The 106,361-nt window shown below is 50.4% G+C and carries 69 protein-coding genes, 1 rRNA gene and 1 pseudogene; 16 read left to right on the forward strand and 55 right to left on the reverse strand.

Features of this window, described 5'->3' with window-relative positions; genetic code table 11:
- Positions 1–292: 292 nt before the first annotated feature.
- The 5 genes from cydD to GGC63_RS30610 all read right to left on the reverse strand — a co-directional run bounded on the left by cydD (position 293) and on the right by GGC63_RS30610 (position 11,835).
- Complete coding sequence (gene cydD, locus GGC63_RS30590; RefSeq protein WP_192705518.1) at positions 293–3,955, reverse strand: thiol reductant ABC exporter subunit CydD; 3,663 nt, start codon at positions 3,953–3,955, stop codon at positions 293–295.
- 1 nt (position 3,956) lies between these two features.
- On the reverse strand, positions 3,957–4,967 hold the full coding sequence (cydB, locus tag GGC63_RS30595) for a cytochrome d ubiquinol oxidase subunit II (RefSeq protein ID WP_192705519.1): 1,011 nt from the start codon (positions 4,965–4,967) through the stop codon (positions 3,957–3,959).
- Positions 4,968–5,006: 39 nt separating this feature from the next.
- On the reverse strand, positions 5,007–6,410 hold the full coding sequence (locus tag GGC63_RS30600) for a cytochrome ubiquinol oxidase subunit I (RefSeq protein ID WP_192705520.1): 1,404 nt from the start codon (positions 6,408–6,410) through the stop codon (positions 5,007–5,009).
- A 320-nt stretch (positions 6,411–6,730) separates the two neighbouring features.
- Positions 6,731–10,531 carry an Ig-like domain-containing protein gene (locus GGC63_RS30605; RefSeq protein ID WP_192705521.1) on the reverse strand — a complete coding sequence of 1,267 codons (3,801 nt, stop codon included), beginning with the start codon at positions 10,529–10,531 and terminating at the stop codon, positions 6,731–6,733.
- A gap of 287 nt (positions 10,532–10,818) precedes the next feature.
- Positions 10,819–11,835, reverse strand: a complete 1,017-nt coding sequence (locus GGC63_RS30610) for a LacI family DNA-binding transcriptional regulator (RefSeq protein ID WP_192705522.1) — start codon at positions 11,833–11,835, stop codon at positions 10,819–10,821.
- Between the two features lie 276 nt (positions 11,836–12,111).
- Between GGC63_RS30610 and GGC63_RS30615 the strand changes: the two genes are divergently transcribed.
- Positions 12,112–13,425, forward strand: coding sequence for an extracellular solute-binding protein (locus GGC63_RS30615; RefSeq protein WP_192705523.1), 1,314 nt, complete (start codon positions 12,112–12,114; stop codon positions 13,423–13,425).
- 97 nt (positions 13,426–13,522) lie between these two features.
- Here the strand turns inward: GGC63_RS30615 and rpoN are convergent, their stop codons facing one another.
- The 3 genes from rpoN to GGC63_RS30630 all read right to left on the reverse strand — a co-directional run bounded on the left by rpoN (position 13,523) and on the right by GGC63_RS30630 (position 17,744).
- Complete coding sequence (gene rpoN, locus GGC63_RS30620; protein WP_192705524.1) at positions 13,523–14,830, reverse strand: RNA polymerase factor sigma-54; 1,308 nt, start codon at positions 14,828–14,830, stop codon at positions 13,523–13,525.
- 163 nt (positions 14,831–14,993) lie between these two features.
- Positions 14,994–16,400 (reverse strand): M20 family metallopeptidase, encoded by a 1,407-nt coding sequence (locus GGC63_RS30625; RefSeq protein ID WP_192705525.1) that lies wholly within the window; start codon positions 16,398–16,400, stop codon positions 14,994–14,996.
- A 72-nt stretch (positions 16,401–16,472) separates the two neighbouring features.
- Positions 16,473–17,744: an MFS transporter gene (locus tag GGC63_RS30630; RefSeq protein ID WP_192705526.1), complete on the reverse strand. Its 1,272-nt coding sequence runs from the start codon at positions 17,742–17,744 to the stop codon at positions 16,473–16,475.
- 322 nt (positions 17,745–18,066) lie between these two features.
- Here GGC63_RS30630 and GGC63_RS30635 point away from each other — a divergent pair, with 322 nt between their 5' ends.
- Entirely contained in the window at positions 18,067–19,383 is a 1,317-nt protein-coding gene (locus tag GGC63_RS30635) for a transcriptional regulator (protein WP_192705527.1), read from the forward strand.
- A 164-nt stretch (positions 19,384–19,547) separates the two neighbouring features.
- On the opposite strand, the gene GGC63_RS35245 is transcribed toward GGC63_RS30635, so the two are convergent.
- On the reverse strand, positions 19,548–20,576 hold the full coding sequence (locus GGC63_RS35245) for a globin-coupled sensor protein (protein ID WP_318781145.1): 1,029 nt from the start codon (positions 20,574–20,576) through the stop codon (positions 19,548–19,550).
- 220 nt (positions 20,577–20,796) lie between these two features.
- Here GGC63_RS35245 and GGC63_RS30645 point away from each other — a divergent pair, with 220 nt between their 5' ends.
- Positions 20,797–21,363 carry a methylated-DNA--[protein]-cysteine S-methyltransferase gene (locus GGC63_RS30645; protein ID WP_192705528.1) on the forward strand — a complete coding sequence of 189 codons (567 nt, stop codon included), beginning with the start codon at positions 20,797–20,799 and terminating at the stop codon, positions 21,361–21,363.
- Between the two features lie 219 nt (positions 21,364–21,582).
- Here GGC63_RS30645 and GGC63_RS30650 read toward each other — a convergent pair whose 3' ends face one another.
- From GGC63_RS30650 to GGC63_RS30660, 3 genes are all read right to left on the reverse strand, one after another.
- Entirely contained in the window at positions 21,583–22,596 is a 1,014-nt protein-coding gene (locus GGC63_RS30650; RefSeq protein WP_192705529.1) for a LacI family DNA-binding transcriptional regulator, read from the reverse strand.
- Positions 22,597–22,695: 99 nt separating this feature from the next.
- Positions 22,696–23,724 carry a sugar phosphate isomerase/epimerase family protein gene (locus GGC63_RS30655; RefSeq protein WP_192705530.1) on the reverse strand — a complete coding sequence of 343 codons (1,029 nt, stop codon included), beginning with the start codon at positions 23,722–23,724 and terminating at the stop codon, positions 22,696–22,698.
- A 208-nt stretch (positions 23,725–23,932) separates the two neighbouring features.
- On the reverse strand, positions 23,933–24,547 hold the full coding sequence (locus GGC63_RS30660; protein ID WP_192705531.1) for a LysE/ArgO family amino acid transporter: 615 nt from the start codon (positions 24,545–24,547) through the stop codon (positions 23,933–23,935).
- Positions 24,548–24,613: 66 nt separating this feature from the next.
- On the opposite strand from GGC63_RS30660, the gene GGC63_RS30665 reads away from it, so the two are divergent.
- The 3 genes from GGC63_RS30665 (at position 24,614) to GGC63_RS30675 (ending at position 27,788) form a co-directional block, all read left to right on the forward strand.
- On the forward strand, positions 24,614–26,152 hold the full coding sequence (locus GGC63_RS30665; RefSeq protein ID WP_318781146.1) for a PLP-dependent aminotransferase family protein: 1,539 nt from the start codon (positions 24,614–24,616) through the stop codon (positions 26,150–26,152).
- 179 nt (positions 26,153–26,331) lie between these two features.
- Positions 26,332–27,147: a hydroxyethylthiazole kinase gene (gene thiM / locus GGC63_RS30670; protein ID WP_192705532.1), complete on the forward strand. Its 816-nt coding sequence runs from the start codon at positions 26,332–26,334 to the stop codon at positions 27,145–27,147.
- 140 nt (positions 27,148–27,287) lie between these two features.
- Positions 27,288–27,788 carry a metal-dependent hydrolase gene (locus GGC63_RS30675; RefSeq protein ID WP_079910987.1) on the forward strand — a complete coding sequence of 167 codons (501 nt, stop codon included), beginning with the start codon at positions 27,288–27,290 and terminating at the stop codon, positions 27,786–27,788.
- 173 nt (positions 27,789–27,961) lie between these two features.
- On the opposite strand, the gene GGC63_RS30680 is transcribed toward GGC63_RS30675, so the two are convergent.
- The 14 genes from GGC63_RS30680 to GGC63_RS30745 all read right to left on the reverse strand — a co-directional run bounded on the left by GGC63_RS30680 (position 27,962) and on the right by GGC63_RS30745 (position 48,655).
- Positions 27,962–28,492: a C40 family peptidase gene (locus GGC63_RS30680; protein ID WP_192705533.1), complete on the reverse strand. Its 531-nt coding sequence runs from the start codon at positions 28,490–28,492 to the stop codon at positions 27,962–27,964.
- 268 nt (positions 28,493–28,760) lie between these two features.
- A complete protein-coding gene (locus GGC63_RS30685; protein ID WP_192705534.1) occupies positions 28,761–29,411 on the reverse strand; it encodes a TVP38/TMEM64 family protein in 651 nt (216 codons plus the stop codon).
- Between the two features lie 70 nt (positions 29,412–29,481).
- Positions 29,482–30,906 (reverse strand): ATP-binding protein, encoded by a 1,425-nt coding sequence (locus tag GGC63_RS30690; protein WP_318781147.1) that lies wholly within the window; start codon positions 30,904–30,906, stop codon positions 29,482–29,484.
- Positions 30,903–31,580 carry a response regulator transcription factor gene (locus GGC63_RS30695; RefSeq protein WP_192705535.1) on the reverse strand — a complete coding sequence of 226 codons (678 nt, stop codon included), beginning with the start codon at positions 31,578–31,580 and terminating at the stop codon, positions 30,903–30,905. Before GGC63_RS30695 ends, GGC63_RS30690 begins: the two co-directional genes overlap by 4 nt.
- A gap of 55 nt (positions 31,581–31,635) precedes the next feature.
- The gene (locus GGC63_RS30700; RefSeq protein ID WP_192705536.1) at positions 31,636–32,250 is read right to left on the reverse strand and encodes a DedA family protein; all 615 of its coding nucleotides are present in this window, start codon (positions 32,248–32,250) and stop codon (positions 31,636–31,638) included.
- 237 nt (positions 32,251–32,487) lie between these two features.
- Positions 32,488–35,043: a glycosyl hydrolase family 95 catalytic domain-containing protein gene (locus tag GGC63_RS30705; protein ID WP_192705537.1), complete on the reverse strand. Its 2,556-nt coding sequence runs from the start codon at positions 35,041–35,043 to the stop codon at positions 32,488–32,490.
- 215 nt (positions 35,044–35,258) lie between these two features.
- A complete protein-coding gene (locus tag GGC63_RS30710) occupies positions 35,259–36,737 on the reverse strand; it encodes an Lsa family ABC-F type ribosomal protection protein (RefSeq protein WP_192705538.1) in 1,479 nt (492 codons plus the stop codon).
- 860 nt (positions 36,738–37,597) lie between these two features.
- Positions 37,598–39,130, reverse strand: a complete 1,533-nt coding sequence (locus GGC63_RS30715; RefSeq protein WP_192705539.1) for a hypothetical protein — start codon at positions 39,128–39,130, stop codon at positions 37,598–37,600.
- A gap of 926 nt (positions 39,131–40,056) precedes the next feature.
- The gene (locus tag GGC63_RS30720; RefSeq protein ID WP_079910996.1) at positions 40,057–41,511 is read right to left on the reverse strand and encodes a hypothetical protein; all 1,455 of its coding nucleotides are present in this window, start codon (positions 41,509–41,511) and stop codon (positions 40,057–40,059) included.
- A gap of 188 nt (positions 41,512–41,699) precedes the next feature.
- Complete coding sequence (locus GGC63_RS30725; RefSeq protein WP_192705540.1) at positions 41,700–42,548, reverse strand: hypothetical protein; 849 nt, start codon at positions 42,546–42,548, stop codon at positions 41,700–41,702.
- Between the two features lie 54 nt (positions 42,549–42,602).
- The gene (locus GGC63_RS30730; protein ID WP_192705541.1) at positions 42,603–43,658 is read right to left on the reverse strand and encodes a tartrate dehydrogenase; all 1,056 of its coding nucleotides are present in this window, start codon (positions 43,656–43,658) and stop codon (positions 42,603–42,605) included.
- A gap of 62 nt (positions 43,659–43,720) precedes the next feature.
- Positions 43,721–44,869 (reverse strand): galactonate dehydratase, encoded by a 1,149-nt coding sequence (dgoD, locus tag GGC63_RS30735; RefSeq protein ID WP_192705542.1) that lies wholly within the window; start codon positions 44,867–44,869, stop codon positions 43,721–43,723.
- A gap of 425 nt (positions 44,870–45,294) precedes the next feature.
- Positions 45,295–47,286 (reverse strand): GDSL-type esterase/lipase family protein, encoded by a 1,992-nt coding sequence (locus GGC63_RS30740; protein WP_192705543.1) that lies wholly within the window; start codon positions 47,284–47,286, stop codon positions 45,295–45,297.
- Positions 47,287–47,344: 58 nt separating this feature from the next.
- Positions 47,345–48,655, reverse strand: coding sequence for an extracellular solute-binding protein (locus GGC63_RS30745; protein ID WP_192705544.1), 1,311 nt, complete (start codon positions 48,653–48,655; stop codon positions 47,345–47,347).
- A 261-nt stretch (positions 48,656–48,916) separates the two neighbouring features.
- On the opposite strand from GGC63_RS30745, the gene GGC63_RS30750 reads away from it, so the two are divergent.
- Positions 48,917–49,843, forward strand: coding sequence for an AraC family transcriptional regulator (locus GGC63_RS30750; protein ID WP_192705545.1), 927 nt, complete (start codon positions 48,917–48,919; stop codon positions 49,841–49,843).
- A gap of 73 nt (positions 49,844–49,916) precedes the next feature.
- On the opposite strand, the gene GGC63_RS30755 is transcribed toward GGC63_RS30750, so the two are convergent.
- The 4 genes from GGC63_RS30755 to GGC63_RS30770 are packed head-to-tail and all read right to left on the reverse strand — an operon-like array spanning position 49,917 to position 52,988.
- The gene (locus tag GGC63_RS30755; protein ID WP_192705546.1) at positions 49,917–50,687 is read right to left on the reverse strand and encodes an SDR family NAD(P)-dependent oxidoreductase; all 771 of its coding nucleotides are present in this window, start codon (positions 50,685–50,687) and stop codon (positions 49,917–49,919) included.
- A 4-nt stretch (positions 50,688–50,691) separates the two neighbouring features.
- A complete protein-coding gene (locus GGC63_RS30760; RefSeq protein WP_318781148.1) occupies positions 50,692–51,909 on the reverse strand; it encodes a UxaA family hydrolase in 1,218 nt (405 codons plus the stop codon).
- A 48-nt stretch (positions 51,910–51,957) separates the two neighbouring features.
- The gene (locus tag GGC63_RS30765) at positions 51,958–52,299 is read right to left on the reverse strand and encodes a UxaA family hydrolase (protein WP_192705548.1); all 342 of its coding nucleotides are present in this window, start codon (positions 52,297–52,299) and stop codon (positions 51,958–51,960) included.
- Between the two features lie 23 nt (positions 52,300–52,322).
- Complete coding sequence (locus GGC63_RS30770) at positions 52,323–52,988, reverse strand: RraA family protein (RefSeq protein ID WP_192705549.1); 666 nt, start codon at positions 52,986–52,988, stop codon at positions 52,323–52,325.
- A 117-nt stretch (positions 52,989–53,105) separates the two neighbouring features.
- On the opposite strand from GGC63_RS30770, the gene GGC63_RS30775 reads away from it, so the two are divergent.
- The gene (locus GGC63_RS30775) at positions 53,106–53,987 is read left to right on the forward strand and encodes a helix-turn-helix domain-containing protein (protein ID WP_192705550.1); all 882 of its coding nucleotides are present in this window, start codon (positions 53,106–53,108) and stop codon (positions 53,985–53,987) included.
- A 203-nt stretch (positions 53,988–54,190) separates the two neighbouring features.
- On the opposite strand, the gene GGC63_RS30780 is transcribed toward GGC63_RS30775, so the two are convergent.
- The 13 genes from GGC63_RS30780 to GGC63_RS30840 form a co-directional block, all read right to left on the reverse strand.
- Positions 54,191–55,267, reverse strand: coding sequence for a DUF418 domain-containing protein (locus GGC63_RS30780; protein WP_318781149.1), 1,077 nt, complete (start codon positions 55,265–55,267; stop codon positions 54,191–54,193).
- A gap of 118 nt (positions 55,268–55,385) precedes the next feature.
- Entirely contained in the window at positions 55,386–57,782 is a 2,397-nt protein-coding gene (locus GGC63_RS30785) for a substrate-binding domain-containing protein (protein ID WP_192705551.1), read from the reverse strand.
- A 281-nt stretch (positions 57,783–58,063) separates the two neighbouring features.
- Positions 58,064–59,926 carry a chondroitinase-B domain-containing protein gene (locus GGC63_RS30790; RefSeq protein ID WP_192705552.1) on the reverse strand — a complete coding sequence of 621 codons (1,863 nt, stop codon included), beginning with the start codon at positions 59,924–59,926 and terminating at the stop codon, positions 58,064–58,066.
- A gap of 217 nt (positions 59,927–60,143) precedes the next feature.
- Complete coding sequence (locus GGC63_RS30795) at positions 60,144–61,352, reverse strand: VWA domain-containing protein (protein WP_192705553.1); 1,209 nt, start codon at positions 61,350–61,352, stop codon at positions 60,144–60,146.
- Positions 61,353–61,355: 3 nt separating this feature from the next.
- Positions 61,356–63,758: a DUF5682 family protein gene (locus GGC63_RS30800; RefSeq protein WP_192705554.1), complete on the reverse strand. Its 2,403-nt coding sequence runs from the start codon at positions 63,756–63,758 to the stop codon at positions 61,356–61,358.
- Positions 63,716–64,807 (reverse strand): ATP-binding protein, encoded by a 1,092-nt coding sequence (locus GGC63_RS30805; protein ID WP_192705555.1) that lies wholly within the window; start codon positions 64,805–64,807, stop codon positions 63,716–63,718. The genes GGC63_RS30800 and GGC63_RS30805 overlap by 43 nt, the downstream gene beginning before the upstream one ends.
- Complete coding sequence (locus GGC63_RS30810; protein WP_192705556.1) at positions 64,783–66,600, reverse strand: HEAT repeat domain-containing protein; 1,818 nt, start codon at positions 66,598–66,600, stop codon at positions 64,783–64,785. The genes GGC63_RS30805 and GGC63_RS30810 overlap by 25 nt, the downstream gene beginning before the upstream one ends.
- A gap of 22 nt (positions 66,601–66,622) precedes the next feature.
- Entirely contained in the window at positions 66,623–68,059 is a 1,437-nt protein-coding gene (locus GGC63_RS30815) for an SWIM zinc finger family protein (RefSeq protein ID WP_192705557.1), read from the reverse strand.
- Positions 68,060–68,473: 414 nt separating this feature from the next.
- Positions 68,474–74,302: a fibronectin type III domain-containing protein gene (locus tag GGC63_RS35250; RefSeq protein WP_412973906.1), complete on the reverse strand. Its 5,829-nt coding sequence runs from the start codon at positions 74,300–74,302 to the stop codon at positions 68,474–68,476.
- Positions 74,303–74,657: 355 nt separating this feature from the next.
- Positions 74,658–76,304 (reverse strand): extracellular solute-binding protein, encoded by a 1,647-nt coding sequence (locus tag GGC63_RS30825; protein ID WP_192705558.1) that lies wholly within the window; start codon positions 76,302–76,304, stop codon positions 74,658–74,660.
- A gap of 28 nt (positions 76,305–76,332) precedes the next feature.
- On the reverse strand, positions 76,333–77,202 hold the full coding sequence (locus tag GGC63_RS30830) for a carbohydrate ABC transporter permease (RefSeq protein ID WP_192705559.1): 870 nt from the start codon (positions 77,200–77,202) through the stop codon (positions 76,333–76,335).
- 13 nt (positions 77,203–77,215) lie between these two features.
- A complete protein-coding gene (locus tag GGC63_RS30835; protein WP_192705560.1) occupies positions 77,216–78,178 on the reverse strand; it encodes an ABC transporter permease in 963 nt (320 codons plus the stop codon).
- A 161-nt stretch (positions 78,179–78,339) separates the two neighbouring features.
- The gene (locus tag GGC63_RS30840; protein WP_192705561.1) at positions 78,340–80,676 is read right to left on the reverse strand and encodes a helix-turn-helix domain-containing protein; all 2,337 of its coding nucleotides are present in this window, start codon (positions 80,674–80,676) and stop codon (positions 78,340–78,342) included.
- Between the two features lie 433 nt (positions 80,677–81,109).
- Here GGC63_RS30840 and GGC63_RS30845 point away from each other — a divergent pair, with 433 nt between their 5' ends.
- Positions 81,110–81,517 carry a hypothetical protein gene (locus GGC63_RS30845; protein ID WP_192705562.1) on the forward strand — a complete coding sequence of 136 codons (408 nt, stop codon included), beginning with the start codon at positions 81,110–81,112 and terminating at the stop codon, positions 81,515–81,517.
- A gap of 133 nt (positions 81,518–81,650) precedes the next feature.
- On the opposite strand, the gene GGC63_RS30850 is transcribed toward GGC63_RS30845, so the two are convergent.
- On the reverse strand, positions 81,651–82,946 hold the full coding sequence (locus tag GGC63_RS30850; RefSeq protein ID WP_192705563.1) for an S-layer homology domain-containing protein: 1,296 nt from the start codon (positions 82,944–82,946) through the stop codon (positions 81,651–81,653).
- Positions 82,947–83,548: 602 nt separating this feature from the next.
- The gene (locus GGC63_RS30855) at positions 83,549–83,953 is read right to left on the reverse strand and encodes a DUF6223 family protein (RefSeq protein WP_192705564.1); all 405 of its coding nucleotides are present in this window, start codon (positions 83,951–83,953) and stop codon (positions 83,549–83,551) included.
- Between the two features lie 237 nt (positions 83,954–84,190).
- Here GGC63_RS30855 and GGC63_RS30860 point away from each other — a divergent pair, with 237 nt between their 5' ends.
- The 3 genes from GGC63_RS30860 (at position 84,191) to GGC63_RS30870 (ending at position 86,965) form a co-directional block, all read left to right on the forward strand.
- A complete protein-coding gene (locus GGC63_RS30860) occupies positions 84,191–84,877 on the forward strand; it encodes a response regulator transcription factor (protein ID WP_192705565.1) in 687 nt (228 codons plus the stop codon).
- Positions 84,874–86,016, forward strand: coding sequence for a sensor histidine kinase (locus GGC63_RS30865; RefSeq protein ID WP_192705566.1), 1,143 nt, complete (start codon positions 84,874–84,876; stop codon positions 86,014–86,016). Before GGC63_RS30860 ends, GGC63_RS30865 begins: the two co-directional genes overlap by 4 nt.
- A 391-nt stretch (positions 86,017–86,407) precedes the next feature.
- A complete protein-coding gene (locus tag GGC63_RS30870; protein ID WP_192705567.1) occupies positions 86,408–86,965 on the forward strand; it encodes a hypothetical protein in 558 nt (185 codons plus the stop codon).
- 53 nt (positions 86,966–87,018) lie between these two features.
- On the opposite strand, the gene GGC63_RS30875 is transcribed toward GGC63_RS30870, so the two are convergent.
- The gene (locus GGC63_RS30875; protein WP_192705568.1) at positions 87,019–87,483 is read right to left on the reverse strand and encodes a phage tail protein; all 465 of its coding nucleotides are present in this window, start codon (positions 87,481–87,483) and stop codon (positions 87,019–87,021) included.
- A gap of 321 nt (positions 87,484–87,804) precedes the next feature.
- Here GGC63_RS30875 and GGC63_RS35450 point away from each other — a divergent pair, with 321 nt between their 5' ends.
- Complete coding sequence (locus tag GGC63_RS35450) at positions 87,805–87,921, forward strand: DUF2243 domain-containing protein (RefSeq protein WP_412973907.1); 117 nt, start codon at positions 87,805–87,807, stop codon at positions 87,919–87,921.
- A 280-nt stretch (positions 87,922–88,201) separates the two neighbouring features.
- Here the strand turns inward: GGC63_RS35450 and GGC63_RS30885 are convergent, their stop codons facing one another.
- The 5 genes from GGC63_RS30885 to GGC63_RS30905 form a co-directional block, all read right to left on the reverse strand.
- Positions 88,202–89,809 carry an extracellular solute-binding protein gene (locus tag GGC63_RS30885; protein WP_192705569.1) on the reverse strand — a complete coding sequence of 536 codons (1,608 nt, stop codon included), beginning with the start codon at positions 89,807–89,809 and terminating at the stop codon, positions 88,202–88,204.
- Between the two features lie 60 nt (positions 89,810–89,869).
- Positions 89,870–90,751 carry a carbohydrate ABC transporter permease gene (locus tag GGC63_RS30890; protein WP_192705570.1) on the reverse strand — a complete coding sequence of 294 codons (882 nt, stop codon included), beginning with the start codon at positions 90,749–90,751 and terminating at the stop codon, positions 89,870–89,872.
- 19 nt (positions 90,752–90,770) lie between these two features.
- Positions 90,771–91,754, reverse strand: a complete 984-nt coding sequence (locus GGC63_RS30895) for an ABC transporter permease (protein WP_192705571.1) — start codon at positions 91,752–91,754, stop codon at positions 90,771–90,773.
- A 133-nt stretch (positions 91,755–91,887) separates the two neighbouring features.
- Complete coding sequence (locus tag GGC63_RS30900) at positions 91,888–95,283, reverse strand: hypothetical protein (RefSeq protein ID WP_192705572.1); 3,396 nt, start codon at positions 95,281–95,283, stop codon at positions 91,888–91,890.
- Between the two features lie 126 nt (positions 95,284–95,409).
- Positions 95,410–97,752: an AraC family transcriptional regulator gene (locus GGC63_RS30905; RefSeq protein ID WP_318781151.1), complete on the reverse strand. Its 2,343-nt coding sequence runs from the start codon at positions 97,750–97,752 to the stop codon at positions 95,410–95,412.
- Between the two features lie 329 nt (positions 97,753–98,081).
- Here GGC63_RS30905 and GGC63_RS30910 point away from each other — a divergent pair, with 329 nt between their 5' ends.
- Positions 98,082–98,780 carry a YHYH domain-containing protein gene (locus tag GGC63_RS30910; RefSeq protein ID WP_192705573.1) on the forward strand — a complete coding sequence of 233 codons (699 nt, stop codon included), beginning with the start codon at positions 98,082–98,084 and terminating at the stop codon, positions 98,778–98,780.
- A gap of 123 nt (positions 98,781–98,903) precedes the next feature.
- Here the strand turns inward: GGC63_RS30910 and GGC63_RS30915 are convergent, their stop codons facing one another.
- Entirely contained in the window at positions 98,904–103,304 is a 4,401-nt protein-coding gene (locus GGC63_RS30915; protein WP_192705574.1) for an S-layer homology domain-containing protein, read from the reverse strand.
- Positions 103,305–103,696: 392 nt separating this feature from the next.
- A pseudogene (locus GGC63_RS30920) lies at positions 103,697–103,903 on the reverse strand (helicase C-terminal domain-containing protein); the annotation flags it as partial.
- A 503-nt stretch (positions 103,904–104,406) separates the two neighbouring features.
- Between GGC63_RS30920 and GGC63_RS30925 the strand changes: the two are divergent.
- Both GGC63_RS30925 and rplD read left to right on the forward strand, forming a co-directional pair.
- A complete protein-coding gene (locus tag GGC63_RS30925) occupies positions 104,407–104,670 on the forward strand; it encodes a CD3324 family protein (RefSeq protein ID WP_079911032.1) in 264 nt (87 codons plus the stop codon).
- A gap of 387 nt (positions 104,671–105,057) precedes the next feature.
- The gene (rplD, locus tag GGC63_RS30930; protein WP_192705575.1) at positions 105,058–105,681 is read left to right on the forward strand and encodes a 50S ribosomal protein L4; all 624 of its coding nucleotides are present in this window, start codon (positions 105,058–105,060) and stop codon (positions 105,679–105,681) included.
- Positions 105,682–105,847: 166 nt separating this feature from the next.
- On the opposite strand, the gene GGC63_RS30935 is transcribed toward rplD, so the two are convergent.
- Entirely contained in the window at positions 105,848–105,997 is a 150-nt protein-coding gene (locus tag GGC63_RS30935; RefSeq protein WP_192705576.1) for a hypothetical protein, read from the reverse strand.
- A gap of 271 nt (positions 105,998–106,268) precedes the next feature.
- Positions 106,269–106,361, reverse strand: a 5S ribosomal RNA gene (rrf, locus tag GGC63_RS30940); the annotation flags it as partial.

Raw genomic sequence — 106,361 nt, forward strand, 5'->3', positions numbered from 1 at the left:
ATACATAAGAATCCAAGCTACGCGGGGGCTTGGCCCCTCCCGCGACCGGACTTTCACCGGATAGAAGATGCGTGCTTAGCTGGGCACGCCCAAAAAAAAGTTTGTCTATGATAGTATCACAGACAAACTCAGAAGCTTCTTTATATCTACTATGTCTCAATGGGGAGATGTAAATATCCCACCAACTCTAAGCATATTTACAAATTTTAACAGGCACCGGAGCGGCACCCTTTTTCCTTGTTTGTTCTAATTTCAAGCCGAAGCTATTCCATTTATTGAACTCCTAACAGCTTCAGTTGATCATTAAACCAACCGCCGCATCCTCATGGAGGCCAGCCAGCAGACACTCCTTCTCCTTTTCCAGCTGCCATAGGCGGTAATAGTAGCCTTTTTTGTGAAGCAGCTCCTCATGCGTCCCGCGTTCTACGGCAGCACCGCGATGCATGACGACAATTTCATCCATCTTATTGAGCCCGGACAGCTTATGCGTGATCCAGACGACGGCTTTTTCCTTCCAGAACAGTTCAAGGTTGTTCATAAACGCCTGCTCGGTCAAGATATCCAATCCGGTGACAGGCTCATCCAGCAGCAGCGCAGGGGTCCGGCGCAGCAACGCCCGGGCAAGAGCAAGCCGCTGCCGCTCGCCTCCGGACAGCTTGCCTCCCCGTTCCCCGATCAACGTATCGTATCCCTGGGGCAAGCTCATGATCGTCTCGTCGATCAGCGCCAGCCGCGCCGCTTCACGAAGCTCGTCGTCCGTTGCCTCCGGACTCCCCAGCCTGAGATTAGCGGCAACCGTTGCATTGAACAGCTGTACCTCCTGGGACACGACTGCATACTGGGAACGGATGAAGGCGGCCGGAAGCTCCCGCAGGTCCTGTCCGTTCAGACGAATGGAGCCCTCCGTACAGTCCCGGAGTCCGAGCAGCAGCTGGATCAGCGTGCTTTTGCCCGCTCCGCTTTCCCCTACGACGGCAATGCGCCGTCCCGGTTCCAAGGTTAGATTCAGGCGGCGAACCGCGTAATCCGTTCCGCTTTCATAACGATAGGATACATTGCGAACCTCCACTTTCCATTGCCGTGAAGCTGGAACGGGCGGAGCCGATATCATCGGCTGCTGCCTCGCTTCAGTCGTCGCCAAAGCGTTATTCTCATCGACCAGCTGAAACAGCCGCGAAGCGGAGGAGACCGTATGGCCTAACAGCTGGAAAGCGGCAGGAAGCGGCGTAACGGCTTCGTAGCATGCCAGCGTCATTAGAATAATAGCCGGAAGCAGCACCGGCTCCAAACGGCCAGTCTGTACGAAATAGACGGAGGCCAGCAGCACCAGCCACATGCTCAGATGCGCTGCACCCAGCATCGTGCCGCTCACTGCGGCACCTGCCCGGTTGACACGGGTCTGGTTCGCATTCACCTCGGATTGCTGCATCATAATCGAGTGCAGACGCTCCTGATCGCGGCCAAATACGAGAAGATCCTTCATGCCCAGGAGCAAGTCGCTCGTTTGGGCATACATCTGCTTCTGCCGGCCGGCGATTTCCCGGCCGGGCTTTTGGCACAGCTTAGCGCTGAGCAGCGGAAGACCGATGCCGGACAGCGCCAGCATAGCCAGCAATATGACCCCCAGCTGCCACGCATGCGCGGCTAGCAGGAAGCAGCCCAGCGCTCCGGTCACCAAGGCGATGAGCGGAGGCGCCAGAACGCGCAGGTACATATGCTGCAGCTGCTCTACATCGCTGATGAGCGATTGCAGCAGCTCGCCGCTGCGCCGCCGCTCCAGCAGCCTGACGCCCATCGGCTCCAGGCTTTCGTACAGCCAAACACGTACGCGGTGCAGAATCCGAAAGGTCAGGTCATGTGACACCAGCCGCTCCAAATAACGGAACACACCGCGGGATAAACCGAAGAACCGGACGCCTACAATCGGAACCCACAGCAGCAGCACCGATTCCGGGCGTAAAGCGGCGCTTGCGATCAAATAGCCCGAGGTGCCCATCAAGCCGATGCTCGCGGCGATGGTCAAGCATCCGAGCAGCACCGCTATCAGCATTCTGCCCCGGTACGGCCGCAAGAAAGCGAGAACACGCCTCAGGAAGCCCTGCTGGGCCAGAAGACGGATAGATGCTGTATCAGGCGTACCCAAAGCATCGCCGCTCCCCCGATCCAACCCAGCGCCAGGGGCCTCACTCCACGTTTCCGGTAACGATTCGGACAGTTTCCGGGCGTCTCTCTCCCGCTCAAGCGCCAGCATCATTCTGGCATACATTCCCCCTGCCGCCAGCAGCTCGGCGGGCGTTCCCATCTCGGCAATGCGGCCGCGATTCATCACGATGATGCGGTCCGCCTGCTGCACGGTCTCCAGCCGGTGGGCAGCCGTCACTGACATCCGGCCTGGAAGCTGCCGGGCCAAGCCTTGCCGAACCATAGACTCATGATACAAGTCCAATCCCGACGTCGGTTCGTCCAGCAGCAGCAGCGGCGCATCCTTCAACAGCGCCCTGGCAATAGCGATCCGTTGAATTTGTCCTCCGGACAATGGAACGGCTTCGCCCAGCAGCGTATCTAGTCCCTGGGGGAGCCGATCCACGAAATCCACACCTGCGGCCGTTAATGCAGCCTCAATACGGCTATCTTCCACCGGCCCCTCGCAGCCCAGGGTCAAATTGTCCCGCAGCGTACCGTAGTATAGCTTAGGGCTTTGATTGACACTCGATAGCTGCTTCCGCCATGATTCCTTTGTTATCACCTTCAGGTTGACGCCGTCAATCCACACGCTGCCGCTTGTAGGAACAGCGAAGCCCTGCAGCACATCAAGCAGCGAACTCTTTCCCGAGCCCGTCGGGCCAATGACGGCGATGCGCTCCCCCGGCTCCAGCGTAAATGAAATACCGTCCAACGCCGGGGATGAATAACCGGGATAAGTTAGGCTGACATCCCGAAATTCGATGCGGTAACCGTTTGGCCGAGCCTCAAGCTCCACGCCCTCCTCCATCTCAGCGGCTCCGGACGCCTGCGCCTCCAGGAGGCTGATGATCCGGACAGCCGCAGCCATCCCGTTCGTGCTCGCATGAAACTGTGTACCCATTGCTCTTACCGGAGCGTAGAACTCGGGAGTAAGCAGCAGAATGAGGAATGCATGCTCGAAGCCGATCTCCCCGTTAATAAGCCGCAGCCCCAGGAATACCGCTACGATGGCGGTGCTTAACGTCGCGAACAGCTCCATCACGAACGAGGACAAGAAAGCGAGCCTCAGCGTTCCCATCGTCGTCTTTCGATATTCCTCGCTGATTTGGGAGATGATCTCCAGCTGCGCACGGCTTCGCCCAAATATCTGCAAGGTCGGAAGCCCGCACAGCACGTCCATGAAATGGCTCCCCAGCTGACCGAGACGCTCGAACTGCCGCTGCGCCTTGGACTTGGCGGCCAGACCTACCAGAATCATAAACAGGATGAGCAGGGGCAGCGTTATCGCCAGCACCATCGCCGAGATCCAGTCCAGGTTGGCGGCTATGCAGAAGATGGCGGCGGGAATGAGCATGGACAAGGCCATTTGGGGCAAGTACCGGGCCAAATAAGCCTCCAATTGTTCTACGCCCTCGTAGATCGTTCCAAGCAGCTCCCCGCTCCGTTCTCCTTTGGCATAGCCGGGTCCAAGCTGGACCAGCTTGCTTAACAATTGCTGGCGGAGGTCGCTCTTGATGCGCATCGCCATTTGCGATGAAGCATATTCGCTCATCATCTGGACAACCGCTCTAAGAGCGATCCAGCCAAGCAGCATGCCAAATACAGGAAGAAGAGTTGAAATACCGAGCCCTTCCAGAAAAGCATCATGCACAAGCCGAGCCAGACTGGCTGATTCCAGAATCATCAGCATACCGCCGACAACGCTGAATCCTATCCCGGCAAGCAGCAGACGGTACGTTCCAGGGACGCGGCCAAGCAGTCGTTTCATCATATCAGTAGTCCAGATGATCCTTGATGCTCACCCGTTTGCGGAATACCCAGTAAGTCCACGCCTGATAAACGATGACAATGGGTACGGTCGTGAGAGCAATCACGGTCATTACCTTCAGCGTATATTCGTTCGAAGCCGAATTAAAGATGGTCAGCGACCAATCCGGGTTCAGCGAGGAGATCATCACCCGCGGGAACAAGGACATGAAGACCGTTATCGTCGACAGTACAATCGTTAAGCCGGTCATAATGAACGCCCAGCCGTCACGTCCCGCTTTAAGAAAGAAATGCACGGACAACAGCGTAAAGCCCGCCGTCAGAGGAACCATTCCCGGAATGATCCCGTCACGGGTAAACATATCCGTTTGAAAATAACTGAGGAAGACGAAAAACAACAGCATGGCGCTTGCCCATGCACCAAAGCGGTTTGCCGCTTTTCTGGCCCGCTCCCTAAGCTCCCCTTCGGTTTTCAGGGAGAGATACAGCGCCCCATGGAGCAAAAATAACAGAACAATACTGATTCCCGCCGTTACCGAGTACAAGGAGATTAAATCCCAGAACGATCCGACATAGTTTTTGTTAGCGTCAATCGGTACACCCTTCATCAGGTTGGCCAGCGCTACACCCCACAAGAGCGGCGGCAGCAGGCTGCCCCCAAAGATCACGCCGTCCCACAGCTTGCGCCATTTCGGATTCGGCAGCTTGCTGCGAAATTCGAACGACACGCCGCGGCCAATGAGCGCCAGCAGCATAAGGAACAGCGCCATGTAAAAGCCGCTGAACAGCGTGGCATACCATTCCGGAAATGCCGCGAACATCGCTCCCCCCGCCGTAATAAGCCATACCTCGTTACCGTCCCAGACCGGCCCTATCGTATTGATGATCACACGGCGCTCCGTATCCGTCCTGCCAAGGAACGGAGTCAGCATGCCTACGCCGAAGTCGAAGCCTTCAAGAAAGAAGAATCCGACGAACAGCACCGTGATAAGAATAAACCATAAGGTTTCCAGCATATTCCCTCGCCTCGCTTTCTATTTCATAGCCTGATCTTCTCACAGAGGAGTCACTGTGCCCGGATGCTTCGTTTCCGCTTCATGAGCTTCATGAGCCTCGTGTTCCTCGTCAACGGCCCCTTTTTTCACGAACACAACGATCAGATAAACTAATGCCGCAGCCAAAAGCCCGTAGATCACGGAAAAGCCGATGAGTGAAGTCGCCACCATAGCAGGAGTGACCGTAGGTGAAACGCCCGCCTCCGTTTTTTGCAATCCGAACACAAGCCAAGGCTGCCGGCCGACCTCCGTCATAATCCACCCCGCCGAATTGGCGATATAGGGCAAGCTGATGGCCGGCACCATCCATTTCAAATACCGCGGAAATTGTTCCAGCTTATTGCGCCATACGGCGTAGGTGCCGAACAGGCTGAGCAAAATCATAAGGACTCCGGCCAGTACCATGATGCGGAAGCTCCAGAACGTCGTTTTGACCGGAGGAATATAGTTGCCGGGGCCGTATTTCGCCTCGTACTCAGATTGAAGCTCATTCATGCCGGGCACGCTTCCGTGCAGCTTGTTATAGGAAAGAATGCTTAGCGCATAAGGGATTTCCAATTGCGCGCGGTTTTGCTGCTTTTCCACATCAATCAAGGCAAAGACCGTCCAAGGGGCGCTATCGCCCGTCGTGTTCCACAGCGCTTCGGACGCCGCCATTTTCATCGGCTGCGACTTCATCAAATGCTGCGCCTGCTCGTGACCGGCTACCGCCGTCATGAAGCTTGCCGCCAGCGCGATCGTAATCCCGATCGTAAACGATGCTTTGAACAGCTCCGGCTGCTGCTTGCGCAGGATTTTATAGGCGCTGATCCCCGTTACGAACAATGCACCTGTCGATAGCGCTCCGTAAATGACATGCGGGAACTCTACCCATAGCTGCTTGTTCCCCAGGATGGCAAAAATACTGGTCATCTCGGCGCGTCCATTCTGAATCGCGTATCCGACCGGCTCCTGCATGAACGAGTTCGCACTTAATATCCATAGGGCCGATAAAGTCGTTCCGATGGCTACCAGCCAAATCGAGGCCAGATGCACCTTTTTTGGCAGGCGCTCCCAACCGAAAATCCATATGCCGAGAAACGTCGATTCCAGGAAAAAGGATACCAGCGCTTCAATCGCGAGCGGCCCTCCAAAAACAGCCCCGACAAATCTTGAATAATCCGACCAGTTCATACCGAACTGGAATTCCTGCATAATCCCCGTAACGACCCCTACGGCAAAATTCAGCAAAAACAATTTCCCCCAAAATTTGGCCATGATTTTGTACGAATCATCCTTCTTCACCACGTACATCGTCTGCATCACCGCAATCAGGTAAGCAAGCCCGATTGATAACGGCACGAGCAAGAAGTGATACACCGTCGTAATTCCGAACTGCCATCTGCTTAAATCCAACGTATCCAAAATCAATTCCTCCCTTCTGTACGTTGCTAGTATAGATCGAAGCAGGCAGCCTACATGTGATAAAAATCACAAGGGAAGGGTGAGAATTTGAACATTTTTTGTTAATGGCTCCCAAGCTAACGCCAAATAAACAAAAGAAGAATGGCGGACTCGCCATTCTTCTTTTGTTTAGGAGCGTAAGCTGCTTCGGTGGCACAGCGGGATACCCCCTTTATTAGCTTCCGAAAGGTTATGCATTTCCCAATGGAAACCATCTTCGTAAGCAAGGAGATAACCCGCCTATCGACTCTCTAACAACCATCAAGACCTAATTTACCTAGTCAATGCCCTCCGGCGGTTACCGTAATTTTGGCTTTGACCTGTTTTCCGCCATACTCGACGATGATATCGGCTTTACCCGACTTTAGTGCCTTTACCCCTCCATTCGCATCCACCTGTACGACAGCCGGGTTCGACGAACGATACGTCACGGCATCCGTCACCTTCTTTTTGCTGTGATCCGTATAATAAGCATAAACGACGGTAGCGTGCGTTTGACCGACTTTCAAGGAATAAGCCCGGTCATCGAGCTCGAGATGTGTCACCTTCACCGGCTTCCCGTCATCCTTGCCGAGTACGGTCACTTTAGCTTTCTCCTGCTCGCCCCCGTAAGTTACGACGATATCCGTTTTTCCCGCCTTGATCGCCGTAACCAGGCCGTTCTTATCCACTTTGGCTATATCAGGATTAGAGGAGCGGTAAGCAACCCCTTCGGTAACCTGCCGCTGGCTCCGGTCCGAGTATACCGCCTGTACGACGGTCTGATGCGTTTCACCGGCCTTTAAGCTGTACCGTTCCGAATCCAGGTCAAGCCCAATCAGCTGCACAGGCTTGCCATATACGATCACCTTGGCATCGGCGCTTTGCCCTGCATATTGAGCGGTTACCGTCGCTACCCCGGGGCTGACTGCCGATACGACACCGTTGGCACTTACCTGCGCTACAGAAGGCTTGGATGATTGGAACGAGATTCCATCTGTCAGCGGTTTGGTGCTGCCGTCCTCATAAGTCCCTTGCAGCTCTAGAGATTCAGATTCACCCGAGCTAATAAACATATACTTGGGCTTTAAGGCAACGGACTGAAGCTGCGGCTGCTCGCGGGTTACATTGACCGTGTACATCCTGGAAGTATTAAGACTCGGAGAATATACGGTAATCTGAACTGTATTGGCGCCATAGCCCAGCTGGATATCGGGGCTCGGCTGGCCGCTCGCGACCTCGATTCCATTCACCTTAATCTGCGCTCCCGTATCGACGCCTTCCGAAGTGACTGTAAGCTTGTAGACGTTGTAGGTCACACTGGCTTCGTAATGAGCCTGGTCGGGGGCAAACGACGGGCTTAGAACCCCGTCGCTCAGGCTCAGGCCGGCAAGCTTCGGTTGTCCATAGCTGGTTGGTTGAATATTGCCGACGGCTTCGCTGCCGCTGCGGTCCTCCAGCTGCTGCAAATACAAGCTGCGCGGATAGACATTGGTACCGAGACTTTCCCAATATCCGCCTTCCCGCGGCCGAAGGTCGTCCTTATTCGGCAGGTAAGGCTTATTTACTTTGCCGGTAAAACCGATGGCGTAGTTTTGCGCGGTTGGCGGATTTTGGAGCGCAAGTCCTCCTTTGGTATTCCACGCGACCCAATTCGCTCCTGCCCATCCGTGTCCGCTTCCGAGCCAGCCGCGGTCTTGAATAGCGATATTCGCATCGATGTTATCGAACAAGCCCCCTACCGACCAGCGATGGTGCGGCTCGCTCGTTGCGAATTGCGTTGTTGCAGTGCCGTCCAGGAACACGTTAGGACCGGGTACGCGGCTGCCTACGATATAGGAGTGGCGTGCGGTATCGACATTAACCCTTTGAGTCAGCCCTAGCTGGCCTTCATACAGCAGCGGATAACGACGCCCTCCATCCAATGTGCTTGCCATTTCCAGAACCGTGCTGTCCTGGGTCGTCGTCCACTTGGTATCTCGCCCGGTGTAGACCATGGCATATCCCAGATGCAGCGCCGTGATGTCGCGAACCCATGCATTTTTGACGCTCTTGAACGCAATGAACGTTTCCGGATGGTTATCATCCGCATAATAATTGACGCCTCCATTCGACTTGATGACGGACGGATCGAAGTTGACATCGACACGCATATTTTCGACGCCGACCTGCTGTATCCGGGCCGAATCGTTATAGGCCAATAGCTCCCCGCCTCCCCACCTAAGCTCGATGGAATTGGCGAGCGGCGCATCTACCGTTATGACATTGCCGTCCACTTGGGTAATGACTCTGTCGAAGTTAAGATCAAAGGGACCCCATTGCTGCGTACTTCCGGTAGTCCCGGGCCGGTCTGTTATTTGATCCATCAAGAGCTCATGAATCCACCGGTCATTTCCTTTCCTGCGCACCATCACCGTGTCTCCGGCCTTGAACAGACCAGGATCAGCGACGCGGAAGCTTCGTGCTCCTACCGGAACATATAAATCGGTGATGCCCGTCTTTATCGTCGAGCTGATAGCCGGACCGCTTGTGCCGCCAATTTCCAGGATATCGCGCTGTTCCGTGCCCGTAGCATAGAGGATCGTTCCATCCGTACCCTGGCCCTCACCGCGCAGAACTACGCCTCCCGCACGGATATACAGCTTGCTGCCTACCCGATATGTACCCTTGGAGAGAAGCACCGCTCCGCGGAAGCCTTCCGGTGAAGGAGCCAGCATGGATACCTCGTCAATAGCCGCTTGAATCCGTGCCGTATCGTCCCCTTCCGCTTGCGGGGTTAGAGTCACTCTTACAGGCACGTCAGGCAGCTGGACTCCGCCGCCCATATAACCCGCATTGGAGTAATCGAGCAGCTTGTTCCCTTTGTAATCCGGCACGTAGACTAATTTGCCGTCTTTCCCGATAAAAGCCAGCTGACTTTGGCCCGCCGGTATGGTGCTCGCATCCGCCGAGAAGAAATAGAACGTATCATACGCTGTCGTCTTGCCCGTTGGAGTTACTGACAGCCGCAGCTGATGCTCTCCGGTAGAAGCGACCGCTCCCGGAACCGGAAGCTCCAGTGCCTCGCCTGGAACGAGCCGGGTTTCCGGCAGCTGATAAAGCTTATTTTGCGAGCTGTCTATCAGCTCGCCGTTCAGGATGCCCTCTACGAATGGCGTAACCTGAAGGGACGGGTACGGATCGCCGGGCTTCACGAGCGCAGGCTGCCCTGTCTGAATCGTCATGCTCGGGTGGGTTATCTGCAGATCGGCGATGAGCTGGACCGGGTCCGCAACATCAATCCAGATGGTGGTGGTCAATGTGATAGGTCCTTGTACAATGGTTCCCGTTACCTTGCTTACCCCGGACTTCAAGGCCGTTACCTTGCCGGACGAATCCAACGCAGCAACATCCGGTTTGGAAGCCTGCAGGGAAGCAAGGAAGTCCGGTTCGGACAAATCCGCCTCTTCTCCAGTAACGAGAACGCCGTGAAGCTGTAATGAAGTCGTTTCATTGACATTAAGCTTCAAAGTCGTATCTTCCGCATACTCCCGGCCTGCCGCATCGGAAATATAGATTCTGTTCAATGCGGGCTGCGAGCCGGTGCCGCCTTCCCCATACACTTCAAATTCGGCAAGCTTAAACAATGAATTCTGTGTCAAATTGACCGATACTTTGACATATCGGGCGGATACCGGGGCAAAAATCGCCGTCTCTTTGGATTGAATCGCCCCTGTTGACCTGTCCCGGGCATAAGCCTGCGTCCAGCTGCTGTTGTTATTGGAGTACAAGATGGAGTAACCGCTTACAATTCCTTGCGTCCCTGTAAAATCCAACACTGTTCTCTGAACCGTCTGCGGTACGGTCAGGTCCACGGTCATCCATACATTAAGATCATCCCCGCGGTCGCTGGATAGCGGCTGCCAATAGGTGCTTGCATTCCCGTCAACGGCAGCGGTCGCCCTGCCTGCAGACGTATCCGAGCTTTTGCTTGGCACAGGCTTGTTTAATGCGTAATTCACTTCACTAGCCGCCGCACGCGAAACAAGCCCGTGGGTTGGAAGAAGGAGTGTAAAGACTAGCACGATAATGAGACCGATAAGAAACGGCTTACGGACAGGCACGAAATCATCACCTTTCCTGAATAGACTAATGGGGTTCTCCTCGACTAATGGAAGGAAGGAGCTCTCCTTCTTTCCCGATCGCCGATAAAAGCGAGTGCTGCTGCGCTTCTTGTTGTCATGTTCAGGCCTTAATGTAAGCGGTACCAAAACAGTAAAAATAGATTCTTATCAAAGCCCCTCCTTTCCATTTTTACTATACCATAAATTTCCTCGCAATGAATCATTTCCGGAAAGTTTCTGTCCCCTTTCTGCAAAACAAAAAACCGCGCTAGCGCGGTTTCATTGGTTTAGATCGCAGGAGCCGGTGCCGTCGATTTCCGGATCGTCAGCGCCCCAGGCAAAATAATTTCCTGATATTCCAACGAAGCATCGTTCATCTGCTGGCACAATATCTCTATAGCGATGCTCCCAATCAGCCGTGCGGATTGATTAATGGAGGTGAAGAAGCTCCGGTACTCCTCCGGCAAAACCGCGTATTGGTCATCAAATCCGACGATACTGATATCCTCGGGAACGCGCAGCCCATACTCCTGAACGGCTCTAAGCACATTCATCAGCATAGACGGCTGGGCTACAAACAAGGCGGTCGGCCTATTCTCCTGCACCAGCAGGCTCCTTGTTGCCTCGTAGGAAGTAACGCCGTTGCCGACAATTTTATAATACTCCTTGGACTCCTTCAGCCCGGCATTTATCAGCCCTGTTCGGTATCCTTTCACCCTGTCCGCATGCGTTGATCGGGCCGGATTCAAAGTGATGCAGGCAATCCGCTGATGACCGAGCTCCACAAGATGATCGATAAGCTTGATCGCAGCGGCAAAATTATCCCCACGAACGACGTGCGCCGGAAAATCCTTTAACCTCTGATCCACCAGCACCACAGGTACCTTATTCTGTATCAGATCATCCAGATGCTTGCCGTCGAGCTCTGCATTGACGCTTAACAGGATAAGGCCGTCCACATCCCGCTGAAGCATTTTGGCAACAACCTTCGCCTCCCTCTCCATGCTGACCGTATTGCCTATGACTATAAAATAGTCCTTCTCCAGCGCCTTCTCTTCCGCTCCTGCCAAAATCCCCATGCTGAACCGGTTCCCGGTCATATCGCCTAGCGGCATCAGCATCCCGATCATCATGGAGCTGTCCTTGGAACGCTTCAAATCACTGGCTTGCAGGTTCAACTCCCTCAGCGCTTTATGCACTTTCTCCCGTGTCGCCGGCGCTACGGACTCGTAATTGTTAATGACCTTCGAAACCGTAACCTTGGACACCCCTGCTTTGGTTGCAATGTCTTGTAAGTTAGCCATGCTTGTAAAATCCCCTTAGGAAACGATCTGCGGCGTTTCTGATATTTACCCCATCGTAGCGAATGGGGGTTTTGTTGTCAACAACAGGAAATTTTGCAAAAAATGATTTACAAAAGGCTGCCAAGTGGTATAATCTGGATTGGAAAGTTTCCGGAAACATAAAATAAATCATATCTAAGTCTTGAAAGCATACACGGTAAACGAAGGGCCTTTTTGTGAAAACGCTGTCATTTGTTCATTCATTCCATCCCCATCATACGAAAGTGAGGTTAAGTTATGCGCAAAGCCCGCATTGCTCCACTTGTTTCTTTGGCTGCCATCATAGCACTAACCGCTTGCACCAGCACCACCACCGAGACTTCTCCCAAGTCGCCGGGAGATACGAAGAAAGAACCTATTGAGCTTGTTTTTGCCACCCATCTGGGAATGAGTCAGGAAACGTTCAACAAGGAAATCGGTGATCCGATACGTCAGAAGTTTCCGTATATCACCCCCAAATATATTGAGAGAGGCAACGGAACCAACCTGAACGATCTGGTCTCCGCCGGTACGGCTCCCGATATTACGTGGTTTGTTCACTCCTCCTTCGTCAACACGATCCAGCAGCTTGGGCTCGACTATGATTTGACCGATCTTATCAAAAAATACAACTACGATATGAACCGCTACTATCCGCAGGCCTTGGAAACGTTGAAGTACTACACCGGCGGAAAAGGCATTTATGGCATCCCCAAAGAAATCAGCCAATCCGTCTTGTACTACAATAAGGACATTTTCGATAAATTCGGGGTCCCCTATCCGAAGGATGGAATGACCTGGGACGAAGCTTATGAATTAGCCCGCACGATGACCAGAACGGTGGACGGAACGGCCTACCGTGGAATGAGCACCTTCTATAGCACGATCCTTCGAGAAAATCAGCTGTCCATTTCCCCATTGAGCCCGTCCGAGGATAAGGCTAACGTGAATAATGATCAATGGAAGCAGCTGCTGCTCACTCTGGACAAAATTTATAAAATTCCCGGCAACAACAGGCCGACGAACACCCGATCCATTACACCGGAGGTTGAGCAATTCGAAAAGCAATTGAATGTCGCAATGCTCATTAGCGGCTATGGACGGCAGGTGAACTTCCCTCCGAACTTGAACTGGGATGTCGTCTCGGTGCCCACCTTCAAAGACAAGCCAAAGGTCGGTCAGCAGAGCAGCCCGACCTTCTGGGGGATCACGCCGACCAGCAAGCATAAAGAAGACGCGTTCGAAGTAATTATGTATTTGATGAACGATGAGCGAATGATGGATAATTCCAAGAAAGGCTTGCTCACTCCTGTCAACAAGCCGGAAATCCGCAAAGCATTCGGTACGGATGCACCGGAGCTCAAGGGAAAAAATCTGGAGGCGGCTTACTATAACACGTACGCCCCCATAGAACCCGCCAGAGCTTCCGGCCTGAATAATGCCATTCGTCAGGATGCCATTAACATTGTGAATGATGCCTTCACGGACATGCTCCTGAACAATATCGACGTCAACACTGCTTTACGGCAGGCAGACGAGAAAATCAATCAGAAATTTGCCGAGAAGAAGTAAAGGGAAGCCTTGGCTTTAACCTATGTAAAAGCGGCTGCCGACAGCAGGATCACCTGAAGGTCGCGGCCGCTTCTAAGATTCTTGATGAGCGTCAACGCTATAATCGCTTCCGCAGATAGGAAGCCGGTATCCCTAAGGACTCTCTGTACTTGGTCACTGTACGCCGGGATACACATACCCCCTCCTGCTCCATTAGCTCCGCAATGCGGAGATCGGATAGCGGCTTCCGCTTGTCCTCGCTTTGAATCACCTGCTTGATCCTCTGCTTCACAGCCTCCGATGAAACAGCCTCACCGTCTATCCCTCCCACCGACGAGGTGAAAAAGGATTTCATCTCATACATCCCCCGCGGAGTTTGAACATATTTGCTCGCTGCTGCGCGGCTTACCGTCGATTCATGGACTCCCAGAGCATAAGCGATGTCTTTAAGCGTCATAGGCTTAAGACTAGCTGGACCATAATCAAAGAACGGCCTCTGTTTTTGAACGATAGCCTGCATAACGCGATAGAGCGTAACGTTTCTTTGCTCTATGAATCCGATAAACCTTCTGGCTTCATGCAGCTGTTTTTGCATATCATTGTCCGCCTCCCGGTCCTTACGTCTGATAGCACGGCAGCCGGGATGTACCGACAGCTTCGGATAGAGCGATTCATTAACTTCAACGATATATTCATTATGTTCCCTTCTGACGATGACATCGGGAACAATCACTTCCCGCTGTATAGGGGTGAAAGCTGCCCCCGGTCTTGGATTCAACGCCCGGATCGCGGCTGCTGCCTGCTGAATCTGATCGGGCTCGGCCCTCAGAAGCTGTGCCAGCTTATCGAATTGTTTTTCAGCCAGATGGGTCAAGTAACCGTTTACAATTTGATATGCCAGCGAATCCTTATGACTTTGCCGCTCCAGCTGGAGCATCAGGCATTCCTGCAGGCTTCTCGCCGCAATTCCGGGTGGATCCAAGGATTGAACCAGCTCCAAGGCGTGTTCGATCTGACCTGAATCCATATGAAGGATCTGCGCGATATGGTCTGTTCTCATATCCAAGTAGCCTTTGGAATCGAGATCGCCGATAATAAATTTGGCTGCATGGAGAGTTGGTCGTGGTATATGAGGAAGAAAAGCAAGCTGCTCCAGGAGGAAGCTCTCCAAGGTTTGCTGTGAAGAATCAGGAATCCGGTCTATCGGATCGTAAGCAGAGGTACGGAATCTGGAGCCTGATGGTCCTGTTGACGGAAGCCAGCCAGTATCGGCTGGTACTAAAAAAGGATTAGAGAGGAACTCACGGCTCATATGCTCTGCCAATTCTGCCGATGAGCATTGCAGCATATGGAGGGATTGCTTCATATCCGGTGTGATTAGCAATCTCATCGCCTGCTCCTGAACCTGGTTCAGTCCCGCTTGCATCTCTGCACCTCCTGCTTATTACATGCCCTGTTGGTACCATCATATCATATCGTACGATCGGCGTAGAGTCGGAATCGGGATAAAAAGAAACACCATGCGTCAGCCTCTTCCTTCGCATGGTGTTCGTTACCTGGGCAATCTATAAGAGTATAAGTGCTGTAATTTATTTGATAGCCGACGGCTTCACATCAGCCGGAATCGGGCATACATAAGGCTCGTCTTCGAGGTGCCGGTTCAGCTCCGCTTTGGCCGCCTCAAGCAGCTCCGGATTCTGCATCACTTCGAGCGCGGTAGCGGCCATCACTTTCCCGGCATGAAGCATCCCTTTATGCCCTATGGAGGTGCCTCCCTGAGCCACCAGCTGCCAAGTGTGGAACGGTGTTCCGATCGCCATACAAGCGGTCACGCATTGTGCCGTCGGCACAATCCAGCTGACATCGCCGACGTCGGTGGAGCCGGTACCAAAGGATACACCCGTCTTGGTGTAAGGCAACAGAAAATCCGCCAGCTCCTTATTGTCCAGCCCCTTAATCCGCTTGAACATCTTGGTATCTTCCTCTGTCAATGTGGTTCGGATCGCCCTTGCGAGCTCCTTCTCGGCTTCATCGAACACAGGTACGCCGAGCTCCGAGAATTGCTTATGCATGGCTTCCTCCAGCACCGAGTTGCCGATCAGGTTCGAGCAGGCTTTGTCAAAGACGATTTCGACCTCCGTCCCGGTCATCAAGGCCGCTCCGCGGGCAATATTGCAAACCCTCTGGTAGATTTCCTCCACTTGAGGTGTCTTAGGCGCACGAATGAGATACAGCACTTCCGCCTGAGACTGAACCACATTAGGCGACGTCCCGCCCGTGTTCGTAATCGCATAGTGAATTCGGGCTTCCTGAATAATATGCTCTCTTAAGTAATTGACCCCGACGTTCATCAACTCAACGGCATCCAGGGCGCTTCGGCCCAGATGCGGGCTTGCTGCGGCATGGGAGCTGCGGCCTTTGAACTTGTAATAGACCTGATAATTCGCAAGCGATTGGCCCGGCATGATGCCGTTAAGAGGGGCCGGGTGCCAGCAGAGCGCAAAGTCGGCGTCATCGAAGACGCCTTCTCTTGCCATGAACGTTTTGCCCGAGCCGCCCTCTTCCCCCGGACAGCCATAATAGCGCACGGTGCCTGGAAGCTGATTCTCCTCCATATACTGCTTCAGAATTACAGCAGCAGCCAGCGACCCTGTTCCCAGCAGATTATGTCCGCATCCGTGACCGTTGCCGCCTTCCTGAATAGGATCATGTGAAGCGACACCTCTATTCTGGCTCAAGCCGGATAAGGCGTCAAACTCGCCCAAAATCGCAACCACCGGCTTCCCGCTTCCGAAGCTGCCTATAAAGGCCGTCTCAATGCCTGCGGCTCCCCGTTCTACGGTGAAGCCTTCCTTCTCCAATGCCTGGCACAAGAGCTCCGCGGATTGCCTTTCTTCGAAGCGCGTCTCCGCAAACTCCCATATTTTATCGCTGATTTGAATGAAAAAGTCACGTTTCTTTTCGATTATTTCAGCTAGTCTTTGATTTCCTCTCATTCTTATCCCTCCTGCCGTTTGTCTAGGCTGTTTCTTTCTGCTTCCTTGCGTCTGACCTTTACAGGCCGAGGATTACCCTACGAGCTCCGGCGCTCCTTCTTCTTTGGCGATCGCGTCCTTGCGGTCATTCGAATCCGTTGGCAGGCCCGATGTCCGCAGCGTCAGCCCTACGATCAGCGGAACGACCATGGCGACAATCATCACCCAGAACGCCGCTGTGAAGGAGCCGTGATTGACCTGGATCATGTACCCCATGAGAGAAGGCGCAATAATACCGGCAACCTGACCGCCAAAATATACGATACCGGTGGCGGAGCCTACGATTTCTTTGGATAAATACTTCAACGGCATCGTTAAGGTCGGGGTAATGACGCACAGAGTACCGAATGCGGCCAAGCTTTGATAGAACACGACGAATGCGACCGACGGCGCTTGGAACATCAAGTAAATGCATAGACAGGAGATCACAGCGCCCAGCATAATCACATACTTTTCACGGCCGGCCAAAAACTTCTTATCCAGCAGCCATCCGAGCAGCAGTACACCTACAAATGCCACAATGGCAGGGATCGACGACAGAGCGCCCATGGAAACCATGCTGAGATTGCGAACCTTCACGAGGTAAGTAGGCATCCATGAATTCATTCCCCAAGTGACGATACTGGAGCCGAAATACATCAGCATCAATTGCCAGATCAAAGGCTTAGCCAACAGCTTGTTGAAAGGCACTTTCACTTTAGCCGTCGATGCGGACAATGGTTTTTCCTGAACCGGCGGCTTCAAGAAGAAGAACAAGATCACGCATGTCAGGAGTCCTACAACCCCGAGCACCAGAAACATATTTCCCCAGCCCAGCTTCGTGATCAGAAAAGCGGATACAAGCGAGCCGAGCATACCGCCGATCGTCGTTGCGGAGGTCAATACCGATTTGGCTCTCGCCCGCTGTTTATACGGGAAAGACTCTGCTACCGCAACCGTACTCGCCGAGGGATAGCTCCCTTCCCCTATACCGAATAAAAACCGGATGACGAGCAGCGCCGTGAACGACCAGGCCCAGCCTGTCATAATAGTGAACAGCGACCACAACAGTGCTGAGGCAAGAATGACCTTCCTCGACCCGAACTTATCGGACAACCATCCTCCGATAGGCTGAATCATCGCATAGCTTAGAAAAAAGCTGCTGAGGATCAGGCCGACCTGGGCTTCATTCAGCCCAAACTGCTTGGAAATAGGAATCGCAGCCACATTAATGGCTATTTTGTCAAAATAATTGATGATCCACGTAAAGCATAAAAGTCCGAGAATTACATACTTATGGTTGCCGACAGACGAATGGTTTTCCATGGCGCGCCTCCTTGATAGCGTTTTCTTTGAAGTGTGAAGCAGTTACGCAAGTCATCCTCCCTCAAGCCTTTCATGGCCGATTTTTATTTTTGGTCATCTTTTGGACATTTCTTAAAATAAATATAAACTACATTTTTCAATAATGCAATAAGGATGTAACCTTTTATTACACAACATTTTGGATGGAGTGCAGCGTTTTCCATATGGGAGGTTTTTCGCTATAATGAGGAGTAAAGTGAAATGACGGTGTCGAACATTCGATAAAGCTGCGAATCTGCCGCAACGATCATACTATTTCATAAAGTAAGGGGGGCTCGCCCATTTGATTCGATTAGCAGTCATCATTGCACACCAGTTTTTGCCGCGAATGCAAGCAGTGCAACAATCGTTACAAGAACGATGTGAATTGACGATATTGACTTATTCGCAATTGAGCGACACCTGCGAGCATTACAACCGGCATTACGCTCATGTGGACGGCATTATTATCACCGAATTGGGATATCTTTACTTGGAAGAACGATTTCAAGGCTCCTTTGCCGTGCCGACCTATATATACAGAATTAGCGAGGAAGATTTCTATAAATGTCTGTTTCAGCTTAGCGTGGAGCGCAAGGATATTGATTTCTCCCGCGTCTGTATTGATTTTATAATGAGTCATAACGACTACATGGGACTGAAGCCGATATTGGACCCCGATCATTTTCCGCAAACGTTTCCTTATACCGTTATCACGGATCAAATCTATCAGGAGCTTTCGGACTATCATATTGGGCTCTGGAAGGATAACAAAATCGATTTCTCGATTACCCGCGTCGGCAATATTGTGCCCAAGCTCGAGCAGCACGGCGTTCCGCATATTTATTTGGTTCCGTCCCACAAATCGATCGTTCAGCAGTTCGAGCATATTATTACGGAGATCGAGATGATCAAGCTTGCGGATAATCAGATTGCCATCGGCTGCTTGTCCATTCATAAGCTGAATGAGCTGCCTTCCGCGACGAACGATCTGGAGCTCAAAACCATGCTCCTGCACAAAAGCTTGCTTGAGTTTACGATGGTGGAGAAGATCCCCTTGATCATTCAAAAAACGAATGTCAGCTTCGAGATGATCAGCTCGGCCAAGGATTTGAAGGTCATCACAGACAGCTATACCCGCTGCAAGCTGACGGCGTTCTTAAGCCAGCATGTTCCCTTCGAGGTAAATTTGGGCTGGGGCACAGGCGATACGATGTACAAGGCCCGCATGAACGCACAGCTTGCCAACCAGCAGTCGGCGTCTAGCCCGGTGCGCGGCACATTCGTCATTCAAATGAACGGGCAGGTCATCGGGCCGTTGGGTGAAGAGACGAATCTGACCTACTTGAACGAGGTGAGTCCGCAAATTCAGCGGCTAAGCGAGATGCTCGACATTTCAACGCTGCAGATTCAAAAGATTATGGGGGTTATTACGAAGACGGAGAGCAATGAGCTGACGTCGGAGGAAATCGCTTATCATCTGGGCATCACTATTCGCAGCGCCAACCGGATACTGAATCAGCTGGAGGAGAAGGGCATCGCTCATATTGCATACAAGAAGCAGGAGAAGCTGCGCGGCCGCCCGAAAAAAATATACAAAATCTCTTTTCCTGCAGGCTGATGGAAGGATCCCCTTCCGGGTCAAGCACGGTACCACAGACCTTACGCAAAAAGACCGCGCGGTGACATCACCGAACGGTCTTTTTCAACATCATAGGGCTGTAAATCTCAGGGCCCCTTTAAAGGAACTGAATCAGCTTCTTTTTGGGGTTATTTTGTGTATAATTAGTTCACTTCACTGGCGCCTTCCAGCCGTTCCAGCTCCACGGTCACCTTCTCGATCAGCTTAACGAAGGAAGCAAGCTCCTTCGAATTGTCGACCTGATGCTTGGAATAGACGGAGGTTTGACCGGAGTCCTGTTGGACGCGAGCCAGCGTTTTATGGATATTTTGCAATTTATCTTCTATCGTTCCCAGCGATTCTTTAGTGCTGTATGCTAGCTTGCGCACTTCATTGGCAACTACCTCAAAGCCTCTGCCCTGCTCTCCTGCTCTCGCTGCTTCGATGGCGGCATTCAATCCTAACAGATGCGTCTGATCCGCAACTTCTCTGATAATCGTTCCGACCTGGTGGACGGATTCCACCTCTTTGGCCAAATAGGACAGATTCTGATGCGTCTGGTCCTGGAACTCTGCGGTTTTGCTTGCGGAGGCCGCAACCGAATCGCTGCTTTCACTCAGCTGCACCATCAAGCTTGCCAATTCCTGAACGGCAGCGCTTACTCCGGTCAGCAGCTGGTTTTGCTGCTCTACCAAGCGTTCGATCTTGGCCTTTTCATCCGTTTCGTATGCTTCCAGCACCAATTGGGAATCCAGGTTAAACATCTTGCTCAAGGCATGAATGACCTGTCTCCACTCATTCGGGATCACCTTTTCCAATTTTGCTACCGCAATATCCAAATAGATCACATAGGTGCCCAAATACCAATTGGTGGTTAATCCGATCCGTGAATGTACTTTTCCGATGTATAGCCTGCCGGCGATAAATGCTTCATCCAGCACTCCGGAGGTCATGGATAAAAAGTATTGACGCTGGGTTTCTTTCAACCGCTCTAACGTGCTGTGCTGTTGGATGAGCCGAAGAATTTCGGGCTCCCTTGTGATTTGTTGATATAACTCGTCGACCAGCTCGTCCACGATAGAGCCGAATTCGTTCTCCTTGCTTTTCAACAGCTTCAGGTCCTCTTCGGTAATACCGATGTACTGGATTTGTTTTCTCCGTTCTGCTCCAAGATTGATCACGATGCTATTCAACTACTTTCTTTTTAGTATAAGGTTGGTTGATGGTTCATTTAGGCAAGTCTATTTTTACTATATCGGCAACTTGGGAACTAGGCAATATAGGAACTTCGTACCAGAAAAAGGAATCTTTCTTCCAGCTGATAGACCGGCTTTCGATATCTTGCTCTTCCATTCAAAAAAACGTACAACGGCATGTCCCAGAGGTTATACTGTTCGTGGAGGTGAGGATTTCATGAATTCCAACGAAAATGTCCTGTACTGGACTTTATTGGCATACGGCGATTGGAAGATACACATCGCGGCAACATCGAAAGGCTTGTGCTTTATCGGCTCACAAAATCAGCCGTTCACGGAGATGGAGGCGTGGGCAAAAAAACGTGTTCCGGGAGCGGAGTGGGTTCGGAACGACTCGGGATTGGAGCTTTATCGAGAGGAGCTGATCCTTTATTTGCAAGGAAAGCTGACCCAGTTTTCGCTTCCCTTCGATTATGATGGAACCCCGTTTCAGCTCGCCGTGTGGGACGCTCTTCTCCGTATCCCCTATGGCCATACCCTTACTTACTCGGATATTGCAGATCAGATTCAAAAGCCCGCGGCTGTTCGCGCGGTCGGCGCAGCCATTGGCGCTAACCCTTTGTTGATCGCCATACCTTGTCACCGGGTCATAGGCAAGAATGGCGCCTTAACCGGTTATCGCGGAGGCATCGCCATGAAGGAAAGGCTGCTTCAGCATGAGCGGAACGGAAGGAGCTTGGAGTCCAGCTTACCCGATGCACACACCATGCAGCAGACTTTATGAACAGAGCCCGAGCTGGCTTCAAGTTTTTTGCAGACAAGCTGCTATGTTATGTGAGCATAGCGGAATCCAGGTGGTACGCTAAAGAGGGATTACTTCGGGGGATGCTGGGCTGTTAGCACAACAACAGTGGGGCCTAAAGTGCGCTGTGTTTGGAACAAGGGGAGCCCTCTCTTGACGATCGTCATCCCCCTGCTCCAGCTCAATAAATAGAATAATACATCAGCGGGCTCCGCAGGTGTTCCTAATTTCCAGAGACGGTTCGATTACGATACGTTCCGGCTTCCTCGAAGACAGCTTATCCTGTTCGGCAAGCAGCTCGAACATGAGATCCATAGCAGATGTCGTTAGCTGCTCGACTTTGAAGGCAACGCTAGTGAGCGGTATTTCGGCATATCGGGCCGCCTCCAGGTTGTCAAATCCGACAATCGCCATGTCTTCGGGCACGCGCATACCACGCTCGCGGCACCAGCGAAGCGCTCCGAGCGCCAAATAATCGCTAGATGCCAGCAGTGCCGTTGTTTTATGGGCAGGCAGCAGAGCATCCGCCGACAAATACCCCTGCTCGTAGGTATAGCTGTCGACAGTAACCACCAGCTCAGGGTCAAATTCCAAGCCGTGATCCTTTAAAGCCTGCTGGTATCCCATAAACTTCTCCATATTGCCTGCTCCGCCATGAATGAAGCCGATGCGGCGGTGACCTAATTGCGCCAGGTGGGACGCGGCAATATATGCGCCCTTAAACTGGTTCATATAGACGGAATCGCTTGCCGGTTCATAGCTTCCGCCGGACAACAGCACGATCGGGATATTCACATCGCGAACCGTCTTGATTTTGTCCTGATTTTGTTTGTTGGTCGGAAACAGGAAGATGCCGTCCACTTGACGGGACACCAGAATGTCCAGCGCATAGGACTCATAATTTTTGTCGCTGTCCGTCGTCATCAGCATCATATTGTAGCCTTTTTTAATCAATTTCCGCTCAATCGTCTGTGCGGTTTCGATTTGAACGGGATTCATAATATTCGGTACGATAAATCCGATGATGTTGGTCTTTTTCTCAACGAGAGATCGCGCTATGGTATTCGGGATATAGTTCAAGGCTTTGGCCACCTGGTGCACCTTTTGCCTTGTTTCTTCATTGATCCGTTTGCTGTTTTTGAGTGCCAAAGATACGGTGTTGATGGATAATCCAAGCTCTCTGGCGATATCCTCCTGGCGCGCTCTCCTGGTCATTTTCTTTCACCTCTGAATGATCCGCTGCTTAGTTCGACATTATTTTCCGTAGGTTATATCATTCTGCATAGAGCCCCCCGTTTCCTTCCTGCGCAGGGATCATGAATATGATTTCGTTGTTTCCGAAGCTTCACGCAGCTGGGCAAGGAATTGCTTTATCTGCTCAAACGGGGGCTCCGGCAGCTGCTGCGGATGGTTCTCGTCTCCGTTGACCCATAAGGTTTCGATTGGGATGTATCCCCGATAATTGCTTCTGCGTATACGCCGAAACAGCTCCTCCAGGTCAATGAATGGGTCCGTATTCGATCCGGCCGGCTTACGCTTCACCTGGAAGTTCACCGTATAAGGCAGTACGGCTTCGATGTCGTCATACCAATCGTAATTCAACCCGGTAGGCTGCATAAAGCTTCTGAAGAAGCCGGTATCATTGATTAAGCCTAGATTCGGATGATCCGCCCACTGAAGAATGCGAATGACTTGATCTGCCGTGCATACCATGTCCCCATGATTCTGCATCCCGACAACGACCCCTTTACCCGCCCCATACTCGGCACATTCCTTCAGAGCCGGAACGATTCTTTCTCTGGCTATCGCTTCCCAGCCGAATTGGTGTATATCCTTCGGGACCGCGCCGTTGAACACCCGCATAACAGGAGCCCCCATCTCGGCAGCCACATCGATCCAATATTTCGTCCTTTGAATATCGAGCAGCCTTCTTTCTTCATTCGGGTCGGCAAAATCATTCTTTACTCCTGTCCCGCTGATAGCGATTCCAAGCTCGGCACACAGCAGTTTGATCCGAGCTGCATAGCCGAAAATTTCTTCGTCCGGTCGGGTAGGCATCGTCGAATTGTCATAACCGGGAATGTAGTAAGCAGTAACATCGACTGCGTCAAAGCCCGCTTCTTTCGCAAACCGGATCACCTGCATCGTGTCGATAGGAGGCGCTCCATCCGTAGTCCCGTTGATCCAGGAGTTCAGATTATGGCTGAAGCTGTAAAAATTAAGCCCAAGCTTGTAGTCGCCTTGGTAATACACCCCCTTGGGAAGGTCCGCCAAATAACGGCTGGTCGGGATTTGCTCATAAACCGGTGAAGACGCTTTTGGATTATGCTGAAGGCTGCTCATGTCCATGCTCCTCTCGGAATAGTATTAACGTTAATATCAAAATGGTATAGGATAGCAATTCCTCTGTCAACGGTATGGCGGTAAACTTTTTTTGCCTTACATAGGGGTTGGGCAAGCTCCTGCTGCAAAAGGAAGGACAGCCGATGGAACCGTTCGGCTGTCCTGTTGTTCCTTTGGCTGCTTGTCCACGTCTTTACGCCATCGGCTCTCATGGAATAAGTCGCAGCATCATATAGATGGCGGTCCCCCAGATCATCACCGCGGAAGCCTTATTCAATAGTTTCATCCCGCCGCCGGACTTGTCCGCTCTTCTCATCAAGCTTCCTGCTGTGCATAATCCGATGAACCACAGCCAGGACACCAAAAGCACGGCTAAAGTAAATATGGCTCTCTCTACTCCTGCGTACTGCAGCGAATTCATTCCGATTACGACAATCGTATCCATAATGGCATGCGGATTCAATAACGATACGGAGGCTGCGAACAGCACCTGCTTCCGCACTCCATCATAGCTTTTATCCGCGGCCTGGGTCCGGGTTTGGTCGCTTTTCCATGTCTGCCATCCCATATAGAGAAGGAATAGGATGCCTGCGCTTAGCATAATGACTTTAAGCCATTCGAATGCCAATACGGCGGCAGAGACTCCCAGCACGGCGAGAATAACGAGCAGATTGTCGCATATAGCGGCTGTTAGTACGGACGGCATAGCCCGAATCAGACGCGGTTGATTGGCTCCTTGATTGAAAATATACAAATTTTGTACCCCAAGCGGCAGAATCAATCCGCCTGCCAGGATCAACCCATGGATCATCGCTTCTAGCATGGTATTCCTCCAGTTCAACATGATGCAGCTGCGTTACCCGGTCTATTGTAGGACAAGAGTCGGCTCTTGGCTCCATCCATTTGGATGGATAAGAGACCAACCAAGTCGTATAATAAGCTAAAGCCCCAAGTGACCGGAGGAATCGTTGTGACCCTGCAAGTCGAATGGCAGCCGGACCGCAAATCCGACCTGCCCCTGCATTATCAGATCCTTATGCATATCAAAAACAAAATCATACGCGGAGAATGGCCTGTCGGAACGAAAATCCCGTCGCAGAGACGGCTTGCCGCCGAATACGGCGTGAATCGGAGCACCATTGTCATGGCGCTTGACGAGCTGGCGGCAGACGGCTTCTTAAGGGGGAATCGCGGAGGCGGAACCGTCGTGGCGCATTCCCGTGAAGAGGAACCGGATTCCACTCCCCCTCCGGATTGGCTCTCTTATGTAAGCTCGGGAATTCAATCCTCTAATATCCCAATCATCCAGGAAATCAATCAGGCTGAATTCCGCAAAGACGTGATACGCCTCGGAACGGGAGAGCTGGCTCCCGACCTGCTGCCTTATAAGGAAATGAAAGCCGTACTGCAAGCATTAACCAAGGAATCGATGACGCTCGGCTACGAGGAGCCTAAAGGAAATGCGGGACTTAGACAGCTGATCTCGCAGCATGTAGAAGGGTACGGCATTGATGCCTCCCCTTCTTCGATATTGATCGTTTCCGGCGCCCTGCAGGCGCTGCATCTCCTATCTATCGGTCTACTGCACAGGGGATCGACGGTCCTGCTTGAAAGGCCGTCGTATCTGTACTCCGTCCCTATTTTCCAATCAGCGGGAATGAAGCTGGCCGGCGTTCCGATGGATCGTGAGGGGATACGGGCAGACCTGATTCCGATGATCAAAAAACAGCATAACGGTGCCCTGTTGTATACCATACCCACCTTTCATAACCCTACAGGGACGGTCATGTCCAGCAATCGGAGAGAGCAGCTTCTGCAGGCTTGCATTAAGGAGGGGCTTCCGCTGATCGAGGACGATGTATACCGGGAGCTATGGATGGATGCCCCGCCCCCTATGCCCTTGAAGGCCGCGGATGCCGGCGGTCATGTTTTGTATCTGGGCAGCTTTTCAAAATCTGTAAGCCCGGGACTCCGAATCGGGTGGATCATTGGACCTGAGCCCGTTATCGATCGGTTGGCGGACATTAAAATGCAAACGGATTACGGAGCAAGCTCTCTCTCCCAAGCTGCCGCCGCCCAGTGGCTGGCAAGCGGTTTATACCAAGAGCATATCCATGCGTTAAGACAGCAGCTGCAATACCGCAGGAGCATTGCCGTCTCTGCGCTCGAGAAGTATTTCGGGGACTTGGCGCAGTGGGAAGTCCCCGCCGGAGGGTTTTACATTTGGCTTCACCTTACCCCAACGGTGCCTTTAAAATCCTTGTTTGCGGCAGCTCTGAAAGAAGGAATTTTACTTAATCCCGGCCATTTATATGAAGGGGAACCTAGCGGGCATCTGCGTATTTCTTACGCCTATGCATCCTTGCATGATTTGGAGACAGGCATCTATCGGTTGGCCGTGCTGGTCAAGCAAATGTTGAGAGCATAGGAATCAGACTCTATCAAACTATAAAACCCCTAATGCCGCTCCTCTCGTCCTCTTTTCAAGTTCTTCGCACATCGGTATTCGTTAATGTTAAAATAGATAAAGGGTTCCAATACCCCCATGCAAAATCCCGCGATCCGATGTACCTCATCGGGATCGGGAAAGATAAGGAGATCAAATCAATGGACAAGCAGAACATAATCCATACCTTGGACAAGGTGAGAGCCTCCAGTCCTTTGGTACACAATATTACGAATGTGGTCGTAACCCAGTTTACGGCAAACGGCCTGCTGGCCTTGGGGGCTTCCCCTGTTATGGCTTACGCCAAAGAAGAAGTCGCAGATATGGCCCGCATAGCCGGGGCATTGGTGCTGAACATCGGAACCTTGGACGAGACGGTGGTGGAAGCTATGCTCATAGCGGGACGTTCCGCGAACGAGCATCAGGTTCCGGTTATTTTTGACCCCGTTGGCGCCGGAGCCACTCCTTACCGGACGGAAACATCCCGTCGGATCATGAAGGAGCTCAAGGTATCCATCCTGCGCGGGAATGCCGCAGAGATCGCCAACGTCATCGGCGAAGCATGGAATATCAAAGGCGTTGACGCTGCGGGAGAAACGACCGAGGATATCGGCTCGCTCGCGATGCGTGCTGCACAAGCCTTCGGTTGTGTCGTTGTCGTAACGGGAGCAGATGATTATGTCAGCAACGGCAGTGCAGCCTATAAGATCAGCGGTGGGACACCGCTGCTGACTCGGGTTACGGGAACAGGCTGCCTGCTGACTTCCATCATCGGTGCATTCGCAGCTGTGGAAACCGATTATATGCTCGCTGCGGTTTCCGCATTGTCCTTCTACAGCGCGGCAGCGGATGCCGCGGTTCAAGCCTCCGCAGCTGACAAGCCCGGGACGTTCCAAACGGAACTATTGAATCAGCTGCACCAGATGAACGGGACGGAATGGAGCAAGTATCTATCGGTCAGCCAAATCAACGGATAATCCTCAGATCAAGTTATCTTTAGAAAAACTAAGTCTAGAGAACGATGCGCCCTCCGCTGTTTTATGATATTCTGGGTTGGTTATACGAACGTATGTACGCCAGTCTGACATCTTAGAACTGAATCGGAGGGTTAATCATCATGCTTCAACGAACACATGGAGTGGCGGGAGTCGTAGCCGCGGAATGCGTGCTGCAGTACTTCCATATTCCGCTATGGTCATGGGAGACGGCCGGAGCCGTCCTTCTGGGCTGCTTTGCAGGTCCCCTTGCCGATATCGACAAGCCGGGTTCGGTTATGGCCAAATTATTTTTTCCGCTATCCGCATTGTTAAAAGCCTTGCATATTCATCACCGTACCTTGACACATTCCATTCTGTTCATGGCATTGCTCGCGCTTGCGGCAGAGCCTACGAACCCGTTGTATTACTGGACATTCTTATTGGCTTATGCCTCCCATCCATTCATCGATCTATTTAACGAGCAAGGAGTCGCGCTGCTATGGCCCATCCGCAAAAAAATCCGGCTGCTGCCCAAGTTTCTGGCTATCGACACAGGGTCCCGAGCGGAGGATGTGTTTCGTTTGGTGCTGGTCGGCATAGGGCTATGGCTTGTCATTCGCTACGCACTTGCTGGCATGTAGCCGGCAAGCTAATGCGCAAAAGAAGAGCGAACATGCGGTACGTACCAGTACCTGTTCGCTCTCTTATTATTCACTGAAACGCCGACAAGGCTGCCTATCCTGACCGGCAACCTCGTCTTCATTTGATCCTATTTGATTGTTAACTTCTAGCAAATGAGATTGTCGGCAATTTTTCAGCTATGAAGAATTCTTTTGGCGTATACCAGCTTGCTGGCAAACCATGTTCCTTCCATCGGCTCAAAGGTGACTTTGCCTCGTCCTCCGCCTTCCTGAAGGACATAGTGCTTGCCGTTAATTTCTCCCGCGTAAAGGCCTACATGAGCACCGCCGCCTGCATCCGCCGAATTAGCGAAGAACAGCAGGTCGCCGACCTTCAGATTTTTGAATTTGTTATGTTTATCGATGGGAACCGGAGTACCTAACGAGGTCGTGTAACGCTGCTGTCTGGATGAGCTGCTGAACTTAATGCCAAGCGCTTTGTTGTATACCCAAGCGGTGAAATTCGAGCAATCGAAACCGACGCCCGGCTTCATCGTTCCATATTTCCAAGGGACTCCCAGCTGCGTTTTCCCCACTTCAATGAGCTTCTTCTGCTGTGCAGTTACGGATTGCTGCGAGGCAGCTGTTGCTGCTGTTGCTGAAACCGTTCCCAAAGAACTAAACATCAAAGCGGCGGCCACCATAAGCGACATGATTTTCTTCATTCATTCATCTCCTCACTAGATATCATGGTTTTCAGTAGAGCAGAGCGGAGAATGTACATTCTCTTCCATCATCCTGCGATCGCGTCTTCCCAACTGCCGCATGATATTGTACCGAGTCAGTACCGGCAGAAAACCTCTCTTATGTATCTCACTCCTTCCGCTCGTTTAGTATAGTTTAGTAAAATGAGATTTTAATGAGAAATATGGGATCCGCAGGGTGGTAATGTGTGCCATAGCTTGGAGGGGGTCGATTCGATAATGGAAGGAATCATACGGTTTCCTTTCTTTTTTTGACATAGAGACCGATGGCATAGAGCGTAACAAACACAATGCCTCCGATAATCCCCCATTTTAACGAGCCCTGCCTGACGCCGGCGTAAATGCTGCTCACGGCAATGGTATAAGGCAGGATGCCTACGGCCGTTGTCCATACAAAAACCCATAGCTTTACCTGTAATAGCCCTGCGGTATAATTCACCAGATGATACGGTACCAGCGGAACAAACCTGAGGAGCAGCAGTCCGAAGGTTTCCCGTTTATGTAACAGCTCCTTCACTTTATCTAGGAAGGGACGCGCCAGCTGCCCAAAGAAGGGCCTGGTGATCCACTTCGCCAAATACATAGCGCCAATAGCTCCCAAAAGCCCGCCGACCCAGGAATAGACACCCCCCCATACCGGGCCGTAAATTTCCATCAGGACGATCGAGGTGAACTCTCCGGGGACCGGCAAAATATTGACTATGGTTTGGATCATGACACCAATGAGAATTCCTGGCGCCCCCATTTGGCGGATCGTCCTAAGCATGCGCTGCGCCGCCCCAATATGCAGCAAATATAAATAAAAGGCTATAACTGCAAGGATAAGCACAATACTAATCACACTAATAAGCCGCGTACGGGTTGACGGCTGCTGTTTCATAGACAGGTTCACCTCATTCAGGCAATCATTGCCTTTAGGGTTTCCCGATCCTGAATCTTCATTCCCCCCGTTATCCTTCACTTATAGGAGCAACTAACGGAAACGACAGGGTGACCGTGGTTCCTTCCTTCTCCCGGCTGTCTATCGTAATTCCACCGCCGTTACGCTCCATCAGGCGCTTGGCAATCGCCAAGCCTAAGCCTGTCCCGCCCTGCTCCCGGCTTCTTGCCTTGTCCACCCGATAAAACCGGTCGAACACGTGAGGCAATTCCTCCGAAGGAATCCCCATTCCCTGATCGCGTACTTCCACGAGCATGCTGGCGTCCTGTATCCTGCCATGTAAGGTGATCGTCGTGCCAGAGGCGGAATACTTCACAGCATTGTCTAGCAGAATAAGCAGCGCTTGCTCCAAATGCTGGGGCACTACCTTGATCATGATCTCATCACTTATCGAGCCAAGCTCGATTACAAACCGCTTCTCGGGATGGAGTACGGCAAATCGCTTGACTGTCCGCTCCAGCAAGCATACCGGCTTCAGCCATGCTATCCCCTCCGAAGGAAGCTCGTTTTCCGAACGGGTAAGGGTAAGCAGCTCTTGTACGATCCCTTCCAGCCTATGCAGCTCTTGCAGCGAAGCCATTAACGATTTGTCGAGGATCTCGGGGTCGTTTTTTCCCCAGCGGTCGAGCAGAGAGAGATGACCCTTCATAATAGCGATCGGAGTGCGCAGCTCGTGGGAAGCATCCTCGACGAACTGTTTTTGCTGCTTGAAGGAGGTTTCCAATTCACTCATCAGATCATTGAATAATGCGGCAAGCCGGCTCAGCTCGTCCTTGGCTTGATGCTGCTCAACCCGCTCGTGAAGTCCTTTTTGCTTCACATTCCGTATGGCGTCAGCCAATGATTGCACCGGTTTGAGAAATTGGTTAACCAGTAGATGGCCGCCAAGCGCACTTAACAGAACGGAGCTGCAGCCCGCCAAGATCATCACCCAAAAAATCATGGCCGAAAATTGATCAAACGTCTCCAGATTGTTTACGATTTCAATCGTACCGCGAAAATCACCGGAAATCAGCGGGCTTCGCATAACCAGAAGGTGATCCTCAAAATGCCAGGCGCTAAGAAGGATATCCCGATCCGTCGTTTCAGGAGTCACATAGGATTCGGGCAGCTGGTCAGTCACGGTTACGATGGGATCTCCTTGCCGGTCGAGAATCCGGATCAATTGATTCTTCTCATTCAGCTTTTCCAAAAAGTAGATGCTGCTGCTGATTTTATTTTCATTGAGCGGACCTTTTTCCTGAAAATAGTCCACCAGCTGGGCCATCGTTTTTTGAATGGAGGCCTTCTCCTGCTTGACCATCCATTGATGAACGGCCGCATACTGGGCAAAATTGTACGCCGTGAATAAGACGATAAGCATAAATGAAGACCATAGCACCATTTTCCACCTGATAGTCAGCCTGGAAGCCCATTGCCGAATCGTTCTCATCATCTCATCACATACCCGATTCCCCGTACAGTTTCGATAAAACGGTTCCTCCCGTTCGGATCCAGCTTATTTCTCAAATAACGGACATATACATCCACCACGTTCGTCTCCACTTCGGAATCAAACCCCCATATCTTCTCTAACAGCACGTCACGGCTCATCACGATGTTAGGGTTTTGAACGAAAATAGCGAGCAGATCGAACTCCCGCTTCGTCAGTTCGATCGGTTCATCACCTCTCATCACTCGCCGCGCTTCCATATCGACCGCGATATCGCCGAAGGAAATCAGCTGCCGGGCTTCAGGCTCATCCGCCATATCTACTCTGCGAAGCAGCGAACGCATCCGGGCCAGTAATTCCTCGATCGCAAAAGGCTTCGGAATATAATCATCGGCACCGCTGTCCAGCCCAGATACCCGGTCAACTACGCTATCTCTAGCCGTTAACATAATAATCGGCGTATTCTTGACGGAGCGGACCCGGCGGCATACTTCCAGACCATCCAAGCCTGGCAGCATAATATCAAGGAGAATCATGTCCCATTCCTGACCCAGCGCCAGCTCTACTCCCTCCCGCCCGTCGTTAGCAACCGTAACGGAAAAAGCTTCGTGCTGAAGCTCCAGCTCGATAAACATCGCCAGATTTTTCTCATCTTCAATAAGCAGCACTTTCTTCATCCTTCAGCTCTTCCTTTGCATCTTCATTCGACGTGGTCATCGGCATCCAAATGCCTTAAGTTCCTTTATTTCTGACCGGCTTTACCTTAAAGACGGAGGTTTTGTAACAGATTACGGCAGCGCCAAGTAGCAGCAGGAACAGAGCGACCGGAAGAGGATGATGGATGAGCTTCAGCAAAGAATGCCAATGCTGCCCCAATCTCTGGCCTGCAAAAGTAAACATGCCGACGAAGCCAAGGCTGCCGAGAAGGGTCGCACCAAGGAACGAAGCAAGCCGCATTCGTCCCGCTCCGGCAATAAAAGGAGCAAGATGACGCAAACCAGCTACAAAAAAGCCGCTGACGATGAAAATCGGCCCCAGCCTTTCGTATTTCGCCGACCATCGGTTCCACTTGTCCTCTGTAAGATGAATCCATCGTGTGATCCGGCTTATTCTATGGATGCCAACATAGCGGCCTAACAAATAATTCGTGAGCATACCCAATACAGTACCTATCCAGGCAAAGGCGATAATGCCCTCCATCGACAGATGAGTCTGGGCTGTTATCGACCCGGCGAACAAGAGCAGAAATTCAATAGGGATCGGCAAGCCTATAATACCTAAAGCCATGGACAGCAGAACGGCTGCATAGCCATAATGCTGAATGAATGCCAACAGGAACTCCTTCATTGTGCGTTCCTCCTTCCTCTGTCCGTCCAGTATAGATCACTAATATGAAAAACTGATGAGAAACCCCGAGTCGAACCCAATGCAGTTATTTTTCCATGATTGGCTCCCATTATGCTCCAAACCAAACTTGTCGAGGGACAGAAAAAAAGCCGCCCGATTCTACCGGCAGCCTAGTGTTATAATCTTATAAAATTATTTATGATTATGATGATTTCGCGCGCTTCTTGGCAGCTAAACTTATGTCGGAAGCAATTCGACTTCATCGCCCTGCTTGGTTTCGAAAATTAAGAGCGAGCCTTTCAGCGTCACCGTCTGACCACCCTTATAAGCTACAGTAACCGCAGCTTCACCCCAAGGATTTCTAATACGGCAGGTTCCTCCTAGCGTCGATCGAAGATGCACAAACGATACGTTTCCGCGGCGTATGGAGGAGGTTACATTAAAGCCTCCGCGGCACCATAAAGAGAAATCCGCTTCCCAATCCGCGGGGCATGCAGGGAAGAGGCGAATGACAGGGTCCTTGCCCGGTCCGGCCGGCAGACTTTGGCAAAGCGCCGCTTGTAAGGCCGCCGCGGCATTCCCTAACCGTTGGATGCTGATACAATTGACTCCCTCACGAACGGTCAGCCGGTTCTCAAAGTGCTTCACCCTGCCTGTATCTGCAAAATAGCAGTAATCCCGCTCCGCGTTGACGCAGTCTAATTGCGCCAATGTCACCTGCTTAAAGGGCTCCGCCAGACCCATATGAGCGAGCACCCGTCCTGTTCCTGACATTTCATGTGCCGCCCGGCTCCAATCATGGCCGATAGTATTCTCGTAGTACTTGATCGTAGCCATAGTGGTTTCAAACAAGTCCGGATCTTCCTGCGCGGTCTCAAGCGAGGATAGATCGCCAAAACGTCCCGGCTTCAAATCGATATGGCTCTTGTTATCCAGCACCGGCCCGATGGCTCCGACCCAAACAGCCGGCTCGCCCTCCCTGGTTCTTAACACGGCATCGGGATGATCGCTTCTCGGCAGAGGAGCAAGGTTATCATACAGCTCCTGCCAAACCGGTCTCAATTCCTCATCCACGTCCAACAGCTCCGCTGCCTTCAGCAGAATCGGAAAGATCGTATGCATCGCAGCCATGGAATCCATCGTATCAGTACCGTCATAATATTTTTCATCACTAGTCGTATGATACATGTGATAGATTCCGTTCTCATCCTTCTGCAAATGGGGAAAATGGCGAAAAAACTCGGCGGTCCCTTTGATGATAGGATAGGCCCGCTCCCGCAGCCATGCTTCGTCTTGGGTATATTCGTAGTACAGCCAGTAATGATAGGCAATCCCGGCTTGGGTGCCGAACATATGGGTCGTAAAGCCGTAAGGGCCGAAGCCGCGCTCTACATACTCAAATTGGCCGTTCACATACTTTTCGAGATATCTCCAGTTCCAGCGGCTTTCGTGAGGCCGCTTGGTGTCAGCGAATGCCCGGAATCGGTCGGACATTTGATCCCATGGCTTCCGGAGCAGGTAAAGCTCCCTCATCTCCTCCGCGATATCCTCGGGCAGCTCCTCCATTCCGTTAAAGGTTACCACTTCAGGAATATAGATGCCCTGGCTTCCCCACTGCTGCTCCGCCGCTTTGGCACATGAATCATACATCCCCGAATACATATGGAAATACGGTTGAAACAGTTCATAGTGCCCAGACGGAAGCACCGCGTTATAATACAGATTCATATTGTTCCACCAGTGCATGGCACCCCAATGCCTCAGATCTCCGCGGGGACTGAGCAGCATCCCTCCAAAATTCGGCGGGTACTTCGATCCCCTGGAGTTGGACGCCATCAAGTATAAATAATAGGTGTAGTGAAGCTCTATCTGTTCTGCGGCACCGTCTTCGCTGCTTAAGCGGATATAGGAGGTTTCCCAAAACCGGTTCCACCAGGCTTTATGCTCCTGCAGCAAACGGTCGTATCCTGTTTGCATTGCCTGCTGTACTTGTCCTGCAGCCGCAGCAATGACATCCTCCGCTTCGTCAAAGCTGGCAGCGCTGCCGATGAATATTTCGAATGCTCCCTGACCGGGCTTCGCACATAGGCGCATCTCAGTCTCATTAGGCTGGCCGATAACCTGGCTCTTCCGGTGTTGCTGGACTGGCTCCCGTCCTCCCAATTCGTCGTTCATCCGCGCTCTGGCTTCCCGCCCGTGAATCCCGATCACAACGGCAGAGCTGCAGTAATAGCCTCCTTCCCGAAACACCTGCTTGAGTACGATCAGGTCACCCGCCATGCTCAGAGTCGATACGGCCGAATGATTCTTGGTGACGACTTCCGCAGGATGCAGCATTTTCAGCTTGATGTTGATCCCCTGGGGGTTCTCCCTCTCGTCAACCACTCGGATACCGAAGGCATCCTGGTGAGCAGAGGCAAATGCTTCTGCCTTGACCCCCTCCCCCTGAATCGTTGCGGTACCCTCATATACGCTCAGGTGCTGATTGATACTCCCATCCTTAAATACGTCATCCCCATAATCGACAAAATCAATATCCACAAAGGCGCATCCATAGGCATAATCCATGTGCCTTTGATTAAAGCTGCTCGTATGACAATCATTGGCGTACACATCCGCCCGGTTGATCTGGAATTTCAATGCGGACGGTGATGTCCACAGCAGGCTTCCCATTCTGCCGTTGCCTAATGGCAGTCCGCCTTCACTTCGCTTTACGGTATGCTCATAATGCAAGTCTGCACGGGAGACAAGCTCGCGGTAAGGTATAGCTGATGCGTCGACCTTCCTTGTCATGTTAGAACACACTCCTCATGTACAAAATGATAGCCTCTATTGTATGCGCTTTCCACCATTCCTATTGTAGTACAATCCGATTAGATGGGAATGTCCTATCTAAAGGTGTTTTTGTACATTACTAACAAGTTGCTTGTTAAAGCTTGGACTCACGTTTTCCAGGCATAGGGAAGTTACAGCAAAGGAGCCCGTCATTCCCGACGGACTCCTTCTATTTAGAGCTCTATAGTCTTGGTGGCGATATGGCTGCAAAATTCCCTGTCGTGCTCTACGAATAGAATGGTAGGCGCGTGCTCCAGCAGCAGCTCTTCGATTTGCATGCGTGAGATGACATCAATGAAATTAAGCGGTTCGTCCCAGATGTGCAAGTGAACCTTCTCACACAGACTTTTGGCTATCAGCACCTTCTTCTTCTGGCCCCCGCTAAAGGCCGACATATCCTTTTCGAATTGGATTCTGGAGAAATCCAGCTTTCTCAAGATCGATTTAAACAGACTCTCGTCAATCCCGTGGGTTCTGGCGTAGTCCGACAAATTGCCCTTTAAATGGGAAGTATCCTGAGAAACATAAGATATGGCAAGCTGGCTGCCCCTACGAAAGGTGCCGGAATAATCCATAGGTTCGCCGCAGATCAGCTTGATAATGCTTGATTTACCGGAGCCGTTCGGACCGGAAAGAGCAATTCGTTCTCCTTGCTCGATCGTAAAGCTGATATCCTGGCAAGCCACGCTCTCCCCGTAATAAATCGATACATGCTCCAGTTCAACGAGCTGGTTTTTGTGATAGGCAAGCTGAGTGAGCTTTAAGCTGTCGGAGCTTTCGATATTTTTCAGCAGCTGGGATCTTTCCTCTATGGCCGCTTGCTGTCTCTGCTCGATGGACTTGGAGCGTTTCATCATTTTGGCGGCTTTGTGGCCGACATATCCCTTATCCACTTTGGAACCGGAATTACGGGTGCCGTTTTTCGTCTTCTCCACTTCATCCGACCAGTGGCTGGTTCGTCTTGCCGCGTCAGACAATCGTTTGATATCTTTTCTAAGCTTCTCGTTCTCCGCAAGCTCATATTGATCCTGCCTTTGTTTGTTTTCCCACCAATCGGAGAAATTCCCTTTTTGAATCTCTATGCTGGTTTTGTTGATGGAAAGAATATGATCGACGCAGTTATCCAGAAACGATCTGTCATGCGATACGAGAATAAACCCGCTTTTGGTTTGAAGATAATCGCTGACAAGCTTTCTGGCGTGCATATCCAGATGGTTGGTCGGTTCGTCAATGAGCAGGAAGCTGTTCTCCTTAAGAAACAAAGCCGCCAGCAAAACCTTCGTCTGCTCACCGTTCGACAAGGAGGCAAAGGGACGATATAACACATCTTCCGAAACCTTCAACAGGGAAAGCTCACGTACCAGCTCCCAATGCTGATAGTCGGGATAGATGTCGCTCACGACATCGAGGGTGTTTTGTTCCTTATCCCCCACATGAAACGGGAAATAGTCAAAGCTTACATTAGCCGAGATACGTCCGGTGTATTCGTATTTGCCCAGTAACAGGTTTAAAAACGTCGTCTTGCCCCGGCCGTTTCTTCCTGTAAACCCCAATTTCCAGTTCGTGTCTATTTGCAAGCTTACATTCTCAAATATGTTATCGTAGGTACCCTCATACGCAAACGTCAAGTTACTAATTTGGATTAATGACATAAATGGATCATCCTCCTGTATGCCCAAAATAAAAAGCTGCAAGAAAGTTACCCTTCCCGCAGCTCAAATACATACAACAAATCCAACCCGATCGCAGGGCTAGATAAGGAGATATCGATTGAGTTGAAAGGATAAGTAACTTTCTCGCCAATAACTAATAAACCATCGCTCGTACGGTGGCATTAGTATACTTAGCAGCAAGAAAATTACTTAATCATCCGTTTCAACTCCTGTCATTAATTTACATGCATTGTATCACAGCACTCCGGATCATTTCAACCTGTAAGAAATCCAAATTCGTATGAATCCGGTCTTCTTATACTCTTACTAATAAGCATCTCTTAAATAATAAAATCTCTTATGGAGTCCAGAAACCCCCTTACACCAAGCGATGGAAGCGATTTTTTCAGGCAAATACAGAAGAAATCGTGGATAACTAGACGAAAACAGAACCTTTTATCTAATGACGAGAAGAAAACAGATGAATTTTTATACAACAAAACGAATAGACAATTTATCCACCGAATCGCGATGGATTACCTATGATTTCCTATGGTTATCCCCTGTGTACAACTTCTCCCAAGAAGATATTCTGTTTTTATATTGCATGTCCCTTCTCCATGGAGCTCTGGTCATTTTTAGATATTCCCATGACGCAGGGTATCCTCATCCATTTATCTGTTTTTATATTCAAAGGGATTGATGCTGCCCTCTTTTCCTACGGTTCGAATGCCTAAGTAAGCCGAAGTGAATAAATATTCGATGGGCCTGGAAATAAAAAAAGTCCGGACCCTAAGTTGTCCAGACAGCAAGTGAAGCACGAACAGCCCTCTTTCTTCATGATTTTGAAAAAAAGAGAGCTAGTGACTCGGACTATAAAGTTGTGCTATGAGCTCCTCCACCTTGAAGCCGTGAGGAACATCGGGGATAGGCTCCCATTTCGGCAATTGCCGGATTTCGTCCAGCATCCATTGCTTTACTTCATGAGGAGCTTCTCGATGCAGCTTCTGGAGAGCTCTCTCTTCTAACATCCGGTACTCCCGGAGGTCTACCTGCAGCTGATAAGCGTAGGCATGAATGTCTTCCGCCGCTTCTCTTCCCATCCATCGCTCCAGCTGTTCATTCCCCCGTTTATAACCGACCGGACTCAGTACGGGCATACGGCTGTATTGCCGGACAAGAATAGGCTTGGCTGCCTGGCAGAGCTTGCGGAAGGTATTGAGATCGAACCGGCTCATCGCCGCTGTAAACTCGGTGGAGCGCTGATTCCAATCGTCCAGGCTTTTTGGAGCAATGAACGAATAAATCCCTGTTTTCTTGGCGATATCCAAATAAATGGCCATGCCTTTATTGTGAACCTCTTCCTTTATAAAGCGGATAAAGTCCACAGGAAAAACCAGATGCTTGCAGTGCAGCTCTTTTATTTTGAGCAGTACATAGCGTATGAACGAATGGCTCTTTTTCTTCAAAATATTGACGAGCTGGATGATCGTTTGACCCTCATTATGCTCCTCGAGCTCGCCGATCCCCAGCCTGCTTAGCTGAGCTTTAATGAACGAGGCCACCCGTCGGTAAGTCTTCTTCGGCTTAATCACTTCATGATAGTGAGTACCCTTTTGCTTCGGGATAATAAAATAAGGATTGATGGCATACGAGGCTTTGTAATAGCCGGTAGAATTGGGCTTGATTATGGAGTTCGGCGCGAACAAAGGCTGCCCGTCCCAAACCGGCGTACGGGTTAATACATCCAACAATTGCTGGATCTGATTGAGATTCGTTTTATGCAAATAGCTGTAAAGCCCTCCGTCTTTTCCATCGGCGCGCAAATTTTTTTCCAGCACCTTGGAGGGGTTATCGTTTTGCTGCGCGGCACCTTCCAAATACCATTTTTGGGCAGCCAAAGGAAGCTTGTAAAAAGCTTGGGTGAACACCGCAGGAGGCAGCAGGAAATAATAGCCGATCGTTTCCGTATCGTCTTGAAGATATTCGTTTAGCGTGTAATGATAGGTCCCCGTGATTTCATCCTTCACAAGCTGAAGCAAGCCGTGCTCTACGAATTTTTGAAAAGAGACATAGAACTGATCGTTCGTAACCGGCTCTTCAAATAATTCCGCCTGCTTTTGATAAATCCGGTTGCGGTTGCAAAAGTCCAGCTTCCCTTTCGTATTGAAAACCGTCTGGACGGTAATAAAGAGCTGAATATCGGATTTGGTTATATGATGAAGCAGCCTGCCACGGCCGTCTCTTCTGATTTGAAATTGATCCCGGTTATACTCGTACTGTTCCTCAATTCGTTTGAAGGCATGAAAGAACCGGTAACTGACTGCTACAGGATGGGTTGGCTGGAGGTGGACCCTGCCCTTTGGATTATTTAAGAATGCAAGCTGTTTCAAGCAGGGAAAACCTCCTTCGTCCGTCGTTCACAAATTGCCTTCCCTGCCTCATAGATTTTTATGAAGAGTTTTGGTAGAATAGTAGAAAAGGCAATAGTTAAATAGGCCTCTATACCTTCTGATTTTTTCAGAGGATATAGAAGCTGAATGCATGTGGATTCGATCTTTATCGTTGGTAGCGGCAGGGATCGACTCCGGCTTGTCTTTCTTTGAAACCTGAGCATTGGTAGTGCTCGGTGTGAAATGGAATGTTGGTAGCATTCCATTTTCTAAAGCTTCCATGGTATGTGGAGGCTTTTTTTCTTTTATGCTGGTATTTTTATGTTGGTATCATAAAAATAATTTTATCCACATGTGGATAACACAGTGTTCGACAAGATCCATTATAGCAACCTTGGTAATATCATGTAAGGGTTCATAGAGTACGCGTATATTGTAAAAAACGTATGATTTCAAGGCGGAAGTCGAGTACGCGTATTTGGTAAAAACCGAATCGTACCTTATATAGCGCGGAATCTATTTCTTTATAGCCATTTGATAAAAAAATATAGCGAAGTATGGTACGTGATTCTTGTAAAAACCAAAGTTGAAGTACGTGTTTTCGGTAAAAATGATAATAAGGTACGCGATTTTCGTAAAAAATATAGCTTTTGTGGCCCCGTTTTCTCTATTCGATGCCCAAACAGCGGGAGGAAAGCGTTTTAAAGGGTACGCTTATTTAGTAAAAAGCTCATGAAACGGTACGCTAAAATGGTAAAAAGCATATTTTCGGTACGCGATTTTGGTAAAAAGCAAAAGCTAGGTACGCTACTTTCTTAAAAACTGGACGCAAAAATCGTAAAAAGATAAAAAAAGAGGGCATGCCCTGGGGCATCCCCTCACTTTTTACATTGATAAAGTACGTCAATATTGTAAAAAGTAAAATGCTATTGAATGAGTGACGGAGTAGACCCCGCTGTAAAAAAGTCGGCTTTTTCCGATTCCGTTACAGGGGTCAGGATGATTTCAAACCCGTTCCCTACTCTCTTATAATCATTTATTAAGATGTTGGCTTCTTTAAATTCCTGGAGGGAAGCATCAATTTGCTTCAGGTTGCTGTCAATGCGTTTGGAACGGAAGCGAATCCGGTCGGAAAAGAAGCTGTACTCAAAATTCTGCTTCATTTTGCGTCCTTGCAGATAAGCATCGAGACGCTCCTTCTGAAAAGCATAGATTAAAATCTTGGACAGCCGGTTCTCCAGACGGTGAATAAAGTGACTGTAGATTTGTACCGTTTGCTTCGTAATGAACTGCTGGTGGAGCGTGTCCGAGAACTTGATCTCGGCATACCGCCGGCCTGTCGCATCTTCCTTCGAAACGATGACATATTCAAATAAGTTGTACAGGAAGGTCGTTTTGGTCTCTTTATTAGGTCCTGTTGTTCTTCCTTCCAGACTGAAGCGGCCGATTTTTTGCAATCGCTTTGTAATTAAATCGTAGGCCTTCTGACTGGTATTCCCGTAGATTCGCGTCAGCAGCGGACGGATATCGAATGCGATGGTTTTGTCCGTGTAAAACCGTTCCGACCGGTGCTCGATGATATGCTCCAAGATCTCTGAATCCGTTTCGTCGAGCAAGAACATTTTATCCAGCTGCACTTCCTCGTTCTCTTCGATGGAGATGAAGGAGCGGAGCACCCGGTTGTCGCTCATTTTATAGTCATCATAAATGATGGTTGCCTTTTGCTCGGAATCGAACAGCACGTTTCCTTTTAATTTGGCTTTCCCGTCGGCAAAAATCGGATTATCAATTAAATCCTTAAAGCGGTGGGTAATCCAGTTACGGGGCGCATTCTTCAAAAAATCAGCGATGATATACACAAGATCGTTCTCAAATGCTTTCTCAATCTGGTATTGCTGCTTGGATTCCAGATAAGGGTAGTCCGTAAGGCGGGTCTCGGTATCATTGGCCCAGGCTTCGATCTCTGCCAGCCGGTTTTGTACGAAGCTGGATTCATCTTTAATATTTTTGAGCATCTCTTTAAAGCCCGCATCGGCGCTTTTGCTGTCGAGGAATTGCAGCAGCACTTCCCGTTCCTCATGAATACTGGTATTGTTTTTGCTCTCTACCTCTTTTTTCAGCTGTTTATACCAGTTTTTTTTCGTCAGCTGGCGCCGTCTGTGATAGGTAGACTTGATCTCCAGCAAATCGACTACATCATCGTCATTAAAGAAAATATTATTCATAATGTTGCGGATGTAGTTTTCAATCGATAGAGCGGCATCACTATCTTCTTCATCCTTGTGGATCAGCTTAAGAAGCCGTTCCCTCGTTTTCTCCCCAATAAGAACTAGCAGTTCATCAAATATGAATCGAGGAATTTCTTGTATTTTCACGCTCACGGAATCTCTCCTCCCCCGATCATTTTGGCTACTTCTATTTTATAATTTCCCACGCAAATAAACAATGGAATTTACCAGAATCACACAGGCTTGTATGCTATTTTTTCTAGATTCATTACTAGGGCTTGCTGGCGTTATAACAGAACAAGCTCTTCCGGTTCAACGGAAAAGCTTGTCATCTAGTACAGCTATAAATGACATAGAGAGTAACTGAAGCGCTGTCCGCTCAAGCGGCTTAGCAGCTCAGCCGTTCTCTCCCCGCTCAGCAGGCCCGGCTGGTCGATGACCAGCGCGCAATTGCCCGCTCCGAGCGTATGTTGAAAGTCCAGATCCCACAACCCGTAGGACTTGCCTGTATCGGGGTCCTGCCAGGTTGCCGAAGGATTATCCACCCACGCTTCCAAAAATGAGGACCAATCGGCCACCTCTTTCCCGCCGTCCCTGGTGACAGGCTCGCAGAAGTTTTCCCCTGCATGGACGGTAAGGGTGTCCCCGTAATCTTCAAACCAAAGCCCCTTGCATTCCCCGTACCGGATCAATGTATGATGCTCGTCATAAAAGCCGACGGGCTCAAGCTGCTCGCCGAAGCAAAAGGAATAATATAGAGGACCGGGGACAAAGCGGGTTGGGGAATCAAACGTAAAATGCTCCGAAACCCATCCATTGTCACGCAGCTCCTGGATCAGAACCGGTACGCTGAGCGCATCGCCGTCGTAATAGCCCGCCGGAGTACGCCCCCTTCTGCGGTCATGAGCGAAATAGTAGGAATGAGGCACAATCCCTGCCTGCTTGAGGCCGTCGATGAAGGTACGCAAATCCAGCGGATCCGGAAAAGGAATGCCTGAAGCATAAGAAGTGAGCCCATGCTCCTGCACCACGATGCTTTGCCAGAGCTCCCATAGGGTCGTCTCGGCAATGCAATTGCCCTTCGGCTCTTTCCAGAAGCCGTAACGAAGCAGCTCCCGCTGCAGCTTCTGCAAATCCGGCTTCGGCAAGAGCGGATCGCAGGGAAAAACATACATGAAGTGTTCCGACATCAGCTTCCTCCTGCTTTAGCGTCGTTCGGGTTCATGCGGACACCCGCACCCAACTCAACGCTTCAATCTGTTAATGATTTCGTGTGTGACTTGCTTCGTTGTGGAGCTGCCGCCAATATCCTTGGTCTTCACTCCGGACTGCGTCACATCCTCCACAACCTTCAATAGATGCTGGCCCATTTCCTGATGCCCCAGGTGATCCAGCATCATCTTCGCCGTCCAGATTTGGCCGATAGGGTTGGCAATGCCTTGCCCTGCGATGTCCGGAGCAGAACCATGAACCGGCTCGAACATGGACGGATACTTGCCGTTCAGATTGATATTGGCGGCGGGAGCAATACCGATACTGCCCATAATCGCGGCCCCGATATCCGTGAGAATGTCACCGAACAGATTGCTGGCTGCAATGACATCAAATGTATGCGGCTTCGTAACGAAGAAGGCGGACAGCGCATCAATATGAACGGATGCCGTCTGTACATGCGGATACGATTGGCTGACCTCTTGAAACACCTGGTCCCAAAACGGCATGGAGTATACAATTCCGTTGGACTTGGTGGCGCTGGTAACGTGGCCTCTCCGTTTTTGCGCCAATTCGAACGCATACCGGATGGCGCGTTCGGTTCCTTTTCGCGTGAACACCGCGTTCTGAATCGCGATTTCGTCATCACCCTTGTGGATACGTCCGCCGATCTCGCTGTACTCGCCCTCGCTGTTCTCTCTGACAACCAAGAGGTCAAAATCGTTCGGATTAAGAAGCGGTGAAGCAAGACCGCGAAAATATTTCGCCGGCCGAATGTTAATCACCTGCTCGAACTCCCGCCGAATTTTGATCAACAGCCCCCATAACGATACATGATCCGGTACGCGTCCGGGATCTCCTACGGCGCCAAGAAATATCGCTTCATAATTTTGCAGGATGTCCAGTCCGTTATCCGGCATCATTCGGCCATGCTGCTCGTAATAATCACAGCTCCAGGGAAAGTGGGAGTACTTGAATGAGATCCCTCCATGTACTTCCGCTACGGCGTCCAGCACTTCCGTTGCAGCGGGCACAACCTCTTTCCCGATACCGTCACCGGGAATAACAGCAATCTCGTACGTTTTCACTCCAAGCTCACTCCTTATGGATGAAGTTGAATCGATGACATTATCTGTAACCGCTTACCAATCTACCATTCAGCAACCGTGCCATCCTCATGGCGCCAGACCGGATTTTTCCAATCATGACCGATTCGGGCCATTTCGCGAACCTTCTCTTCGTTTACTTCCACCCCGAGTCCCGGGCCTTGGGGAATCGACACGAAGCCGTCCTTGTAATCGAAGGTTTTGGGGTCTAGGAGATAGTCCAGCAGATCGCTGCCCTGATTGTAATGAATGCCCAGACTTTGTTCTTGAATGAACGCGTTAGGAGAACAGGCATCTACCTGCAGGCAAGCCGCCAAGGCAATCGGCCCGAGCGGGCAATGCGGCGCCAGCGCGATATCGTAAGCTTCAGCCATGGCCGCGATTTTACGCGTCTCTAGAATTCCCCCGGCATGGGACACATCCGGCTGGATGATATCGACGATACCCTGCTGCAGCAAATCCTTGAAGCCCCAGCGCGTATACATGCGCTCTCCTGTAGCAATAGGCGCCGATGTATATTTGGCGATTTCCTTAAGCGCCTCATTATTCTCAGGGAGGACGGGCTCCTCTATAAACATGGGCCGGTAGGGCTCAAGCTCCTTGGCCAAAATCTTGGCCATTGCTTTATGTACCCGTCCGTGAAAATCAATGCCGATGCCGAACCGAGCGCCTCCGGCCTCTCGAACCGCAGCGAACCGGTCCAGCACCTCCTGCACTTTATCAAATGAATCAATGAAGTGCAGCTCCTCCGTAGCATTCATTTTTACCGCCGTAAACCCGGCTTCGATCTGCTTGAGGGCAGCATCCTTCACATCGCTCGGGCGGTCGCCGCCGATCCAATTATAGACGCGAATCCGGTCGCGGCATGCTCCTCCCAACAGCTCATATACCGGGGCGTTATAATATTTTCCCTTAATATCCCATAAGGCCTGCTCTATGCCTGACAGGGCACTTGTAAGAATCGGACCTCCGCGATAAAATCCTCCCCGGTACATCACCTGCCAAAGATCCTCGATCCGCAGCGGATTTTGCCCTATGAGATACGTGCTCAACTCTTCCACGGCCGTTTTTACGGTATCCGCTCGTCCTTCGACGACCGGCTCTCCCCAACCGACCAATCCGTCATCGGTTGTTATTTTCAGAAAAAGCCAACGTGGCGGAACCTTGAACAATTCCAGCGTTCTGATTTTCATTACGGTTCACCTGCTTTTCAATAGATTGGGTGTGACCTATGACTCTCTTGCCCAAGCCTAATTTTACCATAAAACCTGCAGGTGAATCGGGTTAAAATGATCCGCTTCATGCAAAATAACCCCGCAAAGCGGGGAGAGACTGTGGAAAAACCTGTGAAGCTAGAACTATTGCTGATATACTACGGTGGGGTATACCCCTCCAGCCGCTATTGAAACCCGCGAATTGGATTATATTTAGCGGTACTTTCGTGGGTTTCAAAGGCGGACGTAAACTCCTCCGAGGCATACCCCACCTCCGTATTTAGCTAGTTCACGTAAAACTAGGTTTTTCAACAGCCTGACCCCGCAAAGCGGGGCTACGGCTTCGAAGCAAATTCAGGTGCTTTGCGAGGATCAAAAAAGCCGCGCTTTACACGCGGCCTTCGTTAGATTTGATGATTTTCACGATGCACAGGGTTCACGAGAACCCACATAAAATACAAGACCTTGGCTGCTTTTTCACGGGTAACGCTTTGCTTCGGTTCGAGCCCCGTGCCGCAGCTGACCTTTCCTCGAGTTATTCCCTTCTCCGATCGGATGAGACCCAGCTCATAAGCCTTCTTCACTTTGTCCGCGATATTCGGAGCAATGCCACCGGTATCCGTCAGCTGTTCATAGCTGATCATGGGATCGTAGGTGACGTCCGTATTACCCGAATCGAGATTAGGATCATGATGACGGTCGGCGGGTCCGGAGGGTTTGCCGTTGTAATCCGTCATATATTTCGGCTTCTCGGTGAACTTAGCATGATATGCATCAAATAATATAGCGGCCATCAGTTCACGGGTCAAATCCCCGCGAGGATATCCCTGCATCGCTGCTGGCTGGATATTCATGATTCGCGATAGGGCCGTAATAAATTCCTCTGTAGACATCATCCTATGGGGATGAAAATGACCGTTATGATCTTTATTCATGACGCCGAGCTGCAGCATTTTCTCGATCTGATTCCGGTAATAGGCTGTTTCTCCAGCCCTGGTGTCCCTTGCCAATTCAGGAAAAATCGGCTCCCAATCCTCGAAAGCGGCAGCGGCGGCAACGTCCTTCCTCAAATAGGAGGCAAGCTCTAAAGCCGTTGGATCACCCGCCTCACCCAATTTTACCATTTGAGTGGCGATGATTTGTGCGAACGTTTTGGCCAACGCTTCCTTATAATGCGTTCCGTCTATCTTATTGGCCGGATGTCCATTGGCATAGCTGCCGTCATTGGTCTTACCGGGTGTTTCCCCTGCCTCTATGGACATAAATAGGGCTGTCGTTGCTTCGACTCCGATCTGGTTGTAATAATGAATACTTTCGGAGTTCAGGTCGATAACGGTAATTCCCAGCTTTTGACCCAATGCCTTCATCAGCTCAGGAAATTTTCGCGCTCGAAAGGAGTTCGTGTACCGGTGCCCTGCCGCTGCGCTGCCAAGAACTCTGGAAGGAGGCGTAACCAATACGGGGATCATCCCTCTGGCACGAATAGCCGGAACATACACATGCTCGATATAGGTTCTGTACATAGACTCTGTGGAGCCTCTGCCATAGCGGCGATATTCGTCCTCCCTCTCATCGTTATGGCCAAACTGTATCAGCACATGGTCTCCCTGACACCCCGTCATCAAGAGATCGTTGAGCCGGCCCTCGGCATAGGCATTTTTGAACGACCGTCCGCCCATGGAATAGTTGATTACGGTAACTTGGTCCCGGTCAAACAGCCGGCCTATCACTTGGCCCCAGCCGCACATCGGTGCTTCATCGAACGTATAGGACTTGACGGTGGAATCCCCTAGCAGGAAAAGGGTAGGAAGGCTGCCTTCCTCTCTCGGCTGAGGAGCAATCGGGCTGATGACAATCTCCTCAACGCCGACGGGAATACCGGAGTATTTCGGTTCAATTTCAATATCGAGGTAGGGCAGGCCGGTTACGAATCGGAAGCTCCACTCCCTTGGACCGGTCCGGGCATAGGTATTGACCGGTATAAGTCTGGCTGCGTCCCAATAACCGCTATCCAGGATACGGCTGGCTTGCAGCCCGGAAACAGAGACCATCGTATCCGCAAGCTCGGACGCGGTCTTAACATAAATCTCGTAGGCCCCGGCTGGAACATCGATTCGGAAGGCCATGCCGTAATGGTTGAAGTTGTCGTTCTCATGGCCCGGCTCATAGTAAAAGTCCGTTTCCGTCAGGATAAAGCCCTCTTCCGTAGAAATGATAGAGCTTGTATGCACCTCCCTCGGGGGAAAGGCACAGGTTTGAAGAAGAAAGCCGAAGGACGTTTCCTTACTGTACAGAGGTACGCCGTTGTTTTCGTTGCAGGTAACTCTAATGTATCCGGCTTTATTTGACTTTCCGAAATAAAACTTCTTCGCTAATGGTTCTGTCTTGGTTGTCACAGGCTGCTGCCCCTTTGCATTTTCGTCATTTCAGCGGTGTAGCTCACCGGCACGTCTATTATTTCTTTTGCTCCGCCTCGATCGCCTTGTTCGCCGTTTCTTCCGCCTGGCGAAGCACCGTATTCGTATCCAAGCCCCCCATGATATAACCCGGAATATTGTCGGTCAGCGGTTTCTCGCCAATGGAATCGAACTTGCCTTTCTTCGGAACTTCGGGATATTTATTGTAAAATACCGCATTCCAGTTCAGCTTTTTCGGGTATTCGCTGCCCATTGATTTGCGGATAGCATCATCCTTAAGCGGTGTAATGTAGCCTAATTTGGCACGTGCCGCCTGATATTCGTCAGACACCAAATATTTGATGACTTCCATTGCCGCCTCTTTGTTCTTCGAAGCGGACGACAAGTTCACGTAAGTCGGGTACGGCTGGAAGCCTACTCCCGGAAGCTCCTTGAAGGTCGGTGCGGATACCATGTCGAAGTTAACGGATGGAGCCAGGCCGTCCGCAACCAGGTCGGAAAAATAAACGTACATGGCCAAATTTTTCTTTTTCAAAAATTCGTCCTTTGCAGGAACCTTGTTGTTATTGCCCTTCATATACTCGATGAACAGAGGGTCCGTCGACTCGCCTTTAAATATCGTATCCATCACGATTTTCCATTTGTCATTACCGTAGGTCGATTTGCTGGAGTCGGCATCCACGTAGGGAATCGAGAACGGGTTCAGCTTTAAGACATGGCCGGTAGAAGCCGCCAGGCCAATATAGGATACGCCATCCTCCATCCGCGTGAGCTTCCTGCCGAGGTCGATAGTTTCATCCCAGGTCATGCCGTCCTTCGGATAAGGGATGCCGAATTTATCGAATATGTCCTTATTATAGAAGGTGACAATCCCCATCATGCTAATCGGAAGCCCGTATAACCCCCCGTTCGCAAGCGATTTCATGGCATCGATGGAAACAGGCTCGAACCGGCTCAAATCAATATTATTTTTTTTGACCAAATCGGAAATATCAGTCTGCAGCCCCGGGGCTATTAATCCGTCAATCACGCCTGTCTGCGCTTCGAAGATGAGGTCTACCGAGGTTCCGGCAGTCACAAGCTCCTGGATGGAGGAACCGGGCCCTTTTTGAATATAATTGAATTTCCAGTTCGGAAATTTTTTCTGAAGGTAGCTGGTCACACTTGCATTAAAGCTGTCTGAGGCGGTTCCTGCACTTGAAGTCATAGTAATTTCAATCGGCGCATTCAGATCGACCGTATCAGCCTTTACGTTCTCTTTGCCGCTATCCTTAACCCCACCGCTGCAGCCGGCTGCAACAAAAGCACAGACCGCTACGCTAATTCCGCTTTTCAGAGCTTTTTTCATAAGAATCTCCCCTTTAGTCTATTGATAATCCTCAAATCAAGCTAATTGCCTTTGTTTAATAAATGAACAAACTATACACAAAGCTTTCTTTTGCTGTCGTTCTAATGCTTCTTTTATTATGCGGTCTCTTTCTATGATTTGATATGACGTTTTCATTCCTTTTTTTGACCAAATGTAACTCATTTATGAATTGGGTAGACTCTCTTGCTATAATACAAATATGGTGTAGTTGCAATTACTCACTAGAGGGAGGATATTTCTTTGGCATACAAGGTCAGTTTTCCAAACGTTTCCAGCACATTGCAGCTAGTAGGCTTCCATTTTCGAGTGGCGGAACCCGGCTGGAGCTATCGTGATCATTATCATAAAATGTTTGAGATCTTGTACTGCTATGACGGCAGCGCCGTTCAATATGTCGAAGGGAACGCCATCCCGTTCGGCAGCGGTGATTGGCTCATCATTCCGCCCGGGATGCGACATCATGTGGTGAATAACGGCCCGGATAACTATATCTATCTTTCCTTTCATTTTGACATAGATGATCTGGATCTTCGGCAGTGGTTCCATGCTCAGCCTATCCAAAAATGGAATAACCGTCAAATTCCGCGGTCAGGGCTGGCCCGGCAGCTCGATAATATAGATGAATTGATTATGAATAACCTTCTGGCCGAGTCATCGGATACCGGCTGCTCGAAGGAATTGGAGAGCACCGTTCTCGTGAAAGAAAGGCTTCGCATGCAGGCCGTAATCCTGATGATCCTATGTGAAATTATTGAGCTGCAGCTTCTTGAATCCGGGCCGTCGCGGTCGGCACAACAAGAAAATTCCATCTATGAAGTAGAAACCGCTCATCGGATCGAGAAATATATATCGGAGCATTTTCATTTGCCCGATATTTCTATTGCCAAGATTGCCAGACAGCTTTGCTTAAGCCGGGTGCAGTGTCACAAGCTGTTTACAAAAGTGTACAATGTTTCTCCCAGGCAATATATGACGAACAAAAAATTGCAGCAGGCGAAATATTTATTGATTCACACCGATTTGAAAATCCAGATGATCTCGGAGCAGCTCGGGTTTGCCTCACAAAGCCACTTCAGCCGGCAGTTCAAGCGCTGGACCGGCGTTTCTCCGCTGCACTATCGTCCCAAAATCGCCCGGGAGGCTGGTTCTTCGGAAGTGAAGAAGTGAGTTTCGATAAAAAAATACCGTCCGGGCCTTGGCCTGGACGGTTTGCTATAGCTGCGACATCCGTTGCTCGAGTCTAAAATCCGATGAGGGCGCCTCCGTCTACAGGCAGCACGGCGCCATTGACGAATGAGGCTGCCGGCGAGGCCAAATAGACGGCGGCCCAGCCAATATCATGAGGCTCGCCGAATGTTTTCATAGGCGTGCGGCCGAGTATTTTTTGCGTTCGCGGCTCGTCTCCGTCCAATGCTTTGCGAAGCATCGCAGATTCGATCCAGCCGGGGGCGATGCCGTTCACCCGGATGCCGTATGCGGACGTCTCGGAGGCCAGTGTCCGCACCATACCGAGATAAGCGGATTTGGCGCTCGCATAGGCTATCACATGGGGTTGTCCTATGAACGAGGTCATGGAGGCCTGGAAGATAATATTTCCTTTGTTTCTCTGCCTCATGCGGGGTACCAAGGCGCGGCAGAGAGAGAACGCTCCGAGCAGGTGGACGTCCATCACAGCCTGAAAGTCTTCGTCCGTCGTCTCCTCGATCGGCTTCTTGCAATGGTTGCCTGCATTGTTGACCAGGATCGAAACAGGCCCGATAGTCTCCTCGACTTCTTGTATGAACAGTTCGGTCCGCTTCGTATCCGCTACATCGAACGAGCGGTAATACACCCCTTCGCCCATGGCTTCAGCGAGCTTTGTCCGTTCCTCCCCGCAGCCTGAGCCGACCATGATGACCTCCGCCCCGGCGGCTTGAAAGCATTGGCTCATGGCCAGGCCGAGTCCGGTTGCTCCCCCGGTAATAAGCGCGCGTTCGCCCGCAAGACTAAATATTTCATTCACGGTTTTCATATCGTTATCCCTCACAATTCGTCCCTGTGGTTTGATATTTGTACGGGATGTAATATTCCTTATGATGAAGCTTCTCCGCTTGGGTCAATCGCCCTGCGCAGGTCTGAACGACAAGCTCGAGCAGCTCTGAAGCAAGCGTGTCCATCGTCTTCTCGCCGGTTAATGCCGCACCGGAGCAGAAATCCAGATCATCGGACATTTTGCGGTAGGTCTTCTCATTGCCCGTAATTTTAAGTACCGGAGCGACGGCGCTGCCGACGACGGTGCCTCTGCCTGTGACGAGAAAGACGAGGTGGGAGCCGCTGCAGATGAGGTCCATCAGCCCTTCATTATCGTTCGGATTCGTGTAGCCGAAGCCCATGAAATGCGGGTCCGGCGTACTATCCAGCAGCCATAGTCCGGGATGCGGCGGAGTTTGCGATACGCGGAGCACGCCTTCGATCGGCTTGGAGCCGCTTTTGACGAAGGCGCCCATGCTTTTCTCTTCAATGGTCGTCAGCCCTCCGGCAAAATTGCCCGGCGACACCGAATACTGCCGAACGCTTTTGCAGTAATCGAGCATCTTGTCGTAAGTCGCCTCCAGTGCGCTTCTAACCTCCTCGTTCGCTGCCCGGGCGAGCAAAATAGACTTCAATCCAATCGCTTCAACGATTTCCTCGAAGATGGCAGTCCCTCCTGAAGTGACGAGCAGGTCGAACAAGCGGCCTACAACCACATTGCCTGCAAGTCCGGATGTATAGTCCGAGCCGCCGCATTCTGCGCCGATGACCAGTTCGCTCAGGTTCATCTTGACGATCACCGTTTCCCGCTCCAGCTGCCCATGCAGCTGTTTAACCGCGTTCTTGCCGTCCTCGATCGTCTTCATCGTGCCGCCTCGCTCCTGGATCAGCATCCATGCAGCCGGCTTGCCTTCCTTCAGCGCGATCTCGGCCAAGCTCTTAGCCTGCAAATATTCGCAGCCAAGTCCGACGGTCAACACTGCGCCTACGTTCGGATGCCGAATTAGCGCAATCATCATCCTTAGCGCGTACTCGTTGTCCGTACAGCCGGCGAAGCCTACGACATCGACGTCGATTTCGGAATGTTTGAAGTGGCTGCCGATCTCCTTGGCGACGAAGGAAGAGCATTCCACCGTGTACATCACCAGCACTTTATTTCGAATCCCTTTGGAGCCGTTTTTGCGAAGATAGCCCTTCCAGGAAGGAAACGAATCTTCTGCCACCGAGACCACCTCATTCCACAACATTTAACACACTGGATAAGAATTGCCCTAGCGATACTCCATATCCGTAGGTGCTCCCGACTTGACATCAAGAGTAGAGGAGCGCGTATCGTGGAAGCTTTTGCAATTATGCAGATGCACCCATTCTCCGGCTTGAATATCGCGAATGGCGAGTCCAATGGCAACCCCATATTTTATGACCGCTTCGCCTTCGTCAATATGGCGCTGCGCCAGCTTATGTCCTTGCTTGACCGGCTCCCCGGCGAATCCGATGGCGGTTCCCCCGGGTCCGTAAACGGCTATCTCCCCCGGCTCCAGATCGGATAAAGCGACGCTTACATTATCGTCCGGATGGATATGAAAGCTGGCTTGACGGAACTTGTCGCTCATCCTGCTATCCCTCGCTTCCCGGATTATAAAATTCCGTATTTGGCAAATGCTGCTGTACTGGACAATCCCGCTTCGATTTCCTTGCGCACCAGCTTCTCTCCTCTCGCCTTTTCAAGAGACCGTTCGATCACCTCGGCCTCCAGCTCCGCCGGAATGACGACGACGCCATCGAGATCGGCAAAGATCAGATCACCGGGCTGGATCCAGACCCCGCTGATTTCGATAGGGCAGCGGTAATCGACAACCTTGGTGCGTACCGAGGAATCCTGAGCGAATCGTCCCCGCGAGAATACGGGCCAGTTCTGCTCCAGCACCTTGGGCGTGTCCCGGTGATAGCCGTTCACGATGGCTCCCGCCGCACCGCGGGTCTTGGCCGTTGCGGTCAGTATCTCTCCCCAATACGCGCAGCGCATGTCCCCGCCGCTCGCAATATACACATCTCCCGGCTCCAGCTGATCCAGCGCTTCGGTCAATAACCCGAAGGGCTTCTCCTGCCTGCCGTACACGTCAATCATGACGGCCGGCATGGCGCGTCCCGCCAACACCATATGCTCTTTCATCGGCTGAATTGCCGGAGCAAGAATTTGATGATATTTGCCTAAATCATCCAAAATATCTCCGATAACCGGTGTGTACAGGTCCCGTTTCATCAATTCGAATAATTCCAGGTCGTTCTTCGCTATGCTCATTTGCAAGATCCTCCGCGGAGATTCATAGTGGTGCTTTTATTTTTATTATATGGGTGGTACGATGGGATTACATCGCCAATAATCAACTGAAAATATATAAAAATTGAGGTCGTATTTATGAGCTCCATGAACAATATTATCAATGACATTATCAGCCCGAGCTCTGTCCATCTCCTGCATCTGCCGGATCCTCAGAGCCAGCGGCTTCCTTTTCGCATCGTCGCTTGCGGGCATTATCACTGCCTGCCGGGGTACAGGGTCCAAAGGCAGGGGCTCAACTACCGGATTCTGATTTTGACGCTGGCAGGCCGAGGTACAGTGACGTTCCGCGGACAAAAGTTCCAGGTGACGGAAGGCCATGCTTTTTTGCTCGATTGCAATGAACCTCATATTTATGAATGTGTCGGGGATAGCTGGGAGATCAAATGGGTCCGGTTTGAGGAATCGGCAGGAATTCACTACGAAGCGCTCATCAATGAGGGCAAGTTTCAGACGATTGCATTACAAAAGCCCGGTTCCGTTGAGGCCCATATGGATACGGTGCTGAAGCAGGTCAACCGCAATGCGCCTACGGCTGACCTTAAGATGGCCGAAGCGCTGTGCGGAGCGCTGACCGCTCTGAGCGAGGAGAAATATACTCACGATACCCTGAAGCTGTCCAGCACTTCGGCCAAAGCAATCGCCGAAACGATAACGTATATGGACCTTCATTATAACGAGGATGTATCGGTTCATGACATGGCTGCAAGGAACCATTTGACCACCTACGCCTTCATCCGGACCTTCAAGCGCCAGACGGGACTCACTCCGTATGAATATTTGCTGAAATTGAGGATTGCGAAGGCACGCATGCTGCTTGTGCAGACGGATGAACCTGTTCATGAAATATCCGAGCAGGTCGGGTTTAATAACGTCAACAATTTTATTCGCAAATTCAAGCTGCTCACGAAAACGACGCCGCTGAAATACCGGCAGCAAAATGCGGATTTATTTTATTGAACTGCATAGTCAGGAAGTAAAACGGGCTTCGCCGTGTTATGGCGAAGCCCATTTAGGTTGACGCGGTATTATAGCTCGAGTATGGCCTAAAATGCAGCAGGAATGATATGCTGCCGTCTTTTTACCGGGGAGGATATGTCCTTTCATCGTCAAGCTATTAAATATATAAAAATTGATGTAGGTCACCTTAAGGGGTTCTTCTGCTATGATACCGCTTCGTTATGATGTTCTCTATGAAGCGGCTTCCTGCCATAGGTCATAAACCGCCATACTTTCTCCAACGGTCCCATCGGAAAAAATTGAAACCAAACCACGCTATACAAGATTTGAATCGTAAACGTTAGTACCGAAATGATAACAATATGAACGGGAGATACCGTCTCTAGATTCATGAGAGAGATCATCGCTAATCCTATAAAGCTTTGAGCCCAATAATTAGTCAATGCCATTTGACCCACACGGGCAATAGGCCGAAAATATTTCGCGATCCTATCATGCTGTAACAGCTGAAATAAGCTCGCTAAGTAAAAGTACGCTGCCGGTATGGCGCCTAAAGCTATGATATTGTCCATATGCGGATCATGCCCTTGTGACGCGTACCATGTCCAGATGGAGATTCCGATAAAGCATGGCAGTGAGACCAGCCGGACGGTTCGCATTTGCTTTGAGAAATCATTCGGACGGCTGATCCATCGTGCTTTTGCTGCCAGAAAGCCTGATAGAAACATTATGAAAATGGCTGCGGCATCATTCCCGGCAAATGCAGTCACTTGCGAGAATCCTCTTATTTCGGGCGAAAAAATGTCTAACAAGAGGGAAATGATATGAATAAAGATTAACGCGCCAAGCCATCTGGCTGTAGTTGAAGCTTTGACCCGATAAAATGGGATCAGAAGAAAGCTGATAACGGCATAAACAGCAAGGATGGAGCCCCAAAAAAACAAAAAATGGATGACGCCAAGAAGAAATAGTGCCAGCAGACGTCTGGCAAAACGCAAACGAGGCTTATCCCCGCGGCTTTCGGCACGTGAAGCGAAAATATAAAAGCCTGCGCCGAATAAAAAAGAAAACATGGAAAAAAACTTTTTTTCTACAAAAATATCAATCAGGGAACTAATTATACCATTAAGACCGGTATAATCAGGCATTGGGGTCCCTTCAACTATAACTTTATATGCCCCGGCGTTGATAAACAAAATGCCAAACAAAGCCAGACCGCGGATCATATCTAAGGCGGCGATTCTTTCTTGTTGAGTGATGGATGGATTCACAGTGTTCACAGGTAACTACTCCCTTATTTCAATTTCCTGTGTAGTATATCCACTCAACCTTTCACCATGTTGATCTAATGCTTACATTAACCTTAAAATTTTTTCCGCCGTCTCGAAAGATCCCATGCTATTGATATATGAACCCCGAAGATGAAGCTTCAGCCGTTGGTGAAGACATGTAGAGCGGCAGCATGATTTCTACAACCGTTCCCTCACTGCTGCTTCCTATATTCATCGTACCCCCGTGGGCTTCTACGATTCGGTGGGAGATCATAAGTCCCAGTCCCGTACCTTTTTCCTTGGTCGTAAAAAACGGCTCGCCTACCTTTTGTATAATCTCGGACGATATACCGTGACCTTCATCCTTGACCTGCACACGCAGTGCATTGGCATTCCCCAAAGCAACGTCTACGTACACATTTCCGCCCTTAGGCATAGCTTCAATCGCATTTTTCAGCAGATTTACAAAAAGCTGCTTTAACTGATTTTCTTCGCATAAGATGGGAGGCAGCTCCGATTCAAAACGTGTTATGATCTGCACTCCTGTAAGAATCGCCTGAGTCTCCAGAATAGATACAACGCTGGTAATAATGTGCGCTATATCTTTGAGACTGAAATGGCTTAGGTGCGGTTTGGCAAGCGACATAAACTCGGTAACAATAAAGTTGATCCGGTCTAATTCGCTTTCCATAATATCAATATAAGGAATGTTTTTCTCCTGATACCTTGTCTTCAACAGCTGCGTAAAGCCCTTCAAGCATGTCAGGGGATTTCTGATCTCATGAGCGACGCCGGCTGCAAGCTGACCGATCACGGACAGCTTCTCGGATCTCCTCAACAGCTCCTCCGCGCCCTTTCTTTCGCTGATATCCCTTATGGAGCCTATCAGACGGACCCTTTGTTCCTCCAAATCCCGGATGATTTGCCCGTTGCACTCCACCCATAAGTAATTGCCGTCGGGCTGCTTTATCCGATATTCTAACCGAATCGGCTGTTCCATCTGAGCTTGGTCGAACAATGCGGCTTGTACGGCCGCTCTATCCTCCGGGTGAACCAGGGACAGTAAATCCGCATCGGTCACTGGCGGGCGTTGAAAAAATTCATTTACGCGCTCGGACCATAAGAACCGCTTTTCCTCTACGGACCATTCGAAGATGGCGTCCATGGCTGCCTTGGAGACGGCCTCCAGCATATGGTTCGTTTTGCGAAGCTGAGCAAGAAGGTCTTCTTTTTCCCATGCGGTTGCCAACCGGTGCATCGAATAGGTGATCGTATCGCTTTTGAAATAAGACCAGCTTTCATCAATCGGATGGAGCATAGCCATAACTCCCCAATCCCGTTCATTAGGAATTACCGGATGGATCGATATGATATTACCGGGATCATCGAGCAATTCCTTAGGTATGCAATGAAGCGGAGGAAATTCCATAGGTGAGCATACAACTTCTTCAGCCGGAACAGCTATATCGTCCTTGGTATAATAGTGCTTGACATACATTCTTCCGCGCTCCGAAGGCTCATTGAACCACTGGCCGTAGCATCCCCATATGCATTGTAAAGAGTGCATCCATGACAAGTTGTTCAGCTTCGTAGCATCCCGATAAGATAAGTAATGGATAGTCCGGTTGGCGGACATGCTTTGGTTCAATAGCTGATAGGAGTGAAACAGCTTTCCTTGATCTCCGGACCCGTTCGCATTCTCATGACTGCAGCCGCACGATCCTCTCGGGAGAAGGGTCATCTGCATACGGATATGCTCTGTCTGCATCAATCCCGTTACCATCCCCTCTTCCAGCAGATCCATAGAACGTTTCGCCGTATCCGCCAGCGGCGGCTTGACGGTAGAAACGGCAGGGTCCGTATGCTCCGCCAAGGGATTATAGTCATATCCCATCACCGCAATATCCTCGGGGATTCGGTAGCCTTCCTTTTTGAGCCTATCGATTAGAGCTATAGCCGTTATATCATTATTGGAAACGACAGCCGTACAATCAAGCTCTCCTTTCACAATCATATCGGCCACATGGTACCCTCCCGATTGAGCATCGTTTCCAATGACGACCAGCAAGTTGGGATCCAACGGAATTCCGAGCCGTTCGGAAGCGTTTACATAGCCTGAGTATCGTTTTTTGGTGGACAGGTTCATCATATTGCCGACAAAAGCGATCCGACGATGCCCATGCTGAAACAGATGCTCTATGGCAAGCTCCATCCCTTCCTCATTGGCAAAATGGATGCTGGGATAATGCACGGAATGGTGGTTAATTCCTACAATCGGCCGGTTCAGCCGTTTAAGCTCATTGACAATGTTTTCGTTCAAGCTGTAATCGAAAACAATCCATGCGGCCGCATGTACAGTAGCCAACGGGATGGAGTAATCACTATTCGTTTTTGGAGTTTTCATTACGAGAAGTCTATACCCGCGTTCGATGACGATCCGATTTAGTTCGTATAAAAATCCTCCGTATAAGCTTCCATCCAAATAAGGGGTAATCACCCCGATAAAACGGCTTAAGCTCATCATGCATTCTCCCTTATCAGATAAATTACGCTAATCTTTACATTATCGCATTGCAAGCCCTGTTCCTTGTGTAAATGCCTGATGTATCGGAGGAAGCGATTCCCAGTATATAACAATATATATGATGCAAGAGGCCCTCGTTGTCAAGACGATTTTGTGAAAAGGGGGCGGTAAAGGTCTATTTGTCACCAAATGAATTGGCAAAGCCGTAAAAAAATAATAAAGCTGCCTCATCCATCAACTGATGAACAATGAGACAGCTTTACCTATTTACTTCATTCTTATTAAGGTGCTGCAGGCCCTACGTCTGCCGTGGTTAATGGCTTTCTTACAACGCTCGAGGTCGAATATTCGTCCGCCCCGATATCGTTGACCGACCGCGTCTGCCCATCCATATCGTCGGTAACGTAAGGATAGGAGCCGACGGCTGCATTGATGGCGGGACTTGCGGATGTCAGCTTTTGCAGACCTCCTGATACGGCGAACAGAGGATCGATATTTTTGATTTCGGATGACGTTCTGGACACATTATCCAACGAAGCGCCATAACCGATATTGCCTTCGAATACCGTATTCGAGGTTTTGGCTTCATTATAAAGCGGGCCTGCCGAACCCTTAGCTATATTGTTGGCAATTCGGCTGTCCACAGGGGCGTACGTATAGCTTAAACCGACGGCAATGCTGCTGGCTTTGCTATCCACGACAGTGTTATTGGTTACTTGGACGCGATACGCTCTCCAGTGCTTGGTTAAATCCGTGCTCGTATAATTGTCGCCGTTCGGTCCCGCATCGAAATCTCCGCCGTCGATATTGATGGCTGCTTGAGTCAGCTTCTCGAAATAGTTGTTGTAGATCTTGTGATCATTGCCATATATTCGAAAACCGCCTACTCCCGCCTTAGCCCCATCGCCGAAGAAAAAGTTCCCGTAGAAGCTGTCATTATGCCCATGCCTTGCGGTAACCTGAGCTTTGTTAATACGGAATGTATTGTAGCGTACCGTGTTGTTTTTGCTCTTCACCGAGATGACTTCCGGATCGCTGTCCAGGCTGACGAATAAATTGTATTGAATCGTATTGAACCCGTCCGACATGGACAAGCCGGATAAGCCTACGCGGATCGTTTCGCCGCCATTCTCCGTCTGCGGGTCCGCATCATGGAAGTAATTGTACTCAATCGTGTTGTATTGGGCTACCTGACCGTTCACTCCGTCGATTGAAATCATTTGGCCGAGATCATGTCTTGGACCGAATTCATTATGATCGATACGGTTATTATTGCTGCCCGCACCGTTCAGCACGATCCACTTGGTTGCCGAGGTATTGTCGGCAAGAGCCAGCTTATTGCGCGTGATACGGACATTGCTGGAAGCGGACAACGAAATGGCGGTTCCCGAATTGGTAAATTTCATTCCTTCTATCGTCATGTAGGACGAACCGCTTAGCTTGAAGCCTCCAGTGCCAGCGATAACGGCCTGCCCTTGGTTCGCTGCTTTGATTACAATAGGGCTTGATGCGGTCCCATTCTTACTGCTGATTGAAAAAGGACCCGTGTAAGTTCCGTTGGCCAGTACAATCGTGGTCCCTGCTTTTGCAGCGGTAATGGCCGCGTTCAGTTCAGCTGCATTCGTAACATTCACTACAGTCCCGCTGCCTGCGGAAGAGGAATCCCCGTAAATCTCTACCTCCGTGTAGCTGTTCCAGGCATTCAGGGAGTTCCCGTGACCGACGATGCGCACATAACGAACCGGATCGACATCGGGGAAATCAAACGTCTGCAAGCCGTCGGCCAACGCACTCATAACATTGGCTTTAACGGTTGTAAAGCTTGAATTGTTTGTAGAAGTTTGGATATCAAACGTGGAAGTCCGCGTGCTGCCATTCAAAAATGCAATTTTGATATAAGCTGCTTTTTTGTTGGAGCCCAAGTCAAATTGAATCCATTGGCCATCCCCGCTTGCCGACCAGCGTGTGTTCAAATTCCCGTCAACCGTATTCCCCGGGACATTGCCGTCATCTGCGCTAGCGCTTACTGCCGAAGCGGGGATGCTGAATTTGGCGTCCGCCGCCATCCCCGTCACAGGAAGCATAGTTATAAGGAGACCCATAATCAGGAACATGGCAGCCCATCTTTTGGTTGCAAGCTTCATAAACTCACCGTCCTTTGTTCATATAAATTCTAAAACAGGTTCATTTGTTTGGTAACGCTTCATCACCTCCGTCGGACTCAATGTATCACAAAGGGAAACGGGAAAATATAGTTAAAACTCACATGATTTGGTCCTATGCTCAGGTTTTATAAGTGTTCCTGCGGGTATGGAAGATGTCAAAAACACCCCGGTCATCCCGAGGTGTTTATCATGAATCTTATCCTTGCTTAACGCGATCTGCAATGGCTGTAAGATCGAGTCCTTTCAGAGCCCCTTCAATCAGCTCGGGCAGCTTCTCCGGCGAGCAGCCGAAGCAAGGAATACCGTATTGGGCCAGCTTCTTCGCCACTGCATCGTCATAAGAGGGAGCCCCTTCGTCTGACAAGGCCAGCAAGCAGAGGGTCTTAACCCCAGCCTGGTGCATATCGACGAGTCTGCGAATCATTTCGGATCGGTTGCCGCCTTCATAAAGATCGGAGACGAGAATGAACATCGTTTTTTTCGGCTCTGTGATGAAGGCTTCACAATAGGCAATAGACTTGTTGATGTCCGTGCCTCCCCCGAGCTGGATACCGAACAGCATATCGACCGGGTCATTCGCACATTGCTCGCTTAAATCGACAACCTCCGTATCAAAAGCAACCACGCGGGTGTCCAATGCGGGCATGCTTGCAAAGATGGAGCCGATTATCGAGGCGTAAATGACCGACCCGGCCATGGAGCCGCTCTGATCAATATCCAGAATAACGGTCCATTCCTTGCTGCGCCGCGCACGATCAAAGAAATAGACCTTTTCCGGAATGAGCAGCTTGCGCTCCTGATCGTAATGCCGCAAATTTTTGCGGATCGTCGTATTCCAATCCAGACCGGTGGCGGAAGGCAGAGGGGAATGCCGCCTCCGGTTCAGTGCCCCGGTAACGGCTCTGCGCAAATCCTCGGAAAGCCGGCGGACAATTTCCTCCACGACGGCTTTGACCAGCTGCCTTGCCGTTTCCTTGGTTCTCTCCGGTATTTTGCCTTTGAGTGCCATTAATGTCGCGACCATCTGAATGTCCGGTTTTACTTGCGCCAGCAGTTCAGGCTCGAACAGCAGCTGCTTTAAGCCTTTACGTTCAATCGCATCCGCCTGAATGACCGAAACGATATCCGGCGGGAAAAAGGTGCGGATATCCCCCAGCCATTTGGCCAGCTTGGGGGCGGAGGGACCAAGCCCTGCCTGCTTGCGCGGATTTCCCGCGCCGTTTCCGTTCTCATTGCTGTAGGTATCATCGTATATGGCTGCGAGAGCTTCATCCATCAGCGCCGTTTCCTCATCCAGCAGACGGCCGCCCGAACCGAAGGACTGAAGCTTTTCTTCGGATTCGGCGCCCAGGATGAGACGCCATCGTTTCAGCTGCTCATGTCCGATTATCTCCATGTTTGTCATAGGCTATAGATCTCCGAAATCATAATCATTAAGCTCATGCAGCATCTCCCTTTCTTCCTCGCTCAATGGCTGCTGCAAGGTTGCGCCTACTGCGTTGGCATCCAACCCCCACAGATCGCCCATCATCTCTGCGACGGCGGCTTTTTCCCTTGGCTCGAAGGCCCCGAACGCCCTTCGGAGGAACACAAGGGAACGCTTGAAGGCTTGCTGATCCAGCTGCTTGATGTATAAGTCAAGCTGCTTCCACAAGACCGCCCGGGAAAGGAGCGCATAGCGGTTGCGCATGGATAGTCCCTCAAACCAGCCGGCTCCGAGATCTACAGGAATGCCCGGCGATAGGCGGCGCGACACTTCCTGGGCCACTTGCTCCTCTTGAAGCTTGCTTTGCTCCAGCAGGATGGCAAAGGCAAATCCCGACAGCTTCGCATTCCGGTCATCACGCGAAGCCAGCTCCTGAAGCTTGGTCTGCCATAACGCATCGTCCACATCGTTGTAATGCTCCTGTGCTATGCCGTGCATCAGCTGAATCGCTTCCGCCACACCTCGGGCAGCATCATCATTGCAGGAAGCAGCGCTCAGCAAAAGAAGCGTCCCACGCAGGAACAGCTGGCCAAGCAGCGGTACGAGGGCTGCCGTCTCGATCCGGCGGATGGAACCGTAGCCGATCAGAACAGACAGCTCGTAGGCGGAAGCCGCAATCTGCTCGAAGCTTCCCGCCTCTACTGCCAAACCTTGCAGCGCAGCTTTTGCCTGCTCCATCAGCGGCATAAGGGCGCATTCGCACGCCGCCCGGATGATCCTGGAGGCTTCGGCGATGTCCGTACACGCGTCAAGCCGCTCCTTGAGCACATAAGCCGCAGCCAGCTCGATCGTCTCTCCCTTTAATGTGGACTCGACCGCTTGAATTTCCGCCTCCGGAGTCCATTGCAGCGTCCAATTCTCCGCCCACGTTGCAGAGTTCTGCTGAACACGCTGCTTCTTGGCAAAATCTATGCCAAGGAGCTGCAGCCGGTGCAGCAGCACCGAACGGTTCAGATCCAGGAAGGCAGCCTCCTCCGACTTTACTCTGCGATTTTCCCGCAGATCCAGCTCCAGCGTAGCGGCAACCGTTGTCCTGTACTTCTCCAGCTTGAGCCGCTTCAGCTCTCGGTTTAAATCATCCTGAACCGGAGTCTGGCTGACGCCCTCCGGCAGCTGCCCGATGGCCGTTCCTACATTGGTCCTTGCCAAAGCCTCCGAGATGGTAGACAGCTCCCCATAGCCCAAGCAGACGACGGCCGCATCCTGCAGATCCCTCCATGTAGGATGATTGCCGTCATGAAGCGCTGCAAGCGCCTCTGCCAGCCGCACAGCCTCAATAAGAGAGGCTGTGGAGCGATAGGTGCCGTGAGCCCGCAAGTGAGCGGCAACCTCGGAGAAATACAACGACGGCAGCCGACCTAGATCCTCCGCCAGCAGGCACCTCCAGAACAGCTCGAAATAGGCCGGGGCTTGATTGCCCGCACCGTATCCGGAATGTGTGGACAGCTTGTAATAGGAATAGGGCATTAAGGTAAGCTTTGTCTTTGCTTTGGGCAGCGCCTTAAGCTCCGCATCGGTCATCAGAGGCAGGCGCAAATCCATAGCCGAAGCATGGTGAGCACCGGTTACGACGACGATCCGCTCCGGATCGTGACCTGCCAGAATGGCCTTCTGAATGTTCCTCCGCATGTACGATTCACGGATCTCATTGTAGGCTGCTTCCTGTGGGGCCAGCTGCCATTCCTGCTGTTCCGTCAGCTCCCTTATTTGTTCGGAAAACCGGTGTATTCCCGAACGATAGGCACCCTTCGTCAAGCTATGCTCAAAATGACGCTCCCAATAAGCCTCGTAATCCGGTTCTCCGGATAACTCGGTTACACGCTGATAAAGCGTTCTCTGCTGCTGCCAATAAGTCTGTAGGGCATCGGAGCCTTCCGAATAGCGGTCTCTTTGGTTATGCTCCTCGTCACCAGCGCCTTCTTGATCCGAGAGTCCCCCGTTTCGCTTCGTCTCGTGCAATGCCAGACTTTGTGCTGTCGGCAGATCGATGAACGACGCCAAGGCACCGTTACGATTAGCCCATTGAAAAGCCTGGTATTCGGGAGAGTATTCCGCATAAGGGTACAACAAAGTCCGTACCGGAAGCTGGTCCGTATAGGCGAGAATCGCTACAGGAGGAACGACGCCCTGCGAAGTGATTTCGGCAATGAACTCCGTCGCATCCCCCGGTCCCTCTATCAATACGGCCGTCGGTTGGATTTCGTCAAGAAAGGCAAGCAAGTGATAGGCGCCGGCCGGAGATAAATGTCTGATGCCGAATACATGAAACCCTTGATCGCGGCTCAGTTGTTCATCTCCGAGCACGCGTAGTACAGATTTCGCCATGTCGCTCCCCGCTTTTTCATCACATTTTCCAAATACTCTTTCCATACCAGTCGATCTTTTTCTTCATCCTTAACAATAGCGCCCTGCAAGCCCGCGGCAATATCCTCCTCGCTGATGTGCCCGTTTCCGAAGCTGCCGGCAAGAGCCATGCTGCCCGTTAGCAGGGAGATGGCTTCCGCCGTCGATATGACACCGCTCGGCCCCTTGACTTTCTCCTTGCCGTCCAGCGTCATGCCGCTGCGCAGCTCGCGGAATATCGTCACAACCTTGCGTACCGCTTCTTCCTCCGGAAGCGAGGCCCGCAGCTCGTAGCTTGCGGAGATTTCACCTACCCGCTTGCGCACAATCTCCACTTCCGTCTCGATGTCTGACGGAGCGGGCAGCACAATAATATTGAAGCGGCGTTTCAGTGCCGCCGACATCTCGTTCACGCCCCGGTCCCGCGTATTGGCCGTCGCAATGACGGAGAAGCCTCTTGCTGCCGACACCTCGCGTCCCAGCTCGGGAATGGAGATCGTCTTCTCGGATAGAATCGAGATCAGAGCGTCCTGAACCTCCGATGCACAACGGGATATCTCTTCGAACCGCGCGATACCGCCTGTCTCCATCGCCCGGAAAATGGGGCTTTTAATAATCGCCTGCTCGGAGGGGCCTTGGGCTAACAGCATCGCATAATTCCACGAATAGCGGATGTGCTCCTCGCTGGTGCCGGCCGTTCCTTGTATCACTTTGCCGGAATCCCCATGGATTGCGGCAGTCAAATTCTCCGATAACCATGATTTCGCTGTACCCGGTTCCCCTATCAGCAGCAGGGCGCGGTCCGTTAGCAGCGTGGCGATGGCCATTTCGACCAAACGCTTATTCCCAATGTATTTGGGCGTGATAGGAACGCCATTCACTTCGCCGCCCGTCAGAAAGGTGAGCACCGCCTTCGGCGAAAGCTGCCAGCCTGCAGGTCTCACATCCTGATCGAAATCCTTTAATACCTCCAGCTCCTCCGCATACAATCGCTCGGAAGGCAATCTTACGACATCTTGCTTCTGATCCATTCCCATAATCCCTGTCCCTTCTCTTGGTTATCCTGCATTTGGTTTGTATCCGGCTTTGCCGCTATGGTCTCGGCTATTTCCAATATTTGTTCCTTCAGGCTTGGATAAGTCAGCTGCTCCGCGTGCTGTCTAAGGCGATCGGCATATTCTCTTGGCAGCATGGAGAGCAGGGTTAACTGCACGCGGTCCAAATAGTAGTACTGTTTATTGCCGCCCTTTTCCAAAATATCCATAAGCAGCTGCGGCGCCCGCGGCTCCTGCATGCCGAACAGCACCAACAGCATGTTGGACGTCTGCCCCCGGTTAAACTGCGGCTGCTTCTCGCATTTGGCTGCCAGGTACTCGATGACGTTCGCATCGGGCTCTTGAACCAACCGGCAAACCAGATCGGCCTCGTCCAACTCAACGAACAGCTGAACCCAGCGAGGATCCCAGACGGTCCTTTCCGCTTCTTCCTCTTGAAAAGGCTCGTACTCCAATCGGCCCGGGTACCAGCGTGTTTCTTCCTGGAAAGCACGCAGCAGCGTCTTGGCTGCAGATTGCTTCTTGTTACGAAGATCGTTGTGAAATTGTTCATATACGTCTTCCGGTGAAAGGATGCGCAAGGCTGCCTTAAAGCTGTAAGCGATGAATTTCCCGTGGAATGCTTTATGCAAGCTCACCGCAAACTGATAGGCTTCCGGCAGATCGATATCCAGCAGCAGCTCCGCTGCCGCCTCTTGAGCCGCTTCGGTTTCTGTCTTTATGAACTCTGGCGCAGACAGCAGCTTTTGCAGCAGAAGTACGACTTCCGCCGTTTGCTTTCCTTCCAGACTCCGGATATCGGCAAGCAGCTGTTGAGCCGCTTCCTCCACGTTGCTCTGCTGGATGATACGCTCTAGTGCATGCTCCGCGTGAGCGATAATTTTAAGCGTCAAGCTATGGGATTGACACCTTCGGATCGGCTCGATCGCCAGCTCGTGATCCTTCGATACGAGCGCATGGTAGAGCCGTTCTGCCGCCGGTTCCGAACCCAGCCGCGCCAGAGCGAACAATGCTGCGCTCCGGATTTCCTTCTTCTTATCATCGGCCTGCGCCAGAATGTAGTCGATTTGTTCCGGATAATCCCCTAACAGACCGATAGCAGCCGCACGTACTTCCGTCGATCCTTCGTGAGCCGCCTGCCTTAAGAAAGCCAAGTCCTCTCCGGGCAGCAGCTCATGAATTAGCTCCAGGCGGCGGGCATCTCCACGACCTCCGTCCAGCTTGAACTGCTGAAGCAGCACAGGCAGCGCTTCTTGCCCGTAAGCGGGAATGACAACGCGTTGAATAAAGTCCGGAATTTCGCTGTAGCTGTCGTCAAGCGCGCTGACTGCAGGCGCTATGGAACGCAGGTCTTGAAACAGCCCTTCCTCCCAGCCCTGTTTCAATAGCTCCAGCCGCCCCTGTCCTTTGGACGTCAAGGCTTGAATCAATGGAGAGAGCTTTCGATAAGGCAGCGCGGTCGGCAGACTGGCGTCAGTACCAGCGACAGGAGCTAAAGGCTCTTTAGACTCTGTTCTGCCGAGCGTATGCAGGATGGCGTTGAGCAGCGTTTCCAGCTCAAGCAGCTTCCGGGCGGCCTCACCGGAATCGGCTGTAACCACCTGATCGACCGACTGAGCCAAGCGCCCAAAAACCGGAACCGATTCGGCCTGCAGCTGCAGCTGGGAAGCCAGCTTCTGCAATCGCATGTCTCCTGCCGCTACGGTGCTGCCCGCTATAAACAAACGCCGCACTTCGTTCTGCAGCTCAAACAATACATGTAAACTCATAATTCGTCTCCTAATGATTTCATCAATACAGCAAGCGGATGATATTGTCCGCTGTGACAATACTAAGAGGCTGCGCCTCCAGCCTGTTCCGCTCCATGTTATGCCCGAACATGACCAGCATCGTCTGATTACGTACATAAGATCTGTTGATAATCGGCAGCATGGGAGTCGTCGGCTCATTCACATATGGGATGTCGGCCAAAGGAAGCTGCGAGCCCTGAGAATCTATAAGAACATAAGATGTATCTGTCTTATGCAGCTCCTTAAAACGCAGGAGGGCCACCGGGTTTTTATCAGACAAGGGATTTTTGATCTGATTTTTTATCCGCTTCGCCAAATCCTTGAAGGATGGCTCGGCGGACTCCACGACACGGATATAATCTTGTGGCTGGACCTCGCGAAAAACGGCTTCCTCCCAGCGGACCCGTTGGTTAAGCTCCCCAGGGTACTCAGCCAATTCCTTGGCCCTTACCACTTGGAAAGTCGAATCCTCTTCACGGATATACTTCGTCGCCCGGAAAGGACGATACGTTCTTGTGATATGGATTTGGCCTGAATGCAGGTCGAACCAATACCCCTCGTCCACATATTCACCGCGCGAAGGCTCTGAATAGGAACGAAACGCCAGCTGCAGCAGCTCTACATCAGTGCGGACGCGCCCCTGCTCCCTGAGCTCAGCCATTTGCCAAGCGTGGCCGATCCGTTCCTCCAGTATCGTACCGGAATCCGCCGGCAGATCCGGGTTTTCGAGTCTGTCATTTAGGTAGGCCTTGCTTTTATGAAGCAGCGAATGCAGCATGGTCAGCTGTTCAATGGCTTGCGGATAGGCGGATTCACTCTCTTTGGCCGACCGGAGCTGCTCTGTTAATTGGCGAATAGCGGTCTGGATGCCCGGAATATAATAATTGCCCAGCTCCTTCGCCTGCTCATCCGCGGTTTGGAGCGCTTTTTTGTCCAAGCTGCCCAGCCCCTGCTGTGCGAGCTGAAGCACCAGCTTTTCCGCAATAGCAATGCCTTCTAATTGAGCTGCGATTTTTTTGACAAGCGCCGCCTTATTCGTCTTCTTCTTTGTGGGGGGAGTCCCCGAAGCGGCGGCTTCCCTCTTCTTCTCCTCCCGCTTTTCGGCCTTTTCCCGCTTCTCGGCAAGGTCTGCGGGGATCGGAGCGATCTCGAACGCGTTGCCGGCTGTGTAAGCATACATTAGTCCCAGATTATGCTTGCAGGGAAATTGACGGCTGGGACAAGAGCAGCGGAATACAGGACTGCCCTCATTAGCCCAATCGACAGAACAGCGGTACGGCTCTTTCCCGCTTCCCTTGCATTCCCCGAATAGGACGCTATGATCCTCTGATTTGCACAATAATGGAAAGCTGTTCTTTTTCACCAAGTCTTTCCCATTCTTAATGGCAGCGCTGTTCAGCGCCAAACTATCTACGTAAGCTTCCGTTAACTGCACCATAATTTCCCTCGCGTAAATGGATTGTTCTCTGATTTATTTCCACACTATTCCTGATTTACCTTCATTTTTGCCCTTTACCGCAGCACAGAACATGTATATGGTATACGTTGGAAAATCATTCATATTCAAGATAATTTATGAAGTATGAATGTCGAAATATGACGAAGGACCCTTTTTTGTATGTATATGGAACTATCCAGAACCATTTTTCACTTGAAGGCTAGTGCTTAAGTTGTGATTTTTCTCGAGTGACATTCGGAAGCGCAAAATGGTTTTTTTCGCGGAAAGGAATCTTCTATATAAAAAAACCAGCAAACCCTAAGGTTCACTGGTTTCTTAAGCCTATGCCGGCGACGTTTATCCATCGGGTTCGAATCGAGACTGGGTATAGCGTCTTTGGTATGCCGATGGCCTTTATTTGTTGTGAGGTACCGTGACCGTTGCTGATTGTACAGCTGTATTCCCGGCGGCGTCAGCAGCCGTATAAGTGATGGTATATACACGCCCGTTTCCTTTGCCGGATCGCTCGGCACGAAGCATGAACTCCGTGTCCAATGTGCCGGGCTGAGCACCTTGAATGTCATCTGCCGTATCCCCATCGCCTAATCCATTATCAGGCTCGCTGCTGGTAATAGAGGTTAGAACGACCGTCGAAACGCCCGAAAGACTATCGTCGGCACTGACCGATGCTTTGACAGGGATCATTTTGTGATTGGCCGGCCATAACTCGGTTTTATCCAAAACGAGATTTAAGGTCGGCGCCGTTTTGTCAATTCTAACGAGTACGGTATGAGGTGCTTCAGCGCCGCCTTGGTTGTCTGCGCTCCAGTAGGTTAGCGTATGCGTTCCCTCATTAGATAAGGTAACGGATGTGCCCTTTTGCTCTGCTCCGCCATTCACCGTGTAATAGGTACCGCTTACGCCGGAGCCATTGTCTTGAGCCGTTAAGGCTACGGTAACGTCATGATTGACCCAGCCTGCGGGAGCATTGTCAGTGGTTGTCGGCGGAACGGAAGAAACAGGCTCATTCACTACGGCAAGACGAGGTGCAGGAGGCTCCTCCATGCCGGTTCCCAGGTAGAAGCTTGTATGAGGCGGCTGGTTATACCCTGTATTTTGCCATGCGACTCCCAGGCGATAGATCGGATCATGCATGAGCGTACGAAGCCGCGTATCGGTCACCGAGGTTGTCGTATAGATGCGGAGCTCCGTGCTGTCCGTATTTCTCCAGATCACCTCTTCCCGCCAATCGCCAAACAGGTCCGCCTGCAGGTTCGGCGTAGCCTTGGTGCTGTTATTGGATAAAGCGCCTTCGGCCGTAAACAAACGGTTCGTCTTATGGTTGACATAGTCCCATTTGTCAATGTGGTTATCGTCTAACAGCTCACGGCTCAAGTCGCCGTCCCACCAGATCCCGAAGTTCGTGGAGCTTGGAATCGTTGTGCTGATCAGCTCCCCTTTTGCACTATATAGACCTGTAAGCGGGATATGCTGGGCATCGGTAATCGTTGCCGACCACATTTCTTCCCCCAAATAATTCGGGTCGATATCCGCCGACATGCCGCGTCCGGTATCGATTCCCGTCCATACGCCCCATAGGATTTCACCCGTTCGAGCGTCTCTTAATTCCATGCCGTAAGGGGAATTGGTATGCTCGTGCACATTGAAGAACTCCAGGCCCGGTCTCGATGGGTCCAGATCTCCCAGATGCTGGGCGTCCCCGTGACCAAGTCCCGTGTTATAAAGCGGTGTTCCGTCATCGTCGATAGCCATAGCTCCGAAAGTGATCTCATCCTTGCCGTCGCCGTCCACGTCCCCGATCGACAGGTTGTGATCGCCCTGCCCGGTATAAGCTTCACCGATTCCTTCATCATTGGTGTCGAAGCGCCATCTTTTCTTCAACGTACCGTTCTTGAAATCATAGGCGACGATCACGGTTCTGGTATAATAGCCCCTGCTGACAACTAAGCTCGGATGCTCGCCATCCAGGTAAGCGACTGCAGCCAGGAAACGGTCCACCCGGTTGCCGTACGTATCTCCCCAGTCGCCGACGACTCCGCGAGGCGGGTCGTAGCTCGTTGTTGTGACAGCTTTGCCTGTCATGCCGTCAAATACCGTTAAGTACTCCGGTCCTTGGAGCACATAGCCGCTGCTGTTCCGGTGATCCGCCGCAGGATCCCCTATAACGGCACCTGTCCCGTCGATTGTACCGTCGGCCGTTTTGAAAGCGACCTCCGCCTTGCCGTCGCCATCCAGGTCATACACCTGGAATTGGGTATAGTGAGCCCCCGCACGGATGTTAGGACCGAGGTCTATGCGCCATAGCCTCGTGCCGTCCAGCTTGTAAGCATCCATATATACATTGCCGGTATATCCGGATTGCGAGTTATCCCTAGAGTTGGTGGGATCCCACTTCACGATCAATTCATAGGTCCCGTCTCCATCCAGATCGCCGACGCTGCTGTCGTTCGCGCGGTAAGTATAGGCTTCTCCGGATTTCGTCACTCCTCCATCAGGCTTCTGGATAGGAACGGACAAATAATTGTGCTGCCATACGGTCACATCTTTGGAAGCAGCCCTCTCTTTACCGCCGATCATCGTCCTTAAATGGTACACAGACGAATCCGTGCCGGCTTCATCGAGCAGATTGGTAGCTCCTGTCAGCGGTTCTGCATTAACCTTGACCCCGTCTCGGTATAGATTGAAAGCAATGTCGGACGGGTCCGTTCCGAGCATTTTCCAGCCTACATACACTCCATGTTCTTGTTTAACCGCTACCAGCGCCCGATCGAGATATTCGGCTTGCCGGTACAGCACGGTAACGGCCGGTGTTGCCAGCACCTCGGATGGACCGGACATGCCGCCTGCACTGACAGCCGCTACTTTGTAATAGTAGGGGATCGTCGTTAGCACGGTCTTATCGGTGTAGCTAGGCTGCTGGGCTTTACCAATCAGCTCGAAGGTGCTGTCGCTCGACTTCGCGCGGTAAATGTTATAAGTTTTGGCACCTGCCGCGGCGTCCCAGCTAAAGGTCAGGTCGTTCTTATTGACGTTCACCGTCTGAAGGTTTCCCGGTACGGCCGGTATTGGAACATTCGGATCAATCATGGATACGATGAGCGAAGCGGATGGACCGGTTTCCGTGGAAGCCGCATCTACCGTCGTCACTTGATATTCGTACTCCAGCCCTACATCAACCGTGCTATCGATATAAGCACTTGTCGCTGCGCTGCCTAGCAGCTGAAACTTGGGCGATCCGGCAATTCTGCGGTAAACGTTATATTGGGCCGCATCCTCAACCCCCGTCCACGATAATGAAGCGGAAGGCTGCTCGGGATCTGTGTTCTTCGCATCGATCTTCAGATTCGTTGGCGTCATCAGAATCGGAGTAATCTCCAGACCGTTAACTATCGCCGTTGCACCGCCGAATTTGAAGTTCATTTGGCCGTCATTAACAGAAATCTGGGAAATGATCTTCTCGGTAACGGATTTATTGCCTGCCGACACGGTTCCGTAATCTTTTCCTTCGATGGCGACGCTCGTTCTGGCGCTTCCCAAATAGTCGCCGACATACAGCTTCGCGGAATAAAGACCGTTCGGCAGATTGACCATGAATTCCCAGCCGACATTGAAATACCCAAGCCAGTCGCGGAGAAGGTCGGTGCCGGTGGCACGGTCGCGGCCGATCATTCCTGTCGGGTCCTTAATCCCGTAGCCTCTTTCGGCCGTGTATACAGTAGAAAGATTTACCCCCGTATAACCGTCTTGAACGGGCGAAGCAGCCAAACCGAAATCGAACAAGAGCGTGGCGTGCTTCGTGACGATGACAACAACGTCCGATTTCTCGGATTCTCCTCTGCCGTTCACGGCTGTCACGACAACGTGATAGGTTTGTCCTTCACTCATCCCTTGAATCGTTAGAGTCGGAACGGTTGACGAGCCTACCAAGACGTAGTCGTTGTCGGAGGCCATCTTTCTATAAATTTTATAAATATCTGCACCTTCTACAGCATTCCACGTCAAGACAGCGCCTGCATTGCTGATACTGCTTGCCATAACTCCCGTCGGCTTCGCCGGAAGCTCCGCAGGCGGCTCAACATCTGTGACGTAGGCGGATAACGGGATGTTCAAAGCTTTTATTCCCCCCGATAGGAGACGTGCGATCTGGATGGCTCCGTATTCCTGGAAGTGCGTATCGTCCGAGCTTCCATTCGGGAAGGCTGTATAGACTCCGGCAGGAACATGAAGGAACACGGCCAGCGTGCCTATGGGACCGATCGTGTCATAGTACGCCCGGCTTAATGTGCTGAGATCGACGAGCGGGACGTCCATTTCTTGAGCCAGCTCTTTCATGGCATTCACGTACGCCGGAAAGCTAACGTTAAAGCTGCCCGTTGTCGAGTTATAATCCCTCCGTCCGACAGGGGTTACCAGAATCGGTACGGCACCGCGCTGCCTGGCGCCAGTGATATATGTTTTTAAGTAATTTTTATAGTCCTCGGGGGAAGCATAACGTTCCGGGATCGATATGGTCGCATCATTATGTCCGAACTGGATCAGGAAGTAATCGTCGGGCTTCAACGCCCGCAAGATGTTATCCAGGCGCCCTTCCAGAAGGAAGCTTTTGCTGCTGCGGCCTCCAATGGACTGGTTGCTGAAGGTAATGTCGGGAGTGAAGTAACGGGAGATCATTTGCCCCCAGCCCGCTTGGGGCTTCCAATAGGGATCGTAGGTTTGTACGGTAGAATCCCCTGCGATATACACGGTAGGTGTTTCGCCTGCTGCCCTCTCCGCCAGTTTGGAGATGACCAGACCGTTAATTTTGGGCGCAGATCCCGAAAAGAGGATATTCAGCTGTCCGTCAACAAGCGCGACTTCGAATGTCTGCTCTAAATATTCGCCTGCGGCCTTCGGAGTGAGGGCAATTTTATTCGCTGTCATGCCTTCAACGGACACAGCCACTTCCGTTGCGGCTTTGGCATCCCCTGCGATGACCGTTACGGCGTAGTCCCCGTTCGGCAGATCGACATTAAAGGTCGTGCCGGCAGGCGACAAATAATCGGATTTCAACGGATCTGTCGTGCTGCTGCTGCCGGAACCGACAAGAGCAGGATCGGCAAAGCCGTATTTCAGCTGAGGAGTATAAGCCACGGGAGCCGTTATGCCGAAATACCCGTCAGCCACAGGGCCGGGTCCGAAATCGATTTTCAAAGGAAAGCCATGTGGAAGCTCGGCGGGAGCAATGTATACGGTGCTTGCAGCCACTCCGGAAGCCTCGGAAACTCCTGCTGTATTCGAAGCCTTAACCTGGTAGTAATGAACTATGGAGGTATCGACAGCAGAATCTGTAAATGCTGCCGCAGTTACCTTGCCAAGCTCGGTGAAGGGTCCAGCTGCGGCTTCCGAACGGAATACCGTGTAGCTGGCTGCACCATCCGATGGCGACCATTGCACAACCACGCTGTTCGCATTGACACCGCTTACAATTACATTCGCTGGAGGTGCAGGAATCGCAGCTTTTTGCCCTACTTGCGCCGCTACCGGACTGCTGGCTGCAGACTCAAGGCCGCCTGCGTTCAGAGCCGTAACTTGATACGAATAGGCATTTCCGATAGAAACGGCCGTATCCGTGTACGAATTCACCGCTACTTGCTTTATAAAATCATAATTGGAGTCACTGTTCACCGCCCGGTACACGTTGTAGTAGACGGAATCCGTTACGCTGCTCCAGCTTAGGGATACGGAAGCTGCTCCGGGTGTTGCATTGATGTTGGTTACGGTTAAAGCTTGGGGTGCGGACGGTGGCGTCTCGGGCACTTGTTCAATGACAAGACCGTTCAAATAACCGTAGCCCCCGGTGGCGCCTGTGGAGATATCCACGGTCAGCTGCCCGTCAGTAACCCTGGTGTTGTAGGTTGCCTGTGCGATCGCGGTCTTGGTAGTTATCGTTCCTTTCGTTACCCCCTCCAGAGCCACTTTTGTCTTCGTCTGTGAGGTGCCTGCGAGCAGATCGCCCGAATACACGGTTACGTTATAGCTGCCGTTCGGGATGTCCGCCAGGAACGTGAAGGCCGAGCCCAAGACAAAATCGTTGGTCATCGCATTGCCGCCCGACCGGTTCCTGGATGCCTGGGCTGATACAAGTCCGTATCCCCGCTCCGGCGTATAGATCATCTGGTCATGAACTTGAGCATAGCCTTCCATGACCGGGCTGTTCACCGTGCCGAAGTCGAATTTCTTCACGAATAACTCATCTGCATAGGCGATGGGTTCACTGTAAGGTAAGATCGGGAGTAAAGTAGTGAAAATCAAAAGACAACATAAGAGAGAGGCTGTGAATCTGCTTACCATCCTCTTCATATACGATATTCCCCGCTTTCTTTGTCATTTTCATCAAAAAAGATAACGTGTGCTATTTCTGCTGTCCCCGCTTTCTGAATGGTTTGCCTGGCAAGCTTCTCAAGGCTACATGGCGATCATCTCCTCTCTGGATTCATGATCCTGCAAGAGATCCATTAGTGCTCGAATTTGTAAAAATATTGCAGAATCGCCGGATACCCCGATATGGTTTGCCCGGCGATTCTTTTCCAATCCCTGATTAGCGTTTTTGATAACGCTTGGAGGCTTCCTCATACACCTTAACAATTTGATCGATTCCCATCGTTTGAATCGTTTTTGTAAACTTGTCGTATTCGGAGAGCGGTGTCTTGCCTGTGATGAATTTGGTCATCATCTCGTTCAAGTACGTCGTGATAGGATTCATGACGGAAGCATTCAGCCTCGACTCATCCTCCGTGAAACGCAAGGTTGGAAGCGGGAGCGAGTCGTCGGCTTTCATCCATACGACGTTCGCCTCCTTCTGCCCCTGGAAGGTCAGCAAGGAATCGAGATATCGGCTGTCCTGATTCATGGGACCGTCCATAATGGAGAGAGCGTAGGAAGCAAGCGCTTGGTCATACGTCAATTTCGGATTTTTCAAAATCTTATCCGTAAATTTGATCGTGCTGCCCTCTTTCGTATAGCTGTCGCCCTCAATGCCAAAATTAAACAGGTCGTGGCCTTGAGGACTGTAGTTAAAGTCCATCCATTGAACAATATACTTGATCTTGTTCTTATCCGCCGAGGAGGTGATCGCTTCTCCATAGGTTAGTACTTTCGTGTTAAGCGTAAAGGTGGAGTACGGCTTCCCGGCAGACCCCGTCGGCCACGGCGTGCCGGCCAGGTCAAACTGCGGATTTGACTCCTTCATCAGGTTAAAGTATTTCCCCATGCCGCTGAATACCCCGCCTTGGTATGCCCCGGCCAGGTTATTGGTCACTTTGTAATCGAAGGCTTTGGAATCGTTCGTCATGATTTCCGGATCGATTAGCCCTTCCGCATACCATTTCGCCATCGTCTCGATAAATTTCTTGTATTCCGGCTGGAGCGGGCCGTAGACGATTTTGCCGTCCTTGAACTGCATGCCGCCGAGCACGCCGAAGGCGGGAGCGAAATCATGAAGCCGGGTCATGTTTCCTGCCCCATTATTTCCTGTAAATGGAAGCTCATCCTTCTTCCCGTTACCGTTAGGATCATTTTCCCGGAAAGCTTTCAGGACGGTATACCACTCGTCAATGGTCGTCGGCATTTTTAAATTCAGCTTATCCAGCCAGTCTTTTCGAATGATCAAACCGGCGGTAGCATTCAGTTTCTTGGCATCGCTTCGAATGTAGGGGAACATGTAGATCGTGCCGTCATCCAGCGAAATCTGTTTTTTGATTTCCGGATCGGACTCAATCAGCTTCTTCAGGTTCGGCGCATATTTATCGATGTATTCGTTCAGCTTGATGATCCGCCCGTCCGCGAGCATCTTCTCCGGCCCGCCCACAGCGTCGGCCCAATTGTAGTAGATGACATCCGGCATATCGTTCGTGGCAACCAGCAGGTTAAACTGGTCTTTCTGCTGCCCTAACGGCGGATGGGTCCAATTGACCTTAATTCCGGTCAGCTCCTCCTTCTTTTTGTAAGCGGCCATTTCACCGAAATTTTGCAGTGAGGCGGTCAGCTTGGGGTCATTCGCGCGCCAATAGCTGATGGTAATCGGCTCCTTCGTGATTGGCAGCGGAATCGAGGTCAGCGCTTCCTCCTTCGTCCCGGGCGATGTGCTTGCACCTGGGGCAGATTCCCCTCCTTTATCGGAGCATCCGGCGAAGAGGCTGGCCGTCATAAGCGTACAGCAGGCAACAGGCAATAGCTTTTTCTTCATTGACACAATCATCCCCATTTATGTTTATTTATTGTTTAACGGCGCCGATTAAAGCACCTTGGACAAAATACTTTTGGATAAATGGATAAACCATCATAATCGGCAGCGTGGAAATAATAATCGTCGCATACTTGATGTTCTCGCCGATTGCATAACCGGTATCCGCTCCTGCACCCATGGCCTCCATGCTATTGCTGAGCAAAATGTCCCTAAGCACAATTTGTATCGGGTATAATTCCTGCTTGCGCAAATACAGGAGAGGCGCCATGAAATCGTTCCAATGATCTACTGCGTAATACAATGTCATTACCGCAAGGATTGCTTTGGAGACCGGCAGCACAATCCGGAACAAAATGGTGAAGTCATTAGCGCCGTCCAATTTGGCGGATTCCAGCATTTCGTTCGGTATGCTCTCGAAATTGGTCTTCATAATAATGAAGTAGAAGGTGCTTATGGCAGCAGGAATGATGATGGCCAGCCGGCTATTGACCAGCCCGAGGTTTTGCACGAGCAAAAAGGTCGGAATCATACCGCCGCTGAAAAACATCGTAAAGGTTATCAGCTTCATGATGAGCTTTCGTCCGTACAGATCGGTTCTGGACAGTGCATAGGCCGCGAGTGACGTCATCAGCAGATTGACCGCCGTTCCGACGATTACATAAAACAATGTGTTCATATACCCGGTATAAATCTTGGGATTGTGAAACACTTGCTTGTACGCCTCCAGCTGGAACCCTGCGGGTAATAGCATGAACGACCTGCTCCGCAGAAGCGCATCTGGATCGCTGACGGAGGAATTGAAAATATAGAGCATCGGGTATACCGACAGTACAATCACAAGAGATAGCAGCAAATAGTTAAATCCGTCAAATATTCGTTCGCCTACTGATTGTTTCATGGTTTCACCCCTGCTACCATAGACTCGTTGAATTCGCTTTTCGGCTCAAGGTGTTCGCAATGACGAGGAACGAAAAGTTGATCACACCGTTAAACAAGCCGATAGCGGTCGAATACGTGTAATTCGCTTCCAGTACGCCGGACCGGTAGACGAAGGTTGAAATAACATCAGATACTTCATATGTGGATGCGGTTTGCATCAGCAAAATTTTTTGGAAGTCCGCATTCATGATAGCTCCCAGGCGCAAAATTAGCATAATGATCATCGTAGGCATGATCCCGGGAATCGTGATGTGAAGCAGCTGCTTCCATCTTCCGGCCCCATCGACCTTGGCTGCCTCATACAATTGGGAGTCAATATTCGAAAGCGCTGCCAAAAAGATGATGGAAGCCCATCCCGCCCCCTGCCAAATGTTAGAAAGGATGTACATCGGCCGGAACATATCCGATTCCGTAAAGAACATCACCGGACCCAAACTGAAGAGTGAGCGAATGACGTTAAACAGCCCGCCATCCAAAGAGGAAAATGCCTTCAGCATTCCTACCACAACAACGACAGAAATAAAGTGCGGCAGATAGCTTACGGTTTGCACCGTCCGTTTAAACACCTTGCTCCTCACTTCATGCAGCAGTAAGGCCAGTACGATAGGCGCCGGAAAACCGAAGACGATGCTGTAGAAGCTTAATACCACCGTATTCCGAAGCAGTCTCCAGAAATAGAAGCTTTTGAAGAACGTTATGAAGTTGTCTAACCCGATCCAAGTCCCTGCAAAAATTCCTTTTACCGGACTATAGCTTTTCTGAAATGCCATCAAAAGACCATACATCGGTCCGTAATGGAAGATCAAATAGTAGGCAAGAACAGGTACAAGCATCAAATACACATACTTGTTCCTTACGAGTTCTCTTTTCAAGAAGGCGATTTTGCTCCTCGGGACCGTAACACCCTTCCCAGCCAGTTCATGCTTTAATTCCACGGTTTAAGCCTCCCATTTTGAAAGAATAATTCGCAGCTGGTTCTCAGATTATCATGTAATCCTCCTCTAGAAAATAATCACATCTTATGATTATTTAGGTAAATGAACAAGAGGCTTGCTTATCGGCTCTAGTGACCGTAAGAAAGCCTCTTTGCTTGTGATCAGTCGTGGATCAAGGGGCCCTGTTGGACCCCATGCTGAGCAGTTGAGCTGCGCAGCCTATATTCTCCGGGAGTGATTCCGTTGATCTTTTTGAACACGCGAATAAAGTTCTGCGAATTATTGTACCGAAGCTTTTCCGCAATATCGGATATTTTGGCGTCCGTCGTCTCCAGCAGATGTCTCGCCTTCTCCATTCGGAACGCAATCAAATATTCGGAGAAGGTCATTCCGGCCTCCGTCTTGAACATATGGCTGAACTGGGAGACCGGCATAGATACTAGACCCGCGAGCAGGGGCAAGGACAAATCCGTATCATAATGCTGATGAATGTGATCCAGTACCTTTTGAATTGTCATATGCTTGCGCTGAACTGTTCGGATACTAATGTGATCGACCATAGGAGGATAAACGTCCGTTTTGAGCCATTTCACAATTTTGTGCGAGGTATTGAGCTCATTCAGACGCTGGTAGAGATTGTAGGCATGAAGATGAGTGCTGTTGGGGTCCATTTCAAATAATGCCCGTAAGGAAGCCGCAATAAGCTGGGTAAAGGACTGCCGAACATGCTCATGATTGAATAATTCTGTTCTTAACGCTTGAGCGAAATCATCCAGCAGGTTGTGAATGGCCGGTAAATTAGCCAGCTTAAGATGCGTCACGATCTGCTGCTCGATCTCATAAGGATAGGAGAAGGAGGATGGTCCCGGCTTGATTTGCCCGATAAACAGGACCCGGCCGCTTCCTTCAACCAGCTGATATTCCAAGGCCTCCAGCGCTTCCCGGTAGGAGCTTCTTGCATGCTCAAGACCTTCATAGCTGTGCCCGATTCCAATAGTCACGGTTATATGAAGCAGGCTTTCGGACACATTGCGTATTTCCTCGGAAATAGAGAATGCCTTTGCTTTCAGATCCGTTAGCGACTGCTCCTCCGCGTCATGATTGATCAAGACGGCGATGTGGCCGCTGTGCATCTGGACAACCAAGCCCTCCGAATGACGGCTGACTATTTCCTTTGCAATGTTGATAACGGCATAATGAAAGAGATTAGCATCCTGCTCCGTATGACCTCTCATGTTATCCAGCTCAATACAGATCGCCGTGTAGTAGGCATGCATCACAGGAATGTTGTAATACACCGCGCGTTCTCTCATGCTGCTGTGGAACGGCTCGGTTAACATTTTCTGGATGAAGTTCACTCGCAATAGAGGCATCGACTCTTCAATTTGCTTGCCCAGAAGCTCATTGTTCTTATTTAACGATTCAAAATAATTCCGGATGAGGGCAAACTCATTCTGGTTTTTCTGGGCTTCTGCAAGGTCTCCTTTATTCTTGATCAGATCGATCAAGGACTGCAGGGCGCGATACCATCGTTTGGATAGCAGCCCCGTCGCAGCTGTACTGACAAGTACAAGCAGTAGACAGATCATAAAGGTCATTTGCTTGATCTTCTGCAGATGCCGCGTCAGATCGCTGTAAGGCACAATGGTAACATATTTCCATCCGTTGTAGTTCGATTTCAAATAATTGATTGACATGCTGCGTCCGTCGACTTGCTCGGTCATGAGCATTTCGCTGGTATCCGATGCCATCATCTCTCGGAAAAAGCCATAATGCTCGAACCGGTTCTGGATATGGCTTTTCGTTCCGTCCGAAAAAATGTTACCGCTCGGCGTGACAATAACTAGCTCCCTGGAGCCGAGCCGCATATTGCTGAATACGCGGAAGAACGTGGTATCGTTCAAATTGATGATCAAATAGCCAGGCTGCATAGGGTCCGTGGCATTGATTCTTCGGACAAAGGTGACCTGATGGAAGCCGTCGCGGACCAGACTGGATTCGAGCTTATGATCAAGCCATATCTTGGGAGGATTGTGGCTTATGGCTTCCCTTACATATTCCGGCAGCACCTCTTCCCCCACCCTGCCCAGGTTCGGAGACACGACAAGCTGCCTGTCGGGACGGTACAAATATACGGCATCCACGTCCTCAATCAATACCTGCATGGAGTTCAGAATCGTCATGGTCATTCCCAAATTCTCGATATCCTCTTCGGGATTGGACAGCGAAAGAAATCGCGACAGCGTCGGATTGACCGCATTCTGAAGCGTAATTTTCTCCAACGTAATCAGCTTCTCGTCGATTCGCTGCTGAATTTGCAGCATGGTCTGTTTATTGGCAACACGGATCTCTTCAATGAATTTTCCGCTGGCGATATAATAAGCCGTGGCTCCCATAATCAATACCGGTATTGTTGCAAGCAGAGAAGCGATAATGAGCACTTTTCTGCGAACCGGTCCGGATGTAAATGCAAAAGGTGACCGCCATTTTCTTAGCATCCTTCTCCCCCATTCCATCAGATGAAAGCCTCTATCCAGGCCTTGATTCTTTGAGCACGGAACTCTTTTTTTTATTGAAACCCCTTTCAAATAATCCGGTTAATTCCCCGTGTATAGCGCGGACGACCATTACGCCCTGGCACATCTATTCTTAGAAATGCTTTTAGAGCCATCTTATCATTGATAATCGGATGCAAGCTACAATCAATTAAAATGATTATGCAGAATGCCTCCCCCCCTGAAACCTTGCCGGTAAAGCAAAGCATGCTGTTCAAGAGGATGAAACTGAATTGGGGAGATCTGGCCAGGAAAAAGTTCGAATCACCTATATTTTACCATATCATCCTATGCTACCATGGCTTTGCATTCCCATTTCGCAGAAAGGAGTGTATCCAGGTACTCAGTCCATTAAATCATTGGGAGGGATTTTTATATGAAAAAGCGTTTGCTGTCAGGCCTGCTCGTCGCTGCTTCCATTTGTTTGGCTGCACTTCCCGTTCATGCTGCGGGGTATAAGTATTTCGAGCTTGATTCCAGATTTGATAAGTATGAGTATACCACTAATTTGATTCCAGGCTCGCATGCGCAGGTCAGCGTTGCGAACGGAGGCTTTTACCATCCTTATGAAAGCGATATAAGTTATACTTTATATGATGGAATGGGCACGGTATTGTCCAGCGGAACCTTAATCCCCTATTATGACTACATTAACGATATCCGGTCCGGCGAATCGGGATTTGGAGGAGAGTTCCATACTACAACCGGCGGCTTCTATCTCCATGTGGAGTGTGCAGGTGCCGCACCTTGCTACGCTGAAAGCTGGCTGGATGTGACGGACTGAATCGGGGAACAGCTCTCTTTAGATCATAAAAACGCTCTCCCGGCTTGGGAGAGCGCTTATTAATTTATATATTGTCTGTTAATATTGCTGCAACTCCCGCGCATCAACGAAATTCATTCCACAAACTTTTTCCTTAGGGCAAAAGCTGCAGATTCACCTGCGAAGTATATGAAACGGATTGCATGTTTCCCAATGAAATAGACGGAACGAAGCTGACTGTAACTTTGTCAGAGTCCCTTAATGCATTTTTTGGGAAAAGTGAAACGGTCACGTACTCTTGATCTTGCAGCGATTCAAAGGATTTAGATTCACGGATGCAGACCGTGGCTCCGGTAGGGGCAGTTTCGGTCCTAATGCATGGATAAGTCCGATGATCCTCCCCGTCCCAGCTCCCGCCTCCCTCGATATTGGGATCGAATCGTGCAGTGGCAGTTGACTTGGCATTTAGCTTTTGAGGAAAGTTCTTTAGACTTACACTGCAAGGTTGATACATACCTATTCCATTTTTTTGTTGGATGCTAAAATGGTTTACGCTTAAAGCTGCATAATATCCATTGGTTGGAATTGGATGATATTCATCCTTATTCTGCTCCTCATTCCATATGGAGTAGATGAGATCGTCCGGCAGATCCTTTAGGTTAGGATCATTAGGATCATCAAGATCAATCAGGACGAACTTTTGCACCTCACACTTATTGGTTCCCCCGTCGGTTACTTGGGTCATTGCTTTCTCCACATCTTCCCACCGGTTTTTTACAGGGGTACTGAAATAAGAAGGCAGCACCGTCATCATGTTCGTTTTGTGCCATAGAATTTCAGCATTGGCTATTGCATGCTTGTCTACTGGCAGTATTTGGCCCGATTTGAGGTTAAGTATGCGCTCGATGACAGCAACTGATTGAGCACGTGTGGTCGTTTTTTTCTCCCCCAGAGTTCCAAACTCATTCAAACCTGCCAGGATACCCTTCTCCGTAGCAAGGTACATCCACTTTGTGGGAACTTCATTTTGGACGCCAATCGCTCTTACTGCCAGGCGTGCAAGCTCTTCCCGAGTCAAGGCTGTATTCCAGTCTCCACTGTTAAAATCGCTCCATTGATGGATACCCGACTTGACCGCTGCATCAATGAATGGTTCATACCAGATTTGTTCTGGAGTGGATTTCGGAACAGGTATACCCAAAGCATTATCCATCATAGCAACAAATTCCGCTCGGGTCACCTCACGTTCCGGCCGAAAAGTACCATCTTCGTAGCCGGCTACATACCCTTTGTGCATTGCTCCTGAAATTGCGTCTTCTGCCCAAAAACCACGAATATCAGTAAAAGCTGCGCCTGTTACATTACTGTTGTCCAATGCTCCAGCAGGTGTACAAATACAAAATGACAGGAGAAAGACCCCGCAAGCATTAACCCACCCTTTTCTTTTCATACTTTTAAAGCCTCCATACAATTTTTAAGAAAAGATATGGACAGTATATCATGAAAATAAATTTCTTTATGTAAAGAATTCATCGTCCAGCTGATTAGCCATAAAATAAAAAAGCCGCGCAGAGCGCGGATTCTGAAAGGTTCTTGTCGTCTTGATACTAATGAAACGCAGCTTTGTTTATCTTAACGCCGAACCTTGAATTCACAATTGGCTTTTAAGTATTTACCGCCGTTTATGATAACGGATTCGTCTGAATGAGATTCAATAACACCTCCGTAGTCAATGATTCTGCCATTTTGCAAGACAGCTACATGAAATCGAAAATATCGGGCGTTATCAAAATCAATCTTATGCTTTAAAATACTCCCTTTTATCGGCATTTCATTGCTCCGTCCTTTACCCTAGTTATATGTTTCCTCCATACATTAATGATCATACTAGATTTGGAATGTCGATTGTCTCAGAAACATGATGCAAATGGTGACTATTATTGTCGATCCAACCAATTTTTTAACAAAAATAACCGTATCACGAAAAAAAACGACTACTCAACATAGCCGTTTCTTCTCTCGATTATGGGGTGGATGCAGTACAAAGTCGGGTCAGCCGGTGCGGCGGGTGCGGGCCAGTGTTAGCCCCGCGAGGACTACACCGGTCAGTCCCATCACGATAGCCACGATAGCCCCGGCCTTCCCGCTGCCAGTGCCGAAATCACCTGTGAAGTTAGTTAGATGCAGCCCGGCGTAGACTATGACGACTACCGCCATTACGATGGCCACTATGGCCCCGCGTCGACCGGATCCATTGCCGATACGACCAGCAGAGCGAGCCAAGGACAGCCCGCCGATGATCGCGCTGGCCAGCCCTAACAACGCGTCCATTGCGGCCCATAATCGCCCAGTGGTAAATCCGTAAACAACATTACCGTTGGTCGCTTCAGCAGAGGCAATAGTTGGCACAAGTAGAAAACAACAAAGCATTACAATGGAACAGAGCTTCATTTTCATTTGTTAACTTCTCCTTTTTTAGTTTTCCTTCTACTTCCAGATTCATTGTTCTTCCTGTTCTTTGAGAGTATTTCCCGCCTTTCACAGCCAGTTTACACTACAAATGTCGAGAACTTATGCAGATCCTCCTCTCTTTGCGTGGAGTTCTTTAAGAACCTGCAATATCACGGTATAATTTCGGTAAACGAAATAACTTAAGTCAATGGAAGCAGACTAAATGGGAAAGAGGCGATGGGAATGGAACCGAAATTGCTGCTTGTGGAGGACGAACCGGGCATGCTGGAGGAGATGGAGACCTATTTGCAGCGCGAAGGGTTCCGAGTATTGACCGCCTGCACCGGCAACGAAGCGCTCATGATTGCCCGGTCAGAACGGCCAGATCTCGTCGTGCTTGATTGGATGCTTCCCGGGAAAAGCGGTATCGAAGTATGCCGCGAGCTAAGGAGTACTTCACATTGCGGCATTATTATGGTCACGGCCCGCTCAGAAGAATCGGATAAAATCGTCGGTCTGGAAATCGGCGCAGATGATTATTTGACGAAGCCTTTCAGCTTGCGTGAGCTTGCTTCTCGCATTCGAGCTTTATTTCGCCGTTTGCGGGGACATGATGACAGGTTGATGGTTTTGGAAAGAGACAATTTGCTCATTTCCGAGGCCAAATGTCAGGTATTCAAGGACGGTCAGGAAATCCAATTGACACCGACCGAGTTCAAAATTTTGTTCACACTTGCGGGTCGTCCTGGCATCGTCTTTAGTCGGTTGCAACTGTTAAAGACTGCTTTGGAGGATGAGTACATGGGGTACGAAAGAACGATGGATTCCCATATACGGAATCTTCGCCGTAAATTGGGAGACGACCCCGCCGATCCTCGTTATATTCAAACGGTATATGGTTTCGGATACCGGTTCGGTGAACGTTCATGAAGATGACGGTCCGCATGAAAATATTTGCCTGCATGGGACTGTTGGTGTTCATTGTAAGCATCACTTTCTCCCTTACAACGCGGGTTTACACAGGCAGCTTGATCGATCAATTCCAAAGAGAGCAACTGGATGCTCATTATTTGAATGCCACGCCCGAAGAGCAAATCGAAATCTTTAAATCTTATATCCTTGACAATATGAGCCTGAACGAACTAATTACAGTCACGCACGGTGTACGTTTGTTCTTTTTTATTACGATTGGATTGTTCTTCAGTTTTTGGATATCGGGGGTGCTGACCCTCCCGCTTAAAAAGCTTATAGCAGCCATAGAACGCGTGGCGCAGGGCGATCTGAACGTTAAAGTACCTGTAGATACAAAAGATGAGTATGGGAAAGTTGCCCAAACGTTCAACGATATGACGTTTCGCCTGCGTGAAGCAGAGGAAGCCCGCAGACGACTGGTAGCCGATGTTGCTCACGAGCTTCGCACACCGCTGTCTGTAATGCAGCTTAAACTGGAAAATTACCAGCAGGCCGGTCATCATGTCCCGCCGGAAAAGCTGCTTCGGCTTCACGACGAGGTCATCCGGCTCAGCCAGCTTGTCGACGATCTTCATGAATTGTCGCTCGCCGAAGCGGGGAGGTTGTCGCTCGATCGCAAGCCGCTCGACCTGACGGTACATCTAAATCGAATCGTAGATGATGTGAAATACGAAGCGGAAGAAAACGGCTTGGACATTCACCTTCTTACAAATTCGAGGCCTGTAATTGTGATGGTCGATGCGAGACGGATCACGCAGGTTTTCTTTAATTTGCTAACCAATGCGATTCGTTATACTCCACGGGGAGGGAAGATTACGGTTGAAATCGCAGACCGGGTCGTTGATCGGAATGCGCACTTTGCATGCGTCTCGGTGATCGATACCGGTATCGGAATCCCTGCAGAAGAACTGCCCCACCTATTCGATCGCTTTTACCGGGTAGATGAAGCGCGCTCACGGTATACAGGCGGTACGGGGCTCGGATTAGCTATCGCCCATCATTATGTAAAGGCCCACGACGGATTCATCCGCGTTGCAAGCAAGCCGGATGAAGGTACAATCTTTACTGTTTTTCTGCCTATAGCAAAAGATATATAGGAAAAGACATAGTCGTAACGAGATCCGCAGGTCGTCCACCGTAACTATGAATGCCTCTTGCTCTAAATCATCAACTCGCTAAATGACATGCATGAGTTCGAATAGAGCCACCTTCAACCGATTTATTCCGCATATTCAGGAAACAATTGGTCAACAAGGGAATTGGCCTGGGAAAATGATTGGGAATATCCTCGAGAAAACTTCCCAGTCCTTGGGATGACGCTCCCCATGACGGTGGGAAATCGGGGGTGGTATGATCTACCTGTCAGGTTGAAGCTGCGGAGTACGGGAGGAGGCCATCGTGGGCCTGTAAGATAAGCAAATGATCCTCAGATCAAATCCATTCGGGCTGCAACCGGCAATCGACTCTTTATACTGGAGGTATGATTTTATGAAAACGATGAAATGGTTTGCTTTACTGCTTGTTCTGTCGTTTGGCCTGCTGCCCTTCGGGATTGGTACGGGAACCGCATCGGCAAACAGTCTATCGGATTGGTATTGGACGGATAACTATCACATGTCCCCGAACAGCACGGGTTCTGCCCGCATTGTATTTAATACGACGAGTAGTCAGGCGCTGAAAGACATCATAGGCTCGACCACCAACACGACTCCGTATAAGTATGATGTTTATGCGAGTGGATGGTATGCAGGGAATGAAGTGGGCTTCGATCAATACAGCGGAGCCCCAATGCCCGATATGTGGAACGACAAAAATATCAGTACATTGGTAGGCTACAACGGATTCCGATATCAACCTCCGGTATGGATCACCACTTCCTATTATCTGTATCCCCGAGAAACCGTGAATTTTTATCAGCAATATCTTAAAAAAATCGTCAATGTCTCCTATATCGAAACCGACAGCAAAGGGAACGTCGTATATGAAGCGCGCATGGTCATGACACTCATCCATTACCAAGGACCTTCGATTCAAAGAGCATCGTAAAAATAAAACAGTCTCCTGCCCGCAAAAGGCGAGGGGACTGTTTTAGCTTACTTTTAATATTCTCCTTTTATGATAAAAAATGAGCCCCGGATAGTTCCAGCCAGCTTAGACTTCTGCCTGGCAAACTTAAACTTCCCTTCCAGCTCCTTGGGTACCTCCATCCCCTCAGAAAGCTTAAAACCAACGGCCCGCTTCTTAGGGTCATCGACCGTATACATGACATTGACCGCAAGACCATCCTCATAAAAAACGTAGGCCATTTTGATATTTTCCACTTGAAAGCGTGATGTCTCTAAAGGCTTGGCTGAAAACTCAATATCTCGTTCTTCCTTCAAAATCCGGTTCACATAATCCAGGGTCTCCTTACTTTCGCTAGCTGGTACAACCGTAAATTCATGCTTGTATTTGTTCATATAGTAACGGGCTTCATTAGCACGTAAACCGGCAAGCGCTTCTGCAACAGGTGAAGATTCTAAACCAACCGCGGACACAGTTTTGAAATCAACGATATTGGACATTTTGCATTTCTCCTCTTATTTCATTTTTTTGCGGCAATAGGCTCGCTTGGGTGAAACTGCTGTTAGACCTATATAAACCTGCGTCGTTAAATCATAAAGCGGCGTCTCCTTGGTCTTTCTCCAAAAGACGAATCAAATTCAGTATCAGATTTCCATTAAGACACCATTTGGTGTCGTTTCGATTATATGACACCAAACAGTGTCGTGTCAACAGTGTTTTATTCCGTTTAGTCATTGTTAGTGATGGACTCTTTCATATGCTGGTGACGGCGATCATTTTTATTTTTACTTGAAGGCATTCTAGACCACCATATCCTGCAGATTCACCACGTTAGGCCAAGGCCTGACCAGATTTTATACGACATTTCGTATGATGCTTTTGCACTGCTGCTTTTAGGAATGGGCTGGTTTCTACTGCATCAGAGTCGCGTTCGCTGACCTTCCCTCTATCACCTTCATTGCAGGTGGCTATTGGTGATATTTGCGGCCAATATTATCAGTCCCCGCTCCAACAGAAAAAAAGCAAATTCGATCAGCTGCGGCTGCTTCGGCTTTGCTATGAAAATCATTGCCTCACCCGCTGGCTTTATGCATAACTAGAGCACGCCGATGCAGGTCTTTTGGTGATACGGTATCTGCTGAAAATGGAGCATAAAATACATGACAAGGGAAGGCATACTTTTGCCCTCCCTTGTCATGTAATATTATTGATTGGCGCTTACTTGCCGCCCTTATCCAGATAAGCTTGAAGCTGCTTCTGCAGTTCGGCACGTACCTTTTCCAATCCAAGCGCTCGCAGCTCATTATTTAATTTAGCGGCCTGAGCTTCCCAATCCTTCATCTGTCCCGCCTTGAGCAGCTGAACAAACGGATCGGTCTTGGAGCTGATATTGGCCAGCTCGGCCTTGACATTTGTCGTATCGAAGGCGAACATCGCGAGCGGCGCCGAGTAATAGGTATCGGCCTTCGCGGAATACTCGTAGTATTTTTTTGCAGTATCATCCAGATCGGAGCTGAGTCGAATCATCGACGGGTTCCAGGTTAATTCATAGCCCGGAAAGGTATAGTTCTTCGAATCGTCGAGAAGCTTGTACTGATTCGTCCCTGCCGCTTCCCAGTGCTTACCCGGAATCCCCAGCTCAAACAGGTCATGGTTGTCCTGGCTGCTGTACAGCCAGTCGAAGAACTTCATCGTCCGGTCAATGTTCTTGGAGGTTGCAGGGATAGCAATGGAATTGTTCGCTTTGTAGTTCGTGCTGATCGCTTGCGGCTTCATATTGCGTATGTCTTCCTTCAACACGAAGAACTCCAGATCTGTGCCTGAAAGCGTATCCTTCAGCTTCTTCTTGTCCGCGGCATAGCTGGATATCGTTCCATAGTAAGAGGCGGCTTTGCCTGACATGAAGTAAGCCTTCTGATCCTTTTGGCTGATGACGTCCTTCTCCAAATATTTGCTCCATTCCGCCCACTTATCATATTGAGGATACGCCGTCTTCTCCGTATTATACGGTGCAGGCAGCTTCGCCCATTCGGAAGCCGGGTCGCCGAAGGCTACAATATTCTTCACCTGCTTGAGATCATCCGTCAGCTGGACGAAGAAGGAAAGTCCCGAGAAGCCTACGGAGCCGATGGCAGGGATTTTTACAGTGCCCCCCTCGCCTGACCAGATTTCCTGAAAGCCTCCGTTGCCTTTGACGGCTAGAGGCGTCAGATCCTTGTCCGACTCCTGTACCTTCTTGTAAAAGCTCTCCAGCTCGTCATAGTTCTTGATTGGCTGCATCCCGTATTTCTCCCGCAGATCCTTGCGGATGTAGATGACCGGAAGGTCGTAGAAGTACTGGGTAAACGGAATTGTGTAGAGATGGCCGTCGAACCGTTTGTTGGCTTCTACATATTCCTTGGAGAAGGCTTTCTTCAGGCCCGGATAGGCATCGTTGTTAAAATATTTGTCCAGCTGCGCATAAGCGCCCTGCGGGACTAAATCTCTCAGGTTCATAAAATCCGCATCGAACACAAAATCTACATCTTCACCGGCCGCCATCATCAGCTTGACCTTCTGCTTATGATCGTTCATCGGATTCCACTGAATGTTCAGCTTCGTGTTCAGCGTATCCTTCGTGCGCTTCTCGAATTCATCAAAAACGACCTGCATGTCCTTCGGCTGATCGCCGAACAGCATCCCTTTAAGTGTTATAGGTGCAAGCGTAGCCGAATCACCTCCTGCCGGGGACTTATCTGCCCCCGAATCCTTGCCATCGCTGCAGGCAGCCGTCGCGCCCGCCATGGCAACAGCCAGCAGGACTGCCGAAATCCGTTTGATATTCATGTTTTGTTTCCTCCCTTTTCGTTGGACAATCTCTATACTAAACCGCTACGAGCTGCGGACTTAGCCTTTCACGGCACCCACCATCAAGCCTTTGACAAAATATTTCTGAAGAAACGGGTAAAGCAAGACAATCGGACCGATCGTCACGATCGTAGTGGCAAGCCGTACGGTCAGTGTCGGTGGAATAAAATTCGGAATGTTCACGTCGGCCGACAGCTGGCTGACAAAGTCCAGATTGTTCATGATGCGCTGAATCAAATATTGCAGTGGAAATTTATGCGGGTCGTTGATATAGAGCAAGGCGTTAAACCAGCTGTTCCAGTAGCCCAGCGCATAGAACAAGCCAATCGTCGCCAGCGCAGGTAAAGAAACCGGCAGGATGATGCGAAACAGGATATGGGCATCGTTAGCGCCGTCAATTTTCGCCGATTCAGCAAGCGACTCGTCAATGGTAGCGAAGAAGTTGCGCAGCAGGAACATATTCCAGGCGCTCATCATGCTGGGGATGATGAGCACCCAGATCGTGTCCTTCAAATGCAGGTACTTGGAGATCAGCAGATAGGAAGCGACAAGTCCGCCGTGGAACAGCATTGTAAAGTATACGAAGAAGGCGATTCCGTTCCGGTATTTCACCGATTTGACGGAGATGGCATAGGCGAGGGCGCTGGTAAACAGCATCGAGAGCAAGGTGCCGACCAGCGTTACGAAAGTCGTTACTCCGTAGGCCCGATAAATCGTGTCGTCTTGAAAAATGAGCTTGTAAGCCTCAAGACTGAACTCCTTAGGCCACAGCGTATAGCCGTACTTCAGAATCTCCGATTCCTTGGTGAACGAGCTGGCCAGGACCGCCAGGAACGGAACCAGGCAGTAGATGGAGAACAAGGTGATGATGACGTAGAATAATGCTTTCAGCAGCTTATCCGATAAGCTTTCTCTGATCATGATGCGCCTCTCCTTTCATTTAGAATATGGCCGATTCCGGTGCCGTCTTCTTGGCAATATAGTTTACGGTAATGACCAGAAGGAACCCTACCACCGATTGCAGGAGGCCAACCGCCGCAGACATCCCCATATCTCCAAGGTCCATCAAGGACCGGAAGACATAGGTATCAATGACGTCGGTCGTCGGATAGAGCAGCGGATTCCGGCCGATGATGGCGAAGATCATGCCGAAGTCACCGTTAAATATGCCGCCCACTGCCAAGATGGTAAGCAGGATAACGGTCGTTTTTAACAAAGGCAGCGTAATGTACATAATTTTTTGCCAGCGGCTCGCGCCATCCATGGAAGCGGATTCGTACACCTCCGGATTAATCCCGGCAATGGTCGCCATATACACGATGGAGCTGAAGCCCGCCCCATGCCAAATCTTCAGCAGGACGAAGATCGCAGGCCAATAGGAGGGTGACGACAGGAACTGGATCGGCTCCACTCCGAATAAAGCCAGCGCCTTGTTAATAAATCCTCCGTCTGTAGCTACGAATGCTGTAATGAACATGGCGACAACCGTCCACGACAGGAAATGCGGGAAGATCATGACGGATTGCGCCGCTTTCTTAAACCATTTACCGCCAAGCTCCGTCACCATAATGGCTATGGCTACCGCCGCAAGCGTTCCGAATACAATGAACAGCACGTTCAGGAAAACGGTATTGGTCACGATCTTGACCCAATCGTTGGAGTGGAAGAAGAATTCAAAGTTTTTGAGGCCGACGAACTTGCTGCCTGTAATGCCCTTCACGGCTTTAAAATCCTGAAAGGCGATCACGATGCCCCCCATCGGGAGATATGCGAAGATGAGAAACCAGATCATGCCGGGAAGCGCTAATAAATACATGAATTTATTCGTTTTTAATTCGAAGAAGAATGAGGCGACAGCTCCCCGCTGTTTCCTGGAGATGCTGCTGCCAAGCTGAGATTGCTCCGATATTGCGGAATGATTCATAGGTACTCCTTTCTTTCCAATCGAGATGTAATGACTTTATCTTATGTCCTCAGGGCGTTAGCGAAAAAGTTTGGATTTTGCCGAAACGCTATGTTTTCTGCTGATTGGAGTGTTTGAAATTGCACCACTTTCATTAATTGGTGCATTCTTCACGCAGAAGACCCGCTTCTCCGAGCTCCCGAAGACGTACATGTAACTGCCGTCCGTCTCCCTTAAGACCATGAATGTCAATAACCTGCGTCCTCCCGTCCGTTAACTGGACTCTAATCTGCTCGGGTGAGATTGCGTTGGCAGCCGCGATAACCGAATCCCCCTCGTGCGGCTCAAGCAAGGTTAAGAAGCAAGCTTCCCTGCCACTTGTACGGATGCTGATCGTCTTGCGGCGGGCCGGATCGTCACCAAGCGGGTAGTCTCCACCCAGGGTTCCCTGGAAGGCCATTGCCTCTAATCCGCTAAGGTCTATCACGGCAACGGCAGGCAGGCTCGGGTCGAGCGGCTCGAAGGGCAGCGCCTCCCTATACAGCTCACCGGCCAGATGTACTTGGCCGCCGTAATAATCCGAACTGACCCCGTGTCCAGGGTCTATATTCTCGTATCGGATCGGCAGGTCGGTCAGCGGCAGCCTTCGTCCATCCTGAAGCAGCACGCAAGGATTGCCCCAGAAGACCGTTTTCCGGCTCGAGCGATCTACGCGAACCTGCAGCTTCAGCTCCCGGACCCCCTGCAGCGGGATATCCAGGCTGCGCTTGCCGAGGATCCATGCTCCAAACTGTCCTTCTGCCAGCTGAACCCCATCCCCCGCTATCTCGTAGCTCAACACTTTGTTCACAGGCGCCGCCTCCGCGTACCAGCCTGTCATGAGCTCCTGCTGGGGGGGCCACAACGCATGAAGATGTAAATTCATAAGCCCCTCTTCGTTGTGCATGTTATGGCGCCCCTCACTATCGTCCCTGACAGCGTTGTAGCTATGGCTGAACCGGATCCGGGCGGGGGCATCGCACTCGTACCAGCTGCAATCTGTGATAAACTGTGCGGAGCCGTAAGGATCCTCACTCATCTGGGCCGTGTGGCGGAGAAGCCGTTTCCGTGCTCCATCGATTCCTTGAAAGTCTTGATAATGGTGCAGGCAATCGAAGGTATGGGGCTCTTCCCCCTTGAGGTAATCCGCGATGACTACATAATCTTCTGTGACGGCTACAAGCCGTCTTTGAACGACCGGCCCCGAATAGGTGCCGGTATCTCCCTGCGGGCGCGGCTGAGGAGGGATTGGCACCTCCCGGCCTTCGATCAGACCGCGTTCCTGCGGGAACGCTTCAGGATATGGCGTCTGGCCGCCGTAAGGGGGGGCGCACCATCTCGCGACCGTCTCTACCGCGCATACGTTCAGCAGGCTTCCGCTATGAAACAGCAGGCGCTTGGAAGGAGCAGGCTCCTGCATCCGCTGGTCCACGACGACCATGTTGTGCGACATGGAGGCTTGCACCCACATTTTGAACATGAACGAATGATAGCCGTACCAGGAGGCAAGCGGACTGTAGGCGTTCTTCCCATACCGGATCAGCCCGAGAAGTCCGGTGCGGTCGAAGTGGCCGTGGTATCCGCCGTGAGAGCCGTATTTCAGCACCGCCTGAATCCGTGAAGAGGCCGAGCCTTGTCCGCCAGACCGCAGCAGGGCAAGCCCGACGTTATCAGCAATAACGGAACGTTCGTCGTGTCGGTCCTCCCCTTCCGGGAGCTCTCCTGCCCCGTACACCAAATCTCGTCCCTTAGCTGATCGGATGACAGACACATACCTTGGGTCCCTCCATACGTAATAAGCGAGATCGTACCATTTCCCCATTTGCTTTGCGGTTGAATCATTGGCGCCGAACAGGACGCCGCGGTCGTCGACAAAAGGAAGCATGGCATCCCACACATCTTTTATGGTTCTGTAATTTCGATGGACCGGCCCATACTTGGCAAAGGACATGCCGAGGAACGGCTTCCCGCCTTGCATCGACCAAGGTGAGAGCATCGCATTGGAATGATAGGACGGCGGTATCTTCCTGTCCTTGAGCCCGAACCCCCACGGCTCGCAGGCCTGGACGACTCGAGTCATCATATCGGCGAACAGCACGACATAATTGGAGGCTCCCTCAAAGTACCAGCCGTCGTCCATGACGCCCGTCGCGACCATATCGATAAAACCGCCGGGACCGTGGATGAAGCGACGGATCCAATGCATGTCCTGAAGGAGCAGGCTGCACAGAAGAGCTGCCGCCATGCCTCCTGACGGAATATTGTTGGTATCGCCATCCGTGATCATCCAATCCACCTTCTCGATGAACAAGCGGAAAACATGCTCCAATCGGCTCCGGTCCTCGTCGGTCCAGCAGGATTCGTTATACAGAAGATCATATACAGACACGATATCGAGCATCAGCTCGCCTTCATGAATGAGGCCCCCTGTGCTGACCTTTACTCCCCTCGGCGAAGGAAGTTCTAGCTCCTCCCGGGTAGAATAAATGTGCAGCATCGGCGCATCGGTCGCCGGATATCCGGTGATCGGATCCGCCAACCGCCGTAGAAAAAGAACGGCCTTCTCGAGAAAATCCGTTCGCCCTGTTACCTTCCAAGCTACGCCTGCGGCGTGCAGCTTGAATCGCTGCCCAAGCTCGAAGGCAAACGGCTGCCCAGGCCCTTGGGCTTCGGGGACGATCCAATCCTCCGCGATCCGAATATAGTCATCCAGCTCCTTCTGGGCCCATGGAAAGGCTGCGGCGTTGCGCCGCACCTGCTCCCAGCCGGCTTCCGTGTGCATAATGTAGGGGTGTGCCAGTGCTCTGACGGTGTATAGGGTCAGCCGCTTGGCCCAGACCGCCTTTCCTCCAGGAATGGCGACGATCGTCAACCTCTCATAGCCCCCGGGAGCGATACCGTCGTGAACGGTAACTTGCAGCTTGACCCGGCCGGTTTGCCCGGCTTCAAGAACAAGGCTCTCCGGCTCCAGCTGCGCTCGCATGGACTCGTAGCCATAGGGCTCCAGAGCCAATGTAACCGCCTGCTGCGTATTCGACTCATTGCATACGTTTAGTTCATATTGAACCGCTTCGCCCGGCTGGGCTGAACGGGATAACCGTTCGGCTGACAAGGCGATAACGCCCAATGATTTAAGCCGAATCGATCGGATACGGATGCCTGCTTCCGCTTCCCCGCTGCCGTTCACCGTTCTAGCTTCGATCCCAAGCTTGCGGATCATGCGCCAGAACGCCGGCGCCGCATGCTTATAGTCAAATTGGCTGAAGGCCGTCTCTACCTCCGTCCAGCCGTTCCCCGTAAGATGCACCGTCGCCGCCGCGACGGGAATATATTCGGGCCGTCCGATCCTTTGCGGATAGACGCGGAGCGTAAGCTCCATGACCGATCCCTCCGGCACCCAAATCTCCAGCCCAACGGCTTCAAAAGACCTCCAATCGGAGGGGTGCCCCAGATCCCATACCCGTTCCGCCCCTTGCTCGAGCAGGGCTTCCTCGTTGATAAATTGTCGCATCTCCAACTTCCTCTCTAATACAAAATGAGCCCGAGAACCCAGTGTAGCTTAAGTTCTCAGGCTTTGTTACTTGAGGATTTGCCGATTTCAACGATTTATACCGATGGGGCTCTATACATTTTCACACTATGTTTGATTAATAACGGGGATAGAGGATGGTTCTTCCTTATGACCGAACTTATGCTGTTTACGGTAATGATCCGGCGTCTTGCCGCAATGCTTTTTGAAGGAGACGTAGAAGTAATTGGTGTTCTCGAACCCGACCATCTCCCCGATTTTATTGGCGGGCAAATCCGTATCCACTAGCAGCTCCATGGCTTTGGAGAAGCGGTACTCACTTAAATAGACGGTAATCGACTTGCCGACCATTTCCTTAAATACTTTGCGCATGTAGTTCATGGACAGCCCTCCGACCTCCGCCAGCGACTCGACCGTCAGATTCGGATCGGCGTAATGCTCCTGAATATGCTGAATGACCCGGTCCACCATCCATTTGTTTTTCTGTGCTGCTTCACGGTCGCGCACGCGAACCGCTCTCTCGCATAGACTCAGGTACCATCGCTCGATTTCATCCATTGTCTCCATGTGCCCAAGCTGGCTGCTGAGCTCGCCGATGTCCATCCGCACATCGTCCGGGGACGAACCTCCCATGGTCTTCACCGTTCTGGCGGTAGCGATGAGCAGCTGCGTGAGCGCAAGCATCATCTCGTCATAGGGTGCTTTGCTTACGGAGGCCATAAATTCATGAGCCGCGGCGGCAATCTTCCCTGGATCCCCGAGCTTGAGCTTATCGGTCATCTGCTTCTCCAGCACCGCCACCTGGCTGTCCGGCAGCGGCTCCCTGGAAGCTTCCACATCTGCCCCGATCAGAGCGCCTCTACCGAGGACAAGCTTGTACCGGGAGGCATTATAAGCGATTTCCCAGGAGGTTTTGATTCCAGTCATACCGGGGACTTCAGGCCCGATCGCCGCATTGATGGACAGCTTCAGGAATAGACTTACGTTCTGCTGAATTTCCCGCAGCACCTGGATGACGGCTTGCTCCAGCTCGGCCATATTCTCCGGCACGTTGATCATCATGGCCACACCGTCGTCTCCATTATCGAAGCATACGAGATGTAAGTGATGCGCCCCTCCGACCTCGAAAGCGATATTCGCAACAGCATATTTGAACAGAGCAATATCCGCCGGATGGTATCTCGCTCTAAGCTCCCGGTAGCCGTCCAGCCGAATGGCGCAGACGAGAAAGCCGGGATAGTCGAACCTGATGCCTACATGAGCCAGCTTTCTTCTTACCTCTGCATCGTTGGTCCAACCGCCTGTGGTGAGCAGCCGCAGTACTTCCGCCCGCTTGGCGGACTGGTAATCGGCGATACTGAGCTGCAAATCCTGAATCCGATGCTCCAGATAGGAGAAGGCTCCCCCCAGCAAGTCGAGCTCGGACACAGGCTGCCGCTCCCGGGCACCGACCGGTGAGTTGCGGATGCTCTGGATTAGCCGGTGAATCGGTCCGTAGATCAGTCTGGTGAAGAAACCCCCAAGCAGCAGGACAAGCAGCAGCATGCAAGCGGTAACGGTCAAGAGGAACCTTTTTACTTCATTGACCTTGCCCAGCAGCTGTTCGTAATCGACCAAGCCGATGAAGGTCCACCCGAGGCTGTCTGACTTGATGTAGGAAATGTGATATTTGCGGCCATTCGAATCCATTTCAAGCGTACCTTTTGTTGAGCCTGACCCATTGATCTTTTGCACGAAATTTTCCTGTGACAGGTTGGCGTTGATCATCTGGTCATTCGTATGAGAGATCACGATGCCGTGTTTGTTAATGATCATCGATTGAAATGAGCTGCTCCCCGCCCCATTCATCACCATGCTTTGGAGCATCTTCTGATCCAGGTTAATAATCATGGCGCCGTTATTGACATGTCCAATCGCGCTTACATAGATCAGGGAGATCACGTTAAGGTCGTAGCTCTTGCCATAAATGGAATAATGAATATGACGGGGATAAAATACACCGGACCTGAAGGGCTGAACCTCATCCAGCAGTCCGAGGGCATCGGGATCGTAGAATTCACCGTACGACTTCATTGTCGTCAAGGAAGAGAAGGCCAGCTTACGCGAATGATTCAACAAATAGATGGATTGGATCAGCGGGTTGGTGCTGCTAAGCTCATACAGCTTGTTCCCTATTTGACCCAAGGTAGGTGTATCGAACTCCTGGTTATAAAATCCTCTCTGAACCTCCGCATTGTTGAAAGCGGTTCCGTAATTTTCGAAGGTCGAGCTAAGCAAAATGCTGGCCGTGTTGAACGATTGCTCGATGGCCCGATCCGTAGAATGATTGATTTCCTGGGACAGATCGGAGGATACCTTGGCGGAAATAATAAAGGTGAGCCCGGCCATGACGAGCAGACCGACCAGCACATAAGATAAAATCATTCGGATCAGCATACTTTTATTTTTCACAAAAGCCCGAACGCTTCCTATGATGATCCCCCCTTACAACTTGTCATGCAGAAAAGAGACGTCTGGTCGAGGCGCAAATACGTCTCTCCCCAATGTAACAGAAGCATGGCTTCGGAACTATGCGGTTTTTTAACAAATAAGTGCGCTTTTTTAAGAAGTGGGATGAAGCCTAGTATTATAACCTCAAATACAATGATTCGCCGCCGGAAATGTTGTTCGATATAGTCATACTTGTCATCAAATGATTATAAAGTCGAAAAAATAATTGCTGTAATTTAATTCCCATGGTAATATCTACTAGGTATTTTGAAGCATACTAGGAGGTTACCATGGTTCTCAAAAAGACAATTCTTACTATTGCACTACTTAGCCTATCTTTTGCATCCATATCAAGTGCTCATCCGGGAAGGACTGATTCTAGAGGGGGTCATACTTGCTGGACTAATTGTGCAAAATGGGGCTTAAAGGATGGCGAGTATCACTATCATAAGGGTGGTGGCTTTTTCATAGGCGCAGATATCCCACCGGATGAACCTGCACCCTCCACATCTGATGTTGAAGAAACTATTCCTTATGGGCATGTTAAAGTTACTCTTCCGACATTTAAGGTTTATATTAACTATAAAACGGGAGCCTCGGACGCTCAAAACGCTACTTTAGAATACCCATTTTTTTTGTATAATGATATCATCTACGCACCGTTGAATTATGATATGTGTTCAACTCTTACGATTGAAAGCACTTGGTCAAATGAAGTGGGCTTATCATTAAGAAAAACGGACACAGAGATTGGGGAGGGCGTGCGTTTCCAACGTAGTAAGCCATCCTCTGCTCGGCCTGCAAACATGTATGCACACCTTCCGACATTCAATATTTTTGTCAACGATGAATGGGTGGATAATGCGAATGAAGAATATCCATTTTTAGTTTATAATGATGTAACATACTATCCAATGACTTGGAATTTTAATAGTAAATTGGGTCTGACCACTGGATTAAAAGACAATAGGTTCGATATTTTTAAGTAGAATAAGGGCTGCCATCGGCAGCTTTTTTATTTTCCAAGTGAAATCTGAGTTAGGACCAGACCAGTCAAAAAAAATGAGATCCGCTCTTTGTCTCGAAAGAACGGATCTTCACAATTTGGCTGATTATGATGCTTCTTCGATATCAGGGAAGGCCCAAAAATCGGGGAGCACGTCCGACCATGTTGGAACGGAAACATTTGACTGCGGTATTCTATGCAAAATACGGTTGATGATCACAACGGCCTCCGCCCGGCTTAAAGACCGATCTGGGGCAAATGAACCGTCTTCGTAACCGGTCATAATCCCTTTCTTGTACACTGCCTCAATTTGCCCGCTGGCCCAGTGTCCCGCCGTATCCTTAAAGGAAGGCTTCGACGGGTTATTGTCCAATTTCAGCCATTTCCCTATAATCGAAGTCATTTCAGCGCGAGTGATCGGGGCGTTCGGTCTGAACGTTTGGTCGGGATAACCTGACAATAAGCCCGCTGCCTGGCCCCATCGAATGGAATCAGCGGCCCAGTAGTTCGGATCGACATCGGTAAAATCTGACGCTGCCTGCTTCTTCTCGACAGACTTCTGCAGCAAGCGGGTTAACATAACGCTCATTTCCGCTCTGGTTACCGGTTCATTCGGTCTGAATGTGCCGTCAGGATAGCCGAGTATATAAGGATCGTGTTGCAGCGGTTCCTTTTTTATCGAAACGATTGTAAACGTACTTAATTGGTTGATTTGAATTTGTATGCCTGAGGGATCGCCGTTCATATCGTAAACGATCTCTCCCCGCTGCAACTCCTTCTCGCCGTTCGAGTGTTCGACATAGACGCTCAAGGTTTGCAAGAATGGCTCTCTTTGAACAGGATCGGCCGGAATGGCAGCTCGGTCAATCGGAAAAGCGACCTTCACCGGAGCTTTAGGCAAATTCGTTTCAATGGCTACCGGCGAACCAAGAACCTCAACGTCTCCTGCTTTGGCCACATTGCGGATTTCATCCGCATTTGTGATTCTTTCTTTCACAGCCTGCCGTTCATCGTCTTTTTTGATCGGGGCTACACGAAGGTAGTAGTCCTGATTTCCGGGGAGGCCTTTGATCGCATCGTTCGGAATGGTGACTGTTGCATTTTCCGTTTTCATTTCCAGAGTTAACGACCGTTCTGCCAAAATAGATATGGAACGGGCAGGCAATACGATATTCACCATATCCGCCGGATCTTCCGTCAAGCCATCAATGACGACCCGCATCGTATTGTGTCCGGATTGCATGCTTGCTACGACTTCTTCCATCTCTTTGTCGCTCATAATCACTTGGTCGGCTTTTTGCTGTCCGACCCAGATTCTTGTTATTTCAAACCGCTCAATGATTGGTGAGGTTCCCACTTCAACCTTCGCATGCCGCGTGTCGGCCTTAGTCCCCGTACCGGTTGATCTGTTGCTCTTGCTGTAAACGGTGACTTGCGTTTGGGCATTCAATCCTCCATAGGTTGCTTCCAACACACCGGTTCCGACGGCTCTTCCTGTCATTTTGCCGGTTTCCGATATGGTGGCGATTTCGTTCGAAAGCGAGAATTCGGAGAGCAAGGTAATCTCGGAAGTCGAACCGTCAGAGAAGGAGGCGTTCACCGCCGTTTGCTGATCCATGTTGATTTCAACCCAATAAGCCGGTTCTGCAAAAGAAATGCCTTTGAGCGCAGGGTCTACCGTTACCGTCGCGCTGGCCTTGTTATTGTCATAGACTGCCGTCACAACCGTTTGACCGTATTTGAGAGCCTTCCATTTACCGGTAGACGATAATCCGACAATTTCCGGATCTGCAATTTGAATGGTCCCTTGTTTCGTAACATCGATTTCTTGATGGTCCGAATATCCTATAATAAGCTGGAATGCCGCCTCATTCCCTTCGACTAACGAATAGGTCGCGGAATTAAAACGCAGTCCTGTAGGCTTCGGAATTACCGTCACCGTCCGTACTTTGTCTTGGGCCCGGTTTCCGGCCAGATCGGTGACGCTGTAGTGTATTGGATACGTTCCGGCTTTGCCGGTATCCACCGAACCGGTAACGGTTAACGGAGAAATGCCGGAAAGCGAATCCGATGCCAGAGCTCCCTTTTCAACATAATCATCGCCCAAGTACAAAGTAATCGTTTCATCCCCGACCAAGGTCAAAACCGGCGCCGTTTTATCAATCTTGATTTCGGCGGAAATTGGTTCACTGACACTGTCCGAGCCTGCGGCTCTGGCATACACAGCCGTTATCCCTTCTTGTTCGACGACGACCGGCGCGGTGTAATCCGTCCATTCTCCGGACTCTCCGATCTTGTACTGCACCCGGCTGCCGGAGTCGCTGTACACTGTTGCCGTTACGCTTTGATTCGTCCAGCCTGTATGGCTTACCGTCACCGTCAGATGGTTGCTGATAAGGATCCCCTGCGTAGCTCCGATATGGTTCAGCGTCAGATCCGCCGGATTGCCCGCCGTATCGTTAATGATCGTACCGGCTGCGTCAATGGCGGTAGATACCAGCTGTATGCCATCAGTGTCTTGATCCTGAACCCTTACTTGATAACGGAACACCAGCTCGTTCGAATCAAGCGAATTTTCATAAACGGCTTTGACGTTCGTGTCGCCCACCTTGAGCCCAATCGTCGGAGCTGTACCCGACGTCATATTCACGACAACCGGCTCGCTCATCTTCACAATAAAGGTGAGGTACATCCCTGCTTTGTACATCCCGTTCGCCGGTACGCTGACCGAGGTTACTACCGGAGTCGCCGTATCCACCAGCACTGCCGCCGTGGTACCCACGCTGTTCAGCGTCAGGCTCGCGTTGTTGCCTGCGCTATCCCGCAGTGTGCCGCCATTTACACTCAGCGCTGCGCCTACAGAGATCCCATCTGCGTCGTTGTCTCCGTTCTGCACCGTATAGCGGAACACCAGCGCGGTCGTCCCCGAACCGGACACGTATGAAGCATTTACTCCGGTCGATCCGACCGTCAGCGGCAGCTGCGGCGTGCCTCCCGTTGTGTCTACTGTCACGTTTTCACCGAAGTTCACGGTGAAGTCGAGGTTGTCTCCCGCTTTGTATGCTCCGTTCGCCGGTACGCTGACCGAGGTTACTGCCGGGGCCGCCGTATCCACCAGCACTGCCGCCGTGCTGCCCACGCCGTTCAAAGTCAGGCTCGCGTTGTTGCCCACGCCGTCCCGCAGCGTACTTCCGTTTGCGTTCAGGGCAGCACCTACGGAGATCCCATCTGCGTCGTTGTCTCCGTTCTGCACTGTGTAGCGGAACACCAGCGCGCTCGTCCCCGAACCGGATACGTAAGGAGCGTTTACCCTCGCCGATCCGATCGTCAGCGGCAGCTGCGGCGTGCCTCCTGCCGCATCCACCGTCACGTTATCGTCGAAGTTCACGGTGAAGTCGAGGTTGTCTCCCGCTTTGTACGTCCCGTTCGCCGGTACGTTCACGCTCCCGATCGTTGGAGCCGCGGCGTCCACTAATACTGCCGCCGTGCTGTCTATGCTGTTCAACGTCAGGATAGCGTCGTTGCCCACGCCGTCCCGCAGCACGCCGCCGTTTGCATTCAGATCGGTGCCTACGGCGATCCCGTTCGCATCGTTGTCACCGCTATGCACCGTGTAATGGAACGCCAATGCGTTTGTTCCTGAGCCGGAGACGTACAGGGCTTTCACTGCCGTCGATCCGATCGTCAGCGGCAAATACGGCGTACCTCCCGTCGTATTTACTATTACGTTTTCGCTGAAGTTCACTATGAAACCCAGTGTCTCCCCTGCTTTGTACGTTCCGCCCGCAGGCACTCCTACGTTCGTAACAACCGGTTGAATGGCTTCGACTAATACCGCCGTCGTGATGCCTATATTGTTCAGAGCCAGGTCCGCATCGTTGCCCGTGCTGTCCTGTAGTGTGCCGCCGTTTGCATTCATTAAGGTGCCTACGGCGATTCCATTAAAATCCTGATCCCCGCTTTGCACTGTGTAGTGGAACAGCAGCGCACTCGTCCCCGAACCGGATACGTAATGGGCATTCACATCCGTTGATCCGATCCTCAGTGGCAGCTGCGGTGTGCCTCTTGCCGTATCTACTGTCACGTTTTCGCCGAAGTTCACCGTGAAGTCGAGGTTGTCTCCCGTTTTGTACGTCCCGTTCGATGGTACGCTGACTGAAGTTACCGTTGGCCTCACCGTGTCGACGGAATAAATGTTAGATTGGGTGTACCCGGTCCCTGCGCTGCCACTGCTATCAGTCACTAGCGCATTGTTGAGCGTGATAATATTGCTGTCGTCTTCAACGCCTACGAAAGGTATCAAGGTTGCGGTATAGGCGATGTTGTTAGCAGTCGCGAGGCTGGTTAGGGTGCCGTTCTCCACTATCATGTCAGAAAGAGTAAATCCGGTCACCGCTTCTGAGAAGGTGATCGTCACCGGCGAGGTTTCACCGATACCCAGATCATTGTTAATGACTGTAATGTTGGCTGTTGGAGGGGCGGCAAACGCTTTGTCAATCAGGAACAAAGGTACCCACCCTAAGATGACTAAACCTAAAAATAACTTCCATACTCTACTCGCCGGATTCATATCCTTGTTCCCTCTCTCAATTTCGATCTTCTTTTGCTATTGGCCGTAACGTTTCTGCCTTTTCGGATGACAGCAAAGGAGAAGCCATATCTTTATTTTCGGTATTTTTTGACATGGTATTAATAGTTTAATAGTTCTATCCCGCACCAAAAATCCCCTGTTACACTCTTCTGTAAAAAAACGAACTGAATTTTATATAAATGTCACTAATTTGACAAAATTTACTTCCCTAATCAGCTTTGATCATTGCTATTCTACTTCGTCTATTCAACGAATAGGGGCATACCATATCCCTATTTTTTTCAACTAATCTCGCGCTCCTCAGGAAGCACAAGCACGAGAGAACCACGATCCCGCTCCGATCGAATCAGCCTGCCGCCCGCTTGCAGCATCTTGTTCATACCCGGAAAAACATATGCGTAATCAAAGTGTAATGCAAAGTTGAAATGTAAAATTTGGTATGCTAGAATGATATCTAATATACGAGGGGAGCTGACTAGAATAATGTAATATTTCTTGCTGATTTTACGATTGATAAAACATTAGCTGTTTTATTCTTTGTTAAGCAAGAAAGTTAGTTACTTATTCTCTTCAACTCAAATAATGACATCTTATTCCATTAAGGGGCTAGATTCTAGCATTTGTTTATTTGAGCTACAAGAAAGGTAACTTTCTTGTGGCTCTTTGTTTTTTTGGAGGATTAAAAATGTCACCATCAATTTCGTGAAACGGTAACTCGATGCTTTTTTAGCTTAGGGGGTTGAGATAGATGTTTGAAGTTGTAAATATTCATGTGAACCGTTCATTGTCCGTGGGTTCGGTTCACGATCAAACTAAGCGGATACCGAAGCAATATCCTTCTATCAAGAGACATATGTATATAGGAGATTGAATAATGTCTCATAATAACTTTACAATAACCCATGTTTCATTCCATGCAAAGACAGTTATTTGGTGATATTTGCATGGAATAACATTATCACCAATCATGCTGGCTTTGCTACTTGAGACACTATATTTAATCAAGGAGTGAGTCTTCATGAAATATATCAATGCTAATGTTATTCTCCCGAAAGAATTAGTTGAACAATTGCAAAATTTTGTACAAGGTGAGTACATCTACATTCCAGCAATAAAAGATCAGCATAAAAATTGGGGAGAATTATCCGGTTATCGAGATGAGATTGATAGGCGAAATAGTGAAATAATACTAGAATATGCATCTGGCACTTCGATTCAAGAACTTGCAGAATCTTACTGCCTTTCTGTTTATGCTATCAGAAAAATAATTTATAACCAATAACCGAACGTAGGCCATCCTTTCTGCTAATTGTATATGCACGCTCTTGCCATCGACATCCCCATACCATAGGGCTGCGGTGGCTTTTTTTTCTTTTACAACGAATATCCTCCCCTAGACTCTGATAATAGACGTTGCTTCTAATCTGACAAGTGATACCAAACAATACAGAACCATCTTGTATATAGTTTAAGTGATTCCTATCTGCTACCTTTATAACTAAGGGTTCTTCTATAAGGTTGTAAAACATAGGACAAACGGAGGTTTCAGTAATGGATGCTATTGTAAATATACTAAGAACATCAACCCAGCAAGCTTCTAACTAAAATGAAGTTTTACTGTGATATTGGTACCTATATCATGGAAGTTTAGGATCTGGAGGAGAGAGTATTGTTGAATGTCACCATTTTTAATATGGAAGGTATTGCTGTTGGCGAAATGGAGCTTGAAGAATCCATTTTCGGTATTATTCCCAACGAATCGGTTATGCATGATGCAGTTATAAACTATCTGGCAAATAAACGCAGTGGAACACAATCTGCTTTAACACGCGGGGAAGTTAGAGGCGGCGGCAGAAAACCATATAAGCAGAATAAAATTGATAAATCTAGAGCGGGTTCGATTCGCATGCCACATTGGCGTGGCGGAGGAATTGTGTTTGCTCCTAAACCTCGTGACTACAGCTACAAACTCAATAAAAAGGTTAAGCGGCTTGCTATAAAATCTGCATTGTCTAGCAAAGTACAGAACAAGGAATTCATTGTCATCGACGAGATCAAGTTAGAAAATTACAGGACTAAGAGTATAGTAGCTATGCTTAAAGCTTTTGGGGCAGATAGAAAGGTGCTGATTGTTACGCCATCGTTAGATAATTTTGTATTTAAAAGCGCTAGTAATATACCTGGTGTAGAAACCGCTGTAGCTGATTCCATAAATGTATACAACGTTCTGAATTGTGATCAATTCATAATCTCTAAAGAAGCTGTCATAATGATAACGGAAATGTACTCGTAATGGAGGAATGTTTTTCCCTACCCCATCGGGAATGAGGTACAAGCCATGCACCGTCAATCAATACGGGAGCATGGCTTGTCTTTGTTCGTCCGCTCATTTCCCACCCGACGATGGATGGAGCAAGAGGCGCTAGAGATCTCTGTCGGTTTCCTCACAGTTGCCGTTCCTAAAGCTTGAACTGCTTCACGTGCAGAAGCATTTCTTCGGATATCCGGCTCATCGAGTCCGCCGATGCGGAGATTTCTTCCATGGCTGCGAGTTGTCCGGCCGTGACGGTAGAAATTGTCTGTGCCAGATCATTGGACCGATCGGCCATATGATCGATCTCCTGCAGGGAAGCCCTTGGTACTACAAAATCTTATTCAGCGTTCAGCATTCAGTTATCCTGCCCGCGGTTCCTTTGATACCTAAATATACCGAGAAATAATGGCAGATCAGAGGGAAAAATCCTAGACGGGCTGTGATTTCTAAGTAATCAGCCCATTGATTTATGAGAACGTAACAATGAATCACTCTACCTATAAGAAGCCAGAGTGATTCATTACAAAAAAAGAGCCTATCGACATTTGTCTAAGGCTCTTTTCATTGCTTGGCGACGTTCTACTCTCCCAGGACCCTTCGGTCCAAGTACCATCGACGCTGGAAGGCTTAACGTTCGTGTTCGGTATGGGTACGCGTGG

The sequence above is a fragment of the Paenibacillus sp. OAS669 genome (assembly GCF_014873645.1).
Lineage (GTDB): Bacteria > Bacillota > Bacilli > Paenibacillales > NBRC-103111 > Paenibacillus_S > Paenibacillus_S vulneris.

What these genes read in the sequence shown, in the direction of transcription:
- GGC63_RS30815 (WP_192705557.1), bottom strand. Translation starts at nt 68,059, where the DNA reads ATGGTGCAGTTAACGGAAGCTTACGTAGATAGTTTGGCGCTGAACAGC.
- GGC63_RS30935 (WP_192705576.1), bottom strand. Translation starts at nt 105,997, where the DNA reads ATGGCCGATCGGTCCAATGATCTGGCACAGACAATTTCTACCGTCACG.
- GGC63_RS30690 (WP_318781147.1), bottom strand. Translation starts at nt 30,906, where the DNA reads ATGATGAGAACGATTCGGCAATGGGCTTCCAGGCTGACTATCAGGTGG.
- GGC63_RS30625 (WP_192705525.1), bottom strand. Translation starts at nt 16,400, where the DNA reads ATGAGAGGAAATCAAAGACTAGCTGAAATAATCGAAAAGAAACGTGAC.
- GGC63_RS30850 (WP_192705563.1), bottom strand. Translation starts at nt 82,946, where the DNA reads ATGAAAAGAAAAGGGTGGGTTAATGCTTGCGGGGTCTTTCTCCTGTCA.
- GGC63_RS30630 (WP_192705526.1), bottom strand. Translation starts at nt 17,744, where the DNA reads ATGGAAAACCATTCGTCTGTCGGCAACCATAAGTATGTAATTCTCGGA.
- GGC63_RS30645 (WP_192705528.1), top strand. Translation starts at nt 20,797, where the DNA reads ATGAATTCCAACGAAAATGTCCTGTACTGGACTTTATTGGCATACGGC.
- GGC63_RS30710 (WP_192705538.1), bottom strand. Translation starts at nt 36,737, where the DNA reads ATGTCATTAATCCAAATTAGTAACTTGACGTTTGCGTATGAGGGTACC.
- GGC63_RS30675 (WP_079910987.1), top strand. Translation starts at nt 27,288, where the DNA reads ATGCTTCAACGAACACATGGAGTGGCGGGAGTCGTAGCCGCGGAATGC.
- GGC63_RS30660 (WP_192705531.1), bottom strand. Translation starts at nt 24,547, where the DNA reads ATGCTAGAAGCGATGATCCATGGGTTGATCCTGGCAGGCGGATTGATT.
- dgoD (WP_192705542.1), bottom strand. Translation starts at nt 44,869, where the DNA reads ATGAAAATCAGAACGCTGGAATTGTTCAAGGTTCCGCCACGTTGGCTT.
- GGC63_RS30725 (WP_192705540.1), bottom strand. Translation starts at nt 42,548, where the DNA reads ATGTCGGAACACTTCATGTATGTTTTTCCCTGCGATCCGCTCTTGCCG.
- GGC63_RS30885 (WP_192705569.1), bottom strand. Translation starts at nt 89,809, where the DNA reads ATGAATATCAAACGGATTTCGGCAGTCCTGCTGGCTGTTGCCATGGCG.
- GGC63_RS30755 (WP_192705546.1), bottom strand. Translation starts at nt 50,687, where the DNA reads ATGAAAACCGTGAATGAAATATTTAGTCTTGCGGGCGAACGCGCGCTT.
- GGC63_RS30860 (WP_192705565.1), top strand. Translation starts at nt 84,191, where the DNA reads ATGGAACCGAAATTGCTGCTTGTGGAGGACGAACCGGGCATGCTGGAG.
- GGC63_RS30790 (WP_192705552.1), bottom strand. Translation starts at nt 59,926, where the DNA reads ATGAAGCTTGCAACCAAAAGATGGGCTGCCATGTTCCTGATTATGGGT.
- GGC63_RS30870 (WP_192705567.1), top strand. Translation starts at nt 86,408, where the DNA reads ATGAAAACGATGAAATGGTTTGCTTTACTGCTTGTTCTGTCGTTTGGC.
- GGC63_RS30845 (WP_192705562.1), top strand. Translation starts at nt 81,110, where the DNA reads ATGAAAAAGCGTTTGCTGTCAGGCCTGCTCGTCGCTGCTTCCATTTGT.
- cydD (WP_192705518.1), bottom strand. Translation starts at nt 3,955, where the DNA reads ATGATGAAACGACTGCTTGGCCGCGTCCCTGGAACGTACCGTCTGCTG.
- GGC63_RS30680 (WP_192705533.1), bottom strand. Translation starts at nt 28,492, where the DNA reads ATGAAGAAAATCATGTCGCTTATGGTGGCCGCCGCTTTGATGTTTAGT.
- GGC63_RS30895 (WP_192705571.1), bottom strand. Translation starts at nt 91,754, where the DNA reads ATGAATCATTCCGCAATATCGGAGCAATCTCAGCTTGGCAGCAGCATC.
- GGC63_RS30765 (WP_192705548.1), bottom strand. Translation starts at nt 52,299, where the DNA reads ATGAGCGACAAGTTCCGTCAAGCCAGCTTTCATATCCATCCGGACGAT.
- GGC63_RS30775 (WP_192705550.1), top strand. Translation starts at nt 53,106, where the DNA reads ATGAGCTCCATGAACAATATTATCAATGACATTATCAGCCCGAGCTCT.
- GGC63_RS30900 (WP_192705572.1), bottom strand. Translation starts at nt 95,283, where the DNA reads ATGCGACAATTTATCAACGAGGAAGCCCTGCTCGAGCAAGGGGCGGAA.
- GGC63_RS30745 (WP_192705544.1), bottom strand. Translation starts at nt 48,655, where the DNA reads ATGAAAAAAGCTCTGAAAAGCGGAATTAGCGTAGCGGTCTGTGCTTTT.
- GGC63_RS30810 (WP_192705556.1), bottom strand. Translation starts at nt 66,600, where the DNA reads ATGAGTTTACATGTATTGTTTGAGCTGCAGAACGAAGTGCGGCGTTTG.
- GGC63_RS30805 (WP_192705555.1), bottom strand. Translation starts at nt 64,807, where the DNA reads ATGGATCAGAAGCAAGATGTCGTAAGATTGCCTTCCGAGCGATTGTAT.
- GGC63_RS30705 (WP_192705537.1), bottom strand. Translation starts at nt 35,043, where the DNA reads ATGACAAGGAAGGTCGACGCATCAGCTATACCTTACCGCGAGCTTGTC.
- GGC63_RS30610 (WP_192705522.1), bottom strand. Translation starts at nt 11,835, where the DNA reads ATGGCTAACTTACAAGACATTGCAACCAAAGCAGGGGTGTCCAAGGTT.
- GGC63_RS30700 (WP_192705536.1), bottom strand. Translation starts at nt 32,250, where the DNA reads ATGAAGGAGTTCCTGTTGGCATTCATTCAGCATTATGGCTATGCAGCC.
- GGC63_RS30910 (WP_192705573.1), top strand. Translation starts at nt 98,082, where the DNA reads ATGGTTCTCAAAAAGACAATTCTTACTATTGCACTACTTAGCCTATCT.
- GGC63_RS30840 (WP_192705561.1), bottom strand. Translation starts at nt 80,676, where the DNA reads ATGCTAAGAAAATGGCGGTCACCTTTTGCATTTACATCCGGACCGGTT.
- rpoN (WP_192705524.1), bottom strand. Translation starts at nt 14,830, where the DNA reads ATGCAAGCGGGACTGAACCAGGTTCAGGAGCAGGCGATGAGATTGCTA.
- GGC63_RS30865 (WP_192705566.1), top strand. Translation starts at nt 84,874, where the DNA reads ATGAAGATGACGGTCCGCATGAAAATATTTGCCTGCATGGGACTGTTG.
- thiM (WP_192705532.1), top strand. Translation starts at nt 26,332, where the DNA reads ATGGACAAGCAGAACATAATCCATACCTTGGACAAGGTGAGAGCCTCC.
- GGC63_RS30825 (WP_192705558.1), bottom strand. Translation starts at nt 76,304, where the DNA reads ATGAAGAAAAAGCTATTGCCTGTTGCCTGCTGTACGCTTATGACGGCC.
- GGC63_RS30650 (WP_192705529.1), bottom strand. Translation starts at nt 22,596, where the DNA reads ATGACCAGGAGAGCGCGCCAGGAGGATATCGCCAGAGAGCTTGGATTA.
- GGC63_RS30795 (WP_192705553.1), bottom strand. Translation starts at nt 61,352, where the DNA reads ATGACAAACATGGAGATAATCGGACATGAGCAGCTGAAACGATGGCGT.
- GGC63_RS30615 (WP_192705523.1), top strand. Translation starts at nt 12,112, where the DNA reads ATGCGCAAAGCCCGCATTGCTCCACTTGTTTCTTTGGCTGCCATCATA.
- GGC63_RS30800 (WP_192705554.1), bottom strand. Translation starts at nt 63,758, where the DNA reads ATGGCGAAATCTGTACTACGCGTGCTCGGAGATGAACAACTGAGCCGC.
- GGC63_RS30685 (WP_192705534.1), bottom strand. Translation starts at nt 29,411, where the DNA reads ATGAAACAGCAGCCGTCAACCCGTACGCGGCTTATTAGTGTGATTAGT.
- GGC63_RS30925 (WP_079911032.1), top strand. Translation starts at nt 104,407, where the DNA reads ATGAAATATATCAATGCTAATGTTATTCTCCCGAAAGAATTAGTTGAA.
- GGC63_RS30770 (WP_192705549.1), bottom strand. Translation starts at nt 52,988, where the DNA reads ATGAGCATAGCGAAGAACGACCTGGAATTATTCGAATTGATGAAACGG.
- GGC63_RS30695 (WP_192705535.1), bottom strand. Translation starts at nt 31,580, where the DNA reads ATGAAGAAAGTGCTGCTTATTGAAGATGAGAAAAATCTGGCGATGTTT.
- GGC63_RS30890 (WP_192705570.1), bottom strand. Translation starts at nt 90,751, where the DNA reads ATGATCAGAGAAAGCTTATCGGATAAGCTGCTGAAAGCATTATTCTAC.
- GGC63_RS30830 (WP_192705559.1), bottom strand. Translation starts at nt 77,202, where the DNA reads ATGAAACAATCAGTAGGCGAACGAATATTTGACGGATTTAACTATTTG.
- GGC63_RS30855 (WP_192705564.1), bottom strand. Translation starts at nt 83,953, where the DNA reads ATGAAAATGAAGCTCTGTTCCATTGTAATGCTTTGTTGTTTTCTACTT.
- cydB (WP_192705519.1), bottom strand. Translation starts at nt 4,967, where the DNA reads ATGCTGGAAACCTTATGGTTTATTCTTATCACGGTGCTGTTCGTCGGA.
- GGC63_RS30785 (WP_192705551.1), bottom strand. Translation starts at nt 57,782, where the DNA reads ATGATGAGCTTAAGCCGTTTTATCGGGGTGATTACCCCTTATTTGGAT.
- GGC63_RS30875 (WP_192705568.1), bottom strand. Translation starts at nt 87,483, where the DNA reads ATGTCCAATATCGTTGATTTCAAAACTGTGTCCGCGGTTGGTTTAGAA.
- GGC63_RS30655 (WP_192705530.1), bottom strand. Translation starts at nt 23,724, where the DNA reads ATGAGCAGCCTTCAGCATAATCCAAAAGCGTCTTCACCGGTTTATGAG.